Annotated in this window: 108 protein-coding genes, 1 tRNA gene, 1 pseudogene and 1 riboswitch (2 of these 111 running past the window's edge); of the genes and pseudogenes, 50 read left to right on the forward strand and 60 right to left on the reverse strand. The window is 68.5% G+C overall.

Going from position 1 to position 109,626, the window contains the following annotated elements:
- Both ASC95_RS11905 and ASC95_RS11910 read right to left on the reverse strand, forming a co-directional pair.
- A protein-coding gene (locus ASC95_RS11905) for a TRAP transporter small permease subunit (protein WP_057297905.1) crosses the window boundary here: on the reverse strand, positions 1 to 394 show its 5' portion. 272 nt of this gene lie to the left of the window's left edge; 394 of the gene's 666 nt are visible here — the first part of the coding sequence; it begins with the start codon at positions 392 to 394; the stop codon falls past the left edge of the window.
- Positions 395 to 500: 106 nt separating this feature from the next.
- Positions 501 to 1,610 carry a TRAP transporter substrate-binding protein gene (locus ASC95_RS11910; protein WP_057297906.1) on the reverse strand — a complete coding sequence of 370 codons (1,110 nt, stop codon included), beginning with the start codon at positions 1,608 to 1,610 and terminating at the stop codon, positions 501 to 503.
- 213 nt (positions 1,611 to 1,823) lie between these two features.
- Here ASC95_RS11910 and ASC95_RS11915 point away from each other — a divergent pair, with 213 nt between their 5' ends.
- From ASC95_RS11915 to ASC95_RS11940, 6 genes are all read left to right on the forward strand, one after another.
- Complete coding sequence (locus ASC95_RS11915; protein WP_057297907.1) at positions 1,824 to 2,360, forward strand: cytochrome b; 537 nt, start codon at positions 1,824 to 1,826, stop codon at positions 2,358 to 2,360.
- Between the two features lie 20 nt (positions 2,361 to 2,380).
- Positions 2,381 to 2,914: a YceI family protein gene (locus ASC95_RS11920; RefSeq protein ID WP_057297908.1), complete on the forward strand. Its 534-nt coding sequence runs from the start codon at positions 2,381 to 2,383 to the stop codon at positions 2,912 to 2,914.
- A gap of 52 nt (positions 2,915 to 2,966) precedes the next feature.
- The gene (locus tag ASC95_RS11925; RefSeq protein WP_057297909.1) at positions 2,967 to 3,536 is read left to right on the forward strand and encodes a YceI family protein; all 570 of its coding nucleotides are present in this window, start codon (positions 2,967 to 2,969) and stop codon (positions 3,534 to 3,536) included.
- Between the two features lie 214 nt (positions 3,537 to 3,750).
- Positions 3,751 to 5,193, forward strand: coding sequence for a sensor histidine kinase (locus tag ASC95_RS11930; protein WP_057297910.1), 1,443 nt, complete (start codon positions 3,751 to 3,753; stop codon positions 5,191 to 5,193).
- Positions 5,190 to 5,594, forward strand: coding sequence for a hypothetical protein (locus ASC95_RS11935; RefSeq protein ID WP_057297911.1), 405 nt, complete (start codon positions 5,190 to 5,192; stop codon positions 5,592 to 5,594). Before ASC95_RS11930 ends, ASC95_RS11935 begins: the two co-directional genes overlap by 4 nt.
- Before the next feature lie 18 nt (positions 5,595 to 5,612).
- Positions 5,613 to 6,437: a LytTR family DNA-binding domain-containing protein gene (locus tag ASC95_RS11940; RefSeq protein ID WP_057297912.1), complete on the forward strand. Its 825-nt coding sequence runs from the start codon at positions 5,613 to 5,615 to the stop codon at positions 6,435 to 6,437.
- Between the two features lie 158 nt (positions 6,438 to 6,595).
- On the opposite strand, the gene ASC95_RS11945 is transcribed toward ASC95_RS11940, so the two are convergent.
- Together ASC95_RS11945 and soxR are read right to left on the reverse strand one after the other, a co-directional pair.
- On the reverse strand, positions 6,596 to 7,372 hold the full coding sequence (locus ASC95_RS11945) for a ferredoxin--NADP reductase (protein ID WP_057297913.1): 777 nt from the start codon (positions 7,370 to 7,372) through the stop codon (positions 6,596 to 6,598).
- A gap of 80 nt (positions 7,373 to 7,452) precedes the next feature.
- The gene (gene soxR, locus ASC95_RS11950; protein ID WP_057297914.1) at positions 7,453 to 7,941 is read right to left on the reverse strand and encodes a redox-sensitive transcriptional activator SoxR; all 489 of its coding nucleotides are present in this window, start codon (positions 7,939 to 7,941) and stop codon (positions 7,453 to 7,455) included.
- Positions 7,942 to 7,971: 30 nt separating this feature from the next.
- Here soxR and ASC95_RS11955 point away from each other — a divergent pair, with 30 nt between their 5' ends.
- The 3 genes from ASC95_RS11955 to ASC95_RS11965 are packed head-to-tail and all read left to right on the forward strand — an operon-like array spanning position 7,972 to position 10,079.
- A complete protein-coding gene (locus ASC95_RS11955) occupies positions 7,972 to 8,970 on the forward strand; it encodes a questin oxidase family protein (RefSeq protein WP_057297915.1) in 999 nt (332 codons plus the stop codon).
- A 30-nt stretch (positions 8,971 to 9,000) separates the two neighbouring features.
- A complete protein-coding gene (locus tag ASC95_RS11960; RefSeq protein ID WP_057297916.1) occupies positions 9,001 to 9,567 on the forward strand; it encodes a helix-turn-helix domain-containing protein in 567 nt (188 codons plus the stop codon).
- Entirely contained in the window at positions 9,564 to 10,079 is a 516-nt protein-coding gene (locus ASC95_RS11965) for a GNAT family N-acetyltransferase (RefSeq protein ID WP_057297917.1), read from the forward strand. The genes ASC95_RS11960 and ASC95_RS11965 overlap by 4 nt, the downstream gene beginning before the upstream one ends.
- On the opposite strand, the gene ASC95_RS11970 is transcribed toward ASC95_RS11965, so the two are convergent.
- The 3 genes from ASC95_RS11970 to ASC95_RS11980 all read right to left on the reverse strand — a co-directional run bounded on the left by ASC95_RS11970 (position 10,066) and on the right by ASC95_RS11980 (position 13,774).
- Complete coding sequence (locus ASC95_RS11970; protein ID WP_057297918.1) at positions 10,066 to 12,378, reverse strand: ATP-binding protein; 2,313 nt, start codon at positions 12,376 to 12,378, stop codon at positions 10,066 to 10,068. The two genes, ASC95_RS11965 and ASC95_RS11970, sit on opposite strands and share 14 nt — an antisense overlap.
- A 94-nt stretch (positions 12,379 to 12,472) precedes the next feature.
- On the reverse strand, positions 12,473 to 12,754 hold the full coding sequence (locus ASC95_RS11975; protein ID WP_056191800.1) for a DUF3567 domain-containing protein: 282 nt from the start codon (positions 12,752 to 12,754) through the stop codon (positions 12,473 to 12,475).
- Positions 12,755 to 12,877: 123 nt separating this feature from the next.
- Positions 12,878 to 13,774, reverse strand: coding sequence for a hypothetical protein (locus tag ASC95_RS11980; protein ID WP_057297919.1), 897 nt, complete (start codon positions 13,772 to 13,774; stop codon positions 12,878 to 12,880).
- 34 nt (positions 13,775 to 13,808) lie between these two features.
- Between ASC95_RS11980 and ASC95_RS11985 the strand changes: the two genes are divergently transcribed.
- The 4 genes from ASC95_RS11985 to ASC95_RS12000 all read left to right on the forward strand — a co-directional run bounded on the left by ASC95_RS11985 (position 13,809) and on the right by ASC95_RS12000 (position 17,394).
- Positions 13,809 to 14,582 carry a hypothetical protein gene (locus tag ASC95_RS11985; RefSeq protein WP_057297920.1) on the forward strand — a complete coding sequence of 258 codons (774 nt, stop codon included), beginning with the start codon at positions 13,809 to 13,811 and terminating at the stop codon, positions 14,580 to 14,582.
- Positions 14,579 to 15,520, forward strand: a complete 942-nt coding sequence (locus ASC95_RS11990; protein WP_057297921.1) for a nucleoside hydrolase — start codon at positions 14,579 to 14,581, stop codon at positions 15,518 to 15,520. Before ASC95_RS11985 ends, ASC95_RS11990 begins: the two co-directional genes overlap by 4 nt.
- A gap of 151 nt (positions 15,521 to 15,671) precedes the next feature.
- The gene (locus ASC95_RS11995) at positions 15,672 to 16,676 is read left to right on the forward strand and encodes a sensor domain-containing diguanylate cyclase (protein WP_057297922.1); all 1,005 of its coding nucleotides are present in this window, start codon (positions 15,672 to 15,674) and stop codon (positions 16,674 to 16,676) included.
- A 40-nt stretch (positions 16,677 to 16,716) separates the two neighbouring features.
- Entirely contained in the window at positions 16,717 to 17,394 is a 678-nt protein-coding gene (locus ASC95_RS12000; RefSeq protein ID WP_057297923.1) for a DUF4197 domain-containing protein, read from the forward strand.
- Here the strand turns inward: ASC95_RS12000 and ASC95_RS12005 are convergent.
- Positions 17,391 to 17,876, reverse strand: coding sequence for a GFA family protein (locus tag ASC95_RS12005; protein WP_057297924.1), 486 nt, complete (start codon positions 17,874 to 17,876; stop codon positions 17,391 to 17,393). The two genes, ASC95_RS12000 and ASC95_RS12005, sit on opposite strands and share 4 nt — an antisense overlap.
- A 59-nt stretch (positions 17,877 to 17,935) precedes the next feature.
- Here ASC95_RS12005 and ASC95_RS12010 point away from each other — a divergent pair, with 59 nt between their 5' ends.
- Entirely contained in the window at positions 17,936 to 18,868 is a 933-nt protein-coding gene (locus tag ASC95_RS12010; RefSeq protein ID WP_235537902.1) for a ProQ/FINO family protein, read from the forward strand.
- A gap of 13 nt (positions 18,869 to 18,881) precedes the next feature.
- Here ASC95_RS12010 and ASC95_RS12015 read toward each other — a convergent pair whose 3' ends face one another.
- Positions 18,882 to 20,261 carry a M17 family metallopeptidase gene (locus ASC95_RS12015; protein WP_057297926.1) on the reverse strand — a complete coding sequence of 460 codons (1,380 nt, stop codon included), beginning with the start codon at positions 20,259 to 20,261 and terminating at the stop codon, positions 18,882 to 18,884.
- A gap of 169 nt (positions 20,262 to 20,430) precedes the next feature.
- Here ASC95_RS12015 and ASC95_RS12020 point away from each other — a divergent pair, with 169 nt between their 5' ends.
- From ASC95_RS12020 to ASC95_RS12040, 5 genes are all read left to right on the forward strand, one after another.
- Positions 20,431 to 20,607 carry a hypothetical protein gene (locus ASC95_RS12020; RefSeq protein WP_235537903.1) on the forward strand — a complete coding sequence of 59 codons (177 nt, stop codon included), beginning with the start codon at positions 20,431 to 20,433 and terminating at the stop codon, positions 20,605 to 20,607.
- 118 nt (positions 20,608 to 20,725) lie between these two features.
- Entirely contained in the window at positions 20,726 to 21,304 is a 579-nt protein-coding gene (locus ASC95_RS12025; RefSeq protein WP_057297928.1) for a hypothetical protein, read from the forward strand.
- Positions 21,305 to 21,314: 10 nt separating this feature from the next.
- Positions 21,315 to 21,869 (forward strand): tRNA-uridine aminocarboxypropyltransferase, encoded by a 555-nt coding sequence (locus ASC95_RS12030; protein WP_057297929.1) that lies wholly within the window; start codon positions 21,315 to 21,317, stop codon positions 21,867 to 21,869.
- A gap of 9 nt (positions 21,870 to 21,878) precedes the next feature.
- Positions 21,879 to 23,972: a protein-disulfide reductase DsbD gene (locus tag ASC95_RS12035; protein WP_057297930.1), complete on the forward strand. Its 2,094-nt coding sequence runs from the start codon at positions 21,879 to 21,881 to the stop codon at positions 23,970 to 23,972.
- Positions 23,969 to 24,574 (forward strand): redoxin domain-containing protein, encoded by a 606-nt coding sequence (locus ASC95_RS12040; protein ID WP_057297931.1) that lies wholly within the window; start codon positions 23,969 to 23,971, stop codon positions 24,572 to 24,574. Before ASC95_RS12035 ends, ASC95_RS12040 begins: the two co-directional genes overlap by 4 nt.
- A gap of 6 nt (positions 24,575 to 24,580) precedes the next feature.
- Here the strand turns inward: ASC95_RS12040 and ASC95_RS12045 are convergent, their stop codons facing one another.
- A complete protein-coding gene (locus ASC95_RS12045; protein WP_057297932.1) occupies positions 24,581 to 25,504 on the reverse strand; it encodes a glutaminase in 924 nt (307 codons plus the stop codon).
- Between the two features lie 25 nt (positions 25,505 to 25,529).
- Between ASC95_RS12045 and ASC95_RS12050 the strand changes: the two genes are divergently transcribed.
- Positions 25,530 to 26,438, forward strand: a complete 909-nt coding sequence (locus ASC95_RS12050) for a class I SAM-dependent methyltransferase (RefSeq protein WP_057297933.1) — start codon at positions 25,530 to 25,532, stop codon at positions 26,436 to 26,438.
- Between the two features lie 12 nt (positions 26,439 to 26,450).
- Here ASC95_RS12050 and ASC95_RS12055 read toward each other — a convergent pair whose 3' ends face one another.
- The gene (locus tag ASC95_RS12055) at positions 26,451 to 27,941 is read right to left on the reverse strand and encodes a serine/threonine-protein kinase (RefSeq protein WP_057297934.1); all 1,491 of its coding nucleotides are present in this window, start codon (positions 27,939 to 27,941) and stop codon (positions 26,451 to 26,453) included.
- Positions 27,942 to 27,954: 13 nt separating this feature from the next.
- Positions 27,955 to 28,827 (reverse strand): DUF3365 domain-containing protein, encoded by an 873-nt coding sequence (locus ASC95_RS12060; protein WP_057297935.1) that lies wholly within the window; start codon positions 28,825 to 28,827, stop codon positions 27,955 to 27,957.
- A gap of 124 nt (positions 28,828 to 28,951) precedes the next feature.
- Between ASC95_RS12060 and ASC95_RS31880 the strand changes: the two genes are divergently transcribed.
- The 4 genes from ASC95_RS31880 to ASC95_RS12075 all read left to right on the forward strand — a co-directional run bounded on the left by ASC95_RS31880 (position 28,952) and on the right by ASC95_RS12075 (position 32,160).
- Positions 28,952 to 29,095, forward strand: a complete 144-nt coding sequence (locus ASC95_RS31880; RefSeq protein WP_157256206.1) for a hypothetical protein — start codon at positions 28,952 to 28,954, stop codon at positions 29,093 to 29,095.
- Positions 29,079 to 30,008 (forward strand): sugar phosphate isomerase/epimerase, encoded by a 930-nt coding sequence (locus ASC95_RS12065; protein WP_157256209.1) that lies wholly within the window; start codon positions 29,079 to 29,081, stop codon positions 30,006 to 30,008. The genes ASC95_RS31880 and ASC95_RS12065 overlap by 17 nt, the downstream gene beginning before the upstream one ends.
- A 96-nt stretch (positions 30,009 to 30,104) precedes the next feature.
- On the forward strand, positions 30,105 to 30,773 hold the full coding sequence (locus ASC95_RS12070) for a response regulator transcription factor (protein ID WP_056191837.1): 669 nt from the start codon (positions 30,105 to 30,107) through the stop codon (positions 30,771 to 30,773).
- Entirely contained in the window at positions 30,766 to 32,160 is a 1,395-nt protein-coding gene (locus tag ASC95_RS12075) for a sensor histidine kinase (protein WP_057297937.1), read from the forward strand. The genes ASC95_RS12070 and ASC95_RS12075 overlap by 8 nt, the downstream gene beginning before the upstream one ends.
- On the opposite strand, the gene ASC95_RS12080 is transcribed toward ASC95_RS12075, so the two are convergent.
- Genes ASC95_RS12080 through ASC95_RS12095 form a run of 4 tightly spaced genes read right to left on the reverse strand, consistent with a single transcriptional unit; the run spans position 32,117 to position 35,813 of the window.
- On the reverse strand, positions 32,117 to 32,707 hold the full coding sequence (locus ASC95_RS12080) for a hypothetical protein (protein WP_057297938.1): 591 nt from the start codon (positions 32,705 to 32,707) through the stop codon (positions 32,117 to 32,119). The two genes, ASC95_RS12075 and ASC95_RS12080, sit on opposite strands and share 44 nt — an antisense overlap.
- Before the next feature lie 53 nt (positions 32,708 to 32,760).
- The gene (locus tag ASC95_RS12085; protein WP_057297939.1) at positions 32,761 to 33,525 is read right to left on the reverse strand and encodes a ParA family protein; all 765 of its coding nucleotides are present in this window, start codon (positions 33,523 to 33,525) and stop codon (positions 32,761 to 32,763) included.
- Positions 33,526 to 33,570: 45 nt separating this feature from the next.
- Positions 33,571 to 33,903, reverse strand: a complete 333-nt coding sequence (locus ASC95_RS12090; RefSeq protein WP_057297940.1) for an antibiotic biosynthesis monooxygenase — start codon at positions 33,901 to 33,903, stop codon at positions 33,571 to 33,573.
- On the reverse strand, positions 33,903 to 35,813 hold the full coding sequence (locus tag ASC95_RS12095) for a radical SAM protein (protein WP_057297941.1): 1,911 nt from the start codon (positions 35,811 to 35,813) through the stop codon (positions 33,903 to 33,905). The genes ASC95_RS12090 and ASC95_RS12095 overlap by 1 nt, the downstream gene beginning before the upstream one ends.
- Before the next feature lie 180 nt (positions 35,814 to 35,993).
- Positions 35,994 to 36,084, forward strand: a riboswitch (cyclic di-GMP riboswitch).
- Between the two features lie 111 nt (positions 36,085 to 36,195).
- Between ASC95_RS12095 and ASC95_RS12100 the strand changes: the two genes are divergently transcribed.
- Genes ASC95_RS12100 through ASC95_RS12110 form a run of 3 tightly spaced genes read left to right on the forward strand, consistent with a single transcriptional unit; the run spans position 36,196 to position 41,413 of the window.
- Positions 36,196 to 38,355, forward strand: a complete 2,160-nt coding sequence (locus ASC95_RS12100; RefSeq protein ID WP_057297942.1) for a S8 family serine peptidase — start codon at positions 36,196 to 36,198, stop codon at positions 38,353 to 38,355.
- Positions 38,355 to 40,004, forward strand: a complete 1,650-nt coding sequence (locus tag ASC95_RS12105; RefSeq protein ID WP_057297943.1) for a sensor histidine kinase — start codon at positions 38,355 to 38,357, stop codon at positions 40,002 to 40,004. Before ASC95_RS12100 ends, ASC95_RS12105 begins: the two co-directional genes overlap by 1 nt.
- The gene (locus ASC95_RS12110; protein ID WP_057297944.1) at positions 40,001 to 41,413 is read left to right on the forward strand and encodes an ATP-binding protein; all 1,413 of its coding nucleotides are present in this window, start codon (positions 40,001 to 40,003) and stop codon (positions 41,411 to 41,413) included. Before ASC95_RS12105 ends, ASC95_RS12110 begins: the two co-directional genes overlap by 4 nt.
- A 36-nt stretch (positions 41,414 to 41,449) precedes the next feature.
- On the opposite strand, the gene ASC95_RS12115 is transcribed toward ASC95_RS12110, so the two are convergent.
- From ASC95_RS12115 to ASC95_RS12150, 8 genes are read right to left on the reverse strand one after another with little or no spacing between them, the layout of a single operon-like run.
- A complete protein-coding gene (locus ASC95_RS12115) occupies positions 41,450 to 43,099 on the reverse strand; it encodes a GMC family oxidoreductase (protein WP_057297945.1) in 1,650 nt (549 codons plus the stop codon).
- A gap of 44 nt (positions 43,100 to 43,143) precedes the next feature.
- Positions 43,144 to 44,436 (reverse strand): cell envelope integrity protein CreD, encoded by a 1,293-nt coding sequence (gene creD, locus ASC95_RS12120; RefSeq protein ID WP_057297946.1) that lies wholly within the window; start codon positions 44,434 to 44,436, stop codon positions 43,144 to 43,146.
- Positions 44,437 to 44,495: 59 nt separating this feature from the next.
- On the reverse strand, positions 44,496 to 45,917 hold the full coding sequence (creC, locus tag ASC95_RS12125; RefSeq protein ID WP_057297947.1) for a two-component system sensor histidine kinase CreC: 1,422 nt from the start codon (positions 45,915 to 45,917) through the stop codon (positions 44,496 to 44,498).
- Between the two features lie 10 nt (positions 45,918 to 45,927).
- A complete protein-coding gene (creB, locus tag ASC95_RS12130; RefSeq protein ID WP_057297948.1) occupies positions 45,928 to 46,596 on the reverse strand; it encodes a two-component system response regulator CreB in 669 nt (222 codons plus the stop codon).
- Positions 46,593 to 47,618, reverse strand: a complete 1,026-nt coding sequence (locus ASC95_RS12135; RefSeq protein ID WP_057297949.1) for a nitronate monooxygenase family protein — start codon at positions 47,616 to 47,618, stop codon at positions 46,593 to 46,595. Before ASC95_RS12135 ends, creB begins: the two co-directional genes overlap by 4 nt.
- A gap of 4 nt (positions 47,619 to 47,622) precedes the next feature.
- Positions 47,623 to 48,264: a MarC family protein gene (locus ASC95_RS12140; RefSeq protein WP_056191866.1), complete on the reverse strand. Its 642-nt coding sequence runs from the start codon at positions 48,262 to 48,264 to the stop codon at positions 47,623 to 47,625.
- Between the two features lie 41 nt (positions 48,265 to 48,305).
- Positions 48,306 to 49,085: a helical backbone metal receptor gene (locus tag ASC95_RS12145; RefSeq protein ID WP_057297950.1), complete on the reverse strand. Its 780-nt coding sequence runs from the start codon at positions 49,083 to 49,085 to the stop codon at positions 48,306 to 48,308.
- Complete coding sequence (locus tag ASC95_RS12150; RefSeq protein WP_057297951.1) at positions 49,082 to 49,981, reverse strand: hypothetical protein; 900 nt, start codon at positions 49,979 to 49,981, stop codon at positions 49,082 to 49,084. Before ASC95_RS12150 ends, ASC95_RS12145 begins: the two co-directional genes overlap by 4 nt.
- Before the next feature lie 233 nt (positions 49,982 to 50,214).
- Between ASC95_RS12150 and ASC95_RS12155 the strand changes: the two genes are divergently transcribed.
- A complete protein-coding gene (locus tag ASC95_RS12155; RefSeq protein ID WP_057297952.1) occupies positions 50,215 to 50,760 on the forward strand; it encodes an RNA-binding protein in 546 nt (181 codons plus the stop codon).
- 70 nt (positions 50,761 to 50,830) lie between these two features.
- On the opposite strand, the gene ASC95_RS12160 is transcribed toward ASC95_RS12155, so the two are convergent.
- From ASC95_RS12160 to ASC95_RS12180, 5 genes are all read right to left on the reverse strand, one after another.
- Entirely contained in the window at positions 50,831 to 53,140 is a 2,310-nt protein-coding gene (locus tag ASC95_RS12160) for a carbohydrate binding family 9 domain-containing protein (protein ID WP_057297953.1), read from the reverse strand.
- A gap of 223 nt (positions 53,141 to 53,363) precedes the next feature.
- Entirely contained in the window at positions 53,364 to 54,137 is a 774-nt protein-coding gene (locus ASC95_RS12165; RefSeq protein WP_057297954.1) for an SDR family oxidoreductase, read from the reverse strand.
- Positions 54,134 to 54,793 (reverse strand): LPS export ABC transporter periplasmic protein LptC, encoded by a 660-nt coding sequence (gene lptC, locus ASC95_RS12170; RefSeq protein ID WP_082567726.1) that lies wholly within the window; start codon positions 54,791 to 54,793, stop codon positions 54,134 to 54,136. Before lptC ends, ASC95_RS12165 begins: the two co-directional genes overlap by 4 nt.
- Entirely contained in the window at positions 54,790 to 55,371 is a 582-nt protein-coding gene (locus tag ASC95_RS12175) for an HAD family hydrolase (protein WP_057298356.1), read from the reverse strand. Before ASC95_RS12175 ends, lptC begins: the two co-directional genes overlap by 4 nt.
- 168 nt (positions 55,372 to 55,539) lie before the next feature.
- On the reverse strand, positions 55,540 to 56,526 hold the full coding sequence (locus ASC95_RS12180; protein ID WP_057297955.1) for an SIS domain-containing protein: 987 nt from the start codon (positions 56,524 to 56,526) through the stop codon (positions 55,540 to 55,542).
- Positions 56,527 to 56,656: 130 nt separating this feature from the next.
- Between ASC95_RS12180 and ASC95_RS12185 the strand changes: the two genes are divergently transcribed.
- The 6 genes from ASC95_RS12185 to ASC95_RS12210 all read left to right on the forward strand — a co-directional run bounded on the left by ASC95_RS12185 (position 56,657) and on the right by ASC95_RS12210 (position 63,188).
- On the forward strand, positions 56,657 to 57,361 hold the full coding sequence (locus ASC95_RS12185; protein ID WP_057297956.1) for a phosphatase PAP2 family protein: 705 nt from the start codon (positions 56,657 to 56,659) through the stop codon (positions 57,359 to 57,361).
- A gap of 108 nt (positions 57,362 to 57,469) precedes the next feature.
- The gene (locus ASC95_RS12190; protein ID WP_057297957.1) at positions 57,470 to 59,245 is read left to right on the forward strand and encodes an FAD-dependent oxidoreductase; all 1,776 of its coding nucleotides are present in this window, start codon (positions 57,470 to 57,472) and stop codon (positions 59,243 to 59,245) included.
- On the forward strand, positions 59,245 to 59,661 hold the full coding sequence (locus ASC95_RS12195) for a GxxExxY protein (RefSeq protein ID WP_057297958.1): 417 nt from the start codon (positions 59,245 to 59,247) through the stop codon (positions 59,659 to 59,661). The genes ASC95_RS12190 and ASC95_RS12195 overlap by 1 nt, the downstream gene beginning before the upstream one ends.
- A 70-nt stretch (positions 59,662 to 59,731) precedes the next feature.
- Positions 59,732 to 61,567, forward strand: a complete 1,836-nt coding sequence (locus tag ASC95_RS12200) for a 2-oxoacid:acceptor oxidoreductase subunit alpha (protein WP_057297959.1) — start codon at positions 59,732 to 59,734, stop codon at positions 61,565 to 61,567.
- On the forward strand, positions 61,564 to 62,616 hold the full coding sequence (locus ASC95_RS12205) for a 2-oxoacid:ferredoxin oxidoreductase subunit beta (RefSeq protein WP_057297960.1): 1,053 nt from the start codon (positions 61,564 to 61,566) through the stop codon (positions 62,614 to 62,616). Before ASC95_RS12200 ends, ASC95_RS12205 begins: the two co-directional genes overlap by 4 nt.
- An 89-nt stretch (positions 62,617 to 62,705) precedes the next feature.
- On the forward strand, positions 62,706 to 63,188 hold the full coding sequence (locus tag ASC95_RS12210; RefSeq protein WP_057297961.1) for a hypothetical protein: 483 nt from the start codon (positions 62,706 to 62,708) through the stop codon (positions 63,186 to 63,188).
- Positions 63,189 to 63,244: 56 nt separating this feature from the next.
- Here the strand turns inward: ASC95_RS12210 and ASC95_RS12215 are convergent, their stop codons facing one another.
- Entirely contained in the window at positions 63,245 to 64,813 is a 1,569-nt protein-coding gene (locus tag ASC95_RS12215; protein ID WP_057297962.1) for an FAD-dependent oxidoreductase, read from the reverse strand.
- A gap of 117 nt (positions 64,814 to 64,930) precedes the next feature.
- Here ASC95_RS12215 and ASC95_RS12220 point away from each other — a divergent pair, with 117 nt between their 5' ends.
- Positions 64,931 to 66,106, forward strand: a complete 1,176-nt coding sequence (locus ASC95_RS12220) for a hypothetical protein (protein WP_057297963.1) — start codon at positions 64,931 to 64,933, stop codon at positions 66,104 to 66,106.
- 104 nt (positions 66,107 to 66,210) lie between these two features.
- On the opposite strand, the gene ASC95_RS12225 is transcribed toward ASC95_RS12220, so the two are convergent.
- The 3 genes from ASC95_RS12225 to ASC95_RS12235 form a co-directional block, all read right to left on the reverse strand.
- Positions 66,211 to 67,131, reverse strand: coding sequence for an MHFG family PEP-CTERM protein (locus ASC95_RS12225; protein ID WP_057297964.1), 921 nt, complete (start codon positions 67,129 to 67,131; stop codon positions 66,211 to 66,213).
- Between the two features lie 101 nt (positions 67,132 to 67,232).
- Complete coding sequence (locus tag ASC95_RS12230) at positions 67,233 to 68,726, reverse strand: TonB C-terminal domain-containing protein (RefSeq protein WP_057297965.1); 1,494 nt, start codon at positions 68,724 to 68,726, stop codon at positions 67,233 to 67,235.
- 155 nt (positions 68,727 to 68,881) lie between these two features.
- Positions 68,882 to 70,171 carry a M23 family metallopeptidase gene (locus tag ASC95_RS12235; RefSeq protein ID WP_162250763.1) on the reverse strand — a complete coding sequence of 430 codons (1,290 nt, stop codon included), beginning with the start codon at positions 70,169 to 70,171 and terminating at the stop codon, positions 68,882 to 68,884.
- A gap of 156 nt (positions 70,172 to 70,327) precedes the next feature.
- Between ASC95_RS12235 and ASC95_RS12240 the strand changes: the two genes are divergently transcribed.
- Positions 70,328 to 70,579 carry a hypothetical protein gene (locus tag ASC95_RS12240; RefSeq protein WP_057297967.1) on the forward strand — a complete coding sequence of 84 codons (252 nt, stop codon included), beginning with the start codon at positions 70,328 to 70,330 and terminating at the stop codon, positions 70,577 to 70,579.
- Between the two features lies 1 nt (position 70,580).
- On the opposite strand, the gene ASC95_RS12245 is transcribed toward ASC95_RS12240, so the two are convergent.
- Positions 70,581 to 71,513, reverse strand: a complete 933-nt coding sequence (locus ASC95_RS12245; protein ID WP_057297968.1) for an NAD(P)-dependent oxidoreductase — start codon at positions 71,511 to 71,513, stop codon at positions 70,581 to 70,583.
- Positions 71,514 to 71,654: 141 nt separating this feature from the next.
- On the opposite strand from ASC95_RS12245, the gene ASC95_RS12250 reads away from it, so the two are divergent.
- The gene (locus tag ASC95_RS12250; protein ID WP_057297969.1) at positions 71,655 to 73,700 is read left to right on the forward strand and encodes a M13 family metallopeptidase; all 2,046 of its coding nucleotides are present in this window, start codon (positions 71,655 to 71,657) and stop codon (positions 73,698 to 73,700) included.
- A gap of 177 nt (positions 73,701 to 73,877) precedes the next feature.
- Positions 73,878 to 75,452 (forward strand): MFS transporter, encoded by a 1,575-nt coding sequence (locus ASC95_RS12255; RefSeq protein ID WP_057297970.1) that lies wholly within the window; start codon positions 73,878 to 73,880, stop codon positions 75,450 to 75,452.
- Positions 75,453 to 75,601: 149 nt separating this feature from the next.
- Here ASC95_RS12255 and ASC95_RS29935 read toward each other — a convergent pair.
- Positions 75,602 to 75,753 (reverse strand): annotated as a pseudogene (locus tag ASC95_RS29935) (tyrosine-type recombinase/integrase); the annotation flags it as partial.
- Positions 75,754 to 76,114: 361 nt separating this feature from the next.
- Here ASC95_RS29935 and ASC95_RS12260 point away from each other — a divergent pair.
- Both ASC95_RS12260 and ASC95_RS12265 read left to right on the forward strand, forming a co-directional pair.
- Positions 76,115 to 77,233 carry a hypothetical protein gene (locus ASC95_RS12260; protein WP_057297971.1) on the forward strand — a complete coding sequence of 373 codons (1,119 nt, stop codon included), beginning with the start codon at positions 76,115 to 76,117 and terminating at the stop codon, positions 77,231 to 77,233.
- A gap of 387 nt (positions 77,234 to 77,620) precedes the next feature.
- A complete protein-coding gene (locus ASC95_RS12265) occupies positions 77,621 to 78,952 on the forward strand; it encodes an MBL fold metallo-hydrolase (protein ID WP_157256216.1) in 1,332 nt (443 codons plus the stop codon).
- 142 nt (positions 78,953 to 79,094) lie between these two features.
- Here ASC95_RS12265 and ASC95_RS12270 read toward each other — a convergent pair whose 3' ends face one another.
- The 6 genes from ASC95_RS12270 to ASC95_RS12295 form a co-directional block, all read right to left on the reverse strand.
- On the reverse strand, positions 79,095 to 79,697 hold the full coding sequence (locus ASC95_RS12270) for a DUF4337 domain-containing protein (protein WP_057297973.1): 603 nt from the start codon (positions 79,695 to 79,697) through the stop codon (positions 79,095 to 79,097).
- A gap of 171 nt (positions 79,698 to 79,868) precedes the next feature.
- Positions 79,869 to 82,598: a response regulator gene (locus ASC95_RS12275; protein WP_057297974.1), complete on the reverse strand. Its 2,730-nt coding sequence runs from the start codon at positions 82,596 to 82,598 to the stop codon at positions 79,869 to 79,871.
- Positions 82,595 to 83,161 (reverse strand): YfiR family protein, encoded by a 567-nt coding sequence (locus ASC95_RS12280; protein WP_157256219.1) that lies wholly within the window; start codon positions 83,159 to 83,161, stop codon positions 82,595 to 82,597. The genes ASC95_RS12275 and ASC95_RS12280 overlap by 4 nt, the downstream gene beginning before the upstream one ends.
- An 8-nt stretch (positions 83,162 to 83,169) precedes the next feature.
- Positions 83,170 to 85,482, reverse strand: coding sequence for a TonB-dependent siderophore receptor (locus ASC95_RS12285; RefSeq protein ID WP_057297976.1), 2,313 nt, complete (start codon positions 85,480 to 85,482; stop codon positions 83,170 to 83,172).
- A 116-nt stretch (positions 85,483 to 85,598) separates the two neighbouring features.
- Positions 85,599 to 86,759: a diguanylate cyclase gene (locus ASC95_RS12290; protein ID WP_057297977.1), complete on the reverse strand. Its 1,161-nt coding sequence runs from the start codon at positions 86,757 to 86,759 to the stop codon at positions 85,599 to 85,601.
- Positions 86,756 to 87,949: a GGDEF domain-containing protein gene (locus ASC95_RS12295; RefSeq protein WP_057297978.1), complete on the reverse strand. Its 1,194-nt coding sequence runs from the start codon at positions 87,947 to 87,949 to the stop codon at positions 86,756 to 86,758. The genes ASC95_RS12290 and ASC95_RS12295 overlap by 4 nt, the downstream gene beginning before the upstream one ends.
- A 53-nt stretch (positions 87,950 to 88,002) precedes the next feature.
- On the opposite strand from ASC95_RS12295, the gene ASC95_RS12300 reads away from it, so the two are divergent.
- Positions 88,003 to 88,743: an SDR family oxidoreductase gene (locus ASC95_RS12300; RefSeq protein ID WP_057297979.1), complete on the forward strand. Its 741-nt coding sequence runs from the start codon at positions 88,003 to 88,005 to the stop codon at positions 88,741 to 88,743.
- On the opposite strand, the gene ASC95_RS12305 is transcribed toward ASC95_RS12300, so the two are convergent.
- Positions 88,740 to 89,627: a septal ring lytic transglycosylase RlpA family protein gene (locus tag ASC95_RS12305; protein WP_057297980.1), complete on the reverse strand. Its 888-nt coding sequence runs from the start codon at positions 89,625 to 89,627 to the stop codon at positions 88,740 to 88,742. The two genes, ASC95_RS12300 and ASC95_RS12305, sit on opposite strands and share 4 nt — an antisense overlap.
- Before the next feature lie 28 nt (positions 89,628 to 89,655).
- Here ASC95_RS12305 and ASC95_RS12310 point away from each other — a divergent pair, with 28 nt between their 5' ends.
- The gene (locus ASC95_RS12310; protein WP_057297981.1) at positions 89,656 to 90,354 is read left to right on the forward strand and encodes a fumarylacetoacetate hydrolase family protein; all 699 of its coding nucleotides are present in this window, start codon (positions 89,656 to 89,658) and stop codon (positions 90,352 to 90,354) included.
- Between the two features lie 2 nt (positions 90,355 to 90,356).
- Positions 90,357 to 91,223: a carboxylating nicotinate-nucleotide diphosphorylase gene (gene nadC / locus ASC95_RS12315; protein WP_057297982.1), complete on the forward strand. Its 867-nt coding sequence runs from the start codon at positions 90,357 to 90,359 to the stop codon at positions 91,221 to 91,223.
- Between the two features lie 16 nt (positions 91,224 to 91,239).
- Here nadC and ASC95_RS12320 read toward each other — a convergent pair whose 3' ends face one another.
- Together ASC95_RS12320 and ASC95_RS12325 are read right to left on the reverse strand one after the other, a co-directional pair.
- Entirely contained in the window at positions 91,240 to 91,992 is a 753-nt protein-coding gene (locus tag ASC95_RS12320; RefSeq protein WP_057297983.1) for a proteasome-type protease, read from the reverse strand.
- Positions 91,989 to 93,026, reverse strand: coding sequence for an NAD-dependent epimerase/dehydratase family protein (locus ASC95_RS12325; protein ID WP_057297984.1), 1,038 nt, complete (start codon positions 93,024 to 93,026; stop codon positions 91,989 to 91,991). Before ASC95_RS12325 ends, ASC95_RS12320 begins: the two co-directional genes overlap by 4 nt.
- A gap of 90 nt (positions 93,027 to 93,116) precedes the next feature.
- Here ASC95_RS12325 and ASC95_RS12330 point away from each other — a divergent pair, with 90 nt between their 5' ends.
- Positions 93,117 to 94,007, forward strand: coding sequence for a LysR family transcriptional regulator (locus tag ASC95_RS12330; RefSeq protein ID WP_057297985.1), 891 nt, complete (start codon positions 93,117 to 93,119; stop codon positions 94,005 to 94,007).
- A gap of 3 nt (positions 94,008 to 94,010) precedes the next feature.
- Here the strand turns inward: ASC95_RS12330 and ASC95_RS30625 are convergent, their stop codons facing one another.
- Entirely contained in the window at positions 94,011 to 94,247 is a 237-nt protein-coding gene (locus ASC95_RS30625; protein ID WP_157256222.1) for a hypothetical protein, read from the reverse strand.
- 30 nt (positions 94,248 to 94,277) lie between these two features.
- Positions 94,278 to 94,787, reverse strand: a complete 510-nt coding sequence (locus tag ASC95_RS12335; protein WP_057297986.1) for a DUF4142 domain-containing protein — start codon at positions 94,785 to 94,787, stop codon at positions 94,278 to 94,280.
- A 231-nt stretch (positions 94,788 to 95,018) separates the two neighbouring features.
- Here ASC95_RS12335 and ASC95_RS12340 point away from each other — a divergent pair, with 231 nt between their 5' ends.
- Together ASC95_RS12340 and ASC95_RS30630 are read left to right on the forward strand one after the other, a co-directional pair.
- Complete coding sequence (locus ASC95_RS12340; RefSeq protein ID WP_057297987.1) at positions 95,019 to 95,570, forward strand: pyridoxamine 5'-phosphate oxidase family protein; 552 nt, start codon at positions 95,019 to 95,021, stop codon at positions 95,568 to 95,570.
- 165 nt (positions 95,571 to 95,735) lie between these two features.
- Positions 95,736 to 95,885 carry a PEP-CTERM sorting domain-containing protein gene (locus tag ASC95_RS30630; RefSeq protein WP_157256225.1) on the forward strand — a complete coding sequence of 50 codons (150 nt, stop codon included), beginning with the start codon at positions 95,736 to 95,738 and terminating at the stop codon, positions 95,883 to 95,885.
- A 145-nt stretch (positions 95,886 to 96,030) separates the two neighbouring features.
- On the opposite strand, the gene ASC95_RS12345 is transcribed toward ASC95_RS30630, so the two are convergent.
- The gene (locus tag ASC95_RS12345) at positions 96,031 to 96,981 is read right to left on the reverse strand and encodes a hypothetical protein (RefSeq protein ID WP_057297988.1); all 951 of its coding nucleotides are present in this window, start codon (positions 96,979 to 96,981) and stop codon (positions 96,031 to 96,033) included.
- A 386-nt stretch (positions 96,982 to 97,367) separates the two neighbouring features.
- Positions 97,368 to 97,443: transfer RNA gene (locus ASC95_RS12350), tRNA-Arg, on the reverse strand.
- Positions 97,444 to 97,583: 140 nt separating this feature from the next.
- Here ASC95_RS12350 and ASC95_RS12355 point away from each other — a divergent pair.
- Positions 97,584 to 98,123, forward strand: a complete 540-nt coding sequence (locus ASC95_RS12355; RefSeq protein ID WP_057298357.1) for a cytochrome c5 family protein — start codon at positions 97,584 to 97,586, stop codon at positions 98,121 to 98,123.
- 57 nt (positions 98,124 to 98,180) lie between these two features.
- Here ASC95_RS12355 and ASC95_RS12360 read toward each other — a convergent pair whose 3' ends face one another.
- From ASC95_RS12360 to ASC95_RS12370, 3 genes are read right to left on the reverse strand one after another with little or no spacing between them, the layout of a single operon-like run.
- On the reverse strand, positions 98,181 to 98,696 hold the full coding sequence (locus tag ASC95_RS12360) for a DUF2946 family protein (protein ID WP_057297989.1): 516 nt from the start codon (positions 98,694 to 98,696) through the stop codon (positions 98,181 to 98,183).
- Positions 98,697 to 98,708: 12 nt separating this feature from the next.
- A complete protein-coding gene (locus ASC95_RS12365; protein ID WP_057297990.1) occupies positions 98,709 to 99,674 on the reverse strand; it encodes a YheT family hydrolase in 966 nt (321 codons plus the stop codon).
- A gap of 7 nt (positions 99,675 to 99,681) precedes the next feature.
- A complete protein-coding gene (locus ASC95_RS12370) occupies positions 99,682 to 100,125 on the reverse strand; it encodes a nuclear transport factor 2 family protein (RefSeq protein WP_057297991.1) in 444 nt (147 codons plus the stop codon).
- 67 nt (positions 100,126 to 100,192) lie between these two features.
- On the opposite strand from ASC95_RS12370, the gene ASC95_RS12375 reads away from it, so the two are divergent.
- Positions 100,193 to 102,148, forward strand: coding sequence for a hypothetical protein (locus ASC95_RS12375; RefSeq protein WP_157256231.1), 1,956 nt, complete (start codon positions 100,193 to 100,195; stop codon positions 102,146 to 102,148).
- Here ASC95_RS12375 and ASC95_RS12380 read toward each other — a convergent pair.
- The 8 genes from ASC95_RS12380 to ASC95_RS12415 form a co-directional block, all read right to left on the reverse strand.
- A complete protein-coding gene (locus tag ASC95_RS12380; protein ID WP_057297993.1) occupies positions 102,145 to 102,360 on the reverse strand; it encodes a zinc-finger domain-containing protein in 216 nt (71 codons plus the stop codon). The two genes, ASC95_RS12375 and ASC95_RS12380, sit on opposite strands and share 4 nt — an antisense overlap.
- 11 nt (positions 102,361 to 102,371) lie before the next feature.
- Positions 102,372 to 103,304, reverse strand: a complete 933-nt coding sequence (locus ASC95_RS12385) for a branched-chain amino acid transaminase (protein WP_057297994.1) — start codon at positions 103,302 to 103,304, stop codon at positions 102,372 to 102,374.
- A gap of 36 nt (positions 103,305 to 103,340) precedes the next feature.
- A complete protein-coding gene (locus ASC95_RS12390) occupies positions 103,341 to 103,718 on the reverse strand; it encodes a hypothetical protein (protein ID WP_057297995.1) in 378 nt (125 codons plus the stop codon).
- Complete coding sequence (locus ASC95_RS12395; RefSeq protein WP_082567729.1) at positions 103,715 to 104,062, reverse strand: antibiotic biosynthesis monooxygenase; 348 nt, start codon at positions 104,060 to 104,062, stop codon at positions 103,715 to 103,717. Before ASC95_RS12395 ends, ASC95_RS12390 begins: the two co-directional genes overlap by 4 nt.
- Positions 104,063 to 104,072: 10 nt before the next feature.
- Positions 104,073 to 104,477 carry a VOC family protein gene (locus tag ASC95_RS12400; RefSeq protein ID WP_057297997.1) on the reverse strand — a complete coding sequence of 135 codons (405 nt, stop codon included), beginning with the start codon at positions 104,475 to 104,477 and terminating at the stop codon, positions 104,073 to 104,075.
- Positions 104,478 to 104,484: 7 nt separating this feature from the next.
- Positions 104,485 to 104,916 (reverse strand): hypothetical protein, encoded by a 432-nt coding sequence (locus tag ASC95_RS12405; RefSeq protein WP_057297998.1) that lies wholly within the window; start codon positions 104,914 to 104,916, stop codon positions 104,485 to 104,487.
- A gap of 83 nt (positions 104,917 to 104,999) precedes the next feature.
- Positions 105,000 to 106,364: a DNA repair protein RadA gene (gene radA, locus ASC95_RS12410; protein WP_057297999.1), complete on the reverse strand. Its 1,365-nt coding sequence runs from the start codon at positions 106,362 to 106,364 to the stop codon at positions 105,000 to 105,002.
- Complete coding sequence (locus ASC95_RS12415) at positions 106,364 to 107,539, reverse strand: MFS transporter (protein WP_057298000.1); 1,176 nt, start codon at positions 107,537 to 107,539, stop codon at positions 106,364 to 106,366. Before ASC95_RS12415 ends, radA begins: the two co-directional genes overlap by 1 nt.
- 60 nt (positions 107,540 to 107,599) lie before the next feature.
- Between ASC95_RS12415 and ASC95_RS12420 the strand changes: the two genes are divergently transcribed.
- Together ASC95_RS12420 and ASC95_RS12425 are read left to right on the forward strand one after the other, a co-directional pair.
- Positions 107,600 to 108,229, forward strand: a complete 630-nt coding sequence (locus tag ASC95_RS12420; protein WP_057298001.1) for a LysE family transporter — start codon at positions 107,600 to 107,602, stop codon at positions 108,227 to 108,229.
- Complete coding sequence (locus tag ASC95_RS12425; protein WP_057298002.1) at positions 108,229 to 109,128, forward strand: DMT family transporter; 900 nt, start codon at positions 108,229 to 108,231, stop codon at positions 109,126 to 109,128. Before ASC95_RS12420 ends, ASC95_RS12425 begins: the two co-directional genes overlap by 1 nt.
- Here the strand turns inward: ASC95_RS12425 and tetR are convergent.
- Positions 109,104 to 109,626 carry the 3' portion of a tetracycline resistance transcriptional repressor TetR gene (gene tetR, locus ASC95_RS12430; RefSeq protein WP_057298003.1) on the reverse strand. It continues 149 nt past the right edge of the window, so the window shows 523 of its 672 coding nt (coding positions 150–672); its start codon lies beyond the right edge, outside the window; the stop codon is at positions 109,104 to 109,106. The genes ASC95_RS12425 and tetR overlap by 25 nt on opposite strands.

Here is a 109,626-nt window from a genome sequence, read left to right on the forward strand (position 1 = left end):
GCGGCGTGGCGTTGAACGTCGTCTCGCGGATGGCCAGCGAGTCGCCGAAATAAGTCCAGCCGCTCCAGGTCAGCGCGCCGATGCCGGGCAGGAAGAAGACGACATAGAGCACCAGGTCCAGCCAGGCCTGCGTGCGCGGCTGCAAGCGGCCATAGATGAAATCGCCACGCACATGGCCGTCATGCGCCAGCGCGTAGGCGCCACCCATCATGAACAGCGTGCCGTAGAGCATGTTGCTGGCGTCGAAGATCCAGGCCGTCGGCATGTTCAGTGCGTAGCGCTTGAACACCTCGGCCACCACCAGCAGCATCAGCACAACGATCAGCCAAGCAAAGGCCTTGCCGACCCAGGTGCTGATGCTGTCGGCCGTGTGAAGAACTCTTTGTACCGTCATCGACCAGCCCCCATGTGTTGACCAAGCAGCACCCGCGGAACCGGCTTTGCCGGGCCGCTGGGTGCGCCCCCTTGAGGGGGAGCGCCGAAGGCGCTACGGGGGTGGGCTATTTCCGGGCGAAGTAGTGGTTCCAGGCCATCTTGAAGTCGACCAGGTAGTCGTTCTGCCACTGCCCGGCGCGCTGGGCGAAGGCGCGCTGGCTGTCCAGCACCTTCTTGAACAATGGGTTCTCGGCCGATTTCTTGGCGATCACCTTGTCCCAGCTGTCCAGCTGGTTGCGCAGGATGGCGTCGGGTGTCTTGTAGAAGGCCACGCCCGCCTTCTTCATCTCGGCGTAGTCTTTGGAATTGCGGTCGATGGCCTTCCAGCTCATGTCAGCGCTGGACGCCTGCACTGCGTAGTCGATGATCTTCTTCAGCTCGCCCGGCAGCGCGTTGTACTTGGCCTTGTTGAACAGGATCTCGAACTGCTCGGTGCTCTGGTGAAAGCTCTGCAGCATGCAGTTCTTGGCCACGTCGGGGAAGCCAAGGATGCGGTCGCTGGTGGCGTTGTTGAACTCGGCCGCATCGATGAGGCCGCGATCCAGCGCCGCGACGATCTCGCCGCCCGGCAGCGGGTTCACGGCCGCGCCCTGTTCGGTGTAGAGGTCTACTGCCAGGCCCACGGTGCGGAACTTGACGCCCTTCATCTGGTCCAGGTTGGCCACCGGCTTCTTGAACCAGCCATAGGGTTGTGTCGGCATCGGCCCGTACAGGAAGGACACCACCTCCATGCTGATGGACTTGTAGATCTCTTCGAGCAGGTCCTCGCCGCCGCCGTAGTTGTGCCAGGACAGCAGCATGTTCGGGTCCATGCCGAAGCCCGGGCCGGAGCCCCACAGCGCCAGCGCCGAGTTCTTGCCGTAGTGGTAGGCCACCACGCCGTGGCCACCGTCCAGCGTGCCCTTGTTGACGGCCTCCAGCAGCTGGAAGGCCGGCACGACGGAGCCCGCGGGCAGCACCTCGATCTTCAGGCGGCCGCCGGCCATGTCGTTGACCTTCTTGGCGAAGTCCTGGGCGTACTCGTGGAAGATGTCCTTGGCCGGCCAGGTCGACTGGAAGCGCAGGCTGGTCGTCTGCGCCGTCGAGATCATGGGCGCCGCGAGGGCGGCGCCCCCGGCCGTCGTGGCTGCTGCCGTCTTGATAAAGCGGCGGCGTGCGCTGGGTTTCTGGGTCATGGGCTGTCTCCGTTTTGGTGATGCGCCTCGTACAGAACCTGCGACCAGGCGCTGGCCGCTGGGGCCGACTGTCTGGCTGGGTGCCGTCCAGGCGCAACTGGGTCAAACCCACGGGATGCCCAAGGCGCCCCGGTGCCGTTCAAAATCGCTGAACATTGGCGACAACCCGAATGAACCGCTCCCCGGTCTGCCGGGAACACACTGCGAGCCCATATGAGCCCTGCCACCCGCTACACCCCCATCGCCATCGCGCTGCACTGGCTGCTGGCGCTGGCCATCGTCGGCGCCTTCAGCGTGGGCCTGTACATGACCAGCCTGCCGTTCTCGCCGACGCGGCTCAAGCTCTACAACTGGCACAAATGGGCCGGCGTCACCATCCTGACGCTGTCCGCCTTGCGCCTGCTGTGGCGCCTCACCCATCGCCCGCCAGCCGACATCCCCATGCCGGCCTGGCAGCTGCGCGCCGCCCATGTGACGCACAACCTGCTCTATGTGCTGTTCTTCGCCGTGCCGCTGTCCGGCTGGGCCTACAGCTCGGCGGCGGGCTTTCCCATCGTCTGGTTCGGCGTGCTGCCGCTGCCCGACTTCGTGCCCAAGGACAAGGAACTCGCCGAGACGCTGAAGCTGGTGCACCACTTCGCTGCCTACGGCCTGGGCCTGCTCGTCGCCGGGCATGTCGGCGCCGCCGTCAAGCACCACTTCATCGACCGCGACAGTCTGCTGGGCCGCATGGGCCTGGGTCGCAACTGAACCGCACCTGAAAGGACTTCATGAAACGCCTGCTCATCCCCCTGCTGATCGCCAGCAGCGCCCTGTCCGCCCAGGCAGCCACGCTGCAGCCCGAGAAAAGCGACCTCAGCTTCACCTTCAAGCAGATGGGCGTGCCGGTGGACGGCAAGTTCAAGAAGTTCGAGGCCCAGCTCGATTTCGACGCCAAGAAGCCCGAGGCCGGCAAGATCGCCTTCACGGTCGACCTGGGTAGCGTGTCCCTGGGTGACGCCAGTTTCGACGCCGAACTTGCCAAGGCGCCCTGGTTCGACACCAAGCGCAACGGCAAGGCGACATTTGTGTCCAGCGGCATCAAGGCCACCGGCCCCGGCAAGTACGACGTGGCCGGCAAGCTGACCATCAAGGGCGCCGGCCGCGACGTCGTCGTGCCCATCACCCTGGCCTCCGGCGTGGCCAGTGGCAGCGTGGCCATCAAGCGCCTCGATTTCAAGATCGGTGACGGCGAATGGGCCGACACCTCCATGGTCGCCAACGACGTGACCGTGAAGTTCAAACTGGCCTTTGCTGGCATCTAGGCTGGCCTGTAATCTCAACCCTTTCCTTCCCCACTCCCCGGAGACCTTCCCGATGAAGAAAGCCCTGCTGCTCACCGCCCTGTTGGCCGCTGTTGGCGCCGCTCAAGCCCAGAGCGCCACCTACGCCATCGACCCCAGCCATACCGCGGTCACCTTCGAAGCCAAGCATTTCGGCACCAGCACGCTGCGCGGCCGCTGGGACAAGAAGGAAGGCACGGTCACGCTGGACAAGGCGGCCAAGACCGGCAAGGTCGAGTTCACCATCGACATGGCCTCCCTGACCACCGGCACGGCCCCCTTCGACGGCCACCTGAAGAGCAAGGATTTCTTCGCTGTGGAGGAGTTCCCGACGGCCAAGTTCGTCGGCGACAAGTTCACGTTCAATGGCGACAAGGTCGCCAGCGTGGCCGGCGAGCTGACGCTACGCGGCAAGACCAACCCGGTGACGCTGACGGCCACCAACTTCAACTGCTACGAGAATCCGCGCCTGAAGCGCGAGGTCTGCGGTGGCGACTTCGAGACCACCATCCAGCGCAGCCAATGGGGCATCGTCTATGCGATGCCGGCCGTCACGCCCGACGCCATCCGCCTGCTGGTCCAGGTCGAGGCCATCAAGCAGTAAACCCGCTGCTTTCCCTCTTGAAGCCCGCCTCTGGCGGGCTTTTTGCTGGGTGATTCGTGAACTATTGCCAGGCCCTTCACGGGGCCGTCATGCGGGGCGGCACGGCCTGTCGCAGCCCCATGCAGTTCGTCATACGTCCCGGCCGGAGCGTCGCGCCGTGCCCACGCCGCCCAAAGCCCCTGCGTAAAGTGGCTTCCAACGACAGACCCCGGCCATGACTCCCTCCTTCTCCCCCAGCCCCCAGCAAAAGCTCTGGATCGAGCGCTGGCAGCGTTTTTCCGCCACGGTGGTGCGGTATTTCCACATCTATGCCGGCTGGCTGGTCGGCATCAGCTGGAAGCGCTTCGTGCTGCTGTCGCTGGCACTGCTGATCGGCGTCAATGTGCTGAAGAACCTGCCTCCGTTCACCTGGCGCATCAGCGAGCAGGTCGAGGAGCATGACCACGGTGCCGTGCGCCGTCAGGCCAAGCTCGAGGCCGAGGCTAAGAAGGCCGCCGACCAGGCCCGCAGGGCGGTCGACAGAGCCGAAAAGGACGGCAAGAAGGTGGCCGACAAGGGCGTTCACTACGAGGTCAAGATCGACGAGCGTGGCGTGCGCATCCAGCCCGTGCGCTCCGCAGCCTCGGCAGCCAGCGGCGCCGATGGCGAGAACGGTGAGCCCAAGGCCGACGAGCCACCGGCCATCGCCATCGACTTCCCCAAGAGCGCCCGTCCCGAGGACATCCGCGCGGCCATCGAGCAGGCCAAGGAGCAGCTCAGCCAGCTCAAGCAGGAGGCGGAGGAGGTCAAGGACGCCCAGCAGGCTGCCGCTGAGGCACAGACCGCGCTGCAGGAGGCCGTCGAGGAGGCCGCCAACGCCCAGAACCGCCGCCGCGTCACCATCGTGCATGCCGGCGACTCGCTGGTCGACCTGGCCATCCTGTGGATCCTGGCCTCGGCCGTCATCAAGGCGATGTACAAGGGCCGCATCCAGGCCGAAGTCAAGGCGGCCCAGGCGGCCGAAAACGCCGAGAGCGAGGCGCTGAAGCGCCAGGTCATCGAGGCCCGCATGGCTGCCATGCAGGCCCAGGTCGAGCCGCACTTCCTGTTCAACACGCTGGCCTCCATCGACCACCTGATCGAGACCGACCCGCCGCGCGCCAGTCAGATGCAGAAGAACCTGATCGCACTGCTGCGGGCTTCCATGCCCACCATGCGCGAGGCCAATGCCACCGCGACCCGTGACCTGGGCCGCGAGCTGGCTGTCATCCGGCCCTATCTCGAGATCCTCAAGGTGCGCATGGAAGAGCGCCTGCAGACCGAGATCGACGTGCCCGAGGGCCTGCTGTCCGCAGAATTCCCGCCCATGATGATCCAGGGCCTGGTCGAAAACGCCATCAAGCATGGCCTGGAGCCCAAGGCCGAGGGCGGCACGCTCAAGGTCAAGGCCGAGATCGTGCATGGCAAGCTGGCCGTCACGGTCGCCGACACCGGCCTGGGCTTCGGACGCGCCGCCACCAGCGGCACCGGCGTGGGCCTGGCCAATATCCGCGAACGCCTGCAACTGCTGCACGGCAACCGCGCCAGCGTCACCGTCACCGAGAACCAACCCAGTGGCACGGTCGTCACGATCACCGTGCCCTATCGCAGCCGCAACGACGAAGGAGTCGCAGCATGAAAACCTTGTTCAAGATCCTGTTCATCGGCACCGCGTTGATGGTGCTGATGGCAATGTTCGGCGGCTTTGCGCTGCTGCACCACCATGGCGGCCCGGACATGCACATCGTGCTGGACGACGGCGAGTTCTTCCTGGGCGGCAGCGATGTCGGCGACTGGCTGGGCGCGACCATCGGCCTGTTCGTCGCCGGGATCATCTGCGTCATCGTCGTGCCACTGGTGCTGCTGCTGGGCGTGGCCCTGCCGCTGCTCATCGTCGGCGGCGTGCTGGCCCTGGTCGTCGCCAGCCTGCTGGGCGTCGGTGCCGTGCTCGGCTCGCCGCTGATCCTGCTCGGCCTGCTGCTCTTCGTCGTCATGCGCAACCGCCGCCGCGCGAACGCTGCCAGGTCGACGCCTGTCTGAGCTAGTAGCATCGTCGGCATGAACACTGCAGCACCCATCCGCGCCGTTCTGGCCGACGACGAAAGACTGATGCGCGAGCAACTGCGCGCCCGATTGACCGAGGTCTGGCCGGAGCTGGACATCGTCGCCGAGGCCAAGAACGGCCTTGAGGCGGTCGAGCTGACCAAGGAGCACAAGCCCGACATCGTCTTCCTCGACATCCGCATGCCGGGCCTGACGGGCGTGGACGCCGCCCGCCAGATCGCCCAGCTGCCTGAGGACGACGACTGGCTGGTGCCGGAGATCGTCTTCATCACCGCCTACGACCAGTACGCCGTCGAGGCCTTCGAGCAGGGTGTGGCCGACTACGTGCTCAAGCCCGCCGAGCGCGAGCGCTTGCAGCTGACGGTGGCCCGCATCAAGAAGCGCCTGGCTCAGCGCGAGGCGCCCTCCAACGACTTCAGCGACAGCGCGCCGGTGCCGCTGCAGCAGTTGCTGCACAAGCTGTCGGGGCAGATGAACCCGGCTGGCAAGCCGCAATACCTGCAGTGGATCCAGGCCACGGTTGGCCAGGCCATCCAGATGATCCCGGTCGAGGACGTGCTGTTCTTCATCAGCGACGAGAAGTACACCCGGGTGCAGACGGCCAAGGTCGAGGCCTTGATCCGCAAACCGATCAAGGAGCTGGTGGACGAGTTGGACCCGCAGGTCTTCTGGCAGATCCACCGCTCCACGCTCGTGAATGCCCGCGCCATCGATGGCATCACCCGCGACTTCCGCGGCCGCCAGCTGGTGGGAGTGCGCGGCTTAACCGAGAAGCTCGAAGTCAGCCGTAGCTACACCCACCTGTTCAAAGGGATGTAGCCGGAAGGAACGTGTTTGGCGCGGGCCGCGCGCCGGGCCGCTCCCAAGGCGGCCCGTGGGCGATGTGCTCGCCGGTCAATCCGGTGAGCATCGCCGTCCCCTTGGGGGACCGACTGGGCTTGCCCGCGTTCAGCAGGGCAAGACCAGGCGAGGGGCACTCACTTCTCTACAAAAGCGCGCTCGATGACGTAGTCGCCCGGCGTCGTCGTGCTGCCTTCCTTGAAACCACGGATCTCCAGCATCTCCTGCATGTCCTTCAGCAGCGCGGGGCTGCCGCACAGCATGATGCGGTCGGTCTCCGGGTCCAGCGGTGGCAGGTCCAGGTCGGCCTGCAGCTTGCCGGTCTGGATCAGGTCGGTGATGCGGCCCATGTTCTTGAAGGGCTCGCGCGTGACCGTCGGGTAGTACAGCAGCTGTTCGCTGGCGAATTCGCCCAGGAATTCGTGCTGATGCAGGTCGACCGTGAGGTGGTCGTGATAGGCCAGCTCGTTCACATGGCGCACGCCGTGCACGACGATGACCTTTTCGAAGCGCTCATAGGTCTCGGGGTCTCGTGCGACGCTGATGAAGGGCGCCAGGCCCGTGCCGCTGCCCAGCAGATAGAGGTTCTTGCCCGGCAGCAGGTAGTCGATCAGCAGGGTCCCCGTGGGCTTGCGGCCGACGATGATCTTGTCGCCCGGCTTGATGTGCTGCAGGCGTGAGGTCAGCGGGCCGTCCGGCACCTTGATGCTGAGGAATTCCAGCTGCTCTTCATAGTTGGCGCTGACGATGCTGTAGGCGCGCAGCAGTGGTTTGCCCGTCTCCGTCTTGAGGCCGATCATCGTGAAGTGGCCATTGGAAAAACGCAGGGCCTGGTCGCGCGTCGTCGTGAAGCTGAACAGGCGGTCGGTCCAGTGGTGGACGGTCAGGACGGTCTCTTCGTGGAAGGCACTCATGGCGGTCTTGTTGGCGGACGGTTTGGCGGGTTAACCCGGGTATTTTCGCCGGGAAGTGCTCACCCGCCGTCGCCAAGGGGTCAAGGCGCGGTTTCGATGCGCAGAAGCCTCGCCCCGGCGCCCTCGCTGCGCTTGACGTCCTGCGGGTTGTAAAGCGCGCAGGCCTTCAGCGACAGGCAGCCACAGCCGATGCAACCCGTCAGCCGCTCGCGCAGCTGCTGCAGTGCTGCAATGCGCTCATCCAGCAGCGGCGCCCAGCCGGCTGACAGCCGCGTCCAGTCCGCCTTGGTGGGCGTGCGGCCTTGCGGCAGGGTGGCCAGCGCGGCCTTGATCTGCGGCAGCGTCAGCCCCACCACCTGGGCCGCGCGAATGAAGGCCACGCGGCGCAGCACGTGGCGCGGGTATTGGCGATGCCCGCCGCTGCTGCGGCCGCCAGCGATCAGCCCCTCGGCCTCATAGAAGCGCAGCGCGCTGGCCGCCACGCCGGAGCGCCTGGCCAGCTGGCCGATGGAAAGCGGCGCCGCGGCGTCTGCGAGGCTTGACTTCAAGTCCACTTGAACTTCGAGCATGGCGCCATGTTCCCACAGCCCAGAGCCGCCATGCTGACCAAGACCGCCACGCCAGCGCCCGCCACGCTGGCCCAGTTGCACCACCTGCTCGACGCCGGTGCGGCGCTGTCGCCCACCTACCGGGGGCGATTGAGCAACCACCTGCCCATGGCCCAGCAGGCCTTGCTGGAGCTGGGCGCCTCGGCGGCGCGGCTGCAGGCCTGGACCGAAAGCTACGAAGTCCACCTTGAACCGCGCGTCGCTGCTCGCCCAGCCACCGTCACGGTGGCGCGCGACCTGGGTCGGCCGGACAGCGAAAGCGCCTGGAACGCTCACTTCGCAGCGCGCATCGCGGCAGTCGGCGCCGGCGGCACATTGCGCGAGGCTTTGCCCTTGTTGCTGCCCGGCGCGGGCGCGATCGCCTTCCATGGCCTGATCCGCACCGGCCACGCGGCGCTGGCAGGGCACGACGGCGAGCTTGCCGCAGGACTTGCGCATTGGGCGGCCCACTTCCTGCCGCTGCCGACCACGGCCGAGGGCCCGCCGCTGGAACTGGCCGATTGGCTGCAGGCGCTGAGCAAGCTGTCGCGCCCGGCCTACCCGGCAGGCGCACTGATCCATGGCCGCATGCGGGCCTGGGGCGAATCGCCGGATTTCGCCGCGGTCGCCGGCCGGCTGCGCCATGGGCCGGACACACTGCGCGACCTGGCGCTGCTGGCGGCCCGCACCTATGCGGCGACCGGCAATTTCACCGTGCTGCACCTGCTGACGGGCAGCCACGCGATGGCTGTGCTGGAACCCTGGTGGCCCGCGCCCGAACTGGCGCGCGGCTTCAGCGTCGCCGCGGCAGCCGGCCTGCTGGCCAGTGGCGCCGAGCCGGCGCTGTTGCTTGACCATGCGCCGAGCCGCCCCTGGCCGGCGTTGATCACGGCAGCCTGTGAGCAGGACGACGCCCACGTCATCAAGCTCACGCACACTGCCTGGCGCCTCGGCCGACGCTGGCCCGACCCGGCCTGGCGCCGCGCCGTGGAGCGTGCAATTCCATTTTGATGGAAAACAAATTCCAGTAAACTGGAATGCATGGACATTACGCAACGCATCGGCCACCGCCTGCACGAACTGCGCTCGGCCGCCGGCCTGTCGCTGGACGCGCTGGCCCAGAAGAGCGGTGTCAGCCGCTCCAACATCTCGCTGATCGAGCGCGGCCAGAGCAGCCCGACCGCTGTCGTGCTCGACAAGCTGTCGTCCGCGCTGGGCGTCAGCGTCGCGTCCATGTTCGAGTCCGGTCCGCCGGCGGCGGCACCGTCGCCGCTGGTCCGCGTTGCCGAGCAGCCGGTCTGGGACGACCCCGCCTCGGGCTACCGTCGCCGCAACGTCTCCCCGCCCGGGGTGTCGCCGTTGCAACTGGTCGACGTCGTCTTTCCCGCTGGCCAACGCGTGTCCTTCGAGACCTCGGAACGCGATGCCGACATTCACCAACTCGTCTGGATGATCGACGGTGTCATGGAGATCGGCCATGGCAGCGAGCAGTGGCAGCTGAACCCAGGCGACTGCCTGGCCATGCGGCTGGATGCGCCCATCCGTTTCCACAATCCTGGAAGCAAGCCGGCGCGCTACCTCGTTGCGCTCACTGGGGCACGCCCATGAATATTCGCGAACTCGATGGCGCCGAGGCGCTGGCCCGTGTGGATGAGCTGGCCGAGGTGCTGCGCGACTGCGTCGAAGGCGGGGCGTCGGTGGGCTTCATGCTGCCGCTGGCGGAGGGCCGGCCGGAGGCCTTCTGGCGCAAGGTCGCTGCGGGCGTAGCCGCTGGCGGGCGGCATCTCTTCGTCGCTGAGGACGAGGCCGGCCGCATCTGCGGCACCTTGTCCCTCGTCATCGACATGCCGGACAACCAGCCGCATCGGGCCGATGTGTCCAAGATGCTGGTCCACCGTCGCGTGCGCCGACAAGGCGTGGCGGAGCGACTGCTGCGCACGCTAGAGCTGAAGGCGCGGGAGTTGGGCAAGACGACGCTGGTGCTGGACACCGTGACGGGCAGCGATGCTTCGCGGGTCTACGAAAAACTGGACTGGCAGCAAGCCGGAGACATCCCGAACTACGCCTTGATGCCAGATGGGCCGTTCTGCTCAACGACCTATTACTTCAAGCTGCTCTGAACCCAATGCCTCTGCGTTCGCGGACCTCCGGTTTCGCCCGATGCTCCGCTTCCAGCTGAGCCAAAAACTCATCCGGCGTGAAGGCCTCGCCGAGGATCTCGACCTGATTTCGCACAGCAGCAAAGTCGCCATGGGTCAGGCAGTCCATTGACACGAGCCTTGAGCGCTGCTCATCGGTTGGCACCGCACCCGCCTCGCGCTCGAACATCGCCACCCGCTGCTCAGGCTTCAGCGCCTTGAAGCGGATCTTGAAAGCAAAGCGCCGCAGCGCCGCTTCGTCGAGGTCGTCAAAGAGATTGGTCGTGCAGATGAAAAGCCCGCTGAAGCGCTCCATGCCGGCCAGCATCTCGTTGACCTCCGACACCTCGTAGTTGCGCTCCGCGTGCTTGCGACTGCGCAAAAAGCTGTCGGCTTCGTCCAGCAACAGCACGGCGCCTTCGGTCTGGGCCGTTTCGAACATGCGGGCCATGTTCTGCTCGGTCTCGCCGACGAATTTGCTGGCGATGTCGCTGGCCCGGCGAACCATCAGCGGTCGGCCGAGCGCCTGGGCGATGTGCTCGGCCAGGGCCGTCTTGCCGCTACCGGGCGGGCCGTAGAAGCACAGCTGGCCTGCGCCCTTGCGGCGCAGAGCCTCGACGATGCGCGGGATCTCGAAGCGGCTTTCGCAGTTCAGCAGATCCAGCGCATAGCTGGTGACGCAGGGCCGGGCGATGCTGCTGCCATCGTCTCGGCCCAGGGCCTTGTCGGCGTTCAGCAGCTGGCGTTCGATGAGCTTCTCGGCGTCGTCGGCCGGGCCGGCCAGCTGGGCGAAGCGCACGGCGGTTCGGATCTGCGCGGGCGTCAGGCCCGGGCGCTCGGCCAGCTTGGCGATGAACATCTCGCTGACAGGGACTTCACCCAGCGCCTTGGCCACCAGGCCCTTGCGCGCGCCGGGCGGCGGCGACTTCAGCTCCAGGTGGTACTGGAAGCGGCGTCGGAAAGCCGGGTCGATCTGCTCGATGCGGTTGGTCACCCAGATGACCGGCACCGGGTTGGTTTCCAGGATCTGGTTGACCCAGGCCTTGCCGCTGACCGAGTTGCCGACGCCGCCTTCGCCGCTGGCATCCAGCCGGTTCAGCAGCGAGGCCGTGTCGCTGGACAGCGGCGGGAAGACGTCCTCGACCTCATCGAACAGCAGGGCCACATTGGCGCTGGCCTTCAGGAAGACCTGGCTGATCTGCAGCGAGCGGTAGCGATCGCGGCCCGACAACGAATTGCCGTCGCGGTCGGCGTACTCGACCTCGTACAGATCCAGCCCCGCAGCTGCGGCAGCCACCTTGGCCAGCTCCGTCTTGCCCGTGCCCGGCGGGCCGTAGAGCAGCACGTTGACGCCGGTCGCGTGCGTGGTGACGGCCTGGCGCAGCAGGCCTTGCAGCAGGCTCAGGTCATCACTGACGAACTGGAAATCACTGGCGCCTAGCGTGCTCAGTGTGGCCGGCCGCGTGAAGACGGCCATCAGGTCGTGCGGGCCCTGGTATTCGCGCATCAGCACCGGCGGCAGCTGGTCGCTGACCTTCATCAGATCGGCCAGGTCGGTGATGTTGTGCTCCGAGATCAGGTTCTCGACCATGCCGATGCGCTCGAGCCGGGAACCGGCGCGCAGCGCCTCGGCCACCTCGCGCTCGTCCACGCCGGCGACGGCGGCAATGGCCGCGAAGGCTTCCTGGGCGGTGTTGACCTTGAACTCGACCAGCGCCCCGCGCAGCTCACGCTGGTAGCGGGCGAGGGTGCCGTACAGCAGGATCGCGCGCTCGGCCGGGTTGAGCTGCAGCAGCGTGCCCAGCGCAGCGATGTTCTTCTCGACCAGCGTGGACTCGCGTTTGAGCTGGCGGTCCAGGTACTCGCAGGTGGTGGCCAGCAGGGCCATCATGTCCTTGGGCGCATCCTTGACGTATTCGTCGAGGTAGAAGAACAGTGTGGCTTCCGAGAAGGGGCCGCTCCATTGGCCGAAGCGGTCGAGGAAGGCTTCGTCACTCAGCGCATCGTGGCCGCGCCACAACTCGTTGCCGGCGCAGCGCTGGCCCAGATAGCCGCGCAGCCTCTGCAGCACGCGGGTGGGCCAGACGAGGTGGCGGCCGGTGAAGGACAGCAGGCCGTTGAAGTCGCGCCGCAGGTTGAAGCGGCCGGCGTGCCTGACGGTGAGCGTCAGCACGAACTGCGAGCACATGCGGTCCAGCACCGGAGCGCTGTCCAGGCCGGGCGAGGGCAGCACGCGGGCAGACGCCCGGGAGGCTGTCTCAGCGGCGACTCGCTTCACCATTCGATGGGCTCCTTGCGCAGCCTGCAGCGGCGGCGCGGACCCATCTTGTATCAGGCTTGGCGGCAGAGCAACGTCAGATCGGCCCCCTAAACGTTCAGTGCATCACGACCGGCTGCTGGCCCATGACGGCATAGCGCTCGATGAAGGCGTCGAGTTCGTCCTCGGAAGGCTCGCCATCGTCGATGAGGGCCTGCACGCCTTGCTGGAAGGATTCGGCCAGGGCGCCCTCGATGAAGATTTCCTTGCGGGCGAACTTGTCGACGATCTCAAAACCGCCTCGGTTCAGCTGCGGGCCGGCCTCCACCGCCTGGAGCTCGGCGTGTGGGACGTCGAACTGGACGACGATGAAGCTGTCGGAGTTGTAAAGCATGTGCATGGAGTTCTCCTCAGGGCTTCAGCTGCGGGTGAGGCCTGGTGTTTCAAGCCCCGCTTGGTTCAGATACTGGCAGAACGCCCCGCTGTTCGGGTCATCCCATAGCCCAGCAACGTGTAGGAAGCGTCAGGAGTTCACGTCGGACAGACGGATCTCGAAACCGCGTGTTTCGGGGTCGCCCTGGCGCAGCCGTACCGGCCAGTAGCCGCGATTGGGGTCCAGCCAGAGCTCGACACCAGGGTCTCGCTCGCCCAGCGGCAGGCGTCGCAGATGCAGGCTGCCGGCGTCTTCAGGCGTCGCATCCACGGTCTCGAAGGTCCATTCGCGCAGTTCGCCGCGCAATCCAGCCACCCAGACACGCCAGCGCCCACCCGGTGTTGGGGCGGCCTGCACCAGTGCGGCCAGTTGCAGCCACCAGGACAGGCGGTCCTGCGCGCCCTCGGGCAGTTCGAGCTGGGCAGGGTTGGCCGAGAAGCTGACGCGCCGCCCTTCGACATCGAAGTTGATGGCCTGCCGGTCCTGGCCACCGCGCTGCAGCGCGAAGCGTTCGGGAGCCAGGCCTGCACTGCCGGTATGGCCCAGGCTTTCCAGGGCCGGCAGGGCGCGCTCGCCAACTTGCCGGGTCAGGCGCAGGCTGTAGCGGCCATCGGCTTCGGGGCGCCAGTCCAGCAGCGCCTCGCCGTCCTGGCCGCCCTGGCGAAGGCGGTAGTGCCAGGCGGCCGGCCCGGCCAGGCGCAGCAGCGGGGCCTCGGGGGCGGCGATGGGGGCTTCAACGACGGGCATCGGCGCCTTGGCGCTGGGGCGGGGCGAGCGCGCCTGAGGCGAGGGCCGGGTGGATGGGGCGGGCTCGGGCAGAGCCATGGGCAAGGCCGGCGGCTGCAGCAGCGCGACGCTGACGGCCCGCGCCGGCCGCGCGGCGCTGTCCTCGCGAACCTGCTCACCACCCAGCAGCAGCGCGTGGGCGAGCAGGCTGGCCGCCAGCGCAAACGTGGCGGCGCGGGGGAAGGGCAGGGCGGCGCGCATCGCACAATGCTGCCATCACCCTGAACTCTCGCCCATGAAACTCGCCAGCTACGCCGACGGCTCGCGCGACGGCCACCTCATCGTCGTGTCGCGCGACCAGACCCAGGCGCACTACGCCACCGGCATCGCCACGCGCCTGCAGCAAGTGCTCGATGACTGGGGCTTCCTGTCGCCCCAGCTCGAAGACCTGGCCGTGCAGCTCAACCACGGCAAGCTGCGCCACGCCTTCGCTTTCGAGCCCGAGAAATGTGTCGCGCCGCTGCCACGCGCCTATGGCTGGGCCGTCGTCGACGCGGAAGGGGGAGTGCGGCGCGAGGCCGGGCATTTCCAGGGCTCGCACCAGCCTTTGAGGGCGCCGGCGGCCTGCGAGCCGGCCCTGGCCGTCATCGCGGGCGACCTGACGGCAGCGAGTGATGCCGCCTCGGCGCTTGATGCCATGCGCCTGCTGACTTTTGCCGTGGACTGGCGCCTGGACGGCGAATTGATCGCCACCCACTGCGCGCCGTTGGCCGTCACGCCTGATGAGTTGGGCGAGGCCTGGGCCGGTGGCCGCCTGCAGGCCCGTCTGGTGGCCCAGCACAACGGCGCCAAGCTCGATCCGCGCGACGTGGCTGCCCTGCCCGGTGACGCACTGGCGCGTCTAGCACGATTGCGGGCGCTGCGCGCAGGCCAGTTGGCCGGCTCAGCCCTGGGCGGGTTGGATCTGCCGCTCGCGCCCGGTGACAGCCTGCGCCTGGACCTCAAATCCACCGAGGGCGCCAGCCTCTTCGGCGCCATCGATATCGACCTCGCACCCGCCGCCGTATGAAGCCTTTGCCCATCATCATCGACACCGACCCCGGCCAGGACGACGCCATCGCGCTGCTGCTGGCCGCTGCCAGCCCGGAGCTGGAGCTGCTCGGCGTGACGACAGTGGCCGGCAATGTGCCGCTGGCGCTGACGACGCTGAACGCCCGCAAGGTCTTGGAATTGGCCGGTCGGCGCGACGTGCCCATCTGCGCCGGTGCCGACAGGCCGCTGGACGTGCCCCTGGTCACCGCCGAGCATGTGCATGGCGACACCGGGCTGAACGGCGTCGAACTGCCCGAGCCGACGCTGGCCCTGGACCCGCGCCATGCGGTCGCCTTCATCGTCCAGACCCTGCGCGAGCGCGAGGCCGGCACCGTGACGCTGTGCCCGCTGGGGCCGCTGACCAATATCGCGCTGGCCCTGCGCCAGGCGCCCGACATCGCGGCGCGCATTCGCCGCATCGTGCTGATGGGCGGCGGTTTCTTCGAGGGGGGCAACGTCACGCCGTCCGCGGAATTCAACATCTATGTCGACCCGCAGGCGGCCCATGAGGTGTTCACGAGTGGCGTGCCGATCACGATGGCGCCGCTGGACGTCACCCACGAGGCGCTGACGACGGCGGCCCGCATCGAGGCCATCCGCGCCCTGGGCAACCGCGTCGGTGGCGTGGTGGCCGCTTGGATGGAGTTCTTCGAGCGCTTCGACGAGCAGAAATACGGCCAGGACGGCGGCCCGCTGCACGACCCCTGCGTGATCGCCTGGCTGCTGCGACCCGAGCTGTTCACGGGCCGCGACTGCAATGTGCGTGTCGAGACCCTGAGCGAGCTGACGCGCGGCATGACGGTCATCGACTGGTGGAGCGTCACCGGCCTGCCGGTCAATGCCCAGGTGCTGCGCCATGTCGATGCCGACGGATTCTTCGGGCTGCTGACCGAGAGGTTGTCAGCCTTGCAGTGAGGGTCACCGCGCGCGACGAATAGATGATGTGCCATAAGGGTGTCGACATCATTTATGCCCGCATGAGACACTGCCCGCTCGAGGGGGACACCGCAGCGCCCGGGGTGGAAAGAGGCGCATCGTCGCGCGACAGCGCGTCGAGGAGACATCGATGCCGACCAGGGACAAACTGCTGGAGGTCATCGCATTGCAGACCGAGGTGGCCGGACTGGGGCTGGAGCTGGACCTGGACCTGGGGCGCCTGCTGGATCGCGTGGTCAAACGCACCCTGAGCCTGGTGGATGCGGACGGCGCCGCGCTGGAGATGGCCGAGGGCGATGAGATGGTCTACCGCGCCGCAGCCGGCATGGCGGAGGGCAGCCTGGGCCTGCGGCTCAAACGCAGTCACAGCCTGTCGGGCCTGTGCGTCGCGCAGGGGCGGGCGCTGTGCTGCGACGACGCGCTGCTCGATCCGCGCTGCGACCGCGCCGCCTGCGAGCGCCTGGGCCTGCGCGCCATGGTCGTCGTGCCGCTGCGCCATCACGGCGTGACGGTGGGCGTGCTGAAGGCCATGTCCAAACGCGCGGGTCATTTCGAAGACCGGCATCTGTCCCTGCTGGGGCTGGTGTCCCAGCTCGTCGCCGCGGCCATGTATTTCGCCACCCGCTATGCACCCGGCGAGCTCTTTCACAAGGCGACGCATGACGGGCTGACGGACCTGCCCAACCGCTCCCTCTTCCTGGATCGCCTGCACGCGTCGCTGGCCCAGGCCCTGCGCGACGGCCAGCCGCTGGCCGTCATGATGCTGGACATGAACGGCCTCAAGTTGATCAATGACGGCTTCGGTCACCGCGCCGGCGACGCGGCGCTGTTGGAATTCGCGCGCCGCCTGGTGGGCGGCCTGCGCCAGTCCGACGTGGCAGCGCGGCTGGGCGGTGACGAGTTCGGCGTGCTGCTGCGGCCGCTGGCAGCCGACGGCGGCCTGGAAGCGACGATGCAGCGGCTGGCGGCGCATCTCGACGGCAGCTTCGCGTTCGAGGGCCGGCTGCTTCAAATCGGCGCCAGCATCGGCGCGGCTTGCTTCCCCGAGGATGGGGTGGATCTCAGCCGGCTCATCGAGCTGGCCGACCAGCGCATGTACCGCCACAAGCGCGGCCTGCAGCAGGCCCACGCCTGAGCCGGTGGCAAGATGGCGCTCTGTCTCACCGGAGCCCGCCATGCAACGCCGCCTCGTCATCGCCAGTGCCCCCGCACTGCTCCTGTTGCGCCCGGCCTGGGCGCTGAACCTCAGCGAGGGTGATGCCAACGCCGGCATCCGCGCGGCCCTGGAGCGCGGCGCCAATTCGGCGGTGTCGCTGCTGGGGCGTCCCGACGGCTTTCTTCGCAACCCGCTCGTCAAGATCGAGCTGCCGGGGTATCTGAAGGACGCGGCCAAGCTGCTGAAGGCCACCGGGCAAGGCAGGAAGCTCGACGAGCTCGTCACAGCGATGAACCGCGCCGCCGAAGCCGCCGTGCCGGCGGCCAAGCCGCTGCTGGTCAAGGCGGTGAAGGACATGAGCGTCGAGGACGGGCTGAAGATCCTCAGGGGCGGTGACGACTCGGTGACGCAGTTCTTCGCCGTGAAGACGCGCGAGCCGCTGGGCCTGCAGTTCCTGCCCATCGTGACCAGGGCGACCGAGAAGGTGTCGCTGGCCGACAAGTACAACGCCGTCGCCAAGAAGGCCGGCGGCTTCGGCCTCGTCAAGGGCGACGAGGCCAACATCCAGCAATACGTGACGGCCAGGGCGCTGGACGGCCTGTACCGCATCATCGGCGAGGAGGAGAAGAAGATCCGGCAGGACCCGGTGGGTACCGGCAGCGCCATCCTCAAGAAGGTGTTTGGCGGGCTGGGCTAGGGCTTGTAGTGCGCCTTGTGCCACTCGGCCAGTGACATGTCGGGATATTCGTCGAAGCGCGGGTCTTGCGGCAAGCCCTCCACCTCGACCCAATCCGCCTTGGAATCCACCATGCAATGCACGTGCTCGGGTGGCGTGGGCAACGGCGTGTCGATGGCGCTGGCATGCGGGTGGACGAGCTCGGGCCAGGTCGGGTCCCACAGCCACAGCGCGCTGCCGCACTTCATGCAGAAGTAACGCCGCCCGCTGCTCTTGTGCCGGCCCTTGCCTTCCTTGTTCGGCAGCTTGGCGCGGTAGATGCGCAGATGCCGCTTGCCCTTGACCTTCATCGTGTGCGTCTGAGCGCCGAGGTTGATCGCATAACCGCCGGCGCCGGCCGTCTTGCGACAGATGGAGCAGTAGCAGCGCATGAACGGGACGGGCGAGTCGGCCTCGACCGAGAACTTCACGCTGCCGCAATGGCATGAGCCTTCGAGGTGCATTTGCTGACCTTTCTGTGGGATGGCGTGCAGGAGGCCATGATGGCCGACAATCCCGGCCCTTGCCTGTTTGCTGCCGCTTCGACGGCTTTGCGATGAATTCCGATCTTCCTGATCCCGTCACCCCGTCCGAAGAACCGGCAGCCGCTGTGCCCGCACGTGTGTCCGTGCCCGAGGTTCAGCCTGAAGCCACGCCCCAAATCGAGAGCGCGACCGAGGCTTCCGCCGACGTCGCGCCGGCTGCTGCGGGCTCGCCCGCTGCGCCGGCCGTAGACGCCACGGCCGAGCTCAAGGCCCTGTTCCCGGCCCTGTTCACCGGCAAGCCCAAGCCCGTCAAGCTGCGCGTGCAGGCCGACATCCAGGAGCGCGCACCGGGCAAGTTCAGCAAGGCACAGCTCAGCGCCTTCTTGCGCCGCCACACCGGCAGCACTGGCTATCTGATCGCGCTGACCCAGGCCAAGAGCCGCTTCGACCTCGACGGCAACCCCGCCGGTGAGATCACGGAAGAGCATCTGAACGCCGCCAAGGAAGAGCTGACTCGCCGCCGCGGCCTGAAGCAGGAGCGCGAGCAGGTGGAGCAGGAGCGCCACCAGCTCGAGGCGCAGCAGCGCCGCAACCGAGCCCAGCTGCTGTGGGACTTCGAGCGCACGACGCTGACCGAGGCCAACTTCTGCGTGCTCAAGGGCGTGGTGGCTGAGGAGCTACCGGGCCTGCTGGAGATCGCTCGCAAGGAGCGCGCCGAGGCGCCGCCTGCCCCGCCGCGGGAGGTGCGCCGCGATGGGCCCCCGCCGCGCCGCGATGACCGACGCCCCGGTGGTGGCGGTCGCCCCGAGGGGCGCTCAGAAGGTCGCCGCGAAGGTGGCCGGCCGCCGCAGCGCCAGGGGCAGGGCAGGAAGCCCGATCAGCCGCGCCGCGATCAGGCGGCCAAGCCCCAGGTAGCAAAGGCGCAGCCGGCCCAGGAAGCTGAGCCGACCAAGGATCAGGCGCCCGAGTAATCGGGCCGCGTCATCAGGCCGAGTAGCGTTGCTCCAGGTAGGCGAGCAAGGTGCGGATCGTCTGCGCCTCGCCGCCCACTGGCCGTCCGGCGCGAGGCGCGTCGTTCCAGGCGAACAGGTCGACGTGCAGCCAGTCCTGCTGCGGTGGGAGGAAGTCTTCCAGGAACAGCGCGGCGTTGATGGCGCCAGCCAGCGGGCTCTTGCCGGTGTTGACGATGTCGCCGATCGTGCTCTCGATGCCGGCGTGATACGGCGCCCACAGCGGCATATGCCAGAGCGGGTCGTCCAGCTTCAGGCCCAGGTCGACGAGGTCGCGGGCCGTGTCCATGTGCTTGGCAAACAGCGCCGGCAGCTGCGCGCCCAGGGCCACGCGCGCGGCGCCGGTCAGCGTGGCCAGATCGATGACGAGGTCGGGCTTGCCTTCGGCGGCATAGGCCAGCGCATCGCAGAGGATGACGCGCCCTTCGGCGTCGGTGTTGCCGATCTCGATGTGCAGGCCCTTGCGGGTCTTGATGATGTCGCCGGGCCGGTAGGCGTTGCCCGAGATCGAGTTCTCGACCGCCGGGATCAGCAGTTGCAGGCGCACCGGCAGCTTCAAGGCCATGATGAGGGTGGCCAGGCCCAGCGCGTTGGCCGCGCCGCCCATGTCCTTCTTCATCTGGCGCATGCCCTCGCCCGGCTTGATGTTCAGGCCGCCGGTGTCGAAGCAGACGCCCTTGCCCACCAGGGCCAGCTTGGGGTGCTTGGGATTGCCCCAGTTCAGCTCGATCAGGCGAGGTGAGCGCGTGCTCGCGCGGCCGACGGCATGGATGCTGGGGAAGTTCTTCCTCAGCAGGGCATCGCCAACGGTTTCCGCATAGGTCGCGTCGTATTGTTTGGCCAGGGCCTTGGCGGCGGCGGCCAGCTCGGCCGGGCCCATGTGCTCGGCCGGCGTGTTGACGAGATCGCGCGTGGCCGAAATCGCCGCCGCCAGCGCCAGGCCGCGTTCGGCGTCAGCACCGCCCTTCAGCACCAATGTGGCCGGCGCGCGCTTGGCCGGCTTGTAGAGGTCGAAGCGGTAGCCGCCCAGCTCCCAGGACATGGCAGCGCCTTCCGACTGCAGGGCCAGGCCGGCGTCATCCAGCTTGTAGACACCTTCCGGCAGGGCCAGCGGCAGGTGGCTCAGCGCAAAGGGGTGGGCGCTGTGGGCCACGCCGGCAAAGACCTGGGCCAGGCGGCCATCGGCTCCGGGAATCAGGGCGTGGCTGTCCGCCGCACCGACAAAGCCGACCGTCGCCAACCAGGCGCGGGTGGCCGGTGGCAGGCCGGGGGCCAGGGCCTGGAACGCGGCGCGATCCACGACGGTGATGGGGGTGGCCTTGGCCGGGAGGGTCTTTTTAAGCTGGACGGTCATCGCGGAGTCCTGGATTCAAAAAGCGCATTGTCTGCATAGCCGGTGACCGCAGACCACAGGTGCAAAGAAGTGTGTATGGGCTGTCAACCACCCCCAACCAGCCGGCGTTGTGCCTCCCAATCGCGCCCCACTCGGCGTGAGACGGCCCTCCAAAGGCCAGACAGCCATGATGAAGATTCAGCCCCGCACCGAACACCCGCCGCGCCGCCTGCCTCTCCCCGAGGTGGCCTGGAGCGCCGAGGAATCCGTCGAAAAGGGCCGCAAGCACGAGGCCTTCGACACCGGTTTCTACAGCGGCGAACGCCGCGGCCTTGCTCGCGCCATGCGCCTGGACCGCAAGCGCTAAAACCCGCCACTCTCCTTTTTGCAGCCCGCCGCCCGGCACCGGACGGCGGGCTTTGTTTTGGGCTGAACGGGAAATCCTCCCGGATTTGCGGGCGTGACAGCGCCGAGAATGCGCCCCCATGAAAGCCGCCCGCCGCTCCATCGCCTTCTTCTCCGGCCTCCTGCTGTACTGCTTTGGCGCGGGCGCCGCCATGAAGTACGCCAACACCGGCCTGCCGCGCCAGGTCTATGCCCAGCTGGGTGGCCGCAACAGCCTGCAGGTCATGCTCGGCGAGGCCGTCGCCATTGCGCTGCTGCTCTTCATTGCCGCGCTGATCTGGGGCTATCTGACGCTTCGGCCGCAGCGCCGCCGCCACCGCCCCTATGTAGCGTGGATGATGTCCGGCGTCGGCGTGGCCTGGGCCGGCTGGCTGATCTTCGGCGCCTTCAGCTTCGCGCTGAAACCGCGCGCCTACTCGGCGCCCATGCAGAGCATGTTGCTGTCGTCCAGTGCGGCGCCGCTGTTCGGAGCCTTCAACATCTTCGGCGTCGTTGGCGGCGTCTGGCTGGCCGGCCGGCTGGCCAAGAGGCGCCAGGTGGGCCTGCCCAGCACGCGCTCACGCCGCCATCATGGCGAGGACGAGGCTGCCGCCGATGCCGGCGCCGACAGCACCGTGTCGACCATCGCGCCGCACTCGGTGTCGCCACCGGCGAACTGAGCCGCGGCGCATGCCCCGCGCGGTCTGCCCGCGCTGCGAGCGCCCGGCCTCTACCTGCCTGTGCGCCACACTGCCAGCGCCGCTGGCAGTGCGCACCGAACTGCTCATCCTGCAGCACCCCTCCGAGGCGGGCCACGCCAAGAACACCGCCGCCTTCCTGACGCTCGGGCTGAGCCCGGGCGCTCAGCTGCTGCGCGGCCAAGTCTTCGATCCGGCCCTGGCCGTTGCCGGCACCGCCTTGCTCTACCCGGGCGACGGCGATCCCGCCACGCCGGGGGATGTCGACCGCCTCATCCTGCTGGACGGCAACTGGCGCCAGAGCCGCCGCCTGCTGGCCGCCAATCCCTGGCTGGCTGCCTTGCCGCGCTTGAGCCTGCCGGAACGGCCCGGGCGCTATGCGATACGCCGCGCCCATCGGCCCGGCCAGCTGTCGACCGCGGAGGCCGGTTTGGACGCCCTGGCCCTGCTGGAAGGCGGCGCGGAACGCTTCGCGCCGCTGTGGGCCGCTTTCGACGCCTTCGTGCAAGCGGGCCTGTCGCGGCAGGGTGAAAGCGGTATGGCCTAGGATTTCGGGATGTTCTCGTTCCTGCGCCCCCTTCTTCCGGCTCTGCTGGCCGCCCCGTTGCTGGCCTTTGCCGCGCCGCCCGAGGCGGCCACTGAGCATGTGCAGGCTCGCCTCGTTTCCAGCCAGGCCACGGTCGCGCCGGGCCAGCGTTTCCAGGTGGCGCTGGAACAGAACATCAAGCCGCATTGGCATACCTACTGGCTCAACCCGGGCGACTCCGGCCAGGCGACGACGATCGACTGGAGTGGCACCCAGGCCGGGCCCATCCAGTGGCCCACGCCGGCCATCCAGGCCATCGGCCCCATCGTCAACTATGGCTACGAAGGCCGCGCGGCCCTGCTCGTTGAGTTGACGGTGCCGGCCGACGCCAAGCCCGGCAGCCGCTTCAAGCCGGCGGCCGAGGTGAAGTGGCTGGTCTGCAAGGATGTCTGCATTCCCGAGCAGGTGTCGCTGGGGCTGGATCTGCCGGTGGCGGCCCAGGCCAAGGCCGGTCCCGACGCCGCCCAGATCGAGGAATGGCGCGGCGCGATTCCCAAGCCGGCGTCGTTTGCGGTGCAACTCAAGCCCGCGCCCCAGGGCGTGCGCCTCAGCGGCCCGACGGCGGGCGTGACCAAGGCCTATTTCTTCGCCGACACCTGGGGCGCCGTCGCCCACAGCGCGCCGCAGGCCTTCAAGGCCGAGGGCGGCGGCTGGGCCCTGGACATCCCGGCAGGTGACGAACCCCTGGCCGCCGGCAAACCCCTGAGCGGCGTCGTGGTGCTGACGACGGCCGCTGGCGACCAGGCCTGGGCCATCACGGCGGCCATGCCCGAAGGCGCCGGCAAAGGCCCGGGCCCGGCCGACCTCAGTGCTCCGGCGGCCGAAGCCGCCGCGCCGGTTGCCGCGCCCGAAAGCGATCTCGGCCTGTTGCCGGCGCTCATGCTCGCCCTGGTCGGCGGACTGATCCTGAACCTGATGCCCTGCGTCTTCCCGGTGCTGTCGATCAAGGCCCTGGCCCTGGTGCGCGAGGGCAACCACAAAGCCGAGGGACTGGCCTACACGGCCGGTGTGCTCGTCAGCTTCGCGGCGCTGGCGGCGGTGTTGATCGCGCTGCGCGCCGGCGGCCAGCAGGTGGGCTGGGGCTTCCAGTTCCATTCACCGGTGTTCGTCCTCATCGTCAGCTATCTGCTCTTCCTGGTCGGGTTGAACCTGTCGGGCTTCTTCGAATTCGGCGGCAGCTTCACCGGCGTGGGTTCCAGCCTGGCGGCGCGCCAGGGCTTGGCGGGCAGCTTCTTCACCGGTGTGCTGGCGGCCGTCGTCGCCACGCCCTGCACGGCGCCCTTCATGGGCGCGGCCCTGGCCTTTGCGCTGTCCCAGCCGGCGGCGGTGTTGCTGGCTGTCTTCCTCGCGCTGGGCCTGGGCCTGGCGCTGCCCTTCCTGCTGCTGGCTTTCTGGCCCGCGGCGCAGCGCTGGTTGCCGCGGCCCGGCGCGTGGATGGACAAGTTCAAGCAGTTCCTCGCCTTCCCGATGTATGCGGCCGTCGTCTGGCTGCTGTGGGTGCTGGCCCAGCAGGCCGGGCCGGACGGCGTCGCGATGGCGCTGGGCGGCCTGGTGTTGATCGCCTTCGCGCTGTGGCTGCACCGCGCTGGGAGGGGCGTCGTCAGCGGCGTGGCGATGGTGGCCAGCTTCGTGCTCGCGCTCAGCGTCATTCACTGGATCAGGCCCGTACCCGCCGACGCTCATGCTGCCGCACCGGGATCTGCCATCGAGGTCTACAGCGCCGAGCGCCTGGCCGAACTGCGCGCTCAAAACAAGCCGGTCTTCGTCAACATGACGGCGGCCTGGTGCATCTCCTGCCTCGTCAACGAACGCGTCGCGCTGTCGCGCCCCGAGGTCAAGGACGCCTTCGCCAAGGCCGGCGTGGCCTATCTGAAGGGTGACTGGACGCGCGAGGACCCGAACATCACCGCCGTACTCAAGGCCCATGGTCGCTCGGGCGTGCCCCTCTACCTCTACTACGCACCGGGCGCCGCCGAGGCCCAGGTGCTGCCGCAAATCCTTACCCCCGGTCTCATCGTCGAGGCCATCTCTGTGCCCCCCGCCTCTTCCAGGAGTTCGACATGACCTTGCTTCGCCGCAGCCTGCTCGCCGCCCTGATCCTTCCCGCACTGGCTCACGCCACGGCCAATGTCGACGCGCCCGCGCCGACTTTCTCCGCCACGACGGCCGACGGCAAGACCGTCAATCTGGCCGACTACAAGGGCAAGACCGTCGTGCTGGAGTGGACCAACCACGACTGCCCGTATGTCAGGAAGCACTATGGCGCCGGCAATATGCAGACCCAGCAGAAAGCCGCCGCGGCCCAGGGCGTCGTCTGGCTGCAGGTGATCTCCTCCGCGCCCGGCCAACAGGGCTTCGTGGACGGTGCTACCGCGCAGAAGCTCAACGCCGACCGCGGCGCAGCGCCCACTGCGACCCTGCTCGACCCCAAGGGCGAGCTCGGCAAGCTCTACGGCGCGCAGACGACACCACACATGTACGTCATCAAGGCCGATGGCACCCTGGCCTACAAGGGCGGCATCGACAGCCTCGCCACGCCCGACAAGGCCGACATCGCCAAGGCCGAGCCCTACGTCACCGAGGCCCTGGCAGCGGTGGCTGCGGGCCGCAAGGTCGAGAAGGCGTCGACGCGACCCTATGGCTGCAGCGTCAAGTACGCCAGCTGATTTCGCCTAGAAGACCGACAGCCCCGTCTTCGCGACGAACAGTTCCAGCGCCCGGCGGCCCAGCAGGGAGTTGCCGGTGCCGTCCAGCGCTGGCGACCAGACGCACAGCGTGAGCTGATCGGGCACCACGGCGACGATGCCGCCGCCGACGCCGCTCTTGCATGGCAGGCCGATGCGGAAGGCGAACTCGCCTGCGGCGTCATAGGTGCCGCAGGTCAGCATCAGCGCATTGACGCGGCGCGTTTGCGCCGTGTTGAGAACGGGCGTGCCGGCCAGCGGGTGGCGGCCATCCCGGCACAGGTAACCGGCGGCGCAGGCCACCTGTTCGCAGCTCATCGCGATGGCGCATTGGTTGAAGTAGACATCCAGCACCGTGGCGACGTCGTTGTCCAGCGTGCCAAAGCCCTTCATGAAATTGGCCAGCGCCGTGTTGCGGAACCCGGTGCCGGCCTCCGAGCGCGCCACCTCGGCGTCGATGCCCACGGCCTCGCCGCACAGCCGGCCGAGCAGCGCCAGCAGTTCGGTCTTGGCATCGCCCTGCGACACCAGGCGGTCTGCCACCGCGATGGCACCGGCATTGATGAAGGGGTTGCGCGGAATGCCGCGCTCCGTCTCCAGCTGCACCAGCGAATTGAACGGGCTGCCCGAGGGCTCGCGGCCGATGCGGTCCCACATGGCCTCGCCCAGCGCGCGGATCGCCAGCGTCAGCGAGAACATCTTGGACATGCTCTGAATGGAGAAGGGCACCGCGCTGTCCCCAGCCGCCGCCGTCTCGCCCGCACAGGTACGCAGCGCGATGCCGAACTGCAGCGGCGACACCCGCGCGAGTGCCGGGATGTAGCTGGCGACCTTGCCGCCGGCCGTGGCGAGTTGCGGGCGCAGTTCGGCGTTGATCTCGTCGAGGATGAGCTGGAAGTCCATGGCGGCCATTCTGGCCCGGGACAATGCTTCACCCATGCAAGCTCTGCTCGACGCCATCGCCACCTCGGCGGCCCTTCCCCAGGACGCCCAACGCCTCTTTCACGGCCGCGGCGGCCTCCATCCCGGCTGCGAGCACCTCACCTTGGACGTCTATCCGCCCGCGCTGCTGCTGACCAGCTTCGAGCCGCTGGCCGACGAGGCGCTGGCTGCCATCGGTGCGGCGATCACGGCGCGCTGGCCTGAGGCGCCCTGGGTCTTCCAATGCCGCCAGGAGGGTGGCCGCGTTCAGACGCGCCTGATGGCCGGCACCTTGCCCGATCCGCATGTCGTCACCGAGGCCGGAATACCCGGTATACGCTACCTCGTGCACCTGCTGCGCGGCCAGAACCACGGCCTCTTCCTCGACATGGCCGAAGGCCGGCGCTGGGTGCGCGAGCACGTGTCGCCCGGCGCCAGGGTGCTGAACCTGTTCGCCTACACCTGTGCCTTCTCGGTCGTGGCGCTGCAGGCCGGAGCGGCCGAGGTCGTCAACGTGGACATGAGCGACGGCGCGCTTGCGATCGGTCGCCGCAATCATGAACTCAACGGTGTGAAAGCCGGCGCCAAATTCCTGGCCCACGACATCTTCAACTCCTGGGGCAAGCTGACCCGCGGCGGGCCGTATGACCTCGTCATCTGCGACCCGCCGAGCTTCCAGAAGGGCAGCTTTGTCGCGACCAAGGACTACGCGCGGCTCGCGAAGCGGCTGCCTGCGCTGCTGGCGCCAGGGGGCCAAGCGCTGCTGTGCCTGAACACGCCCAAGCTGGGCCCGGACTTTCTGCACGGCGTGGTGGTCGAGCACGCGCCTGAACTGGCGTTCGTAGAGCGGGTCCCGAACCCGGTGGCATTTGCGGACGTCTCGGAGGACCGCGCGCTCAAGGTGCTGGCCTACCGGCTGCCCTGAGCCCGCCGCGCCTCAGGAAAGCCGCCCCAGCTCCGCCAGCAACTTCGCCCGCGCTGCCGGGTCGTTGACAGCCTCCGCCAGCCGATTGAAGAACACTGCCCGGCTGTCCGTGCCGGCGGCGGCGCGCTTGATCAGCACCTTGGCGATAGGGCCGACTTGTTTCGCCAGCAGAACCTGGGCCTTGTCCATGACGACCTCGTTCAGGGGCCCGCCGATGAAGGTGCCGCTGCCCGCCGAGCCCGCCGTTGCGCCCTTGGAGCCGCCGGACGACGGCGAGCCCGCCGTGCCGCCCGCCGTGCGGTGGTGATGGCCGCCGGTGACGAGGCTGGCCTGGCCGAGGAAGGCGTCGCGGGCACGCGGGTCGGTGACCTGCTCGGCCAGCTTGCTGTAGAGCTCGTTGATGTCCTGGCACTCGCGCGCGGCGCGGCGCACCAGCACGCTGGCCAGCGGACCGACGTGTTTCGCCAGCGTCAGCTCGGCCTGGGTCAGCTGGGCCTTGTCCCAGTGCGAGGGCGTCGGGGCGCTGGCCGTGCCCGCCGTGGAGCCGGGCAGCGACGTGCCTGACAGCGAGGGCGGTGCGACAGTGGGCGTGGCCAGCGGCTGCGCGGGGCGCGCGCGCGCTGGCGCCAGCATCACGGTCTTTTCCCAGCCGGTGTCGTCGATGTTCTGGCCGATGCCGTCGGTCAGGGCCTGCTTGAATTCCTCGGCGGTGGCATAACGGTCTTCGGGGCGCTTGGCCAACGCGCGGGCAATGATGGCGTCGAACCAGCCCGGGCGCTCGACACCCTCGATGGTCGACGGCGGCTGCGGCATGTCGTTGACGACCTTGTACATCAGCGCCTCGGTCGTGCCGGCGAAGGGCGCGCGGCCAGTGAGGAGCTGGTAGAGCACGACGCCGGCGCCGTAGATGTCCACACGCCGGTCCATGGGCTTGCCCAGGAACTGCTCGGGCGCCATGTGGCTGGGCGTGCCCACCATGTAGTGGGTCTGCGTGAGGCTGGTGCTCTCGATGCGGGCGATGCCGAAGTCGGCCACCTTGAGCCGCCCCCCGGCCGTCGTCATGATGATGTTGGCGGGCTTGATGTCGCGGTGCCAGACGCCCTTCTCGTGCGCGTGGTGCAGGGCATCGAGCAGCTGGCTCATGATGCCGGGGATGTCGGTGTCGGTGAAGCGGACCTTGGCGCCGAGGTAGCTGGCGAGCGAGCGGCCCTCGACAAACTCCATCGCGATATAGGCCACGTTCTCTGCGCGGCCGAAGTCATAGACGGCGACGATGCCCGGATGGTGCAGCCGGCCGGCCGCCTGGGCCTCGTTGCGAAAACGCGAGGCCGGCGCGCCCGGGCTGTCGTCGTCGGCGTCGAGCTGGGTGCGGATGGTCTTCAGCGCAACCGTGCGCTGGATGTCGGGGTCGAAGCCCTTGTAGACGACACCCATCGCGCCTTCACCGAGGATCTCGGTGATGCGGTATTTGCCCAGCTGGGTCGGGTGCTTCTTGTCGCTCATGCGCTGAAATGACTCATGTGTCCAGCAGCTTCATGGCCTGCACGACGCTGGCCCGCATGCGGGAGAAGGAATGGGACAGCGTGGCGATCTCGTCCTTGCTGGTGGCCTGGAACTCGGGCGCGTCCAGGTCGCCCTGACTGACGCGGTCGGCCAGCGCCGACAGGCGCGTGACGGGGCGCACGACCAGCATCCAGACCATCAGGTTCAGCACGACGCCGACGGCGACGAAGACGCCGATCAGCGACGTGATGAAGACCTTGAAGGTCTGGTCGGCGCGCTGCAGCGGTACGCCCAGCGGGACTGAAACGACCTGCGCGCCGATGACCTCGTTGAGATTCCAGCCGAAGCCGTTGGCCGGGCCGTACTTGGCGACCATGGTGGCCGGCGCGGCCTCGACGCTGCTGTGGCAGGCCAGGCAGGCCGGGTCGGTGATGCGCAGCGGGCGGGCGATGTACAGCGACGGGCCGGCGGGCGTGTCGCGCGTGCCGACGGTTTCCTTCAGATCGGCCGAGGAGCGGAACTGGCCGACGATGTCGACCTCCCAGCTCGTTGCACGGTCGCGCGGGTTGGTCGGGTTCAGCGTCGCTTCCTTGTAGGCGAACTCGGGGTGTTTGGCCAGCAGCGTCCCCAGCACCTCGGTGGCGGAAAAGCTGGGCACCGTCTCCGGCAAGAACTTGTCGGTCATCTGCGAGACCAGCAGCGGCTTGATCTTCGTGTTGGTGTAGCTGCGCACCGCCAGCGCCTTCTCCATGAGCATCTGCGCGGTGGCGATGGTTTCCTGCTTGGCGTTGTCCTGCAGCAGATTGCGTGCGATGTAGCCGCTCAGGGCGATGCCCAGGCTCATCACGAGCAGATAGACCAGATTGAATTTGGCGAGCAGTTTCATGGTGTTTTTCCCGGAGGCCGGCAATGGTAGTGCGCTGATGTGGTTGAGTGGCTTCGTGCTTGCTCGTGGTTCCCGGTGCAAATCCACAGAAGAAAGGGCGCCCGACCGAAATCGGGCCTGTCCGATGCAGCCCCTGGTCGCGCGGTTGGGCTTGGACGCTGTGCTCGGCAGCGCCGGCCGCCGCTGCCGCGTCCGCTTCCCCACGCTGCAGGCGGCGCTGGCCGAATTGGCGGCGCGGCATGATGCTGGCCATGAACTCGCCCATTGACCGCTGCAACGACGGCAGTGCGAACCCGCCGCGGCTGCGCCGCGACATCAACCTCGGCACCCTGGCCGAGTTGCCCCGCGCCTCGACCGGCTGGTGTGCGACGCACGCCGAGCAGCTCGCCCTCTTGAAGGCCGACGGCCACGAAGCCGTGCAGATCTGGCAGCCCACGCGCGAGGCCGCCGGGGCCGCGCGCGACGCCGGCCTGGCCGTCACCGGCATCTGCCGCGCACTGGTCCCAGCCGAGGTGGACGCCATCGTGCGTGAGCAGCGCGACCTCGGTTGCGAGATCACGACGCTGCACGTGGGCAACTCCTTCGAGACCGACGCCGAGATGGATGCCCTTGCCGCGGCCGTGCTGGAAGCCTCGGCGCGGCACGGCCACCCGCTCTATGTCGAGACCCACCGCGGCACGATGACCCAGGACCTGCGCCGCACGCTGGATCTCGTCGAACGCTGGCCGGCGCTGCGCTTCAACGCCGATCTGTCGCACTGGTACACCGGCCACGAGCTGACCTATGGCGGCGAGTTCCACGACCGTGCGCAGCGGCTCGCGCCGGTGTTCGAGCGCGTGCGCTTCCTGCATGCCCGCGTCGGCAACCCAGGATGCATCCAGACGGGGCTCGACGACCCCGGCGACTACCTCAGCCACTTCCGCTGGATGTGGCAGCGCTGCTTCGAGGGCTTTGTGCGCGGCGCCGGGCCGGGTGACTACCTGAGCTTCAACGCCGAGCTGCTGCCGCAGAAGATGGGCGCCGACTTCTGGCTGCACTACGCCCAGCCGCGTACCGACCTGGCGGGCGACCGTTTCAACGGTGAGCCCAGCGATCGCTACGCGGATGCCGGGCGGCTGTGGCAGATCGCCGGCGAATGCTTCGAGGCGGCAACACGCGCGGTGGTGGGCGCGCCGCGCTGACATTCACTTCGCGGCGCGTTGCTGGCATGTGAATGGCCCCGGCGTGACAGCCCTGCGTCAGCACATCGGCCGCTGTCGCGCCATACTGCGGCCACCATGCGCATCCTGCTCGTCGAAGACGACGAACAACTCGTCGAAACCACCGCCCGCGCGTTGCGCTCCCAGGGCTGGGTCGTGGACTGCACCGCCCGCGGCGAGCCCGTGCCGCGCTCGCTGAAGGAGGACGCCTACGACCTCCTCATCCTGGACATCGGCCTGGCCGGCATCGACGGCTTCGAGACGCTGCGCCGCGTGCGCGCCGAGAGCATCGCCGTGCCGGTGCTGATCCTGACCGCCCGCGACGCCGTCGAGGACCGTGTGCGTGGCCTGGAAGGCGGCGCTGACGACTATCTCGTCAAGCCCTTTGCACTGACCGAACTGGTCGCCCGCGCTCGCGCCCTGGTGCGGCGCAGCCAAGCGCGCACCAGTAACCAGCTGCAGCTGGCGCGCCTGCGCATCGACCAGGAAGCCCGCCGCGCCTACATCGACGACGAGCCATTGGCCCTGTCCGCCCGCGAATGGGACGTGCTCGGCTTCCTGATGGCGCGGTCGGGCAAGGTCGTGCCCAAGGAACACATCGCGCTGGCCAGCAATGCCTGGGACCAGGGCGTCAGCGACAACGCCATCGAGGTCTGCCTGTCGCGCCTGCGCGCCAAGATCGAGCCCGGTGGTGTGCAGCTTCGCACTGTGCGCGGTCTGGGCTATCTGCTAGAGGAAATTGGCTGAGGGTTCGCGCTCCAGCCTGCAGCGGCGGCTGTTCGGCTGGCTGATGCTGCCGCTGGTGCTGGCCTTGCCCGTGCTTGGCACGGCGCTGTACGAGCAGGTCAGGCACAGCGCGCAGAGCTGGCTCGACGAGGGCCTGGAGGACACCGCGCTGACGCTGGCAGGCCAGATCGACGTGCGCAGCGGCGAGCCCCGCATCGATGTCAGCGCGACCATGGACCGCGCCTTGCGCTTCGACCGCCAGGACGATGTTTTCTACCTGGTGCTGGCGCCGCGTGGCGAGGTACTCCAGGGCGACGCCGGCCTTGCGGAACTGCAGCCTCGCCCGGCCCCGCAGGCGGCGGGCCACAGCCATTACGGCGACGTCAGGCTGCGCGGCCGCGAGCTGCGCCTGGTGCAGCTCGGCCATGACTGCGGCACCGGTGTCTGCCAGATCCTCGTTGCCGAGACCTTGCACAAGCGCGACGCGCTGCAGAGCGAGATCGGCAGCTCGGTCGCGTTGAACGGCGCGGCGCTGGCTTTGCTGCTGGCCCTGGCCGGCTGGTGGGCCATCCGCCAGGGCCTGGCGCCGCTGACCGGCCTGAGCGCCGAGCTGGAGCACCGCGACCTGCACCGCCTGACACCGCTGGCGGCCCGCCTGCCGCGCGAGCTGGTGCCGCTGCAGGCCGCTTTCAACCGCCTGTTCGAGCGCCTGGCCCGTGCGGCCGGCGCGCAGCGCGAATTCCTGGCCGACGCGGCCCACCAGTTGCGCACGCCGCTGACCTCCCTGCAGACCGAGATCGAGCTGGCCATGCTGGAGCCGCACGACCAGCGCGTGGACCCGCTGTTGGAGCGGCTGCGCCAGCGCGTCGTGCGCAGCGCCCGCCTGGCCCAGCAGCTGTTGTCGCTGGCCCGCGCCGAGGACCGCAGCGTCGACGTGGGCCAGCGCATCGACCTGCGAGACATTGCCACCGAAAGCGGCCAGGACTGGGCCCATCGCACGCTGCCTGCGGGTGTGGACCTCGGCTTCGAGTTGGCCGAGGCGCCGGCACTGGGCCATGCCTTCCTGCTGCGCGAGCTGATCGAGAACCTCATCCACAACGCCGTCAGCTATGCCGGCGCGAGCGCCCGCATCACCGTGCGTTGCGGCAGTGATGCAGCCGGATCCTGGCTCGAGGTCGAAGACAACGGGCCCGGTATCGCGCCGGCCGATCGCCCGGCCGCCATGCAGCGCTTTCGCCGCGGTGACGCCGCCACGGGCACGGGCAGTGGCCTGGGCCTGGCCATCGCGGCCGACATTGCGGCCCGGCATGGTGGCCGGCTGGAGCTGCTGGACGCCCACGCCGGCCCGGGCCTGCGCGCCCGGCTCAGCCTGCCGCCGCTGCCTGCGGACCCAGCCCCAGCTGCTTGAAGAGGTTCATCGCGACGACGACGCGCCGCCCCGGCGTGGCCGGCACCTCGTGCATGGTGATGCCCGGGAACATGATCAGCGTCCCGGGCCGCGGCTGGTAGGCGCTGGTCTTGGAGAACACCAGCGGCGCGCAGCCGGCTTCAGCTTCCAGGTAGACGACGCAGCTCAGGTCGGCCGGCCAGTGGTTGTGCGGGGCCGTGTAGTCGGCTTGTTCGTAAATGGCGCCCCAGCAGTGGGTGACGAGCAGGTCCAGCCCGAGCGAGTCGAGCTCGCCCGACCAGGCTTTGGGCGCGGCCGCCTTGGCGATCTCGACGACGCTGGCGCACAGCGGCAGCAGCTTGGCATTGAGCATGTGGCTTTTCCACGGGCTCATGTACACCGACTTCACGTTGGACTCGGGCGACTGCGGGTGGCTGACGCGCAACTCCTCGATGGCCTCGCGCGCCAGCTGCAGCCGGTCCGCGATCGGGCCCAGCTCGGCAATGATGACCGGCAGTTCGGTCTGGACACTGGCGCCGACGATGCGTACGGATTCGGGAGTGCTCATGCCGACATTCTGGCCATCGGCGCTGGCGGGCCAAGGCCGGAAAAGCGCCCGGTTCAGCCCAGCGCTTCGTACAGCGCCTGCATCTCCTGCGTCAGCTTGTGGCGCGCATCGAGATGGATCATGGGCCGGCTCAGCTCGTGCGATTCCTTCACCTTGACGCTACTCGACAGGTAAGGCTCCAGCACCGGCAGCCCTTCGTCCAGCAACTCCTGCACGACGCGCTGCGGCAGCGAGGCGCGGGCCTGGAACTGGTTGACGACGATGCCCTCGACGGACAGATCGGGCGCATGGTCGGCGCGGATCTCGTCGACGGCCTCCAGCAGGCCGTACAGTGCCCGGCGGGAGAAGTCGTCGCAGTCGAAGGGGATCAGGCAGCCCTGGGACGCGATCAGCGCCGAGCGCGTGTAGAAATTGAGTGCTGGCGGCGTGTCGATCCAGATCTCGTCGTATTCGTCCGCCAGCGGCAGCAGCGCGTCGCGCAGCTTGTAGATCTTGTAGCGGCTCTCCAGCTTGCCGTGCAGCTCATCGAGCTCGGCACTGGCCGGCATCAGGTGCAGGTTCTCCCAGGGCGTCTCGGTGACAAAGTCGGTCGCGGCCGGCGGGCGCACGCTGAACTTCAGCGTCGAGTCGAAGAAGGCGGCCGAGCCCGGCGCGCCTTCGTCCAGCGCGTCACCCATCAGGTAGCGGCTGGTGTTGCCCTGGCGGTCCAGGTCGATGACCAGCACGCGCTGGCCCGCTGCCGCGGCAATCGCCGCCAGGTTGCTGGTGATCGTGGACTTGCCCACGCCACCCTTCTGGTTGAACACCACACGCCGCATCGCCGCCTCCGTTGCTGGATGCGGCAATTGTGCACTGCACAAAAATCAGTGGGCGGGCGTGGTTTCGGCGAGCGGGTGGGCGATGCCGCCATCGCCATAGGTGCGCACCACCTCGGCGATGACCACCTGGTAGCCCCGCAGCCATTTGGCCTGGGCCTGCTTGGCCTCGCGGTGCGCCGGATGACTCATCAGCTGCTGCAGGGCCTCCATCGAGTCCCAGTAGTAGACGTTGGAAATCAGCCCGTTCGCCGCGTTCTCCCAGGTCTCCTCGCCGAGGTAGCCCGGGATGGCGCGGGCGATGGCGGCGATGCGGTCGTCCAGCGCGAAGAAATCGGCGTCGTAGTCGCCCTTGGCGAAGGTGAAGGTGGAGGTGTACATCAGCCGATTGTCGCGAGTGCCCGCTCGACGAAGCGGCGCGGCACTGTCGTCTTGGGCACGCGCACCGGAAACCAGCTGCGGATGTCGCTGTCCACGCCGATGCCGTGCATGAAGTTGTAGAGGCCCTTCTTCAGCCCCTGGCCCAGGCCGTCGTGATCGGTGGGCGTGGGGTCGATGAAGGCGACGTCGTTCTTCGCAAAGCGGCCATCGGCGGGCAGGGGCTGTAGCGTGACGCCGTATTCCGCCGGGTTCAGTCCGACGGGCGAATGCACCGTGCAAGCGAAGCGGTGGAAGAAGCCGCTGTGGATGCAGCCGTTCTCGAACAGCTGGCGCACGTATTCCAGCGCGTCCACGGTGTCCTGCGTCGTCTGCGTCGGGAAGCCATACATCAGGTAGGCATGCACCAGCACGCCGGCATCGGCAAAGGCCTTGGTCACGCGCGCCACCTGCTCGATGGAGACGCCCTTCTTCATCAGCTTCAGCAGCCGGTCCGATGCCACCTCCAGCCCGCCGGAGATGGCGATGCAGCCGCTGTCGGCCAGCAGCTGGCAGAGCTCGGGCGTGAAGGTTTTCTCGAAGCGGATATTGCCCCACCAGCTGATGGCCACGCCGCGGCGGATCAGCTCCTCGGCCAGCGCCTTGAGCGCCTTGGGCGGCGCGGCTTCGTCGACGAAGTGGAAGCCTGTCTGGCCCGTCTCCTTGACGATGGCCTCGATGCGGTCCACCAGCACCTCGGCCGAGGCCGCCTCGTAGCGCGAGATGTAGTCCAGCGACACATCGCAGAAGCTGCACTTCTTCCAGTAGCAGCCGTGGGCCACGGTCAGCTTGTTCCAGCGGCCGTCGCTCCAGAGCCGGTTCATCGGGTTGAGCATGTCCAGCAGCGACAGATAGCGGTCCAGCGGCAGGCCGTCCCAGGTCGGTGTGCCGACGTCGTCGAAGGGAATGTCGGGTTCGACGAAGTTGGTGTACTTGACCGCATCGCTGTCGCGCCAGAAGGTACGCACCAGGCGGGTCTTGGAGCGCTTGCCGGCGATGTGCTCCAGCAGCGCCAGCAGCGGCCGCTCACCGGCGTCCAGCGTCACGTAGTCGACAAAGTCGAAGACGCGCGGCTCGGCCAGCTCGCGCAGTTCGGTGTTCACATAGCCGCCGCCCAGCACGCAAACGACCTCTGGCCGTGCGGCCTTGATCGTCTGAGCGATGCGCAGGGCCGCATAGACCGAGCCGGGGAAGGGCACGGACAGCAGCACGACCTCGGGTTGGTGCTGTTCCAGCGCGGCCAGCGTCAACGTGTGCAGCGTGCGGTCGACGAAATTGGGCGGAGCGGCCAGGGCGGTGGCCAGCGGATCGAAGTGAGCCTGCGCCGCGGCGAGGGATTCGGCGTAACGGACAAACTCAAAGCGTTCATCCACCGCGTCGCGCAGTACGTCGGCGAGGTCGTTCAGGAAGAGGGTTGCGAGGTGGCGCGCGCGGTCCTGCAAGCCGAGGGCGCCAAACGCCCAGGCGAGCGGGTCGCCGCCGTCCTCGTCTACATAGGCGTCCAGCGAAGCGAAGCGTGCGCCTTCGGGAAGGAAGGCGCGGGTATTGATGCGATGGGCCAGCGTCGGGTCGCGGCCCTGCAAGAAGCCGAGGACGCGTGGCGTGGCGGCGGCTATTGCCGGGAACTCGGCGGCAAACCAGGCCGTCTGCGGCGTGCGCTCGCCTTCGGGCAGGGCCAGCACGGCTTCATGCAGCTGGGCCAGGCCGGCGGGCGTGAACAGCTCCAGCACCAGGGCCAGCGCCAGGTCGACCTGCTGCGCATCGATGCCGCGCGAGCGCAGGAAGCCCGTCAGGTAGGCGGTGGATGGGTAGGGCGTGTTCAGCTGCGTCATCGGCGGGATGACGGAGAGGACGCGGGGAGACTGGCGAAGCATGGACGGGATTGTCGCGGTGCGGCGTGGTGCGACATGCCTAGCAAATGCCTCACAACCTAACTGACCGGTTTCACGCGTCGCTGTGAGGCTGGATCATGGATGTGTAACGGTGGCCGAACGGACCCGGAAGCGCCACTTGTTCACAGCGTTACGACGCGATTTCAGATACATTTTTTTCACTGATGACAAAGGCACACCCGAGCGAAAGCCGGGGTCGCAAAGCTTCCGGTCTAAGGCCCGCCTGGCGGGTTACGACAGCGGGGTTGCCAAGGACAAGCCGCCGGCAGATCGCCGTCGACATGGCAGCTCTCCCGTCGCCGGATGCGGCGCGACGCCCGACCGGGCGTTTGCGTAGTAGTCAGCGCAACAACGAAAGCTGTCCATGAAGTCCACCACGCTCCCTCTTCGATTCGTAGTCCTGATCGAGTGGCGCCTGCATGCGGCGCTTGCGCTGCTGCTGACGCTGGCTGCATTGCTGTGGCCTGCACTGGCGAGGGCCGCACCGCGCGAGAAGGTCGCCGCCGATCTGCGCCAGGCTGTCGATTCGGCCGCTGCGCCTCGCCAGCGCTGGCAACAGGAACTGGCCGGTCGCCGCTATGTGCACACCCTGGTCGTCAGCGACGGGCGGGATGCCGAGTTGGCCGAGCTCCGCCGCGCAGTCGTGGCGGCGGGAGGCACCGTCCACTGGCGCTACCAGTCGGTGCCGGCGCTTTTCGTGACCTTGCCCGTCGACAAGGTCGACGCGCTCGCCGCGCGGCCGGACGTGCAGAGCATCTCGCCGAACCGGCGCGCGGCCCGCACGTTCAGCCTGACCGAGGCCTCCACCGGCGCAGCCGACGTGCGTGCCGCCACGATCGGCGCGGCGCGGGGCCTGGACGGCTCGGGCGTCGCCATCGCCGTGCTGGATTCGGGCATCGCTGGGAACCACACCGCGTTCACCGATGGCCAGCGTTCGCGGGTCGCACGCGCCGTCGATTTTGAGAAGGTGACGCAAGGCGGCGCGGGCCGCGCCTGGCAGCCCGGCGTCGACCGATCCGACGCGGCGCTCGACGAACGCCAGCAAGCGGCGGGCGGGGCGGATCCGTATGGCCACGGCACGCATGTCGCGGGCGTCGCCGCAGGCCGCTCGACGTCGCGTCTGCCCGAGTCGAGCGGCATCGCCACCCAGGCCTCGCTGGTCGACGTCAAGGTGCTTGACAGCCGCGGCGAAGGCGAGCTGAGCGATGTGCTGGCCGGGATCGACTGGGTCATCGCGCATGCGAAGCAGCAAAACATCCGCGTGCTCAACGTGAGCCTCGCCGCCGATTCGACCGAGTCGTATCGGACCGACCCGCTGTGCGGCGCTCTGCGCGGCGCGAGTGCAGCCGGCCTCGTGGTGGTCGTGGCCGCTGGCAACTACGGCACGGACGCCTCCGGTCAGGAGCGCTACGGCACGATCAGCTCGCCGGGCAACGAGCCCTCGGTCATCACCGTGGGGTCGGCCAACACGCAGGCGACCGCCTCGCGCAGCGACGACGCGGTCAACCATTTCAGTTCCCGCGGGCCCACCCGCGGCGGCCTGTTCCTGCCCGACGGGCGCCGCGTCGCCGACAACCTGCTCAAGCCGGACCTGGTGGCCCCGGGCAACCGCATCGTCGGCCCGATGGCGGCCGGCAGCACGCTCGCCACGGACTTCCCCTCGCTGTCGGCGCCCTACGGCGGCACGGCGCAGCCGCGGGGCCGCGAGCTGATGGACCTGAGCGGCACTTCGGTCGCCGCGCCGGTGGTGTCCGGTGCCGTGGCCCTGATGTTGCAGGCCAACCCCGGCCTGACGCCCCCGTTGGTGAAGGCGATCCTGCAGTACACCGCGCAGGCCCTGCCAGGCGCCAACCTGCTGCAACAGGGCGCCGGCCTGTTGAACGTCGACGGCGCGGTGCGGCTGGCCGGTGCGCTGCGCAGCGATCTCGCCACGGTCATCGCCAGCGGCCGCATCGCGGCGGGTGCGCCGCTGCTGGCGCCCGGCCAGGTGATGCCCGTGCCGGTGTCGATCATCGGCGGTCAGTCGGTGCCCTGGAGTCGCATCATCTTCGCCGGCGGGCGCCATCTCTACTCCGGCAGCGCGCTTTTCACCCGCTACCAGCCGGCGTACGACCCGGGCCTGTTCTGGGTGGGCGGCAGCGCGACGCGCGTTACTGTCCAGATCCGCCCCGGCGCGGCGCTGTCGATGATCACGGCGTCTCCCGTGCCGTCGGGGCAGCGCTTCCTGACCGACGGCGTCATCGCGCTGAATACGCTGGCCGGCCGCAGTTCGCTGCTGGGTCGCACGGGCGTCTTCGTCCCCACCGCGACGCTTTCCGGTTGGCTGGCGTCGGGCAGCGGCGTGGTGCTCAGCGAAGGCGTTGTCCTCAGTGAGGGGGTGGTCCTCAGCGAAGGGGTCGTTCTCAGCGAAGGGGTGGTGCTGAGCGAAGGCGTGGTGCTCAGCGAGGGTGTCGTGCTCAGCGAGGGCGTGGTGCTCAGCGAGGGTGTCGTGCTCAGCGAAGTGGCCCGCACGGGCGAACGATGATGGCGGCTGCCGCCGCCGAGGCCGGCGTGAGCTGGCCTCGGCGTGTCCATCAGGCACTGATGCCGGACTACAACCGCAAGGCGGCGGTGTATTGGTGGGCGGTGGTCTGTATCGGCGCGGTGGTGCTCGCGCACTCGTTGCGCCACGTCGTGAGCCTTTCGCCGGATGCCTGGTTGCGCGTGGTGGGCGGTACGCTGCTGGCGATGCTGGCCGGGCTGGTGCCGGTGCGGATTCCGCGTTCAACGAACTCGTTCACTGCCGGCGAGATCTTCATCTTCCTGTTGCTGCTGCTGAACGGGCCGGAGGCCGCGGCCGTGGCGTCGGCGGCGGAAGCACTGGTCGGTGCCTGGCGCACCTCCAAGCGCTGGACCAGCCGCATCGCCAGCCCCGCGATGGCGGCCATTGCCATGTTCAGCGCCGGTACGGTGCTGCACGTTGCGCTGGGTGAACTGCGCAACCATCAACTGGAGAGCGACAGCCTGATCCTGCTGGGCGCCATTCTGTTTGCGCTCGGCTACTTCGTGCTGAACACCGTGATGGCCACGGCGGTGCCGCGGCTCAAGCGCAACGAGCCGCTGTCGGTCCGGGCCTTCGTCGACGCATTCGGCTGGCTTGGCATCGCCTATGCGGGCAACGCCTCGGTGGCGACATTGCTGTTCCTCAGCTTTCGGCAGTCGGGCATCGTCGTCGTCGTCGCGGCCACGCCGATCATCGTGATCCTGCTGACGACCGGCCACTTCTTCTTCCGCCGCGAGGAAGCGGCCGAAGCGGTGCGCAAGGCGCGTGAGCAGCAATTGGCGCAGAAGCAGGCGCTGGAGAACGCGCGCCAGTCGGGCATGGCCGAGATCGCCACCAACGTGCTGCACAACGTGGGCAATGTGCTCAACAGCGTCAACGTGTCAGCCGAGCTGATCAGCGGCAAGGTTCGCAGTTCGGAGGCGGCGGGGCTGGCCCGCGCGGTGGCGCTGCTGGACGCGCATGCGCACGACCTGGGCGACTACCTCACCCGCGACGCGCGCGGGAAGTTGCTGCCAAGCTACCTAAAGCAACTTTCGGTGGCGGTGGCCGAGGAGCGCCAGCAGATCCTTGACGAGCTGGCGGCGCTGACGCGCAGCGTGCGCCACATCAAGGAAATCGTGGCGACGCAGCAGTCCTACGCCGGCGCGTCCAGCATGGTCGAATCGACGCGCATCACCGACTTGATCGAGGATGCGCTGCGCATCGATACCGGTGGCATCGGTCCGCTGCGCGTGGAGCGCGAATTCGAGGATGTGCCGGCATTGATGCTGGACAAGCACCGGACGCTGCTGATCCTGGTGAACCTGATCGGCAACGCGCGCCATGCGGTGCTGCAGGCGTCGCCCGGCGTCGGGCAATGCATCGTGGTGCGGGTGCGGGCGGTTGAAGGCGATCGCCTCCAGGTGGCCGTTGCCGACAACGGTTGCGGCATCGCGCCGGAGAATCTCACGCGCATCTTTGCGCACGGGTTCACGACCAAGCAGGACGGCCACGGGTTTGGCTTGCACAGCTGCGTGTTGGCAGCGCAGGAGATGGGCGGTACGCTGATTGCCCACAGCGACGGTCCCGGAACCGGGGCCACCTTCACGCTTGAGCTACCTCTGACCGCTGCCACGGACACCCAGGCATGAACTCCTTCGAGAACCGTCGCGTCCTGCTGGTCGACGACATGCCGACGATCCATGAGGATTTCCGCAAGATCCTCGCGCCGGAGATCGGCGCCGCTTCGGCGCTGGAAGCCGCCAAGGCGGCGTTGTTCGGCGACGAGATCACCGCAGCCGCCCAGCCGTTCGAACTCGACTCGGCCTACCAGGGCCAGGAAGGCCTGGCCCGCGTGGTCGAGGCGCTGGCGCAGGGCCGGCCCTATGCGGTGGCCTTCGTCGACATGCGCATGCCGCCCGGCTGGGATGGCGTGGAGACGGTCGAGCGCCTTTGGCGGGCCGACCCGAGACTGCAGGTGGTCTTCTGCACCGCCTACTCCGATGCCTCATGGGAGGAGGTGCTGCAGCGCCTGGACACCCGCGACCGCCTGCTCATCCTGAAAAAGCCCTTCGACAACATCGAGGTGAGCCAGCTGGCCAACGCGCTGGCTGCGAAATGGCAGGCCACGCAGCAGGCTGCCGCGCAGATCGATCAGCTGGAAGCCGCGGTGGCCGCTCGCACCACCCAGTTGACGCAGGCGAACACGGCGCTGCAGGCGGAAATCACCGAGCGCAAGCAACTCGAGACCCAGCTGGTGCAATCACAGAGCCTGGCGTCCATCGGGCAGCTCGCCGCCGGCGTGGCGCACGAAATCAACAACCCGATCGGCTACGTCTTTGCGAACCACGGCACGCTGGATACCTACCAGGAGCAGTTGTTCGGGCTGCTCGGCGCCTACCGCGCGGCCGAGGGCCAGCTGCCCGCGAGCCTGGCCGCATCGCTTGCTGCACAGAGGGAACAGGTGGGCCTGGACTACCTGCACGACGACATGCCGGCGCTGATCCAGGAGTCGCGCGAGGGCCTGATGCGGGTTCGCCAGATCGTGCAGGACTTGAAGGATTTCTCACGCGTCGACGCCGGGCAGGAATGGCAGCGCGTCGACCTTCACGCGGGCATCGAATCCACGCTCAACCTGGTCGCTGGCGAAGTGCAGCACAAGGCCGACCTGGTGCGGGAGTTCGACCGCTTGCCGGAAGTCGACTGCATGCCGTCGCAGATCAACCAGGTGGTCTTGAACCTGGTCGTCAACGCAGCCCATGCGATCGACAACGGGGTTCGCGGCACGATCACGCTTCGAACCGGTTGCGAAGGCGACGCGCATGTGTGGCTGGAAGTGGCCGACACCGGCTGCGGCATGCCGCAGGAAGTGCTCGGTCGCATCTTCGAGCCCTTCTACACCACCAAGCCGATCGGCCAGGGCAGAGGGCTTGGGCTGTCCTTGTCCTACGGCATCGTGCAAAAGCACGCCGGGCGCATCGACGTGCACAGCCAGGTCGGCAGCGGCACGACCTTCCGTGTCACGCTGCCGATGCGGCGCGCCGAGGCGACGCCGGGCTGAGTGCGGTGACAGGGCCCAGGCCGGTGCACCGAACGGCTACTGCGCCAACCACCCCGCCAACTTTTCCGCAATCATCAACGTCGGCGAATTCGTGTTGCCGCTCGTGATTGTCGGCATCACGCTCGCGTCGGCGATGCGCAAACCGCTCACGCCGCGCACGCGCAGCCGCGAGTCGACCACCGCGCCGGGGTCGTCCTTGCGGCCCATGCGGCAGGTGCCCACGGGGTGGAAGATGGTCGTCGCGATGTCGCCGGCCAGGCGCGCCAGTTCCTCGTCGGTCTGGTATTGCGGCCCGGGCTTGTATTCCTCGGGCTTGAAGCCGGCCAGCGCTGGTTGGGACACGATGCGGCGCGTCAGCTTCAGGCTCTCGGCAGCGACATGCCGGTCCGCGTCGGTGGAAAGGTAGTTGGGCCGGATGGCCGGCGCCACGGTCGCGTCGGGCGAAGTGGCGAGCACGGTGCCGCGGCTGGTCGGGTTGAGGTTGCAGACGCTGGCCGTGAAGGCGTTGAAGCCATGCAAGGGCTCACCGAAAGCGTCCAGCGACAGCGGCTGCACGTGGTATTCCAGGTCGGGCCAGACCTTGTCGGGGTGGCTGCGCGTGAAGGCGCCGAGCTGGCTGGGCGCCATGCTCATCGGGCCGCTGCGGCGCAGCGCATATTCCAGGCCAATCATGGCCTTGCCCAGCAGCGAGGCCGAGCGCGTGTTCAGCGTCTTCGCGCCGTCGACCTTGTAGACAGCGCGGATCTGCAGGTGGTCCTGCAGGTTGGCGCCGACGCCGGTCAGGTGCTGCTCAACGGTGATGCCCAGGCTCTGCAGCAGATCTGCCGGGCCGAGGCCGCTGAGCTGCAGGATCTGCGGCGAGCCGATGGCGCCGGCCGCGAGGATGACCTCGCCACCGACGTTGAGCCAGGGCTGTTCGACGCCATGAGGGGTCAGCACCTCGACGCCGCTGCAGCGCAGACCCGTGTCGTCTTTGAGCAGGCGCAGCTTGCGCACCTGGGCGCCCGTCCACAGCTCGAAGTTGGGCCGCCCGAACGTGGTTGGCCGCAGGAAGGCCTTGGCCGTGTTCCAGCGCCAACCCTTCTTCTGGTTGACCTCGAAATAGCCCACGCCTTCGTTGTTGCCAGCGTTGAAGTCGCTCGTGGCCGGGACGCCGGCCTGAGTTGCGGCGGTGGCGAATGCATCGAGGATGGGCCAGCGCAGGCGCTGCTGCTCAACCCGCCACTCGCCCTTGTGGCCGTGCACGGCGGCAAAGCCCTCGGGCGCCGTCGTGGGCTTGTCCAGCCGCCAGTGGTTCTCGTGCTTGCGAAAGGCCCGCAGCACGCGCTCCCAGCGCCAGGTGTCGTCTCCCGTGACCTCGGCCCAGTGCTCGTAGTCGCGGCTCTGGCCGCGCATATAGATCATGCCGTTGATGCTGGAGCTGCCGCCCAGCACCTTGCCGCGCGGGTAGCGCAGGCTGCGGCCGTTCAGCCCGGCCTCGGCCTCGGTGTTGAAGCACCAGTCGGTGCGCGGGTTGCCGATGCAGTAGAGATAACCGACGGGAATGTGAATCCAGTGGTAGTCGTCCTTGCCGCCGGCCTCGATGAGCAGGACGCGCTTGTCGGGCTTGGCGCTGAGCCGGTTCGCGAGCAGGCAGCCGGCGGTGCCGGCGCCCACGATGATGTAGTCGAAACCTTGTCGGGACATTGAGCGCTAACTGGGCGTGCGGAGGGCGAAACCCCGAGCGTACGTCACTCGGCGTTGGCGCTCCCCAGGCGGTACCAGTCCAGCTTGCGTGTCAGCGTCATCACGGTGGCAAGCACGGTGAACAACAAGATGGCGCCGATGGCCAGGGCCGCTTGCTCGCGGCTCAGCAGCACGTACAGCGCGCCGTAGAGCAACGCGATGCCACTGCCGAAGGCCGCGCCGCGCAGCCAGCCGCCCAGCATGGCGGCGGCGTATTGCGTCAGCACCAGGGCCGCCGCTCCGGCCGCGATCAGGTAGGCCACCAGGAAGGGCAGGTGCTCCGACAGGCTGAGCAGCAGCAGGAAGAACAGGCTCAGAGCCAGGCCCACGAGCAGATATTGCACCGGGTGCACGCGCCGGCCGGTCAGCAATTCGGTGAGGCCAACGGTGACGAAGGTCAGCGCGATGAACATCAGGCCGTACTTGATGGCACGGTCGCTCATCACATAGGGGTTCACGGGGTCGATCAGGTCAACGGCGAGCGTGTCCAGGTTGCCCTTGCCGGCGATCACGTCGGCGACGCCGCCGCTGGCCAGTTCGGTGACCTGCCAACGCGCCTTGAAGCCGTCGTCGCTGATGTCGCTGCCCGTGGGCAGGAAGCGCCCGCCAAAGCTCGGATGCGGCCAGCTGGATTCCAGCGTCATGGTCGTGTCGCTGGCGGCCGGCACGAGGGCCAGGCTTTGCGTGCCGGCCAGGTCCACGACCAGCTTCAGCTCAAGGCGTTCGCCGGCAGCCGGGGCCGGCAGCACGGCATGCAGGCCAGAGGGGTAGGCGGTGTCCGTCGTGCCGGGCCTGACGGTCAACGCGTGGCCGTCGCGCGTCAGCGTGACCTTGCGCAGGCCGCGGGCATCCTTGGCTGAGAACATCGCGATGACATCGCCGCATTCGACGTGGCCGCCGGCGTTGTCGGGCCGGGGTGTCAGGCCGGAGGTTTCCTCCCAGCGCGCCAGCAGGGTCAGCTTGCCGGCGTAGGTGTTGACCTTGAACAGGCCGCGATGGCGTGGGTCGGGCACGAGGTCGCCACTCACCTGCAACTGCGCGGGCGGCAACCGATGCGCGAAGTTGCGGGTCTGAACGCCATCCTTGTAGGGCGCCCAGGTCTCGGTGCATTGGCGCAGCAGGATGGGGCCTAGCAGCGTCTGCGGGCCCGCGAGCGACTGTTCGACGTTCTGCTCAGCCTCGCGCTGCCGGGCCTGGCGCTCATGCGCAAGACCGCGGATTTCGCCGAGCACGACGACCAGCAGCAGGGTGATGACGGCCAGGATGACCAGCTTGAGGAAGAGGGGGTGCTTGTTCATGCCGCCAGCATCGCCAGCGGCGGTGAGCGGACAACGAAGTGTGTGAAGTGAGGGTGAAGTCAGCGCGGAAGAACCAAGCTGACGCGCAGCCCGGGCCCCGCCGCCTCGAAAGCCAGCCATCCGCCATGCAGTTCGGCCACGCGGCGCGCAATGGCCAGGCCCAGACCCGAGCCTTTGACGAGGCTGCCGGGCCGCGCCGTGGAGAAGAAGCGTTTGCCCAACTGGGCAAACGCCGCCGCGGGTACGCCGGGGCCGCGGTCGCGCAGCGTCAGGCGCGCAGTCGTTGGCGTCGCGTTGACGGCCAGTTCGAGCATGGAGCCGTCCGGTGCAAAGTCGATGGCGTTGATGAGGAGATTGCCGAAGGCCAGCTCCAGCAGCCCGGTGTCGACCTCGATGGCCACGGCCTCGCGAGCCGTCCAGGTGATGCCCAGACCTTTTTGCGCGAGGCGCGGCCCCTGTCGTTCCAGCTGGGCCTCGGCCCAGTCGGCCAGCGCAATCCGCTGGGGCTCGCCCGGCCCCACCTGGGCCTCCAGCTGCGACAGCGCCAGCACGCGCTCCACCAGCGTCTGCAGCCGCGCGGTCTGGTCCAGCACCTGGGCGGCGAAGCGCTGGCGGTCGGCGGCGGGCAGCTCGTCCTGCAGCAGCTCGCCGCTGGCGCGCAGCGCGGCCAGCGGGCTCTTCAGTTCATGCGTTAACGCGCGCACGTCGTGTTCGAGCTGCTCGCGGCCTTCGAGGCGGCGGCGCATGTCGTCCATGGCATGGGCGAGGTCACCCAACTCGCCGGGCATGGCCGGCGGAGCAATCGCCTGGCCGGCCTGGGCCTGCTGGGCATAGCGGCGCAGCCGCCGTACCGAGGCGACGAGCCACAACGTCACCGCGACACCGATGACAAGGCTGGCCGCAAGCAGCACCGCGCCAGCCCAGAACACGCGGCGCTCGGCGCGGTCGATGAAGCGCTGCACGCTGGCCACCGGCTTGGCGACGCTGACGACGCCCAGCGTGCGGCCGTCCTTGAGGATGGGCGCCGCGACGACGAGGATGGTGCTGCGGTCGTCCGCGGAATAGCGCGTCGAGCGCGCGCCGTAGTCGCCACGCAGCGTCAGCGCCACGTCGCGCCACCGCGAATAGTCCTGGCCCACGGCCGAGGGTTGGCCGGAGTCGAGCACGACGCGGCCGCGCGCATCGGTCACATAGATGCGCAGGTCCAGGCTCTGCTTGCGCAGCCCCCAGATCGGCACGTCGACCTCGCGCTTCACATAGCGCTGCAGCCGCTCGGCAAGAGGGCTGCCGGGTTTGAGGCCGTTGGCGTCCATCTCGTCGGCGGCGGTCTCGGCCATCAGATGTGCCGTATCCACCATCAGGTCCTCCATGACCTCGCGCACGCTGGGCTTGACCTCGGCCAGGAAGACTTTGAGTAGCAGCACAGCACTCAGGCCGGCAATCAGGAAGAAGCCGAAGAAGACTCTGAGGCCCAATCTCATGATTCGGCCATCAGGGTTCCAGCGAGTAACCGAGACCTCGATGTGTCTTGATCGGGTCGCGCTCCGGCGCCGCCTCGCGCAGCTTGGCGCGCAGCGTCTTGATGTGGGTGTCCACGGTGCGGTCCGTGCTTTCGGCGCTGCTGCCCCAGACGGCGTCCAGCAACGCGTCGCGGCTGTGGATGCGCTGCGGCGCGCGCAGCAGATGCGTCAGCAGGCCGAGCTCCAGCTTGGTGAGGTTGAGCGGCGCGCCGTCCAGGCTGACTCGCGTGCCGTCGACCGTGAAGCCCAGCGTTGGCGCGGGCGCGGCCTGGGCGCGGCGCAGCAGGGCGCGCACGCGGGCGACCAGCTCGCGCGGGCTGAAGGGCTTGGCGAGGTAGTCGTCGGCGCCCAGCTCCAGGCCGAGCACGCGGTCCATCTCCTCGCTGCGCGCGCTCAGCACGATGATGGGCAGGCGAGCGAGCGGGCCATTGCGCAGCTCTCGACACAAGTCCAGGCCGTGGCCGTCGGGCAGGCCGATATCGAGGACGAGCAGCTCGGGTGCCGGTGCCGCGCGCAGGCGCTCGCGGGCCTCGGCCAGCCAGGCGCGGTGCTCGACGACGAAGCCCTCGCGCTTCAGGGCGAAGGCGACCGTGTCCGCGATGGCGGGGTCGTCCTCCAGCAGCAGGATGGTGACGCTCAAGCGTGCCAGCCCTTCGCGAGTGCCGCGACGAGTTCAGCCGCTGTCCCCGGCGCACGGTTGACCGGCAGCGCCTGCCCGGCCCACAGGCTGATGAAGTCAGCATTGCCCGCCTTGGCCGCCGCCTGGCGCATCGGCCGGCTGGCCGCGTTGGGTTGCGGGAAGGCGGGCAGCGTCACGCCTTCCAGCTCGCGCGTGACGCGGTTGGCCACGCCGCGGGCCAGGCGGCCGGAGAAGGCGCGGGTCAGCGTCGAATCGGCGTCGCTCGCGGCCAGCAGGGCGGCGCGGTAGGCCGGCGACAGCGGGCATTCCTCAACCAGCAGGAAGGCCGTGCCGACCGTCACTGCGCTGGCGCCCAGCGCCTGCGCCGCCGCGACGCCACGTGCGTCGGCGATGCCGCCGGCCGCGATGACGGGGACATCCAGCGCATCGACGAGCTGGGGCACCAGCGCCATCGTGCCGATCAGCGCACCTTCCACGCTTCCCAGGAAGCCGCCGCGGTGGCCACCGCCTTCGTAGCCTTGGGCGATGACGGCATCCACACCGCTGGCCTGCAGCAGCAGGCCTTCCGCCACCTGCGTGGCCGTGCCGAGCACAGTGAAACCCTGCGCCTTCAACGCCGCCACGCGCGCCACGCCGGGGTCGCCCATGACGAAGCTGATGACGGCCGGCCGGGCGGCGATGGTGGCTTCGAGCTGGGCGTCGAAGTCCTCCTCGAAGCGCTCCGGCCGCGCCGGCGTCGACAGGCCCAGTTCGGTGTGCCAGGGGGCCAGGCGGGCGAGGTAGGTGTCCAGCGCGCTGTCGTCGCGCAGCCAGGGTTGCGGGCAGAACAGGTTGATGCCGAAGGGCTGGTCGGTGCGCGCGCGGATGTCGGCGGCGATCTCGGTGATGCGTGCCGGCGTCAGGTAAGCGGCACCGAGCTGGCCGAAGCCGCCGCCTGCGCTGACGGCGGCCACCAGCGCGGCGCTGGACGCTTCGCCGGCCATCGGCGCCATCCAGATGGGAGGCAGGTCAAACAGGCTCATGTCGTCACCCCACGGTTCGTGCGGCCAGCACCGGGAAAAGCTTGATCAGCCCGTCGGCCAGCAGCTCCACCGCCAGTGCGGCAAGGATCAGGCCCATCAGCCGCGTCATGATGTTGATGCCGGTCTGGCCCAGCACCTTGGCGATCTTGCTGGACGCGGAGAAGACCACGAAGGTGACGAGGGCGACGACAACGCCATAGCCGCAAAGCACGGCCAGCTCCCACCAGACGCGCGTCTTGTCGGCGTAGATGACCATGGTGGAGATGGTGGCCGGGCCGGTCAGCAGCGGGATGGCCAGCGGCACGACGGCGATGCTGGCGCCGGCATCGGCCTTGGTGTTGCCCTCCGACACATCCTCCTTGCGCGCCTCGGCCGGCTGGGCGTTGAGCATCTGCAGCGAGCTGATCAACAGCAGGCAGCCGCCACCGACCTGGAAGCTGGCCAGCGAGATGCCGAAGAACTCGATGATCTTCAGCCCGAACAGCGCACTCAGCGCGATGACGATGCCGGCGGTGCTGGCGCTGACCAGGATGGTCTTGCGCCGCTGCGTGCGCGAGAACGCCGACGTGAAGTGGATGAAGAAAGGCACCACGCCGACCGGATTCACGATGGCCAGCAGCGCGACGAGGGGCTTGTAGATATCCATGACGGCTGATTGTGGCGGGCCCTTGCTGTCAAGGCCGAAACTCAAGCCTCTGCGTGTTCGCGCAGGGTGCGCAGATAGTCCAGCCCTGCCGCGCTGCGGCAACCCCACCAGCTGAGCAGTTCGCCGTCGACCAGCTGCACGCGCGCCTGCGGGCACAGCGCCTGCGCCTCGGCGGTGTGCGCGGCGCCGAAGCGGTAGGGTTCGGAGCTCAGCAGCACGCGGTCGATGCCGTGAAGCCAGGCTTCGTTGCCAGCAAGCGCCGGGTAGCGGCCGGCGCCATGCTCGCCGCCGAGCAAATCCGGCCAGGTGTGCCAACCGACTTCAGCCAGCAGCGTCGAGACATAGGTGTCGCGCGCCACTGTCATCCATGGGTCGCGCCAGATCAGGTAGAGCACCTTCTCGCCCGGCCAAGTTTGGCCACGACAGCGGTCCAGCGCGGCGCTGAATTCGGCCGAAAGTGCTGCGGCACGCGCGCTGACGCCCGGCTCGCCCGCAAAGGCCGAACGCAACTGCTCGAACAGCGCGAGGTTGTCCTCGGGCCGGCTCGGGTGGGTCACGATGACCTCAGGAACGAATTCCCGCAGCGCCTCGGCCGTTTCCAGCCGGTTCTCGTCCACATTGACGATGGCATGGGTTGGCGCGAGTTTTCTCAGCTTGGCGAGGTTCACGTCCTTGGTGCCTCCCACCTTGGGCACGCTGGCGACGGCTTCGGCCGGGTGGATGCAAAAACCCGTGCGGGCCACCAGGCGGGGCCCCAGCCCCAAAGCCACCAGCGTCTCGGTCGCGCTTGGCACAAGTGAGGCAATTCGTGGCGCGATCATTCCGGCTCGGTCACGGCGAGATAGACGGCGCAGCAGCCGCGCAGCCAGACCAGGGTCGGCAGCACGAGCGCAATGGCGAAGACGACGCCGCCGCCGATCAGCGCAGCCATGCCGAGCGACCCGCCCTGCAGCGGCAGGCCGCTGGCCCCGAAGGCGCGCGGCCCCAGGCCCATGACGCCGGCCAGCAACTGGTTGGGCGGCAGTTCGATGCCAGCGCCGACGATGGCGAGACCCGCCACCAGGCGCCCGCCGCTGACGACGACAAAGCTGACAGCCGCCGTGGCCAGGGCCGTCATCAGATAGACAGTGGCTATCAGCAAGGCGGTTTCCGGCAGGCCGTGACGCAGGCGCTCACGCAGAAAGCCCAGCACCCCGGCGCTGCGCCGCCCGGCCCACACCGCCGGCCCGGCCAGCGGCCCGATGAGGATGACGAGGACAAAGCTGAGGCCGCCCAGGGCCAGCACGCCTGCTGGCAGTACGACGGCCAACAGCGGCGGGCCGATGACCGGCCAACGGGTCGCCCACAGCAGGCCGACCACCGTCAGCACGACCGCGCCGGCCATCGCCACGCAGGCCAGCAGGGCCAGCAGCACGCGGTGAGCGCTGCGCAGCGCGTCGGCCAGGGCGTCCTGGGGGTCACGCACCGGCAGGCCACGGGCCTGGTCCATCAGCATCAGTCCGGTGGCATTGACACCAAAAAAAGCGACAGCCAGGGCCAGGCCCAGCCAGACGGCGCTCAAGATGGTCTGTTCGCGCATCAGGGCCGACTGGGCCATGGCCAGCAGCAGGCCGGCAACGCAAAAACTGGCCAGCAAGGCATAAAGGGCACGCAGATTGCGCAGCGCATCGACGCTGGCGAGGACTCGGGACAGGGCGGAGATCAGGCTTGGCGTCATGAATTCGGGCTCGGACGGCGATGGTATCGATGACGGGACCGTGAGGGCTCCCAGGCGCCAGGGTTTGTGCTAGCTCTGAAAAACAACACTTGCCGGAGTGGCGTTCCGCAATCTCTTTACCCCGCCACCATAATCAATTGCCTGTGTCTGGACGCCGCACCTTCGCTTGAATGGTTCACGTAGGGTTGAAGCTCCACATGGTTTTTTGGTTTTGAGTAGAGAAGGGCTTCCCCATGGGAAACAAGCTTTATGTGGGCAATCTGGCCTACAGCGTGCGTGACGAATCGCTGCAAGAATCGTTCGGTCAATTTGGTACGGTGACCTCTGCGAAGGTCATGATGGACCGCGAGACGGGCCGTTCCAAGGGTTTCGGTTTCGTCGAAATGGGTTCGGACGCTGAGGCGCAAGCCGCCATCAACGGCATGAACGGCCAGGCCCTCGAAGGCCGCGCCATCGTCGTCAACGAGGCTCGTCCTCGTGAAGAGCGTCCGGGCGGCTTCGGCGGCGGCGGTGGCCGTTCCGGCGGTGGCGGCTTTGGTGGTGGTGGCGGCTACGGCGGCGGCGGCGGTGGCCGTTCCGGTGGTGGCGGCTACGGCGGCGGCGGTAGCAGCGGCGGTGGCGGCGGCTACGGTGGTGGTGGCTACGGCGGTGGTGGCGGCGGTGGCCGCTCCGGTGGCGGCGGCTACGGCGGTGGCGGCGGTGGCCGCTCTGGCGGTGGCGGCGGCTACGGTGGTGGCGGCGGTGGCTACGGCGGCGGTGGCCGTTCCGGCGGCTATTGATCCCACAGCCTCGCAAGAGATCTGAGCAAAGCGCCCTTTCGGGCGCTTTGTCTTTTTCAGGACTGCATCTCTAGAACCCCAGCGTCGCCTTGGCGAAGACCTCGCTGGCGCGCACGGCCCCCGGCTGTTGACGAGCCCGGTTCAGGCCCAGGCTGATGATGCGGCTCAGCCCGATACGGTGCTGGAACATCACCGACAGCACCCGCCCCCTGTCATCCTGCGCGGCCAGGTTCGAGCCGGCGTCATCACGGCGGTTGAAGCGGGTCTGCTGGTGGATGAGCCGCAGGGAGTCGCGCGGGCTCAGGTGCAAGACGACCAGGCTCTGGGCGCTGCGGTCGGCGAAGGCACGGTGGCCGTCGGGCGCGTCAATCCAGGCCAAGCCGAAGCGCTGCTCGAACTCCAACCACAACCCAGCGGGCAGTGGCAGGCGCATCCGAGCCTGGACCTGGGCTTGTGCCCCCAGGCCGACGCGATCGGCGTCCACATCCAGGCGGCGGCCCCATTCCACTTCGGCATCCACGTAGTTCAGCAGTTCGCCCGGGTTGGACTCGATGCCGATCAGCAGCGTGCGCGTCGCATGCAGCGGGCCACCACTCCTGGCGCGGTGGCTGTCCAGGCCAACATGACCCCAGACGCCGGTATTTCGTGCGGCAGCGAACCAGAAGCCTGGCTGAAAGAGGCGGTCGACCACCTGCGCAGCCGTCACGCCGAGCACGGGGTCGGCCAGGGTGCGCGTCTCCTGCAGCTTCAACTGCGCCTCGTGGTCGTGCATGTCGATGCCGGCGAACTCCCGTGGCCCCAGGCGCAGATAGCCGAAGGCCGACGCACGGCGAATGCCGCTCTGGTTGACGAAGCCGTTGTCGTTGGCAAAGCGAGGGCTGATCTCCTCGATGTTGACGTTGGCCGCCCAGTCGGCATCCCGGTGGCGCCAGGCCGCCCAGGCGCGGTGGCCGCGCTCGCGGCTCACGCGCAGTACCTGGCCGTCGGCGTCCAGGCCCAGCGTCGTATCGGACAGCAGCAGATGGCCGCGCCATTGGTCGTTGTCGCCGGCACGCCAGACGGCGTCGCTGCCGATGACCTGGGTCGTCAGCCCCTTGCCAAAGTCGCGCAGCGACACCAGGCCCGCCAGGCCGAGGTCGCCAAGTTGCGTGCGGCCGCGCGCGAAGCTGGCCTGGGAGCCGCGTGGCTGCACGCCGCTGCGCGTCGCAAAGGCACCGGCGCGCAACACCGTTCCGCCGCCCGCGTCGCGCAGGTGCAGGGCGGTGGCCTCGGCACCCGCGCCGCGCCAGGTGGCGCGCAGGCCCCAGTCGGGGTCGGTGATGGCACGGGTGTAGAAGGCCGCGAGGCTGCGGTTCTCGCCCGACTCATCGGGCTGGGTCGGGCCGACGACGTCGGCGCTCTCCAGGAAGAAGGGGCGCTTCTCGGGCACGCTGAGCGCAAAGCGCGTGTTGCCGGCGAGCTGGGGTGCGTCGAGTTCGACCTGGGAGAAATCGGGGTTGAGCGTTGCGTCCAGCACCCAGTCGGCGCGCGGTCGCCACTTGAACTCGGCGCCCAGCGAGGCCTTGCGCGTGCGGCGGGTGCCACTCTCGTCGCTGCTGTCGCTCGTCGAGCGCACTGTCAGCTCGGGCCGAAAGCCGATGAAGCTGCGTTCGCGCACCTGTTCTACCAGATCGCCCAGGCCATCGAGCGGCTGCAGCTCGGCGATGAAGCTCAGCGCATCCTTGTTCAGGGCCGGCGAGCTGACGTTGAGCGTGCGATCTTCGCGGGGGATGTTGCGCGCGACCATGATGCGCCAGGGTGCGCCGCCATCGTGAGGGAACCTCAGCGCCGCGATGGGCCAGCGCAGCTCGATGCTGTAGCCATCGGGCAGGCGGGTCGCCGCGGCGTGGAGGTCGAAGTCTGGCGCCGAGTCCTCGGTGTCCTCTTCTGCCGCGAACAGGCCGTCCTCGACGCCGCCGGCCGCACTGACTCGCACGTACTGAGCCGTGCGGCGATGGCCGACGGGGTCGATGAAGACGGAGACGAAGTCCTGGTCGGCCTTGACCTGGTCTCGGCGGGCCAGCGGGGCGCGGATGCGACCGGGCTCGGGGTCCCAGGCGCGGATGCCGAAGACCAGGGCGTCCTCGGTGACGAGAACCTGCACCGTCGTTCGCCAGCGCGCGGCCTGCTTGTCGGCGGGCAGGAACTGCGCAAAGCGTTCGTAGACGGGCGCGCGCAGCCAGGCCGCGTCATCCAGCTGCCCGTCAATGACAGGCGTGGCTTCGCCGGCTGCGAGGCGCAGGGCGGTGGGGTGTTGAAGTTCGGGGGTGTTGCCCCAGGCGGGCAGGACCAGGGCGCAAAGGCCCAGGGCCATGCCCGAGCCGAGAAGGCGAAAAATCATGAATTTCGTCCGAGGTCGGCCGCCGAACGGGGCCGCAGGAATCAATGGGCTGGCGACGTCAGCGGTGGACGTGCAGCAGCGAGCGGGCGGCGCTGAAACGATGTTCAGCGCGCGGGCTTAGCAGGGGTGAAGCACCTTGGCCATGATGTCCTCCTCGGCTGCAACGGCAGCTCTCGGGTCGAAGGCGCGCAGTGTAGCCACGGCGCGCAGGCCGTGAACAGCCCTATTCGCTCGCCCGCTTCTTGCGCGGCCGGCTGCCCAGTGCCCGGTCGTAGAGCCAGTTGGGCAATATTCGCAGCAGCTTGGCCAGCACACCCATCTGCCACGGAATGACGCGGTAGCTGACCTGGGCGCGAATGGCGCGCACGGCCTGGTCGGCGAAGTCGTCAACCTGCATAAGGAAGGGCATGCTGTAGCGGTTGCCGCGCGTCAGCGGCGTGTCGATATAGCCCGGCAGCAGGGTGACGACGCTCACGCCGAAGGGGCGGCATTCGCCGCGCAGGCTTTCGCAGTAGGCGACGACGGCGGACTTGCTGGCGCTGTAGGCACCATGCCCCGGCAGGCCGCGGATGGCCGCGACGCTGGCCACGCCGACCAACGTGCCCGAGCGGCGCTCGTTCATTGCCGCGACGAAGGGGTGGAAGGTGGCGGCCAGGCCGACGTTGTTGGTCTCGAAGGTGCGGCGCATCACCTCGAGGTCGTCGAAATGAGCCGTGTCCATGCCGATGCTGATGCCGGCGTTCGCAATGACCGCATCCGGCAGGCCTTGCGCGGTGATGCACTCGCGACCGATGCGGGCCATGGCGTCCAGGTCAGCCACGTCCGCGCCATAGACCTTGAAGCGGGCCGCGTCGAGCTTCTGCTCGGCCGCCCAGCGTTCGACCTCGGCGGTGCGGCGCGCGACCAGTGCGAGGCGTGCGCCGTCGCGGTAGTAGCGCAGGGCCAGGGCCTGGCCGATGCCGCTGGACGCGCCGGTGATGAAGACGAGCTCGCTCATCTCGGGGCCTTGGACATGATTTGCCCCTGCGCCTTGCCCGTGAAATGGACCTGGCCGGTCAGGTGGCGGTACTCGAAGTTCTGCGCGTGCAGCGTCGAGCTGCCCTGGCGGATGGTGACTGGCAGGTGCGAGCGCAGGATCTCGCTGTTGGACAGGGCCTGAAGGAACTCGCCGCGCACCTCGAGCTGGGCCGGCGCGTTCTCGCCGGCGCCGGGTGGCAGGCGGCGCAGGTGGACGTTGCCGAGGAGTTGCATGTCGCTGCCGTCGCCATTGCTGAGGGCGCGCTTGGCGTCGGCGACGGCCAGGCTGCCGTCCGGCCCGATGGCACGCACGCGGACCTCGTCGATCTCGACGGTGTCGGTGTCCGGGTAGTGGCGCAGTTCCGCCCCGGCGATCTGCACATGCAGCCGCCCATCGGCGCCGATGCGCTGGATCTCGAAATTGGCCATGCGGTAGTCGGGCAGATGGCGTGGTGGCGCCACCTCGCCAGGGGCGTCAATCAGCGGCGTGTTCTTCACCAGCCACCAGGTTGCGCTGGCCAGCGCGGCCATCAGCAGCAGCGGCAGGTAGTTGGACAGCAGGCTTTGCAGCCGCCACAGCCAGGGCCGGGGCTTCTGACGACGCGGCGCGGGAATGGGCAGTGCCACTGGGGTCACGAACTCTTGCCTCCATCCAGCGTGTCGTGGTGGGCATTGAGAAGGCGTTCGTAATGGCCGGCCGCCATCAGCAGCACGTCGCAATACTCGCGCGCGGCGCCGTGGCCGCCCGCGGCGCGAGTGACGTGGTGAGCAATGGCCAGCACCTCGGCATGCGCCCCTGGGGGCGCGCAGGCGAAGCCGGCACGCACCATCAGCGGCAGGTCCGGCCAGTCGTCGCCCATGACGGCGACTTCGTCCCAGCTGGCGCCGAGGGCACTGAGCAGCGGCTCGGCGGCGGCGAGCTTGTCGCGTGCGCCGTAGACGGCATGCTGCAGGTCCAGGTCGGCGACGCGGCGTCGCACGGCCAGGCTGTCGCGGCCCGTGACGATGACCGGCGTGATGCCCACCTGTTGCAGCGATTTCAGGCCATGGCCGTCCAGCGTGTTGAAGGCCTTGAACTCTTCGCCATGCTCGCCGATGTAGATGCGGCCGTCGGTCAGCACGCCGTCGACGTCGAAGATGGCCAGCTTGATCGCCAGGCCGCGGCCTTGCGCCTTGACGAGGAGCTCGGGGGGGAACTTCAGGTTTGCGCGCATGGTCATTTCAGTTTGCACTCACGGGCCGAGCGCTGGGCCGCTCCCGAGCCGGCCCGTCGGGCGATGTGCTTGCTTGTCGAGCCGGCAAGCATCGCCGTCCCCACGGGGGACCGACCGGGCTTGCCGGCGTTCAGCCGGAGCAAGACTGGGCGAGGGGCTGTCGTCACTTCAAATCACCTTGGCGCGCATGAGATCGTTGATGCTGATGGCGCCGAGCAGGCGCTGGTCGGCATCAACGACCAGTACGACGGTGATGCGCGCGGCTTCCATCAGGTCGGCCGCGTCCACGGCAAGGGCTTCGGCGCCGACGGTGCGCGGCCTGGCATGCGCCACCTCGGCGGCGGTCAGCGCACGCAGGTCGCGGCCCTGCTCGACGAGGCGGCGCAGGTCGCCGTCCGTAAAGATGCCGAGGACGTGATCGTCGCTGTCGACGATCACGGCCATGCCAAGGGCCTTGGCGCTCATCTCGCGCATCAGGTCGGTGAAGCCGGTGTCGGCTGCCACGCGGGGCAGGGCGTCGCCACTGCGCATCAGGTCGCGCACATGCGTCAGCAGCTTGCGGCCCAGCGTGCCGCCGGGGTGGGAGCGGGCGAAGTCCTCCGCCTTGAAGCCGCGGGTGTCCAGCAGGGCCACGGCGAGGGCGTCGCCCAGCGCCATCTGGGCCGTGGTGCTGGCCGTGGGCGCGAGCTGCAGCGGGCAGGCCTCCTCGGTGACCGCGCTGTCGAGCACGATGTCGGCATGGGCGGCCAGGCTGGACTGCGGCCGCCCCGTCATGGCGACGATGGGAATGCCCAGGCGCTTGAGCACGGGCAGGATGGCGTTGAGTTCGTCGCTCTCGCCGGAATTGGAGAGGGCCAGCACGACGTCACTGCTGGTGACCATGCCGAGGTCGCCATGGGCGGCCTCGGCGGGGTGGACGAAGAGGGCGGGCGTGCCGGTGGAGGCCAGCGTCGCGGCGATCTTGCGGCCCACATGGCCGCTCTTGCCCATACCCATGACGGCCACGCGGCCGCGGCAGGCCAGCATCAGCTGCACGGCGCCCGCGAAGGCGTCGCCCAGGCGGGGCGCCAGCTCGGCGAGGGCACGGGCCTCGACCTCGAGCGCCTGACGGCCGATGCGCACGGCGCGCTCGGCGGCAAAGACGGGAGAACTCATGAGGCCAGTGTAGACAAGCGCTTGCGCGGCGTAACCGCCGTGACTTCCGGCCGCCAGGCGCGCTATTCGGGTCTGTACGGGTCAGCCAGCAGCAAGCCAGGTGCCTGGGACGCCAAGACAATGCCAGGTCATGCATACCGAGCTGCTCGACCGCCCTGCGCGCGCCTCCGCCCTTCCGGCTGGTGCCGTGCCGCTCACGTTGGCGCTGCTGGCGTTGCTGGCCTGGGACCTGAGCCACCTCGACCTGTGGGCTGTGCACCTGGGTGGCGACGCCCGTGGTTTCGCCTTGCGCGACGCCTGGGTCACGCGGGTGCTGATCCATGAGGGCGGTCGCCTGGTTTCCTACGTGGCCATGGGCTTCATCGTGCTGCTCAATCTGGTGCCCCGGCTGCTGCCCGCGCTGAGCCAGCGCGAGAGACGCTGGTGGCTGGTGACGACCCTGATTTGCCTGGGGGTCATCTCGCTGATGAAGCGCTTCAGCCTGACGAGCTGCCCCTGGGATCTGGCCGAGTTTGGCGGCGTGGCCCATTACATCTCCCACTGGGTGCTGGGTGCGCATGACGGCGGTGGCGGGCACTGCTTCCCTTCCGGCCATGCGAGCGCGGCTTTCGCCTATCTCTGCGGCGGCTGGGCGCTGGCGCAGGCCTACCCGCGGGCTGCGCGCGCCTGGGTGCTGGCCTGCGTGCTGCTGGGCATCGTCTATGGCGTAGGGCAGATGCTGCGCGGTGCGCATTACCCCAGCCACACGATGTGGACGGGCTGGATCTGCTGGGCGGTCACCGTGGCCGCCGCGCAGGTCCGGTCGTGGCGCTTCAAGCGCGCCGGCGTGGCCTGAGTCCGCCCACCCGGCCGGGGCCGCCATCCCCACCTTGCAAAGGGTTTCCACAGAGTCGATGAAGGAACGGGCGTCCTAGACTCGCCGCAGCACCACGGAGGAGACACCGTGCAGCGGACCGACATCTCGGACCCGGCCTATTTCCACAAGGTCGTCGATTGCCAATGGGCCTGCCCGGCGCACACGCCGGTGCCTGAATACATCCGCCTCATCGCGCAGGGGCGGCATGACGAGGCGTATTGGGTCAACTGGGTCAGCAACGTGTTCCCAGGCGTGCTGGGGCGTACCTGCGACCGCCCCTGCGAACCCGCCTGCCGGCGTGGTCGCGTCGAAGAAAAACAGGCGGCCAAGCCGGAGCCGGTGGCGATCTGCCGCTTGAAGCGCGTGGCGGCGGACAACAAGAGCGACGGGTTCCGCGCCATGATCCCCAAGCCCGCCGCGCGCAAGAACAAGCGCGTGGCCTGCGTCGGCGCTGGGCCGGCGTCGCTGGCGGTGGCGCGTGACCTGGCCTTGGAGGGCTACGCGGTCACTGTCTTCGACGGGGAAGCCAAGCCCGGCGGCTTCATCCGCACGCAGATCCCGCGCTTCAGGCTGCCGGAGCGCGTCATCGACGAGGAGTGCGGCTACATCCTCGGCCTGGGCGTCGAGTGGCGCGCTGGTCAGCGCATCGATTCGATGAAGGCGCTGCTGGGGGAGGGTTTCGACGCCGTCTTTGTCGGCTGTGGCGCCCCGCGCGGCCGTGACCTGCCGCTGCCGGGCCGCCAGGAGGCCGCCGAGCAGATCCATATCGGCATCGACTGGCTGGCCAGCGTCAGCTTCGGCCACGTGACGAGCGTCGCGCCCCGCGTCATCGTGCTCGGTGGCGGCAACACGGCCATGGACTGCTGCCGCTCGGCACGGCGCCTAGGCGCCTCGTCGGTCACGGTAACCGTGCGCAGCGGCTATGCGCAGATGAAGGCCTCGCCGTGGGAGAAGGAAGACGCCGAGCACGAGGGCATTCCCATTCTCGATTTCCATGTGCCGCTGGCCTTCGAGCATGTCGGCGGCAAGTTGACCGGCATGCGCTTCAAGAAGGCACAGACCGGTGAGGAGGTCGTGCTGCCCTGCGACGAGGTGCTGATCGCCGTCGGCCAGGAGAACAGCTTCCCGTGGATCGAGCGTGACTCGGGCATCGCCTTCGACGAGCATGGCCTGCCGGTGCTGAACGCGCAGACCTTCCAGTCTTCGCTGCTTCATGTCTTCTTCGGTGGCGACGCGGCCTTCGGCCCCAAGAACATCATCACGGCGGTAGCCCACGGCCATGAGGCGGCCGTCAGCATCGACCGTCTGCTGCACGGCGAGCCGGTCACGCAGCGCCCGCCGCCGCATGTCAACCTGGTGTCCCAGAAGATGGGCATTCACGAGTGGAGTTACGACAACGCGATCACCAACGACTTGCGCAGCAAGGTGCCCTGGACGGCTGCCAACATCGCGCTGGCCAGCATCAAGGTCGAGGTGGAACTGGGCTTCGACGCCGCCACGGCCTTCAAGGAGGCCCAGCGCTGCCTGAACTGCGACGTGCAGACGGTGTTCGCGCCCAAGCTCTGCATCGAGTGCGACGCCTGCGTGGACATCTGCCCGATGGACTGCATCACCTTCACCGACAACGGCGATGACCTGCGCGAGCGGCTCAAGGCACCGGCGCTGAACCTGATGCAGGACGTCTATGTCGAGGGCGGTCTCAAGACTGGCCGCGTGATGGCCAAGGACGAGGACGTCTGCCTGCACTGCGGCCTGTGCGCCGAGCGCTGTCCCACCGGGGCCTGGGACATGCAGAAGTTCCTGCTCGTCACGGCGAAGGCGGGTGCGGCTTGCCGTGATACGTCACCTCGCAAGGTGGCCTGATGGATGCGCTCGAAGTGGAGAAATGCAACCACAGAGGCACAGAGGCACAGAGGTTTGACTTGAGCGAGCGCGTCATCGGGGCAGCGATTGCGGTGCATCGGGAACTGGGACCGGGCCTGCTCGAAGGCGTCTACGAACTTGCCATGCTCCATGAGTTGCAATTGCTCGGCCTGTCTGCGGCCCGCCAAGTGGAGGTGCCCGTGGTTTACAAGGGCGTCGATTTGGGCGCGAAATACCGCATCGATCTCCTTGTTGAAGGGCAGTTGCTGGTTGAACTCAAGGCAGTCTCTTCACTGGAGCCAGTTCACTCTGCTCAAGCCTTGACCTATCTGCGCTTGATGAAGCTGCGCGCGGGACTGCTGATCAACTTCAACACTAGCCAGCTTCGGCACGGTATCAAGCGCCTCGCCCTATGAGCCAGACCGTCTGCATTCCTCCGTGCCTCTGTGCCTCTGTGGTTGCATTTCTTCTATCGAAAGGCTGCTCATGAGCCGCATCGAAGCCGTCAACGACTTTGTCGTCAAGTTCGCCAACGTCAACGGCTCTGGCTCGGCTTCGGCCAACGAGCTGTTTGCGCGCGCCATCCTGCGCATGGGCGTGCCGGTCAGCCCGCGCAACATCTTCCCGAGCAATATCCAGGGCCTGCCGACCTGGTACGAGGTGCGCGTCTGCGAGGCCGGCTGGCTGGGCCGGCGCGGCGGCGTGGACCTGATGGTGGCCATGAACCCGCAGACCTGGGCCCAGGACCTGGCCGAGATCCAGCCTGGCGGCTATCTGTTCTACGACAGCACCAAGCCCATGCCGGCCAGCGCCTTCCGGCCCGACATCCACGTCATCGGCATGCCGGCCACGGCCATCTGCAACGCGACCTACGACGTGCCGCGCGAACGCACGCTGTTCAAGAACATCCTCGTGCTCGGCGCCTTGAGCGAGCTGATGGGCATCGAAGCCGCTGTCATCGAGAAGCTGTTTGCGGAGCAGTACAAGGGCAAGGAGAGGCTGCTGGACTCCAATGTGCGCGCCCTGCACGCGGGCCGCGAGTTCGCGCGCGACCATCTGTCGGTGCAACCTTTCGGGCTCAAGGTCAAGACGGCCGATGCGGTCGGCGACAAGATCTTCATTGAGGGCAATGCGGCGACAGCCCTGGGCTGCGTCTACGGCGGCGCCACCGTTTGCGCCTGGTACCCGATCACGCCGTCGTCCTCGGTCGCCGAAGCCTTCGAGAAATACGCGGCCAAGTTCCGCACCGACCCCGAGACCGGGGAGAAACGCTACGCCATCGTGCAGGCCGAAGACGAGATCGCATCCATCGGCATCATCACCGGCGCCGGCTGGAACGGCGCGCGCGCCTTCACCTGCACCTCGGGCCCCGGCGTGTCGCTGATGACCGAGTTCCTGGGACTGGCCTATTTCGCCGAGATCCCGTTTGTTGTCATCGACGTGCAACGCGGTGGCCCCAGCACCGGCATGCCCACGCGCACCCAGCAGGCCGACCTGCTATCCAGCGCCTATGCCTCGCATGGGGACACGCAACACGTGCTGCTGCTGCCCGAGGACCCGCGCGAATGCTTCGAGTTCGCCGCCGACGCGCTGGACCTGGCCGAGCGGCTGCAAACGCCCGTCTTCCTGATGAGCGACCTCGACATCGGCATGAACCAGCGCCTGTGCGCGCCGCTCGAGTGGAACGACGAGCGCCGCTACGACCGCGGCAAGGTCATGACGGCCGAGCAGCTCGAAGCCGGCAAGGAGTTTGCCCGCTACAAGGACGTCGACGGCGACGGCATTCCCTGGCGCACCCTGCCGGGCACGCATGCGAGCAAGGGTGCCTACTTCACGCGCGGCACGACGAGGAACGAGCAGGCCCTCTACTCCGAGCGCGGTGACGACTACATCCGCAACGTCGAGCGGCTGCGCGCCAAGTTCGCCACCGCCGCGTTGCTGGCGCCTCAGCCGCTGGTGCGTGCCGCCGCGCAGAAGACCAGCGTCGGTGTTCTCTATTTCGGCTCCACGTCGCCGGCCATGGATGAGGCGCTGGTGACGCTGGCCGAGGCCGGCATCCACATCGACGCAATGCGATTGCGTGCCTACCCCTTCCCGCCGTCGGTGGCCGAGTTCATCGCCGCGCATGGCGCCGTCTTCGTCGTCGAGCAGAACCGCGACGCGCAGATGCGCCGCATGCTGGTCAACGAGCTGGAGGTGGCGCCGGCCCACCTCACGCCGGTGCTGCACTACGACGGCACGCCGATCACGGCGCGCTTCATCATCGACGCGATCACGCGCCACGTCCATGCGCTCGCCACGGCGCCCAGGAGCGCCGCATGACCTATCTCGCCAAGCCCAGGCTGCACCATCCCAGCCTGACCAAGAACGCGGTCGGCTACACGCGCCGCGACTACGAAGGCAAGGTCTCGACGCTGTGTGCCGGTTGCGGCCACGACTCCATCTCCAGCGCCATCGTGCAAGCCTGCTGGCAACTCGACATCGAGCCGCACCGCGTCGCCAAGCTCAGCGGCATCGGCTGCTCCAGCAAGACGCCCGACTACTTCCTCGGCGCCAGCCACGGCTTCAACACCGTGCATGGCCGCATGCCCAGCGTGCTGACCGGCGCCTACCTGGCCAACCGCGAGCTGCTGTATCTCGGCGTCTCGGGCGACGGCGATTCGGCCTCCATCGGCCTGGGCCAGTTCGCACATGCGATGCGGCGCGGCGTGCGCATGGTCTACATCGTCGAGAACAATGGCGTCTATGGCCTCACCAAGGGCCAGTTCAGCGCCACGGCCGACAAGGGCTCGGTCGCCAAGAAGGGCGCCACCAACAACGACACCGCCATCGACCTCGCGGCCCTCGCGCTGCAGCTCGGCGCCAGCTTTGTCGCGCGCAGCTTCTCGGGCGACAAGACCCAGCTCGTGCCCCTCATCGAAGGCGCCATGCGCCATGGCGGGGCGGCCTTCATCGACGTCATCAGCCCTTGCGTCGCCTTCAACAATCACGCCGGCTCGACGCGCAGCTATGACCATGTCCGCGACCACAACGAGGCGCTGAACCGCATCGACTTCATCGACCTGGCCGAGGAGCAGGTTGTGCAGAACTCGCCCGACGTCATCGACGTGCCGCAGGCCGATGGCAGCACGCTGAGGCTGCGCAAGATGGCGTCCGACTACGACCCGACAGACCGCCTGGGGGCGATGAGCGCGATGCAACTGCGCGCTGCGGCCGGCGAGATCGCCACCGGCCTGCTCTACGTCGACCCTGCGGCCAAGGACTGGCATGCGGCCCAGCGCACGGCCGCTGGCCCTTTGAACACGCTGGGTGAAAAAGCACTTTGCCCGGGCGCTGCGGCTTTGGCAAAAATCAACGCCGGGCTGAGATGACGGCTCCCACGCGAGCGTTGCTCGCGGCTCCCCACGGGGGCTCTCAGAGGTTTCGGACGGCCGAGCGCCTCTGAGATGATGCGCGGGCCATGCGCCCACACCATCTCACACTCCTCGCCGCGGTCCTCGTCCTGACCGCCTGCGCCAGCTCCAGCCAGGACAAGGTCGGCACCGCCGCGACCACGCCGTTGTCCGACCTCAACGTCGTGCGCGCCGAGATCCCCGACGTGCTGAGGGCCGCGGCGGCTGCACCCTATGCAATGCCGGTCGACACGAGCTGCGGTGGCCTGGCTGCCGGCATCCGTGCGCTGGACGAAGTCCTCGGCCCCGATCTGGATGCGCCCCACACCAGCGGCAACCCCGGTCTGCTGGACCGGGGCGGCGACGCCGCCACCGGTGCGCTGCAGCGCACGGCCGAAGGCGTCATCCCTTTCCGCGGCTGGGTGCGCAAGCTCAGCGGCGCCGAGCGCTACGCGCACCAGGTCAGCGCGGCCATCACGGCTGGCGGCGTGAGGCGCGGCTATCTGCGCGGGCTTTCGACCGCCAAGGCCTGCACGGCCAAGCCGGCCTGAGTCGCCAAAGCGGTCCAGCTGGCTTCCACCCGGAGCGGATCGACTCCGAACGGGTATCAGGACAGGCCCAGACTGGGCTCCTGAGCGGCCTCGTCGACGGGCCGCGCTGGTATGGTCGCCAGCGCCAGCTCGGCGCTGTTCAGCGCCCCTTCGATGAAGCCCTGGTAGTCCGAATAGGCCTCGCCGACGATGTGCAAGTTGCGTGCGCCGCTGCCGAAGTCGAAGGCCTTGAAGGCGTCCATGACCTTCCACGAGCGCACGCCTGGCTGCCAGCCGTGGTTGGCCGCGCCGTAGGGCGCGCGAGCCCAGTCGCGAATGCCGTAGGTGATGATGCTGTTGCGGATGTACTGGCTGGTCTCGGCCAGGCTCAGGTCGCCAAAGATGCGCCGCGCGTTGTCGGTCAACTTCAAGGCCGACTCGGCATTCGCATCCGCCGCCCGCTTCACGTCGCGGGCCACGAACAGGGTGAAGGCATCGACGATGCGCGCGTTCTGGTCCACCTCGGCGCGGTCATGGCGGTCGCCGTCGATGACGTAGTGGCGCCAGAACTCGGTGGACGGGCGGTCCATGTAGAGCAGCACCATGCCGTGGCCGTCGGCGTCGCCTGAAGGTGGGCGGCGGAAGTAGTGGATCTCCCGTGTCGGCATGCAATTGGCGTACTGCTGCGGCGCCTGGCCATAGCTCCACCACGGCGTGTTGCAGACGAAGAAGACCTTCAGCATCGGGAAGCCATTGACGCAGTCCAGCTGCGAGGCGATGTGTTCGGGCAGGTGGCGCGTCAGCTTGAGCAGCGGCAGCCGCGGCAGCGCGAGGATGAGCCGCTCGGCGCGCAGCGTGAGTGCGCCGTTTTGCGTCGCCACGTCCAGGGCCAGCGTCGGCTTGCCCAGCTCCACGGGGCGCACGCCCATCAGCTTGTGGCCACCGGCCAGCGTCACATTGGCATGGCCGCGCAAGCGCGTCAGCAGCCCCTCGGTCAACCTGGCCGAACCGCCCTCGATGCTGGCGAGCTGCTGGCCCACGGTCTTGAGCGCGCGCAGCCACCAGATGATCCACTCGGCCGCATTCAAATTCTCCGGGATCATGTGATAGAAGGTCCCGGTGTCGCGTAGCTTGACGAGCGCCCGGTGGCTCAGGATGCCCTGCGCCGACAGCGCGTTCCAGAAGCCCATGTCCCACAGCGGCTGGCCGTGCAGCTGGGCGTGCTTGCGCAGCCGCATGTAGTCGGCTTCGGTCAGTGCGTCGATCCAGGCCTGGTCATCCGGCGCGCGGCCCATGATGAGCATGACGCCGCGCTTGAGCAGCTGCAGCGAGTTCAGGCCGCGCTCGGCCTCGGGCAGGTCGGTGTCATCGGTCGAGACCTGATCGGACGAAGGGCCCGAGAAGTCCAGCAGGCCCACGTCGAGCTCGGCGCACAGCGCTGCAAAGCGCGGCTGCAGCGTCGGCTCGAAGCGCATCGGCCCGTACTCGGCGATGAAACCATCCATGTCCTCGGTCTCGATGCGCCCACCCCAGCGGTCGGCCGCGGCCTCCAGCACGAGGATGCGGTGGCCCGCATCGGCCAGGCGCAGCGCGCAATACAGGCCCGACACGCCGCCGCCGGCGATGACGATGTCATAGGTCGTCATGGGTTTGCTCCACTTGTATGTACAACTGGGGCGGAAGCATATCGGAGGCGAACACGGCGGCTACCATCGCGGCCCCTTTCGCTGCCAAGGCCCTCAATGCGGTTCTCATGGATTTCGATGTGTGCGGGCCTGCTGCTCGTGGCGCTGGTGGGCATGGCCAACGCCGCTGCGCCAGCGCGATTGCGCACCGAGCTGACGCTGACCCACATCGCCGCGGACAAATGGCGGGCCGACTACGTCTTCTCCGAGCCCGTCACAGCCATCGAGCTGGGCGCACCCATCCGTAGCTACCGCAAGCAAGCCTGGCGGGTCCAGACGCCAGGGGTGGTGCTGGTTGCGCAGGGCGACAACGAAAGCCTGCGCAGTGCCAAGCCTTTCGCTCGGCTCAGCGTCGAGATCGGCGCCTACGACGAGTTCAACGAGGGCGCGCAATATGCCCCCATCAATCGCTTCTCCGATGGCGGCTGGAACCTCTATCTCGGCTTCCTGTGCGGCACGCTGAGCCAAGGCGAGCGCACGCGGACCATGGAGACCGTGCTGCGCCTGCAGGGCCTGCCGGGTGAAGCGACGGTAGCGCCGATCAAGCCTGGCACCGAGCTGGAGGGTTATGCCTATTTCGGGCCGAGCAAGCCGGCTCGCATGGGGAATGTCGACGTCATCATCGACCCGCAGGCGCCGGCCTGGCTGCGCGACGTGCTGCAGGACACGACAACCAAGGTGTCACAGTTCTATGAACAGGCCTTGCAGCGCAAATTGATCGGAACGCCCCTGGTCTCCGTCGCCGTGGTGGGCCTCGACGGCCCGGCCGGCGGCATCAGCATCAAGGGCGGTGCCGTCGGCGGCGGCATTGCCTACCGCTTCGAAGGGCGCGGCCTGGTCGAGGACCACCCCAAGAAGCGCAGCTATGTCGCCGCCCTGGTGGCGCATGAGATGGCGCATGTGTGGCAGGTCAACCTGGCGCGTGGCGGTGTCGGTGAGAGCGAGCCGTGGGTTCATGAAGGCGGCGCGGAGGCCCTCATGCTCGAGGCTCTGCGTTCGACCGGCATCTTTACTGCAGAGGAGAGCGAGCAGTATGCGCAGAAGCTGCTCAAGGAATGCGACCAGCTCCAGGGCGATGTGACGGTCTATCGCGGTTTCTACGCCTGCGGCTTCAAGCGTTTCAAGGGCTATGCGATGGCGCCGGTGCCGCTGTGGCAGGCCATGATGGTGCGCAGCGAGGGCAGCGGCGAGTTCTATTCGGAGGCGATGATCGAAGGCCTTCTCAAGGCCTCGGTGGCAACGCCCACTCGCTAGGATCGGCCGCGCTCTGGGCGCGGCAGTGACCCCGGGAAAGCAACAACTTTGCGGCCACTCGCTCGCCCCCGGCAGCTCAACTGGTTGGGGGCAGTCGACAGTGGCTACGGCGATGGGGAGCAGGGGCGCCCTGGGCCGGCTTCTGTCGCCGCGCGACGGCGCTGCCATGCAGCCAGTGCCGCCAGCCCGGCGGCCCAGAGCAGCACGGTGGCCGGCTCCGGCACGGGCGGCGCCGGTGGCAGGGGCGGGATGCCGGGCATGGGCCAGTTGGGCTGCAGCGGCGGCGGCTCGGGTACGGGTGGCGGCTGCTGCTGTTCGGGGGGCGGAGTGACGACGGGAGGCAGCTCCGGCGGTGGCGGCAGGGGCGGGCTGTCTGGTGCCGGCACGTCCGCGGCTGGCGGCAGCGGGTTCGGCTGCAAGGGCGTGGATCCCGGCGGCAGGTCCGCGGCCGGTGGCATGCGGCTGGCGGTTGGCGGCGCCTGCAAGGTGTGGGCGGTCGGGTTGTCGGCAGGCGGCACGACCGGCCACATCGCCGGGCCGGCCGCCGGCGGTTCGAAAGCCAGGGGCTCTGCGGGTGTGCCTCCTGTCTGGACGGCCGGCCGGCGAATGATGCGGCTCACATTGCGGCAAATCAGGGGCACGACGATGCACTGCCCGTCTTCGCAATAGGTCAGGGCGCGCTCCACGTGGTCGGGGTGCCAGGAGTTGCGCGTCACCTTGCCGCAGATGCGCCGCTGGCCGAAGTGCATGTCCAGCAGCGCGGGCTCGTAGCGGTGGTTGCCTTCGATGGCGTCGCGGCGTATGGAGACGATGTCGTCATACGCGAACGCCTTCATGCGCACCTTCAGGCGCTCGCGGGTGCGCACAGGGATGTCGGTGTAGCTGTCGACCGCGCCGGGCACGTCACCGACGAAGGGGTCACCCGCCGGCGTCTTCCACTCGCAACTGGCGTTGCCACGCGCCTGCGCCGTCACGGTGAGCCCGGCAAGGGCAGCGGCAAGGAAGAGGCTGATGAGCTTGGGCACGGCCCGAGGCCGGCAAATATCGCTCCCAAGGGCTTCGTGAGCCCGCCTTGGCTCAGTCAGTCGTCATGCGCAGCTGTAACCGGACCGACGATCAACAGCCCTCAGTACAACCGGATCGCCGAATCGAAATGCCAGGTGCGGCGGATCTCGATGACGTCGTACTCGCGCGCCAATGCCGGCGTGAAGGCCGGGTAGTTGGCCTGGCTTTCGATCACCTTGCGGATGGCGTCATCCAGCGCCGGCACGCCGCTGGAGCGGTAGAAGCTGACCGACTCCACCGTGCCGTCGGCGCGCAGGGCCACGGTCACGAGTGGGTCGGTGTAGGGCTGCTTGACCGCCTCGCGAACGAGATCGAAGGTTTGATTGAGCTGGATCTTTCGCGCCCAGGCCTCGGCGTAGAGCACCATCTCGGCGTTGGCATCCGTGCGGCCAAAGAGTCGACCACGGCGGGCGCTGCTCCAGGACGAGGGCAGGTTGGATTGGGCCTGGCGTGCAGCGTCCCGTTGGGCATCACGTTTGGCGGCTTCGTCGTTGAGCTGCTGGCCGATGGCGCGCAGCCGGGCTTCGCGCTGTTCCTCGGCGGCCTTGGCCTCGGCCAGCTTGGCGGCCGCGGCGCGGGCCACCTCCTGGCGCCCCGTTTCCTGCCGCGCGGCCTCCTGCCTGGCGGCCTCTGCAGCCGTGCGGGCCGCTTCGGTGCGCGCGGCTTCCTGGCGGGCTGCCTCTTGCCGGGCGGTTTCCGCACGAGCGGCCTCGGCGCGAGCTGTCTCCTGCCGAGCCGCGTCCTGTTGCGCCGCGAGTCGGCGTTCGGTCTCCAGGCGAGCTGCTTCCTGCTTGGCGGCGGCCTGGCGCTGGGCCTCCTGGCGTTCGGCTTCCAGCCGCGCCGCCTCGGCCCGGGCCGCAGCCTCAAGCCGTGCAGCCTCCTTGCGAGCGGCTTCCTGCCGGGCCGCTTCCTGTTTCGCGGTCTCCAGTCGTTCCGCTTCGGCCAGCTTTTCGGTCTGCTGCTGGGCCTGCTGTTGGGTGTCGCGCCTGGCGCGGTCGAGCTGGGCCATTTCGGTGACGCGCTCGCGGGCCTCGCGGTCCAGGGCGGTGCGCGTGCTGTCGTCGCGCGTCAGCATGGTCAGGGCGCTGGAGGCAGCCGAGAGGGCGGCGATGACGGGGGCGGAGGCCGGAGGTTGCGGCGGCACCGTCCAGGTCGTCTCGCTGGGCCGCTCCACGGCGATGACGGCTGGAGCAGGGGCGGGTGCGGGGGCGTCGTCGGCCGCAGGGGCGCGCGGCGCTGCCGCCGCCGGGGTGTCAGCTGGCGCGACCGGCTCGGCGGGCAGACGCGGTGGCTCTGCGGCAGGCGCTGGCGGCGGGGTGACCAGCACGACGCGCAGGTCGGGCACTTCGGCGCGGCGCGCCTGCCAGGGCAGGCTCAGGCCGGGCAGGCCCAGGCCTTCACCGCCAAAGGTCAGGCTCAGCAGCAGCCCATGGGCCAACACGGAGATCAGCAGGGCACGCGCCGGGCCGGAGCGCGATCTGCGCGGCCAGGAAGGGGCGGTGGTGTCAGCGGCGAGCGCCTGCGCGAGGCTGGGGCCTGAGGACCAGCGGCTCAAGCCAGCCCCACCAGGAGGGGGCGATTCAGCTCGGAGAGATCCTGGCAGCGCATGCGTCCATTGTCGTCAGACGTGCGGGCCGATCAGCACCGGGTTGCCATCAGGGGCGCCTGGCCCCGTGGATGCGGGGGGGCGTGCCGGGCTGGTGCCGGGCCTCAGGGGTTGCCGTTCTGCGAGGTCACGTTGTCGCCCGTCTTGGGCACCTGGCAGCCGTTGAAGCTGATGGCGACCGACTGGCCCCAGTCCGCGGAATCGCCCTGCACCTGGAAGTGCAGATGCGGCCCCGTCGTGCGGCCCGTGTTGTCGCTCAGCGCGATGACGGTGCCGGCCTGGACCTTGTCGTTCTCCTTGACCTTGACGCTGTTGGGCGTCAGGTGGAAATACCAGCTCGTGAAGCCGCCCAGGTGGCGGATGCGCACGGTGTTGCCCCAGTTGTCGTGGCTGCCAGGCGTGAAGGGCTGGTTGGTGGCCGTCGTTGGCGAGGAGGGGTCATACGTCGTCGTCTGGCTCTGGCGCACCCACTCCACCGTGCCGGCGCGTGCCGCGCGCACCTCGGTGCCCGAATCCATCATGAAGTCGAAGGCGAAAGCCTGGCTGCCGTTGTGCGAGCCCGGCGGCGGGTTGTTGTTGCCCTGGCCGACATTGCGCGTGACGCCGTTCTTCCACGGATAGTGGTAGGCGCCCTGGGCCTCCTCCTGCAGCTTCAGGAAGCCCAGGCGCAGGCCCTTGCCGAAGTACCCCATGTCCTCGGTCGCCAAGTCGGTCCAGCAGCGCCGGTGCACCCAGTACTGCGTGCCGGTGCCGGGGCGCCAGACGGCCGCGTAGCTGCCGCCGTCGGACGACATCGTCGTCAGCCGCAGGCCTTGCGGGAAATAGATCGCGTCCTTGTCTTCCATGCCGCCGCCACTCATGCCCCAGTGGACCCATTGCGTGCCGCTGCCCGGCCGCCAGACGGCGGCGAGCTTGCCGTTGTCGAGCTCGATCTGCGTGACGCGCAGGCCAGCCTTGAAATAGGGCGCGTCCTTGGCCTTGAACTGGTCGCCCGACAGGCCCCAGTGCACCCACTGCGTGCCCTTGCCGGGGCGCCAGACGGCGGCGAAGCGGCCGTTGTGCAGGGCGAACGAGGCGATGCGCAGGCCCTGCTTGAAGTAGGCGCTGTCCTTGGCCTTGAAGTCGGACTCGCTCATGTCCCAGTGCACCCATTGCGTGCCGGTGCCGGGCTGCCAGACGGCGGTCAACTTGCCGTCGCGCACCGTCAGCGACACGATGCGCAGGCCCTGTTTGAAGTATTCGAGGTCGGCGGCCTTGAACTCGTCGGCCGACACGCCGGCCTTGACCCATTGCGTGCCGGCGCCGGGGCGCCAGACGGCGGCGTAGCCGTCAGCCAGGGCCTGTGACGCGCAGGCCGCCAGGACGGCGGCGGCCAGGAAGTGACGCATGGACATGGCCGGCTCCTTGTCTTGCCGTGGCGGCCGGGCCAGTATCTGGACCGGCATGCCAGGCGCCAACCGCGGAATTAGGGAAGGGTTGATGCGGGGGGCTGTCGCTGCCGGAGCCGCAATAACGTCTGTTCCACAAGCCCGACATTTTTCGGAGATTCCATGATGGCCTCCCTGCCCGACCCCCGCCGCCTGCTGACCCTCGATGCGCTGTTCGCGCGCCGACGTCCGGTGCGGGCCGAGCGTGAAGAGCCGCAGTTGACGCGCATGCCCGACGACACCGACGTGCTGATGATGCAGGAGCTGGCCAGCACCCAGATGGGCCGCCTGGCCGCCGAGGTGGCGCTCCAGGAAGGCAGCTGCCGCCAGTACGCAGCGCGCGAGGAGAGCGAGGTGATGGAGGCGCGGCGCTGAATCAGATCGGCGTCAACAGCGCCTCGCCGCGCCGCCAGGCGTCGACGTTGGCGATGAAGTTCTCCACCGTGGCGCGGATGGACTGCGGCGACCAGCCGGCCACGTGGGGCGTCAGGATGACGTTGTCCAGGCCCAGAAGCTCCTGAGGCGGGCGAGGCTCGCTTTCATAGACATCCAGCGCCGCACCGGCGATCTGCCCGGCCCGCAATGCCGCGGCCAGCGCCGCAGTGTCCACGCAGCTGCCGCGTGAGATGTTGACGACATGGCCATCGGCGCCCAGCGCCGCCAGCACCTCGGCGTTGACGATGTGCCGGGTGGCCGCCCCGCCGGGTGTGGCGACGACGAGGTCGTCGGCCCAGGCCGCCAGGGCCATCACGCTGTCGAAATAGACCGCATCGCCGGCATCCTCCCGCGGGCGGCGGTTGCTGTAGCCAATGACCATGCCGAAAGCGGCGGCACGCGTGGCGATCTTGCGGCCGATGCCGCCCAGGCCGATGACCCCCAGGCGCCGGTCCTTGAAGTTGGGAAAGAGCGGCAGGGCGTCGCGCCAGACGCCAGCGCGCAGCGCCACGCCCAGCTGGGGCAGTGCGCGCAAGCTGGCCAGCAGCAAGGCCAGGGCGTGGTCGGCCACGCAGTCGTCGTTGGTGCCGGCACCGTTGCAGATGAGCACGCCCGCCGCCTTGGCGGCCGCCACGTCGAGGTTCTCGTAGCCGGCGCCCTGGGCGGCCAGCAGCTTGAGGTTGGTCAGCGCGGCGATCTCGTCGGCGGAGAAGCCGGTGCCGCCATTCGTCAGCACGAGATCGATCTCTTCGGCGTGGGCCGCTATTGCCGCGGCCCGGCGGGTCGCATCGGGAGCGTCGATGACGCGAAATCGTTCCAGCAGCAGCGCCTTGTGTTCGGCGGCGATCGGGACGAGCAGCAGCAAGGTTTCCATGGGCGAATTGCAGCAATCAGAAGGCGCCCATCATGGCCGAACCCCTCAACAGCGCATCCAGGCGGAAGGTCGGCGCCTCTGACGAATGGCTGACCGTCGCCGGGCGCCCACAATCGCTGCACTTCAAATTGCTTGCTCACCATGAAACGACTGCTGCTGTCCGCCCTGCTGGCGGCGACGCTGGCCCATGCCGCCAATGAAACCCCGCTCGACGCCCTGCCCTACACGCCCAGTCTGGACGTCACGGCCATGGACCGCAGCGTCGACCCCTGCGACGACCTCTACCGCTTCGCCTGCGGCGCCTGGACCAAGACCAACCCGATTCCGGCCGACCAGTCGCGCTGGTCGGTCTACGCCAAGATGGCCAACGAGAACCAGCGCTACCTGTGGGGCGTGCTGAACAAGCTGGGCCAGCCGGGCGCCGAGCGCACGGGGCCTCAAGCCAAGCTGGGTGACTACTTCGCCGCCTGCATGGACGAAGGCGCCGTGCAGGCCGCCGGGCTCAAGGGCCTGCAGCCGACGCTGGACCGCATTGCCGCGCTGAAGGACAGGAAGGCCCTGCCGCCCCTGCTCGCGGAGTTGCAACTGGCGGCCGGCAATGACCGGCTGTTCTTCGGCTTCAGCGCGGGCCAGGATTTCGCCGACGCGACGCGCCAGATCGCCTTCGCCTCGGCGGGCGGCCTGGGCCTGCCCGACCGCGACTACTACCTCAAGCGCGACGACAAGACGCTGAAGATCCGCGCAGCCTACGAGGCCCATGTGGCCCGCATCTTCGAGCTGCTGGGCGACACGCCCGAGGCCGCCAAGGCGGGGGCGCGCAGCGTGCTGGCCACCGAGACCACGTTGGCCCGCGCGTCGCTCTCCAAGGTCGACAAGCGCGACCCCTACAAGACCTTCCACGTCGTCGACGCGCGCGGCCTGAAGGCGCTGATGCCCGGCTTCGACTGGGCCAGCTACCAGGCGGCCCTGGGCACCACGCCCTGGCATGCCCGCTACAACGTCACCGAGCCGGCCTTCTTCAAGGCACTCGGCGCGCGCCTCAACGCGATGAGCCTGGCGGACCTGAAGACCTATCTGCGCTGGCAGCTGGCCAGCAGCCTCAGCCCCGCGCTGGACAACGGTTTCGTGCAGGCCAACTTCGACTTCTACGGCCAGACCCTGCACGGCACGCCCCAGCTGAAGCCCCGCTGGAAGCGCTGCGTGCAGCTCGTCGACGTGCAGATGGGCGAGGCGCTGGGCCAGGAATTCATCGCGCGCAACTTCACGCCCGACCTGAAGGCCGCGGCGGTGCAGATGACCGATGAGATCGAGGTGGCGATGGGACGGTCCATCGACAGCCTGGCCTGGATGAGCGCCGAGACCAAGGCCCGCGCCCACGCCAAGCTCAAGGCCATCGTCAACAAGGTGGGCTACCCCGAGCGCTGGCGCGACTACTCGGCCTTTGCCGTGCAGCCTGGCGATTTCCTGGGCAACGTCACGCGCGGCAATGCCTTCGAAGCCAAGCGCCGCCTGGCCAAGATCGGCCAGCCGCTGGACCGCGGCGAGTGGGGCATGACGCCGCAGACGGTGAACGCGTATTACGACGCGCAGATGAACGACATCAACTTCCCCGCCGGCGTGCTGCAGGCGCCGCTGTACGACGCAGCGCTGGACGAGGCACCCAACTACGGCAACACCGGCGGCACCATCGGCCACGAGCTGACCCACGGCTTCGACGACGAAGGCCGCCAGTTCGACGCCCAGGGCAACCTGAAGAACTGGTGGACCAAGAAGGACGGCAAGGAATTCGAGAAGCGCGCCGCCTGCGTGGCCGACCAGTACGCCACCTACACCGTCGTCGACGACATCAAGATCAACTCCAAGCTGACGCTGGGCGAAGACCTCGCCGACCTCGGCGGCCTGGTGCTGGCCTGGGAGGCCTGGAAGGCCCACATGACCGGCAAGACGCTCGAGAACCGCGACGGCCTGACGCCCGAGCAGCGTTTCTTTGTCGGCTTCGCGCAGTGGGACTGCGCCGATGCCCGCCCCGAAGCCCTGCGCGTGCAGGCCAAGGTCGACCCGCACTCGCCGGCGCGCTGGCGCATCAACGGCGTCGTCGTCAACATGCCGGAGTTCGAGAAGGCCTTTGCGTGCAAGCCGGGCGCCAAGCTGGTGAAGCCGGCGGGGCAGCATTGCAAGGTGTGGTGATCTACACGGGCTGAGGGCGCTGCTCATTGCCGCCGCGATGAGCAGCGGCGTTGTCGGTAGCGGCGACTGACCGTGAAGGTAGCATTGCGCACGCAGGATGCGCCCATTTCCCGGCGTGCCTGGCGCGGGTGTCCTCGGTGAGAACCGTGCGGCACCTCGATTGCCCGCCGGAGTTTCATGACCGCTGCGCTGCATCCACCCTGCGACCAAGCCGCCATCCGCCACGGCCCTCCGGCATCACCCTGCTCGCCGGCCAGGCAGCGATGGGTGCTGGCGACCGCGATCCTCGCCTCCGGCATGGCCTTCATCGACGGCACGGTCGTCAACGTCGCACTGCCGGCAATCCAGAACGATTTGCATGCGACGCTGCATCAGGTGCAATGGGTCGTGGAGTCGTATGCGCTGTTGCTGGCCGCGCTGCTCCTGCTTGGCGGCGCGCTGGGCGACCGCTACGGGCGCCGCCGCATCTTCCTGCTGGGTGTGGCGATCTTCGGCGCGGCCTCGGTGCTGTGCGCGCTCTCAAGCGACGTGAACGCATTGATCGCCGCGCGCGCGTTACAGGGCGTGGGTGCAGCCCTGCTGGTGCCGGGGAGCCTGGCGCTGATCAGTGCCTCTTTTGACGAGCATGAACGGGGCCGGGCCATCGGCACGTGGGCCGGCTTCAGTGGCATCACGGCGGCCGTCGGGCCGGTGATCGGCGGCTGGCTGATCGACCATTACTCCTGGACCTGGGCCTTCATGGTGAATGCGCCGCTGGCCGCGCTGGTTGCGGCGATGGCGATGCTGCGGGTGCCGGAATCTCGCGACCCGCAAGCCACGGGGCGGCTGGACTGGTCGGGGGCGGCGCTCGTCACGGTGGGCCTGGGCGGCATCGTGTTCGCCTTCATCGAAGGGCCGGCCCGCCAGTGGGATTCGCCCGCCGTGATCGCCGCCCTCGTGATTGGCGTCGTTGCGACGGGGGCCTTCGCGTGGGTGGAGCAACGTACACCGCAGCCCATGCTGCCGCTGCAGTTCTTTCGCGACCCCATCTTTGCCGGCGCCAACGTGCTGACCTTGCTGGTCTACGCGGCCCTTGGCGGTGGCCTCTTCTTCGTGCCGCTGGCGCTGATCCAGGTGCATGGCCTGTCGGCCGCCGCCGCCGGAGCCGCGCTGCTGCCCTTCATCCTGATCATGTTTGCTCTGTCGCGCTGGGCCGGCGGCCTGGCCGACCGGGTCGGGCCGCGCACACCGCTGGCCATCGGCCCCGTGATTGCGGGCGCCGGCTTCGCTGCGCTGGCGCTGCCTTCCATCGAAGCCAATTACTGGACCGGCTTCCTGCCGGGCATCGTGGTGCTCGGCGTGGGCATGAGCGTGACGGTCGCGCCATTGACCACGGCCGTCATGAATGCAGCGGGCGCCGACGCGGCCGGTGTGGCGTCGGGTATCAACAACGCGGTGTCCCGTGCGGCCGGCGTGCTGGCCATCGCCGCGTTGGGAGCACTGATGGCCTGGGCATTCGGCGTCGCGCTTCGAGGCCAGCTCGACCACCACGACGTGCCTGCCGCCGTGGCGTCGCTGGTGCTGGAGCAGCAGAGCCGGCTCGCGGCCATCGAGCTGCCACGGGACATCGACGCAGCCGCCCGGGCCGCAGCCCAGAACGCCATCCACGCGGCTTTCGTCAGCGGATACCGCTGGGTGATGGGCGTGAGCGCCGCGCTGTGCGTGCTGGGCGCGGCGGTGGCCGCGGCGTTGATGCGCAAAGTTGAGCGCTGAGACGCGAGGATGCGCACGGGCCGACTTGGGGAGCCCGCGCCACAACCGACGGCGGTTTGGAAGGACGCTTCCAGCCCAATGCCGTAGTCCGCTTGGCAGCGGTCGGCGCGCTCGCGTGATGGGCAGCTCTCGCCGCCATGAGCTGCCGCTCACAAATGTTCGCTTAAGCGGCCCATCGCTGGCAAAGCGTACAGCGGGCTTCGCACGGCGCCGCCACCATCCGCAGCACGTGCGTGTAAATCATGGTGGTCGCCACGTCTGGATGGCCCAGCAGTTCCTGCACGGTGCGAATGTCGCTGCCCACCCAGTTCAACAGCCAGATCGAAGAGCTGCTGCCCCATCGCTGGACTCACACTTTGGTTCGCAGACGATCTCTTGAACAGTCAGTGCGGTACGGGCTGCAGGCGGCACCCTGTGCATCTTCACCATCTCCGTCGGCCGCCGCGCTGGTCCGCATGTCGCATAGTGCGGCTGCCGATCAGCCGGTCTGATCACTTGACCATGCCGGTTCTCCGTTCCGGGGTCCCCAGCCTCTCTGACTACCGCCACGCCGGCCCGGCCCCGGGCCGTTGCGGGCGGTGGTTTCTGCACAACGCGCGGGTTCACGGCTGCGGCACGCCCTGAGGGCCTACTCCCCCGATCTTCACAATGGAAAGGATGTTATGTACCACTCACTTCGGCTCGCAACAATATTCGCAGTCCTGACCGACTTATGGGCGCCGAGCTTCGCCGACGCGGTCTCGCTCGAACCGTTGTGCACGCAGTGTGGAAATTCCGTCAAATGGGGGAACGTGGTCGCGATGAGCGTCAACGGGACTCATGTGGTAGCCAATGGCGAAGACCTGCTGAGCCGGACCGCCCCCTGCCGCCGCCCCCGGCAGTGCTCGACGGCATTCGCACTGAAGCAGGGTGATGCAGTTCCGATGCCGTCGATCGACGGCTTCGCTGAAGGCGTCGCGACAGCCGTGGCCAATGATGGCACCGCTGTGGGTTACGCGTATGACGCCGCACGCTTCCAACCGCTGTTCCTGCCGGTCGTCTGGCCGGGCGGCGCAGCCGCGAAACGGTTGGCGACGCTCGCCCAAGTCGAGGAGACGCAAGCCGTCGGAATCGATTCTTCCAGCCGAATCATCGGCATTGGCAAGATCCCGGCGGTGAACCACGGAATGTCCCGGTCAGTCGCCATGTTGTGGTGTTCACATGACTCCACGCCCAGATTGCTGCCAAGCTTAGTCGCCGCAACGGATCCGAGCCTCAACAGCGGCGTGACCGCGGCGCACGCCATCACAGATGATGGCTACATCGTCGGTGCGGTGGGTATGTCCGACGGTTTTCATCCAGCATACTGGCGCATTGACGCACGCTGTGATGTCTCGATGCCGACGCTGCTGTCCAATTCGCGCGGCGTAGCCCTTGCGCGCATCGCCCCCGGACAGTTCGTCGGTCAGATCTATCGCGGTACGACGTCGCTGGCCGCCATCTGGGACGCGGGAGCACAAATCACACTGGAAGTGCCTTCGCCGTCGACGCTCACTCTCAACGCAGGCGACGCCGACACGCTCTATGGCTTCGTCACTGATCCCGATCAAAACGTCACCCGGATCTACGTCCGCGACCGGCACAGCAACAGCGATCTCAAGCTACCAGGAAACGTTGCCGACAGCCTGAGGTTCGTGACCGGCGTGGATCCAAGCGGGACGGCGGTCGGCATGGGCGTTGTAAACGGTCGCTTTCAACCCGTCAAACTACACCGGCCTGCCGCTAGCGAGGCCGCCCGATGACCAGCCCTCAGCCACTTCGATCACACGTGACGCTGGGGTCGTGGACAACGCTATGCGTTGACCACCGCCGACGAGATTTTGAAAAGAATAACGGACTGACCATGAGCAGCAGACGCGGTGCTAAAGGCGGCGACGGCGTGCTCACGAGCATCGGACTACGCAGCTTCTGGGCGAGGACCCTTCCGGCCAAAGACAGCTGACTGCGACCCCATGGGTACCCGGTCCCGGCCAGGAGCCGACGGTTAAAGTGGTCTGCTTTCGGGGTGTCTAGCCGCGTCGAAGTGCGCATTGCCGAGCGATACACGCGGCCTATCAACACCCACGAAATGCCCGAATGCCGTATCTGCGACGTCTGGAGATGGTTATCCGCCCCACTGGAGAAGTTTGATGAAGCACAAGCTGGTGAGCTGGGTGCCCTTTGCGGCTGCTGCGGCGATCTTCTCGTCGGTCGCCAACGCAGCGCCGCCGTCGGTGGAAATGACCTGGATGTCGATCGCCAATTGGTATTTCAAGGTCGGCGACAAGCGCATCGTCATGGACGGCTACATCTCCCGTCTGCCTGAAAACTTGTTCACGGCGTCTGCGGTCTACGCAAATGATCTGTATGCCTACACGAAGGAGCCGGCAGGCGTCGACGTCGCCTCCATCACCAAGGTGCGCGATGCAATGCTGGGGACTGACAAGCTCGATCTGCTTATCGTCGGCCACAGTCATTGGGACCACAGTTGGGACACCCCCACGTGGGCGAAACTGACCGGCGCCCCGATGATTGGCGGCTCATCCACTTGCATGCAAGCTGCAGCACAAGGCATAGCCGGGTCCCAATGCCGCAGCGTCAGCGGCGGCGAGAAGATTTCACTGGGCGACGGCATCACCATGCGTGTCGTTCGCTGGAACCACAGCGGCGACTCAAGCAATCCGATACAGCACTTTGCGCGAGAGCTGTATCGACCGCCGATTCCCGACCCGAAGTCCGGAGGCCTTCGCGCCGGCGTTGGAGAGGACTACCCCAACGGGGGCGGTAACAGGGCCTACCTGTTCACGGTAGACAGTCCCGAGGGCCAGCTCTCATTCTTCGTCAGCAATTCGGCAAGCGCGTTCGATCTGGACAAGGACATCGTGGTCGACGGTGTGAACTTCGGGCCGCCTCTTGGTAACTTGGCCGCTGCAATGAAGGATGCCGGACTCACCAAGGTCGACGCATGGATCGGCACAGGCGGAAAGCCGGTTGCGGAAATGGTTGTCCCGGTCATTCATCCGAAGACTTACCTGCCGAGCCACTGGGATGGACTGTTCAACGCTTTTTGGCCGGGCATGCCGTATCCATTCAAGGATGACGCGCTCAAAGCGTATCTGGATGGCCAGAAGGTTTCGCTCGTTGCGCAAACGCAGTATTTCGACAAGTACGTCCTATCGTCGAACGGCGTCGTCACGGCTACAAATCACGACGTCAAGAACAAACTGGGATTTGCGGATACGAAGCGATTTAGTCAGCTACTGCTGGATGCCGTCACGCTCGTTTCCTCCACCAGCGTCGGTGACGATTGTGGTGAAGGATTTCAGCCATCGAGCGACTGGGCGAAGACCTTTGCCGAATTGCGCCAGTTCGGACCGGGCCAGCACGCTGACGCCGTTGGCCTCACGCGAGGTGCCAGACGAGACCATCCCTTCGATCCGACGCTGCGGATGACTCGCGATTCGACGGCTATGTCCCACTAGCAAGCGTGCCACCGCTTTACGGCGACCAATCTGGCCGGCCTGATGACCGGAACGGGTCGACAGCTGCCGGCTACCTGACTCTCTGAGAGCACTCGGCGTCCCGCAGGGCGCCTCGCCTCTCTCATTGCTCAAGCAGCAACCGCTACGACAGCAACCGGAACAGCATGTTGGGATGGATGGGCAGGTCCATCAGCCCGGCCACGCCCATCAGCACGCCGAAGAAGGTGGGCAGCAGGGCCACGAAGTACAGCGGCCAGAGCCGGGTCAGCGCCGTCACGGCCAGCAGGGCGATGGCGATGGCGAGCAGGGCGTCGGACAGGTCGAACTGGTCGTCGCGCCGGTTCAGCGTCTCGTAGGCGGTCTGGGCCGCCTCGGCCTGGGCCTTGAGTTCATCGCGCTTCTTCAGCTGATCAGCCGTCTTGGCACGGTAGCCGGCGATGGCCTTGTCGTAGTCCGCGGCTTGCGCGTTGGGTGCTCCGGCCTTGGCCAGCTCAAGTTGGGTGGCGGTCGACTCGGCCACGTCGGCGCGGATGGTGCGCGCCTGGAAGTAGGCCCAGTAGTCGAGCTTGTCGGCCTGGGCCTGCTGCATGCCTTGCACGATGTTGTCGTCCTTGACCTTGCAGATGCCCATGAAGGTGGCCAGGATCGCCACCGTGATGGCGACAGCGGCGTTCAGGCGTGCGGTGCGGGCCTCCTGGGCGGCTTCGGCGGCCTGGTCGATGAGGTCTTTGGGATCGAGGTCCATGGAGGGGGTATGTAGTTGGCGGCGGAACTATGCGCGCAGCACAGGCCTTGTCTGTGGCGATCTCGCGGCCTTCAGTTCCTGCGCAAGCCGAATGAAAGCCAAGACGCTGCTGCTGACCTTGCTGTTTGCCGTCCGTCGCGCCGGTCCCTGAAGATTCGCTGATCGCGGCGTTCAGGCCAGCGGTGGCGCGGCGCAGAGTGAGCCGCTGGCGGAGATCGCGGGCGCGAGTGCGGTGATCACTTCGTCCAGCGCGGCATCGATCGCGGCGCCATGGATGCCGGCGATGCACGCCCGCTCCAGCCGCAGCGCGGCTTCGCGCAGCCCGTCCATGCCAAAGGTGCCGGCCAGGGATTGAAGGTCGTGCGCCAGGCGGCGACCCGCTGCTGCGTCGCCGGCGTTGCGCGCGGCGTCGAAGTCCTGTTCAAAGCTGCGGTACTTCTCGGCAAAGCCGGCGAGGGCGCGCCGCAGCAGCGCGGCGTCGCCGCCCAGGCGGCCCAGGGCGCCGGCCATGTCGATGCCCGGTGTGGGCAGGGCCGCGGCGGCAGCGCTGCCCTCGCTGACCACCGTACGAACCAGCGGCGCGCTGGGGCGCACCCAGCGCGCCAGGGTGGCATACAGGTGCGCCACGTTGATCGGCTTGGCGACGTGGTCGCTCATGCCGGCGGCGAGCGCCTTCTCGCGGTCGCCCAGCATCGCGTTGGCGGTCATGGCGATGATGGGCAGGTCGCGCCAGCGTGGCTGCTGGCGCAGCCGCTGCGTGGCCTCGAAGCCGTCCATCTCCGGCATCTGGCAGTCCATCAGCACGGCGTCGTAGTCGTGCGTGGCCAGCCGCTCCAGGGCTTCGCGGCCATTGCAGGCCATGTCCACGGCAACGCCTATCCGGCCGAGCAATTCGGCGGCGAGGTCGCGGTTGATCTCGTTGTCCTCCACGAGCAGCACGCGCGCGCCGTCCAGGCGCACGTCGAGCCGCGGTGGCAGCGAGGCGGCGGCGTGCTCGCCGCCCAGGCCCGACGCTTCGGCACAGGCGTCCAGCAGCGACCACGGCGTCACCGGCCGGGCCACTGTCACCGCGGCCACCGCCAGCGTGGGACTCAGATCCTGGCGGCCTGCCTCGGCCAGCAGCACCAGGGCCGGTGCGCCACCCGTGGTTTGGGCGGTGAGGCGGCGTGCGAAGTCGGCCAGGTCCAGGCCGGCCATTGGCTGCTCGAGCACGGCCAGGCCGTAGCCTTGGCTCCCGGCCGCCGCCAGCCGCGCCAGCGCCTCGGCGCCGTTGGCGGCGCAGTCGACCTGCAGCCCCGCCTGCGCGAGCGTCGCGGCATGCAGCCGGCGCGCCGCGGCATGCACGGCGACCACCAGCGCCCGCCGCCCGCGCAGGCCGGCAGCGGGTTGGGCGGCCGTCGCATCGGGCAGGGCCGCCAGGCTGAGCACGAACGAGAAGCGGCTGCCGCCGCCGGCCGGGCTGTCGACCTCGAGTTCGCCGCCCATCAGCCGCACGAGCTGACGGCTGATCGCCAGCCCCAGCCCGGTGCCGCCGTGGCGCCGGCTGGTTGCGGCGTCGGCCTGCTCGAAGGGCTCGAACAGGCGCTGCCTGAGTTCGTCGGAAATGCCCATGCCGGTGTCACTGACCGCAAAGCGCAGCACCGCCCGCTCGCGCTCGCGGCTCACCGTCTCGACGCTCACCCGCACCTCGCCGTGATCGGTGAACTTGACCGCGTTGCCGGCCAGGTTGAGCAGCACCTGGCCCAGGCGCACGGGGTCGCCCAGCAACTGCCGAGGCGGGTCACCCTGCACCGAGAACAGCAGTTCCAGCCCCTTGTCCTGCGCCTGCGGCCCCAACATGGAGGCTAGGTTGTCCAGCACCTCGGGCAGGTCGAAGGGCAGGGTCTCGACGATCAGTTTGCCGGCTTCGATCTTCGAGAAGTCGAGGATGTCGTTGAGGATGGTCAGCAGCGAGCGCGCCGCGCGGTTGACCTTCTGGATGTGTACCCGCTCGCGCGGCGGCAGCGCGCCTTCCAGCGCCAGGCCCGACATGCCGATGATCGCGTTCATCGGTGTGCGGATCTCGTGGCTCATGTTGGCGACGAAGGCGCTCTTGGCGATGCTGGCGGCTTCGGCGGCATCGCGCGCGTGGCTCAGCTCGGCGGTGCGCTGGCCCACGGTGTCCTCCAGGGCCGTGTGCTGGCGGCGCAGCTCGGCGTCGCGTTCGTGCAGCGCGCCCATCAGCGCGTTGAAACCCTCGCCCAGCCGGGCCAGTTCATCCGCGCCCTCGACCGGCACCCGGTGGTCGTAGTCGGCGCTGACGCGCACCTCGTCGACCACCGCCGCCAGCGTGGCCAGCGGCCGGCCGATGGAGCGTTGCAGCGCCCACAGCAGGCCCAGCATCACCGCGGCCCCCAGCAGCACCAGCGCAGCGCCGAAGGCGACCATGGCGGCCAGGTTCTGACGCTGCAGCTCGGCCAGGCTGGTGACCAGCACCAGGCGCGCATCGCCGTCCAGCGCTTGCACCCAGCGGGCCGCGCCGAGCCCGGTTGCCAGCGCGAAGCCCGGCTCGCTGCCGCCGCCCGGCGCGGCAGCTGGCCACTCGATGGCCTGCGGCGCGCGCAGCTGCGCGAGCAGCTGCCCGTCGGCCAGGCGCAACTCGGCGGACAGCACCAGCGGGTTGGGGCGCAGCGAGTCCAGGATCTCCTGCGCGCGCCGCGCGTCACCGAAGGCGACCGCCGCCTCGGCGCCGACGGCGATCAATTGCGCCATCGGTTCGACCTGGGCGCGGGCGCGCTGTTCGAGGGTCAGGCGCTGCACCAGCACCAGGCCGGCCGCGCCCGCGGCAAACACCAGCACCGCCGCCACCAGCAGCGACAGCATCAGCACGCTGCGGATGCGGCGCGGCCGCGCGGTGGTCACCGGAGCCTCCGCAGGCTGCCGTGCTCGACCACTTCGCTGGACACCTCGAGCAGCTTGGCCGGGATGCCCAGCGAGGACCGGCGTGCCTGGTCGAGATTGATGCTCATCTCGATGTGCTCGCCGGGCAGCAGGCGCACGACGCCGCCCTCGCTGAGGAACTCCGGCGCGTTGCCCACCGTCAGCACCGGCAGGCCGCTCAGCTGCGCCAGTGCCGCCCGGCGTACCGACGAACTGATGGCGCCGACGAAGACGATGTGGCAGCTGGCGAGCGCCTCGGGCGACACGGCGCGCCTGACGGTGAACGGCCGGCCCTGTTCGAGCCGGCCCTGAAAGGTCTGCTCCAGCGAGGCGTCGAAGTGGTTCTCGTCGACGGTGCAGACGTTCCAGGGCATGGCGCCGTCGGCAAAGGCCCGCGGGGGCCAGGTGACGTAGCGGGCGAAGTTGCGCATGAACGCGGCCTCGACCCGGGACTGCCGCTCGACCAGCGGCGCCTGGGCGCCGGCCGGCAGGCCGCCCAGCGCCCAGGCCAGGGCCGCCAGCGCGACGGAGCGTCCGAAACCCACGGCGGCCCTCACCAGGCCGCTTTCAAAGCCAGCAGCCACTCCCGGGGCCGCGAACGCGTGCTCTGCGAAGGGTGGTAGTGCTGGTCGAGCAGGTTCTTGCCGGACAGCTCGATCGACACGCGGCGCCCGCCGTCCAGCCAAGCGTAGCCCGCCAGGGCGTCGATCAGCGCATAGCTCTGCCGCGCCGCCGCCGGGCCCTCGGGCAACAGCGTCTGATCCCGCACGACGTGCGCCCCGCCGCCCAGGTAGAGGCCGCCAGAGAAATCATGCCGTGCCCAGAGGTTGAACAGATGCGGCGCGCTCATCTGCAGCCGCGCGCCGTGCAGCAGTTGGGCGCTCTTGTAGTTGATGCGCTCGGCGGCATTCAGCGTCGCCGGGTCGCGCGACAGCAGGGCCGCGTCGTTGCCGCTGTACTCCAGGATGCGGGCGGCGGTGCGGCTGTAGGCCAGGTAGATCTGCCAGCCCGCGGCCGGCAGCAGCGTGGCATCGAACTCGATGCCGCGCGAGCGCTGCTGGCCGCTCTGGACGTTGTAGATGATGACGTTGCCCGAGCTGTCGGTCTGCGCAAGGTCGTTGACGGCGTTGCGGTTGCGCAGGTCGAAGGCGGTCAGCGTGGCCGTGGCGCGGCCGTTCAGCAGCTCCGCCTTGACGCCCAGGTCCCAGCCGCTGCCGCGCGTGGGCAGGGCGGGTGTGCGCGTGCCGTCGGGCCGGTTCAGCACCTGCGCGACGGGCACGAAGGAGCGTGCGAACGAGGCGAACAGCGACCACTCGGGCGCCAGGCGCAGCAGGGCGCCGTATTGCGGCGTCAGCTCATGCGTGGAGAAGGGTTGGGATGCAGCGGTGATCCGGTCGTCGACCCGGGCACGCGCGGCGGTGTAGCGCAGGCCGGCCAGCAGCAGCAGGTCGTCGTCCAGCAGCCCGAGCGTGGCGCCGGCATAGGCCGAGCGGTCCGTCTGGTGCAGGCTGCGATCGGTGCGATTCTCGGTCAACGCCGACAGCGGGATGTCCACCTGGCGGTTCCAGCTCGTCGGGTCGCGCAGGTCCCACAGCGGCAGGGGCGAGGCGATGGGGCGGCTGCCGAGGGCTGGGTCGTTGGGCGCCTGCGCCGCCGTGTTGTCGAAGCGCCGCCTGAGCGACTGCGCGCCGAGCAGCAACCGCAGGCTGGCACGGTCGAAGCGGTACACGCCGACGCCGTCGGCGGTCAGCGTCTCGGCCTGGTTGGTGTAGGTCTGGCGACGCAGGCGGCGGCCCTGCAGAAACGTCTGGTTGTCGGACATGCCGAGGTTGCCGGAGAACAGCGCATCGATGGCGAAGCGCAGGCGTGAGTAGCCGGCGCGCAGATGCCAGTGGTCGCCGGCCTCGACATCGACCCAGCCGCTGGCGCCCGTGCTGTCGCTGCGGCGGTAGTCGACGTCGGACATGCTGTTCCAGTCGTCTGGCAGCCCCGGCACGTCGACACCGGCGCGGTTCGGGTCGGCCGCGGTCGGCACGAGGCCGGCCTGCCTACCATAGCCGGGCTTTTGCATCAGCTGCGGGGCTTCGCGCTTGCTGTACTGCTCGGCCTTGAGGGTGACGCTGACGCGGCGGTCCGGCATCCAGCGCAGCGAGGGAGCCAGGGTGGTGGCATGTGCGTCGTAGGGCCGCCAGTAGTGGATGTCCTGGTCGAACGAGGCCGCGACGCGCAGCAGCAGGTCGGGCCGCAGCGGCGTGCCCATGTCGGCGTCGAGCCGGTAGCGGCCGTAGCTGCCGGCGCCCACCTCGACCTCGGCGAAGGGCTGGGGCCGCGGGCTCTTCGTGATCACGTTGACGATGCCACCGGGCGCCACCTGGCCGTACAGGAAAGAAGATGGCCCCTTGACGATCTCGATGCGCGAAGCGCTGGTGAGGTCGAAGATCGACGGGCCGACGAAGCCGTCGCGCAGCACCTGGTAGGCGCCCGGCACCTGGCTCACCGCAAAGCCGCGGATCGCCAGGTTGGCATTGCCCTCATTGAAGTCGTTGCTCCGGTAGGTCACGCCCGGCGAGTAGCGGGCCACGTCGAACAGGCCCTGCGGCTTCTGGTCGCGGATGAAGGGCTCGTTGAAGGCCTGGATGGCGAACGGCAGCTCGTGGATCGGCGCATCGAAGCGCGAGGCGGACACGGCATGGGCGGCGCGATAGCCGCGATCGAGGTTGGCGGCGACGTCGAAAGGCGACAGCCGCACCTGCACGAGCTCGCCGATGTCGAGGTCGGCCACGCTGGAGGAACTCGCCGCCGCCCCGGCTGCAGCCGCCAGTCCGGCGGCCAGCAGCAACAGCTGCGCCGCGCCCGCGGCCCGCAAGCGCCTGTCGGTTCCTTGTCTCCCGCCCCCGGCTGCAGTCATCGATCACTCGATTCCATTGGGCTTGTTTGCGGCGAGTTTATGCCTGTGCGCCGCCGCCAGGGGCGGCCTGCCGTTCAGGCCTGCACGACGTTGCGGCCCTGGCCCTTGGCCCGGTACAGCGCCGCATCGGCGCGCGCCAGCACCGCGCTGCCGCTGGCATCGCCGCGCTCGGCCTCGGCGATGCCGAAGCTGGCACTGAGCGGCCAGTCCTGTTCCAGCCAGCGCAGGGGCGCCGTGTTGACCAGCCAGCGCATGCGCTCCGCCACCAGCGCCGCGCCGGCGATGTCGGTGTCGGGCAGCAGCACGCAGAATTCCTCGCCACCCAGGCGGCCAAATCGGTCCACCTCGCGCACGCAGGGCTGCAGCTCCTTGACCATCAGGCGCAGGGCCGCGTCGCCGGCGGCATGGCCCAGGGCGTCGTTGAGCTGCTTGAAGCGGTCCATGTCGATCATTACCAGCGCATAGCCGCGGCCGCGCGCCAGCCAGGCGTGGGCACGCTCCAGCGCCTGGTCGAAGGCGCGGCGGTTCAGCGTGTCGGTCAGCGGGTCGCGCTCCAGCAGGCGCTCGATGCGCGTGATCAAGCGCATCAGCACCAGGAAGGCCAGCGTCGCGTTCTGCAGCAAGGCCAGCACCAGCGCCGTCCACAGGAAGGCGATGTTGAACTCGGAGGGCACGCGCAGGTCGGGCGTGCGGCCGGGGTTGACGAAGGTCTCCAGGCCGCGCGCCGCCATCAGCGCCGCGATGAGGAACAGGGGCAGGGCCAGCGGCGCGGGCGTGCGCCGGCCGCCGGCCGAGCGCGCCAGGTTGCGCCAGGCGATGATGCCGGCTGCCAGCGTCAGCGCGGCGCCGGCACCGTTGACGATGCGGGCCTGCCAGCGCAGGTCGCCTTCATAAGGCAGCGCCAGCAGCAGCAGGGCCGTGGCGGCCACGACGACGGCACCGGGCTTCCAGTTCAGCGCCCGCGTCGTGATGCCTGGCACCGCCGCGCCGAGCAGCGCGAAGGAGGTGATGGCGAGCACGTCGCCGGGCCAGTAGGTGAGGGTGTCAGGCAGCACGCCGCGCAGTACATGCAGCGTCAACGAACCGGCAGCGGCAGCGTTCGCTCCGGCCATCGCCAGCGAGGCCCGCGGCGCGATGCGCGCGACCAGGGCCAGCGCCATCCAGACCAGGGTTGCCGCTGCAGCAACGAAGATGATGCTGGCCAGCAGCGTCAGGGTCTGGGCTGGCGTGATCATGCCGTGGCGATCCCGCCGAGGTGCGTTGCCACGCAGACGCGGTTGCGGCCCTCGGCCTTGGCGCGGTAGAGCTCGCCGTCGGCGCGCGCCATGCCGACTTCACCCCGCGGGTCGTCGGCCACCGGCAGGGCCACGCCGAAACTGGCCGACAGCGGCAGCTCTACGTCTTTCCAGCGCAGCGGCTGGGCGGCCAGGCTGTGGCGCAGGCGCTCGGCCACGCTGGCGGCGGTGGCGAGATCGGCCGGGCCGGTCAACGGCAACAGCGCGCAGAACTCCTCGCCGCCCAGGCGCCCGAGGCAGTCCACCTCGCGCAGGCAGGATTGCCAGACGCGCACGCAATGCTGCAGGGCCGCGTCGCCAGCTTGATGGCCATGCTGGTCGTTGACGCGCTTGAAGTGGTCGATGTCGATCATGGCCAGCGCGAAACCGCGGCCGCGCTGCAACTGGGCCTGGGCTTCGCCGAGCGCCTGCTCGAAGGCGCGGCGATTGAGGGCGCCGGTCAGCGGGTCGCGGTAGGTCAGGTGCTGGATGCGCCTGATGAGGCGCCAGATCATCAGCGCGATCAGGCTGATGGTGATGGCGGCGGTGACGACGAACCACAGCGCCGCGCGCGCCGGCGACGGCAGTTCGCCATTGAGGATGTGGTCGTCCCAGCCCGGCACGAGCAGCAGCTCCGCGGCGTGCGTCAGCGTCACGGCCGCCATTGCGGCGAAGGGCAGGGTGGTGCAGGCAGTGACGACGCGCGACAGTTGGCCGCCGATGCCACGAACGACCTCGCGCATGGACATCAGGGCCAGCAGCGCCACGCTGAAAGTGCTGGCCACCTGCGGCGCCAGGCCCGAGCCGCTGGCCAGGCCCAGTGCGATACCCATGGCGCCGAGGCCGCCTATCCAGCTGATGTCACGCGGGCGCTGGCGGCTGCGCAGCATGCGGCGCAGCGCCATCAGCAGCAGCACGGCACAGGCCAGCAGGCCGAATTCGGGAATGGCCTGGCGCAGCAGGCCGGGCCAGCCGGCCATGCAGTCGCCGCAGCCCTGGGAGGCGATGCGTACCAGATGAGCTGCGGCCATCAGCCGGCCGGCGCGCGGTGCGATGCGAAAGGTCTGCGCGAGCGTCAGCCAAGCCAGGGCCGCCATCAGATTGAAGAGGGCGCTGACCTTGAGGACCGTCGGGACGTCGAGGAATTCCATGCAGCTCGGGGTGATGGACGTGCATCTTCTCCGACAACGCCAAAATGCCGGCCATGTCGGCTTGGATATTGATCACCGGAGGCTCGCGTGGCATTGGTGCCGCGACGGCGCTGCGTTGCGCCGAGGCTGGCTGGGACGTGGCCATCAACTACGCCCAGGATAGCCTCGCTGCGGACAAGCTCGCGGCCAGATTGCACGGACTCGGCCGGCGCGCGCTGACCCTGCAGGCCGACGTGGCCGACGAAGTCCAGGTGGCGGCCATGTTCGAGCAATTGGACGCGGCCGGTGGCCGGCTGGCAGGCCTGGTCAACAACGCCGGCATCGTGGCGCCGGCGGCGCGGCTGGAGGCGATGACGACCGAGCGGTGGCGGCGCCTCTTCGACGTCAACGTGATCGGCACGCTGCTGTGCTGCCAGCAGGCCGCGCGGCGCATGAGCACCCGGCAGGGCGGCGCAGGCGGGGCGATCGTCAACCTCAGCTCGCGCGCGGCCGAGTTCGGCTCGGCGGGCATCTATGTGGACTACGCCGCCACCAAGGGCGCCATCGACACCCTGACCAAAGGCCTGGGGCGCGAACTGATCAGCGAGGGCATCCGCGTCAATGGCGTGCGGCCCGGCATCATCGAGACCGACATCCATGCGGCCAGCGGCATGGACGCGAGTAGCGCTGTGTCGACCATTCCGATCCAGCGCCTGGGCCGGCCCGAGGAGATCGCCGAGGCCATCGTCTGGCTGCTGAGCGATGCGGCCAGCTACACGGTCGGCACCTTGCTGGATGTGGCTGGAGGCCGCTAGCGCTTCTCGACCAGCGTCGATTCAACGCCACTCTCGTCGCGCAGCCGAACGGCGGCGGCACGCGCCTCGTCGGCGCTCGGGAAGGGCCCGGCGCGCAGCCGGTGCACGCCGCCCTCGCGGACGACGGTCAGCAGCGGCAGCAAAGTCAGGTCAGCCTCGGCAATGCGCTGGCGCAGGGCTTCCGCGCCGTCCAGCTTGGCAAAGGCGCCGAACTGCAACCAGGCGCCGGGGCCGGCAACCGTGCCCGCCATGTTGCCGGTCGTCTCGCGCTGCGGCGCGCCTGGCGGAGCGTCGGGCACGAAAACGGGCGCCGGTTCGCCCGCCGGCTTCTGGAAGGTGCCGGCGCGGATCTCGGCATAGGTGATGCGCCGCACCTCCACCGGCGCCACGCCGCGCAGCAGGTCGAGCTTGAGGGCGGCCGTGTAGCTGAGGTCGACGATGCGGCCCTTGTGGAAGGGGCCGCGGTCGTTGATGCGCACGATGACCTCGCGGCCGTTGGCCGGGTTGCGCACGCGGGCATAGCTCGGGATGGGCAAGGTCGCATGCGCGGCCGTCATGGCATACATGTTGTAGACCTCGCCGCTGGCGGTGGGCCGGCCGTGGAACTTGCGGCCGTACCAGGAGGCCAGGCCGCGGTCGGCGTAAGGCGCGTCTCCGGTGATGGGCTCGTAGCGCTCGCCCTGCACTTCATAAGGCTTGTTGGGCCCGCCGCTGCGCACGGGCTCGATACGCGGCGCGGCGTCGGGCACCTTGGCGAGGTCGGCCGGCGGGTTGGGCAGGGGACCGTCCCGCTCGATGCCCACCGGCGCCACGGCCGAGCGGGTCGCGCAGCCGGTCATCAGTGCAAGCAGCAGCAGTGCGATGGTCAGGCCAGTATGCTGCACGCTGTTCCTGCAATGTCGAAGCCATGCCATGAGCAATTTCGTCTTTCCTCCAGCCGAGATCCCCAGCGCCGCCGTGCGCGGCACGGACGCCCGTTACGCGGTCAGCCGCATCTTCTGCGTCGGCCGCAACTATGCCGATCATGCCCGCGAGATGGGCGCCGACCCGACGCGCGAGCCGCCGTTCTACTTCACCAAGCCGGCCACGGCACTGACGCCTTCGGGCTCGATGGTGCCCTACCCGAGCGAGACCCAAAACTACCACTACGAGATGGAGCTGGTGCTGGCCATCGGCGCGCCGGTCTTCAAGGTGACGCCCGATGCGGCGGTTGCCGCCATCTGGGGCTATGCCGCCGGCCTGGACATGACGCGCCGCGACCTGCAGGCGGTGGCCAAGGCGGCGGGCAGGCCCTGGGACACTGCCAAGGGCTTTGACCAGTCCGCCATCCTCGGCGACATCGTGCGCAAGAGCGAGCTGGGCCTGCTGGCCAAGGGCGCCATCACGCTGGCCGTGAACGGTGTCGAGAAGCAGCGCGGCGACCTGGCCGAGATGATCTGGAACCAGGCGGAGATCGTTTCCAACCTGAGCCACCTCTACCACCTGCATCCGGGCGACCTGATCTACACCGGCACGCCCGCCGGCGTCGGTGCCGTGGTGGCGGGGGACGTCATCGTCGGGCGCATCGAAGGCCTGGGCGAGATCACGCTGACCATCGGCCCGGCGGAGTGACGATGTTTTCCACCGAAGAGACTTTGGCGCAGGCGCGCTCGCGCAATATCCACGAGGCCTTGGCCGAGGACATCGGCAAATGCGACTGGACGGCGCTGCTCGTTCCCGCGGGTCGGCGCGTGGCCGCCCAGGTGCGTGTGCGCGAGGCCGCGGTGCTGTGCGGCCGCGACTGGTTCGACGGCGTGTTCGCTGCACTGGATGCAACGGCGCGCATCGAGTGGCTGTACGAGGAAGGCGCCGGGATGGTGGCGGACAGCATCGCCTGCCGCGTCGAGGCCGATGGCCGTGCGCTGTTGAGCGCCGAGCGGCCGGCGCTGAACTTCCTGCAGCTGCTGTCGGGCACGGCGACGATCACGCGCGAGTATGTTGACGCCGTGGCCGGCGCCAGCACCAACCCTCGCGGCTGCGCCATCCTGGACACGCGCAAGACCATCCCCGGCCTGCGCCTGGCGCAGAAGTACGCGGTGCGCGTCGGCGGCGGGCAGAACCAGAGGCTGGCGCTCTATGCCGGCATCCTCATCAAGGAAAACCACATCGCCGCGGCGGGTGGCGTGGGCGCTGCCCTGCGTGCGGCGCAGGCGCTGAATGCAGGTGTGGACATCCAGATCGAAGTCGAGACGATCGCGCAGCTGCGCGAGGCGCTGGATGCCGGCGCCGTCAGCGTGCTGCTGGACAACTTCAGCGAGGCGCAGATGCGCGAGGCCGTGGCGGTGAATGCCAGCCGGGCGCTGCTGGAGGTATCGGGCGGCGTCGCGCTGGATCAGCTGCGCTGGATCGCCGCGACCGGGGTGGACCGCATCTCCATCGGTCGCCTGACCAAGGACGTCAGGGCCGTGGACTACTCGATGCGGGTGCTGGGCCCGGCCTGAGGCGCAGCGCCTACGGTCAGGCGGCGGGCGGATTGACCTCGAACCAGGGTTCGTTGGGCAGATCGTCGAAGACCTTGCGCAGCCCGGCGCTCCAGCCCTTGCGCAGGGCCTGGAAATAGGGGTCGTCACGCTCGATGCGGTGCGGCGGTTTCATGGCCATGTCGAACTGGTTGGCGCGCAGCATCAGCATGTCAATAGGCAGGCCAACGGACAGATTGGACTGGATGGTCGAGTCAAAGCTGACCAGAGTGCACTTGGCGGCTTCGTCCAGCGCCGTCGTGTCATAGCGGACGACGCGGTCGATGATGGGCTTGCCGTATTTGCTCTCGCCGATCTGGAAGTAAGGGGTGTCCTCGGTCGCCTCGATAAAGTTGCCCTGCGGGTAGACATGGAAGAGGCGCGGCCCCTCGCCTTTGATCTGGCCGCCAAGCAACATGTTGGCGCCGAAGTCCACGCCGCCGTGCTGGTTGTCGCTGTCGCGGTTGACGATCTCCTTGAGCGTGCGGCCCAAGAGCACCGCGGCGTCGTAGAGGGTGGGCACGTTGAGCAGGTGTTCAGCGTCGCCATGCAGGCGCTGGTTCAGCACCGAGATGACCGATTGGGTCGTCGCCAGGTTGCCCGCGGTCAGGATCACGATCTCGCGCTGGTGCGGGATCTGGAACTGGTACATCTTGCGAAAGCTCGCGATGTGGTCGACGCCCGCATTGGTGCGGGTGTCGGAGGCGAACAGCAGGCCCGCACGCAGGCGCATGGCGACGCAATAGGTCATGGGGTGGTCCTGGCGAATGAGCTGGAGGGCATGTTACGGCCGGCCTGTGCCCTTGCCGGTGCAGCGGGCAGGCAGCCCAGACCGCGCAGCGAGGTCTCGACGGCTTCATCCAGCGGCGTGTGCGGCTCGCGGCCCAGGGCGGCGACGAGGCGGCTGTTGTCCATGCGCACCGGTTGGCGCCACAGATAGCGCATCTCACGCATTTCCTTGAAGGTCGCGACGAAGGGCGAGGCAAGGTTCAGCAGCCACCAGGGGAAGGCAGAGATGCGCGGCGGCTTGCCGCCTTGGGCGGCAACGACGCGCTGGATGGCTTCGGCCAGCTCGCGGCCGGTGGCGTCCCAGTGGCCGGCCATGTGGAAGTTGGCAAATGCGGGCAGGGTCGCGCGCCGGTCCAGCAGCTCCACCATCGTGCGGGCGACATCGGGCAGGTAGGCCCATTGATGGCCAGCGCCGGCGGCGGCCGGGTTGCTGATGGACGTCACCGGTTTGTCGGGCTTTACCAGGCTTTGCGAAAACCAGTTGTTGCCAACCCGCGGCCCGAAAAAGTCGCCGGCGCGAAGCACGATGACGCGCAGCCCGGCCTCGCTGGCCGCCCGCAACCGCGCCTCCATCTCGGCGCGGATGGCGCCCTTGCGCGTCACGGGGCGCTGCGGCGCGTCCTCGCGCAGCAGCGGGAAGGCATCGGGGCCATAGTTGTAGACCGTGCCCGGCAGCAGCAGCGTCGCGCCCTGGGCGCGGGCGGCGGCGATGCTGTGCTCCAGCATCGGCAGCACGAGGCGGTCCCAGTCCCGATAGCCCGGCGGGTTGACGGCATGCACGATGACATCGCAGCCCTGTGCGGCGCCGAGCACGTCGGCCGCGTTCAGCGCATCGCCGCGCAGCCATTGGATGCCGTCGGCGTGCTCATGCGCCGCGGGGAGGCCACGCTTCAGCCCCTTGACCACCCAGCCCGCGTCGCGCAACTGGCGCGCCACCTCACCACCAATGCCGCCGCTCGCGCCGAGCACCAGGACCGTCTTGCTGCTTGTTTCCATGTCGTTCTCCAGAGTTGATGGAACGGATTCTGGGAAGTGACGAGCTGATTGGGAATTGCTGAAGATGGTGGCGCAGCTATACATTCATGCATGGCTTCGACCTTGCCCTGGGACCTGCTGCACACCTTTCTCGGCGTGCTGCGCGAGGGTTCGCTGTCGGGCGCGGCGCGGGCGCTGGGGCTGACGCAGCCCACCGTCGGGCGCCATGTCGCCGCGCTGGAGCAGGCGCTCGGCCAGCCCCTCTTCACCCGCTCGCCCACCGGCCTGCTGGCCACGGAGGCGGCGCTGGCCCTGCGCGGCCACGCCGAGCAGATGGAAGCCGCGGCAGCCGCGCTGCAGCGGGCGGCGACAGCGCGTGGTGACGAAGTGCGGGGTACGGTGCGGGTGACGGCCAGCGAGGTCATCGGCGTCGAGGTGCTGGCAGGCGTCTTCGCCACGCTACGCGAGGCCCACCCCGGCCTGGTCCTGGAGCTGGCCCTTAGCAACCAGCTGCAGGACCTGCTGCGCCGCGAAGCCGACATCGCCGTGCGCATGACGCCGCCCGAGCAGGGGCAGCTGATCGCGCGCCGCATCGGCAGCATTGAGCTGGGACTGCATGCGCGGCCCGACTATCTCGACCGCCACGGCCGGCCGGCGACGTTGGCCGAGCTGCAGGGCCACGCGCTGATCGGCTTCGACACCGTGACGCCCTTCATCCGCGCCGGGTCCAAGCGCCTGGGCGGCATCAGCCGCGACAGCTTTGCGCTGCGCAGCGATTCCGATCTCGCCCAGCTCGCACTCGTTCGCGCTGGCGCCGGCATCGGCACGTGTCAGGTCGCACTGGCGCGGCGGGCACCGGTGCTGGAGCGTGTGCTGGCCGACCAGTTCGCCTGGCCGCTGGAGACCTGGGTCGCGATGCACGAAGACCTGCGCCAGAACACGCCCTGCCGGGTCGTCTTCGAGGCGCTGGTGGACGGGCTCACGCGCCACATCGCCATCTGAGGCTCAGCGCACGGGATTCGATGCCGGCGCGGACGCCGGTCCCGAGGCCGGCGGGAAGGAGGGCGGCGATGAGGCGGGCGAAGACGGTGGCGGCAGTGGCGGCGGCGCAGCCTGCGCGGTAGCGGCGTCGGCCGACGGCAGCGGCTGCTGCTCGGAACGGCAGGCCGCCAGCGGCGCCACGGCGACCACGGCCGCGAGCGTCAGTGCGCAGCGACAGAACGTCAAGGCAGGGAGTGACATGGGAACCTCTCGGCAGCGCAAATGGATGCGTTACTTCTTGGGCGCGACGCTGAGTGCCTGGGCCATCTCCAGGTGGTGCCTCAGGCCGGGCAGGGTCCTTTCGGCCCAGGCCTTGATCTCGGGGTCCTTGGCGTTCTGGGCAGCGTCCTGGAAGAGTTTGATCGTGTCCTGATGGGCCTTCACGCCGAAGGTCTTGGCGTAGCGTTCGTCGAACTTGTCGTTGTCGCCAGCGTCGATGAGCTTGATCTCGGCCTTCTGCTTGACGGAAGGGCCGTCGGGCAGCGTGACGTTCTTGCTGGCAGCCAAGGCCTTGAGCTCATCGGCCACCTTGGTGTGGTCGGCGATCATCGAATCGGCGAAGGACTTCACATCGGCTTTCTTGGCCTTGGTCTGTGCGAGCTTGCTGGCCTCGATCTCGGCCGCGCCGGCGTGAGCGGCCTCCTTCATGAAGGATTTGTCCGAACGGGCGTAGGCCTGGCTGGCAAAGGCGGCGCTGGCAAGCAGCAGTGTGACGCTCATGAATTTCTGGGCGGTGCGCATAGGGGCTCCTTGACGGGTTGGGGCGGATGACTGAAGCCGGCATGCCAACGGCACCACCGGACTAACGCCCAATCTAGGCGGCGGTGCATGCCGACGGCGTCAGCCGAGGACGAAGCCGCTGTAGGAGAACCGGCGGCCGGCAGCTTCCGACAGCCACGCGTGGCGCCGGCCGACATCCCGCTGGCCTCCCGCTGTGTAGGCTGCAGGATCAGTCAACGCCAAGGAGTCGACATGCAAGACGACCACAGCCGCAGCTATCCGTCGGACAACGACGTGAACACCGAAGAAGACCTCAGCGGCCCGGCCGCCGCGAAGAAGATCACCGACCTCGTCAAGGCCGGCAGCAGCTGCTTCTTCTGCACCCTCGGCATGGGCTCGCGGCAGCTGCATGCGCGGCCGATGAGCGTCATCGAGGTCGACGACAGCGGTGCCCTTTGGTTCTTCAGCGAGATCGACAGCCTGAAGAACATCGAACTCGACCGCGATCCGCGCGTCACGCTGTTCTTCAAGGAGGGCGACAACGGCGGCCACCTCAAGCTCGACGGCAGCGTCGAGCAGGTCACCGACAAGGCCACCATCCACCGGCTCTGGAGCCCCAAGCTGCGGGCCTGGTTCACGCAAGGCGAGGACGATCCCCGCATCTGCGTGCTGCGCGTGGACCCGATCAGCGGCGAATACTGGGACAACCGCCACGGCAGCGCGATTGCCGGCCTCAAGATGCTGTTCGGCGCCATCACGGCACAGCGCGTTGACGAGGGCGTGCATGGGCATTTGAAGCTTTGAGGCTGGCCCCCGGCGCGGCGTCCAGCAAAAAGAGCATCGGCCGCCCTGGCCGGCAGCGACTTGCACAACACGTACTTCGCGAACGACTTCATCTAAAGCAGTGCCTCGGGTGGCGGCTTTGCGTTCCTCAATCCCGGGACGACGCTTCAGATCTCGCTAGACAACATGGGCAACGGCACTTACGCAGGCTATCTGTATGAACAGGCGTCTGCCTATACGGTATTCACGACTGCAGTGCCCGAACCGCAAAGCGCCGCGCTGCTGCTGGCGGGTCTGGCACTGCTGAGCGCTGGAGTCGAGCGCCGCCAGTCCTAACGCTGCTAAGTCGGGAGAGCCGGTCATTGTGAGCGGGCCGATGTCGTCGCCCATCAGGTCGTCAGCGACGGTTTAAGCAGATCCAACTCCCCGCTCAAGGACGTCGCCAAACGACTTGAAGCGGCACTGGCAGGCGATCAACGGGTCAGGCGGCTGGGGGCTCCTGACCACTGTCGACGGGCTTTTTTCTCTTGGAGTCGATCCACTCACGGACGATGCGTTTTTGTTCGGCCCACAGGGCTTTGAAGCTCGCGCGAATCTCGAGCGCGCTCGTTTTCGATGAGTTGCGCACGCCATCGCCTGCTGGCCCCGGATCAAGGAACTCTGCGGCGGCGCGTGCCAGCCGAATGCCGAAGAGCCCGGCCCAGCCCGGCACGAATGCAAAGAACGGAGCCGGATCAAACGGGTGCGTCTCGATGTAGACGTTGCGCAAGGACACCTTGCTTGCGTCGGCAACCGCCTTTCGGTAGCCAGCCACCGCGGCGTCGCCACGAACCTTGTCGCCCATCACATGGAGGTCCAGCGAGATGCTGACCACGTCTTGCTCTTGCCTGCAGCGCGCCTGAAGGCAAGGTGTGACCGCGCCGGTCGGAGAGCAACTGCCGACCATCCCCGGCGACGAGACACCCGCGAAGTTTCTGGTCGTGTAGCGGGTGTCGCCCTTGGCGCAGACCTTGAGGATGTCCCCGGTGTGCTCGTCGAGCTTCTGGCGCCAATACGCGATCCGACTCGCGGCCAGGCAGGGCGTGTCCGTTGCCTTGATGCCAGCCCGCAGATCCAATTGCGCGTCGGCCACGGGCTTCGCACCGGAACAGTTCAACGCGATCAACTGAGCGCTGTCCAGTTGGGACAACCGGTCGTAGCCAGTGAGCAGCGTCGCGTGGTACTTGGTCTCATGTGCTTTCCAGACGAAATCCCCGAAGACCAGGAGGGCCGCCGCGATGCCTGCTGCGGAGGTCGCTGTCCACAAGAAGTCGATCAACGCCGAAGCCCTGCGCCTGGAGTTGCCCTTCATATTCAAGAGGAAATAGAGGGCAATGGCGAATCCTGCAACCAGGAAAAAAATGCAGATCTTCCAGGAGACAAAGTCTTCCATCGACTGCGCAATATCTGGGGTCAATTCCTATCCCTTTCGAGGTTCCATTGGCATAGCGCGGCGACTGCGGGTAGCCGCACACGGGGCGGCAGCATCTCAGATGCCTGAAACAGCCGGCCGACAGGAATCGGACTCTTTCGCCAAAGTCTTAAGGCCTTTGATCCCGTTTCGATTCCAACAGCAAAGGGAGGTGAAATGGGTCGTTCACCGCTGTTCGGGAGTCCGAAACGTCTCTCTTGGCGCGACGAATTCGGCGCGCAGCTTCTTCAAGACGGTGTTGCAACTCCGCGAGCGACCGAAGGCCTCATACCAGAGCCCTTTAAGGTGCTTGAAGTACCGGCCAACAAAAAAGCACTTGGCATTGCTGCTAAGTGCTTGAAATCGCTTGGTGCGCCCGGTTGGGATCGAACCAACAACCCCTGCCTTCGGAGGGCAGTACTCTATCCATTGAGCTACGGGCGCGAAGCCGTGCATTCTAGCAGCGGGGTGCCGGGGCCTTGGGGCGGTGCCGGGGCCTGCCTATAATTCGGCGGTTTTTCGTGTCGCGCACCCAGCCCGGCATGAAGCGAGACCCGACCGACGAAGATCGACAAGAGGAATTCATGAGCGCCAGCCACGATCACGACCACGACGACGCCCATACCGGGCCGATCAAGACCCCCAAGCAGCTCGCCTGGGCCGTGCTGTTCGCCTTCGTGGTGCCGGTCATCGTCATCATCCTGCTGGCCAATTACGTCAGCACCGACACAAAGCCGGCGGCCGGCACGGCGGCTTTCGAGGCCCAGGCAGTCGCTGCGCGCATAGCACCGGTCGGTCATGTCGAGGTGAAGGACGTCAACGACGCCGCCACCATGAAGACGGGCGAGCAGGTCTTCCAGGCCCAGTGCTCGGCCTGTCACGCCACCGGCGCCGCGGGGGCTCCCAAGCTGGGCGACGCCTCCGCCTGGGGCCCGCGCATCAAGAGCGGCTTCGACGCGCTGGTGCATTCGGCGCTCAAGGGCAAGGGCAATATGGGCCCGCAAGGCGGCGGCGATTTCAGCGACTTCGAAGTCTCCCGCGCCGTCGTCTACATGGCCAACCAGGGTGGCGCCAAGTTCGACGAGCCCAAGATGGCCGCGCCGGCTGCCTCGGCCGCTCAGTAACGGCCTTCGGTTGATTCCTGCAAAGGGCTGCTTCGGCAGCCCTTATCGTTTCCGGCCTCAGGGAGTTGGTCGACGCACGAAGCCGAAACGCTGCGGCAGCTCGCTCGACAGGAACTCCTTCGGTTGCCAGCGCCCTTGCTCCACCGCGTCCGCTGCCGGGCCCATGTCGGCCGTGTGCACCAGGCCCAGGCCGAGATCGGTGAGCAGGTAGAGGCGCCCTTCTTCGTCCAGCCAGCTGGATGCCACGGCGGCCTCGATGCCCGTGTGGCTCAACACGCGGCCGTCGGGCTGCAGGCGCCAGATCCAGGGCGTGGCTTCCAGTTCCACATAGACGCGCTGCGGCCCGTTCTGGAAGAACCAGCTGCCAGCCGCGTCGGCCGCGTAGTTGCGCTCGATGAAGGCGCGCAGCTTGTCGTGGTTGATGCGGCTGCCTTTGACCTCGGGGAAAGGGCCGGCGTGCTGGATGCGTTCGTCGCGCATATACCAATCACCGCGGGCGTCCAACGCCAGCCAGCCGTAGCAGTGCGGGACGTTGGGCCACTTCTTGAGGGCCGCTTCGACGATGGGGTCCATGCAAGACCTCCTTCAGCGTTGCTTGCCGAGCCAGTCGCAGACCTGCTCTGGCATGGTCAGCAGATGGCCCGGCAGGCGCCCGGCGGGGAAGCCGACATGGCCGCCATGGCCGGGCTGCCAGAGTGTCACATGGGCGCCCACCTCGGCGGCATGCGGCAGGCTGCTGCCGGGCACGAAGGGGTCGTTGCGCGCGTTCAGCACCAGGGCCGGGATGCGGATGCGGTGCAGATGCGGTTTGGCCGCCGCGCGGGTCCAGTAGTCCTCGGTGTTCCTGAAGCCGTGCAGCGGCGCGGTGAAGAGGTTGTCGAACTCGTAGATGGTCGACGCGCGCTTGAGCCGCTCGCCATCGAACAGGCCTGGATGCTGCTGCAGCTTGCGCAGGGCCTTGGGGATCATGGTGCGCAGGAAGCGGCGCGCATAGACCTGCCTGTTGAAGCCCCGGTCGATGGCCGCGCCGGCGGCGGCGAGGTCGATGGGCGAACAAATGGAGCAGACCGCCTGGGCGACCTGGGCGGCGCTGTGGCCGGCCTCCTCGGCCCAGCGCATCAGTGCATTGCCGCCCAGGGACACGCCCGCGACGAGGAGCTTGCTGCCGTGGCGTTCGCGCAGGCGTTGCAGGATCCAGCCGACCTCCTCGAAGTCGCCCGAGTGGTAGGCGCGCGGGCCGCGGTTCAGTTCACCCGAGCAGCCGCGGAAGTGGGGCAGCGCCATGGCCCAACCACGGGCACGGGCGACGCTGGCGAAGGCGACGCTGGAGTGACTGGTGCGGTCGCCTTCCAGGCCGTGAAAGAGGACGAAAAGTGGGGCGCCCTCCGGCGCATCGGCTAGGAAGTCGACGTCGATGAAATCGCCGTCCGGCGTGTTCCAGCGCTCGCGCGTCCAGTTCGGGGGTGTCCCGTCATGCTGGCGGCTGAAGAGGGCGGGCCAGATGGTCTGGGCATGGCCGCCAGGCAGCCAGCGGGGGGCGCGGTATTGCATGCGCCGGCTAGTGGAGGGTGCCGGCGTCAGCGACGAGCTCCTGGATGTCGCCCGCACTGCCGGGGCTGGCGTGGTGCAGCACCAGGCGCCAGCCCAGCGCCGTCTTCAGATAGACATTGGTCGCGATGACCCAGGAATGCCGGGCCTCGCCATGCAACTGCACGCGTTCCAGCACATGGTGGATGGCGCAGTCGCCGCTGTGCAGGCGGCGCACGCGCTCGGGGTGTGTTTGCACGGCGCCGCGCTGGAACACGGCTTCGAAGGCGGCGCGAATGGCCACCAGGCCGACGATGCGCGGACCGCCGGGGTGGACGCAGGCCACTTCCTCGTCGTCGGCCCACAGGGCCATCAGGTGATCCAGGTCGGCGTGCTGCAGCGCCTCATAGAACTGGGCCTCGGTGTCGTCGGGCGAAGCGAGCAGGGCGGCGGTCTGGGCGGCGGAGCGGGGCATGGCGCGATTGTAGGAAGTCGGACGGCGCTACATTGACCGCGCCCCCACCGCTACCCGATCCATGCCGATGTCTGCGCTGAAAGCCGTTGCGTCCCTGTTCCTTTGCTTGTTGCTAGTGGCCTGCGGTGGCGGTGGCGGCGATGCCACGCCGGCGCCCGGGCCGGTCACGGTGCCGCCCCTGGGAGCCCAATGCCTGAGCGGCTCCGTCGCACGCCTGGCCCTGCCCGCCGCGGCCGGTGTGGGGCGCAACCAGGAACTGGCGGTGCTGGCCTGCCCCGGCTCGCGGCTGGACAAGGTGCAGTGGCGCCAGACCGACGGCGCCGCGTTGGCCCTCGGTTCGGCGCGCTCGCAGGCCCTCAGCGTCACACCGGTTGCGGCGGGCCGCTATGCCTTTGCCTTGGACTTCACCGACGCGAAGGGAGCGGGCTACAGCGGCCAGGCCGAGCTCAACGCCACGGCGCCCGACGCGACGCCGATGGTGATCCGCGGCGAACCGTCCGTGTGGGCGGGCGGCCAGACGTCGTTGCGGGCCTGGGTCGAGGGGCTGGCCGTGGCCGACTACCCGCTGGCGCGCGTGCGCTGGAGCCGCGTCGACGGCCCCGACGTGAACCTGGGCGACGCCGGCCAATGGCGCGTCATCTTCACCGCACCTGCGGTGGCCGAAGACAGCCTGCTGCGCCTGCGCGCCGAGGCCACGCTGGCCGATGGGCGCAGCCTCAGCCAGGAGTTCAGCTTGCTCGTGCAGGCCTCGCCGCCTGCTGCGGCCTCGCCGCTGTTCGGCACTGGCAACCTGTCCTCGCGCGTCTATCCCTATGTGACCGGCGGCGCACACGCGGCCGAACTGCGCGACTGCATCTACACGCCAGCCCTGAGCAATGCCACGCTGTGCACGCTGGGCCGCCTGCCGCTGCTGGGCACCGAGACACGCGGCGAGCTGCCCACCGTGGAGCAGGTGATGGCGCGCGTGCTGGTGTCCAACGACTGGATGGGCCAGCGCTTCGAGGCCTTTTTGCGCGAGCAGGACGTGAACGGCGACTTCCGCCGCCTGCTCAACGCCACCACGGCCATCGTCATCGGCGCCCGGGTGCGGCCGGCCTTCTACTGGAGCGCCACCGGTGCCATCTACCTCGATGCCGACTATCTCTGGCAAACGCCCGCCGAGCGCGACACGGTCAGCGAAGCGCCCGACCCGCGCAGTGACTACGGTAACGACCTCGCCTACGCGATGCTGTGGCGCTATGTGCAGGGCAATCAGTCGGCTGGCGGGCGCAGCCCCGTGCTGGAGCGCAGCTCACGCGACAGCGCCGCGTTGATTCCGGCACTCGGCCGCCTGCTGTACCACGAGCTGACGCACGCCAACGACTTCCTGCCGCCGCGCGTGCACCTGCTGCTCAACAGGGGCCTGCGGGTCTACGAGGCCATCCCCGCCAACACCGCGTCCGAACAGCTGCGCACGCAGCAGCCGTTCTATTCGCAGGAGATGGTCGACCTGGGCCGGGTACAGTTCTTCGGCGTGGCATCGACGGCGGCGCAGCGGGCTTACCAGCCGGCCGACATCGTGCGCTTCTTCAGTGGCGACCGCGTCACGGACGACTACAGCTATTCCTGGCCGAGCGGCCAGAGCGTGCCGCGCGAGGATGCGGCCATGCTGGCCGAGGAGGCGCTGATGCAACTGCGCCACGGCGTGCTGCGCGATGTCGCGGTGACGCCGCAATTCCTGAGCGGTTCGAGCGCCGACCAGGTCGTGACCTGGGGCCAGCGCGGCCGCGTGGGCGACGCCACCATCAAGCCGCGCGTGGCGCTGGTGCTGGCCCAGACCATGCCCTGGCTGCCCGCCGGTTTCACCAACGGGCTGGCTGCGCCGGTTCCGTTGCGCGCCGGGCTGACCTGGGGCCAGAACCTCGACCAGGGCGCGTTGGCGGTTGGTGTGGTGAAGCCGCTGTCGCCCACCGAGCGGGCGCTGGAAGCCGACCTGGACGCCCAGCGCCGCGGCAGCCGCAAGGCCGCCGCGTTGGCGCGTTAGTGGCCGCTGGAAAGGACTTCGCCAGCCTTCAGCTTGTAGGCCGTGCCGCAATACGGGCACTGGCCCTGGCCGCCATGGGTCAGGTCGATGAAGACCTTGGGATGCGCGCTCCACAGCGGCATCTTGGGGTTGGGGCAGAAGACCGTGCCGTTGTCGTTGCAGTCCTTGGCCGTCACTTCGACGGTGGCGGCGGGTGTTTGGGTCGTGCTCATGTTGCTTGCTCTCAGACCGAAGTCAGCCACTCGGCGTACTTGGGGTTGCGGCCGTTGACGATGTCGAAGAAGGCCGACTGGATCTTTTCGGTGATTGGACCCCGTGACCCCGAACCGATCTCGACGCGGTCCAGCTCGCGGATGGGCGTCACTTCAGCGGCAGTGCCAGTGAAAAAAGCCTCGTCGCAGATGTAGACCTCGTCGCGGGTGATGCGCTTCTCGACCAGCTTCAGGCCCAGGTCCTGGCAGATCGCGAAAATGGTGTTGCGGGTGATGCCATTGAGCGCGCCGGCCGACAGGTCGGGCGTGTAGACGACGCCGCCCTTGATGACGAACAGGTTCTCGCCGGCGCCTTCAGACACGAAGCCGGAGGCGTCCAGCAGCAGGGCCTCGTCGTAGCCGTCGTCGGTGGCTTCCATGTTGGCCAGGATGGAGTTGGTGTAGTTGGACACCGTCTTGGCCTGCGTCATCGTGATGTTGACGTGGTGGCGCGTGTAGGAGCTGGTCTTGACGCGGATGCCGCGCTTCATGCCTTCCTCACCGAGGTAGGCGCCCCAGCTCCAGGCGGCCACCATCAGGTGCACCTGGTTGCCCTTGGGGCTGACGCCCAGCTTCTCGGAGCCGATCCAGATCAGTGGGCGGATGTAGGCGCTCTTCAGGCCGTTGGCCTTGACGACGGCGCGCTGGGCCTCGTTGACCTGCTCCATCGAGAAGGGGATCTTCATGCGCAGGATCTTGCCGCTGTTGAACAGGCGCTGGGTGTGCTCCTGCAGGCGGAAGATGGCCGTGCCGTTGACCGTGTCATAGGCGCGCACGCCCTCGAAGGCGCCGCAGCCGTAGTGCAGGGTGTGGGTCAGCACGTGGATCTTGGCGTCGCGCCAGTCGACGAGCTCGCCGTCCATCCAGATCTTGCCGTCGCGGTCGTGCAGGGGGGCGGGAACCATCGTTACTCCAGTGCGTGCGGGTGAAAACCGGCGATTTTACGAAGAGCCGTCCGCGCGGATCAGCCGCCACTCGACGAGCTTGCCTTTCACGAGCTTGACTTCCACCGCATCGCCGCCTGCGTCGCGCCACACAAAAGTCTCTGGCGCCTGCTTCACGCCGAGGCTGCCGGCTAGCCCGATCAGGTCGACCAGCTTCATGCCGGCGTGCAGTTTGCTGTTCAGCATGACCGCATTGGCCACCGAGCCCAGCGGGGCCGCGCCGGCCACCTTCATGACCCGCATCAGCCGCGAGATCTGCAGCAGCAGCCAGAAGACGATGCCCGTCGTCGCGAAGATGACGCCCTGCCAGCCGAGCAGCGCGCCGCCACCAATGAGGGCGGCCAGCGCCAGGCCGACGCCGATCCACGGATTCATGCTTGCGGGTCCCGGCTGCCGTCTTCACGTTGCCAGGCATACGCCCGCTCGACCTTGGCCACGCGCAAGGTGTAGTGCTCGTACCAGTCGCTGCGGCCGGTGTCGCGCGCGATCTTGTGCTCGGCATTGCGGCGCCAGGCGGCGATGTCTTCGGGGCTGCGCCAGTAGGAGACCGTGATGCCCAGGCCATCCTCGCCTCGGCTGCTTTCCACGCCCAGATAGCCCGGCTGCTCGGCCGCCAGCGCCACCATGCGGTCGGCCATGTCGCCATAGCCGCTATCGACGGGCGTGCGCTGGCTGGTGAAGATGACGGCGTAATACGGGGGCGGGGGCAGTGCGCTCATGGCGCACATCCTAGAGCCGCGTGACCTCGACGCTGTCGGCCGAACGCCGCGTCGGCCCGTGATAGACCGCCTCGATGTTGTTGCCGTCGGGGTCCAGCACGAAGGCGGCGTAATAGCCCGGGTGGTAGTGGCGCGGACCGGGTGCACCGCGGTCGCGGCCACCGGCGGCCAGCGTCATCGCGTGGAAGCGCCTGACCTCGTCCTCGCTGCGCGCCTGGAAGGCCAGGTGCACATGCGACACCCGGCTTTCAGCCTCATCGACATAGAACTCGTCGGCATAGAAGCAGCCCTCTGCTTCACCGAAGGCCTCCAGCCGCCCGATGGCCTCGAGCGCCGCGCGGTAGAAGCGCCGGCTGGCCGCCAGGTTGCTCACGCGCAGGTGCACGTGGTCAAGCAGGCGGCCGCAGTGCTCCATGCCGGCCTTACTTGGCGACTTTCAACAGCACGCAGCGCACCCATTGCCCCGATTCGAGCGCGTCCTTGTGGCCGTTCAGGAACTGCTCGGCGGTGGAGTTGCGCGCTGTGAAGCACATGCCGTGCAGGATGCCCATGCGCGGCACCGGCCGCGACCATTTGCGCTCGACGACGCCGTTGAACCAGGACACCTGCTCGTCGTCGCTGTCCACGTCGGCGCGGCCCAGCAGCAGCACGACCTCGTATTTGTCCTCGGTCAGCGGCTCGGCAGCGCTGGTCAAGACCTGCAGGCCGCCGTCGCTCATGTTCAGCACCAGGCCGGCCGGCCCCTGGCTGAACTGCACCGGCTTGAAGACCCAACCGGGCAGGGAGTCGGCATCGTGCTGGGCGGCCAGGAAATCGGTGCGTGCGTGCTGCCTGAGATTGGCGTGATCTGACATGAAGGGGGTCCTCCGGTGCGAGGCCCCGATCCTAAGCAGACTTTGGCGTGGCGTGCACCATGGAAACCTGCTGTCGCAAATGCTCAGACCAGGCCGCGCAGGACTTCGATGGCCTGCTCGACGCGCTCGACAGCGTGGATGGTCAACCCCTCAATGGCCTTTTTCGGCGCATTCGCCTTGGGCACGACGGCCACGCTGAAGCCCAGCTTGGCGGCCTCCTTCAGCCGTTCCTGGCCGCGCGGCGCGGGGCGCACTTCGCCGGCCAGGCCGATCTCGCCGAAAGCGATGAAGCCCTTGGGCAGGGGCTTGCCGCGCAGGCTGCTCTGGATCGCCAGCAGCACCGCCAGGTCGGCCGCCGGCTCGCTGATGCGCACGCCGCCCACCGCATTGACGAACACGTCCTGGTCGCCCGTGGCCACGCCCGCATGGCGGTGCAGCACGGCCAGCAGCATGGCCAGGCGGTCGCGGTCCAGGCCGACGGACAGCCGCCGCGGGCTGACGCCGCCGCTGTCCACCAGCGCCTGCAGCTCCACCAGCAGCGGGCGCGTGCCTTCCAGCGTGACGAGCACGCAGCTGCCGGGCACGGGCTCGGCATGGGTGGACAGGAAGATGGCGCTCGGGTTGGTCACGCCCTTGAGCCCCTTCTCCGTCATCGCGAACACGCCGATCTCGTTGACCGCGCCGAAGCGGTTCTTGATGGCGCGCACGAGGCGGAAGCTGCTGTGGGTGTCGCCCTCGAAATACAGCACCGTGTCGACGATGTGCTCCAGCACGCGCGGGCCGGCCAGCGCACCTTCCTTTGTGACGTGGCCGACCAGCACGATGGCGCAGCCGCGCGCCTTGGCCGTGCGCGTCAGTTGCGCCGCGCATTCACGCACCTGGGCGACGGAGCCGGGCGCGGAAGAGAGCTGCTCGGAGTACAGCGTCTGGATGGAGTCGATGACGCAGAAGTCCGGCTCCTCGACGTCGATGGTGGCCAGGATGCGCTCCAGGCTGATCTCGGCCAGCACGCGCACCTTGGTGCCCGACAGGCCCAGCCGCCGCGAGCGCATCGCGACCTGGGCACCACTTTCCTCGCCGGTGACATAGAGCACCTTGACGGTTTGAGACAGGGACTCGACGGCCTGCAGCAACAGCGTCGACTTGCCGATGCCCGGGTCGCCGCCGATCAGCACCACGCCACCGGCGACGATGCCGCCGCCCAGCACGCGGTCCAGCTCCTCCTGGCCCGTGGGCGTGCGCTCGAAGTCGCTGGCCTCGATCTCGGAGAGCGTGGCCACCGGCTGGCTCTTGGCCAGCGACTGGTAGCGGTTCTTGACGCCGCCAGTCGGCTCGGCGACGCCCTCGGTCAGCGTGTTCCAGGCGCCGCAGTGCGGGCATTTGCCCAGCCATTTGGCGTTGGTGCCGCCACATTCGGTGCAGGTGTAGATGCTCTTGCTTGTCGCCATCAGCGCATTGTCGCGGCCGGGCGCACCCAGGCTGTCAGCAGCAGCGCCGCGGCCAGCGCGCAGCCGGCCGAGAAGCCGAAGGCGACGGTGGCCGACAGGCCCTCCCACAGCCAGCCGAACAGCAGCGAGGCCGGCAGCAGCATGGCCCCCATGACCAGGTTGAGCCAGCCAAAGGCAGTGCCGCGCTGTTCGGCCGGCGCCAGGTCGGCCAGCAACGCGCGTTCGACGCCTTCCGTCGCGGCCATGAAGATGCCGTAGAGGCCAAACAGCAGGTACAGCCGCCAGCCCGGCGCGGCCCACGCCGCCATGCCGATGTAGAAGGTGGCATAGGCGACATAGCCGACCACCAGCAGGCGCACGCGGCCGACGCGGTCGGACAGGCCGCCCAGGGGCACCGAGAACAGCGCCGCCACGCCCGACACCGCGGCCCACAGCAGCGGCACCTGGGCCTCGGCCACGCCAAGCTCCTTGGCGCGCAGCAGCAGGAACATATTGCTGGAGTTTCCCAGCGTGAACAGCGCAACGACGACGAGGTAGCGCCGCAGCGGCTTGGGCAGGCCAGCCAGCGTCCAACTGAAGCGCGGTGGCGCGGTGGCCGGTGGCGGGGCTTCCCGCACCGCCAGCGTCAGCCCCAGGCAGAGCAGGCCGGGAATGAGGGCCCACAGGAAAACCTGGCCCAGCGGCACGCCGGCACTCAGCAGCGCCCAAGCCAGCAGCGGCCCGATGACGGCACCGGCGTTATCCATGGCGCGGTGCAGGCCGAAGGCCAGGCCGCGCTGGCCGGGCCCGATGTTGGCAGCCAGCAGCGCGTCACGCGGCGCGGCACGCACGGCCTTGGCGACGCGGTCGGTCAGGCGCAGGGCCAGCAGCAGCGGCCAGCCGGCGACAAAGGCGATCAGCGGCCGCGCGATGCCGGCCAGGCCGTAGCCGGCGATGACCCAGGGTTTGCTGCGCCCGCTGCGGTCCACCATGACGCCGGTCCAGAGCTTGAGCAGGCTGGCCAGCGCTTCGGCCACGCCCTCGATGAGGCCCAGCACTCGCGGGCCGGCCATCAGCACGCCGCTCAAGTACAAGGGCACGAGGGGGTAGACCAGCTCGCTGGCGCTGTCGTTGACCAGGCTGATCAGGCCGAGCAGCCAGACGCTGCGCGGCAGTGAGAAAAGGGCCTTCAACATCGGGTCAATGTAGCTGCGTGGGACACTCCCGGTCTTGCAGTTTTCTCGACGGAGCCGGTCATGGAGTTCTCAGTCTGGTTGGCGTTTTTCGCGGCGTCCTGGGCGATCAGCCTGTCGCCGGGCGCGGGCGCCGTCGCGGCGATGAGCGCGGGCCTGAGCCACGGCTTCAGGCGCGGCTATTTCATGACCTTCGGCCTCATCCTGGGCATCCTGACCCAGGTCGTCCTCGTCGGTGCCGGCCTGGGCGCGCTGATCGCGGCCTCGTCGCTGGGCTTTGCCCTCGTCAAGTGGGCGGGCGTGGGCTACCTCGTCTGGCTGGGTGTGCAGCAATGGCGTGCACCGGCCAAGCCCATGGTGGCCGCCGATGACGGCGCCGTGGTGGCCACGCGCCGCCAACTGGTGCTGCGCGGCTGGGGCATCAATGCCGTCAACCCCAAGGGCACGGTCTTCCTGCTGGCCGTCGTGCCGCAGTTCCTGGACCTGCATGCCGCATTGGCGCCCCAATACCTCGTCATCGGCTGTACCCTGGCCTTCACTGATCTCGTCGTCATGGCCGGCTACACGGCGCTGGCCGCACGCGTGCTGGCAGCGCTGAAGAGCGAGAGCCACATCAAGACGCTGAACCGCGTCTTCGGCTCGCTGTTCGTCGCGGCCGGTGCGCTGCTGGCGACCTTCAAGCGCGCGGCTTGATGGCGGCGGGAGACAAGCCCGGCCGCCTGCCCACCTGGTTCCTCTTCCTGGCCCCGGTCGCGATCTGGGCCAGCACCTGGCACGTCATCCTCTACCAGCTCGCGTCGACGGTGCCGGCGCTGACGTCGGTCGGCTGGCGCTTCGCGCTGTCGGCATTGATGCTGGCGGGCCTGGCGCGCTGGCAGGGCACGTCGCTGACGCTGCCGCCCTATGCCCACGGCTACATGCTGGCCACCGGCGTCGTCCAGTACGCCGGCAACTATTGGGCGGTCTACGAAGCCGAGCGCCTGGTGCCCAGCGGCCTGGTCGCCGTGCTGTTCTGCCTGATGGTGTTCATGAACGCGCTGGTGGCCTGGCTGCTGTGGCGCCAGCCGGTCAGCCGGCGCTTCCTCATCGCGTCCAGCGGCGCAGTGCTGGGCGTGGCGCTGATCTTCTGGCCGGAGATCGCCTCCACCGGCGCGCGGCCGAATGCGGCGCTGGGGCTGGGGCTGAGCTTCTTCGCCGTGGTGGTCGCTGTCATCGGCGGCTTCTTCACGCTGGTGCTGACGCGCCGCGGCCTGCCGCTGGTGCCGGTGCTGGCCTGGAGCATGGGCTATGGCGCGGCCTTCCTGCTGCTGATGTCGGTGATGCTCGGCCACGGCCTGCCGTTTGACGGCGCCTGGACCTATGTCGGCAGCCTGGTCTACCTGGCCGCCCTCGGCTCGGTCGTCGCCTTCACGCTGTACTACAAGCTCGCCGAGCGCCGCGGCCCGGCGCAGGCGGCGCTGGTGGGCGTGCTGGTACCCGTCATCGCGCTGATGGTGTCGGCCGCGCTGGAGGGCTGGCAGGCGACGCCGCTGTCGGTGGGCGGCATGGTGTTGTGCCTGGCCAGCCTCTACGGCGCGACGCGGCCGGCCTGATTCAGGGCTTGTGGCGGCAGCTGCGCCTGCGCGCCGTCGATCAGCAGGCGCAGCGCGCGGTCGAACAGGCGGTCGGGCTCGTCGCCCAGCGTCTGCGCCCAGCCGGCGGCCAGCAGCGGGTATCGCGCCGCGTCAGGGCCGTCCAGCATCGACGACGGCGGCGCATCGGGCGATTGCGCGGACTGTTCCTCCAACACCCAGCCGACGACGAAGCGCCCGACCGACATCATCAGCCGGGTGGCCTGGCCGGGCTCAAAGCCGGCGGCGCACAACAGGCGCAGGCGGGCCTCGATGGAGTCGAAGTGCAGGGGGCTCGGCCGTGTGCCGGCATGCAGGCGCGCGCCGTCGCGGTAGGCCAACAGCGCGCGGCGAAAGCTGTGGCCGTTCGCTATCAGCCAGTCCTGCCAATACTGACCCGGAGTCGGCTCGGCCTGGGCGTGGTTCTCCAGCACGACGGCTTCGGACATCGCGTCCAGCAGCGCTGCCTTGCTCTTGAAA

The organism is Pelomonas sp. Root1217, from assembly GCF_001425705.1.
In the GTDB taxonomy this organism is placed as follows: domain Bacteria; phylum Pseudomonadota; class Gammaproteobacteria; order Burkholderiales; family Burkholderiaceae_C; genus Pelomonas.

Bases quoted from the DNA above. Each gene is read 5' to 3' on its own strand.
- ASC95_RS11910 (WP_057297906.1), bottom strand. From the start codon at position 1,610: ATGACCCAGAAACCCAGCGCACGCCGCCGCTTTATCAAGACGGCAGCA.
- ASC95_RS11915 (WP_057297907.1), top strand. From the start codon at position 1,824: ATGAGCCCTGCCACCCGCTACACCCCCATCGCCATCGCGCTGCACTGG.
- ASC95_RS11920 (WP_057297908.1), top strand. From the start codon at position 2,381: ATGAAACGCCTGCTCATCCCCCTGCTGATCGCCAGCAGCGCCCTGTCC.
- ASC95_RS11925 (WP_057297909.1), top strand. From the start codon at position 2,967: ATGAAGAAAGCCCTGCTGCTCACCGCCCTGTTGGCCGCTGTTGGCGCC.
- ASC95_RS11930 (WP_057297910.1), top strand. From the start codon at position 3,751: ATGACTCCCTCCTTCTCCCCCAGCCCCCAGCAAAAGCTCTGGATCGAG.
- ASC95_RS11935 (WP_057297911.1), top strand. From the start codon at position 5,190: ATGAAAACCTTGTTCAAGATCCTGTTCATCGGCACCGCGTTGATGGTG.
- ASC95_RS11940 (WP_057297912.1), top strand. From the start codon at position 5,613: ATGAACACTGCAGCACCCATCCGCGCCGTTCTGGCCGACGACGAAAGA.
- ASC95_RS11945 (WP_057297913.1), bottom strand. From the start codon at position 7,372: ATGAGTGCCTTCCACGAAGAGACCGTCCTGACCGTCCACCACTGGACC.
- soxR (WP_057297914.1), bottom strand. From the start codon at position 7,941: ATGCTCGAAGTTCAAGTGGACTTGAAGTCAAGCCTCGCAGACGCCGCG.
- ASC95_RS11955 (WP_057297915.1), top strand. From the start codon at position 7,972: ATGCTGACCAAGACCGCCACGCCAGCGCCCGCCACGCTGGCCCAGTTG.
- ASC95_RS11960 (WP_057297916.1), top strand. From the start codon at position 9,001: ATGGACATTACGCAACGCATCGGCCACCGCCTGCACGAACTGCGCTCG.
- ASC95_RS11965 (WP_057297917.1), top strand. From the start codon at position 9,564: ATGAATATTCGCGAACTCGATGGCGCCGAGGCGCTGGCCCGTGTGGAT.
- ASC95_RS11970 (WP_057297918.1), bottom strand. From the start codon at position 12,378: ATGGTGAAGCGAGTCGCCGCTGAGACAGCCTCCCGGGCGTCTGCCCGC.
- ASC95_RS11975 (WP_056191800.1), bottom strand. From the start codon at position 12,754: ATGCACATGCTTTACAACTCCGACAGCTTCATCGTCGTCCAGTTCGAC.
- ASC95_RS11980 (WP_057297919.1), bottom strand. From the start codon at position 13,774: ATGCGCGCCGCCCTGCCCTTCCCCCGCGCCGCCACGTTTGCGCTGGCG.
- ASC95_RS11985 (WP_057297920.1), top strand. From the start codon at position 13,809: ATGAAACTCGCCAGCTACGCCGACGGCTCGCGCGACGGCCACCTCATC.
- ASC95_RS11990 (WP_057297921.1), top strand. From the start codon at position 14,579: ATGAAGCCTTTGCCCATCATCATCGACACCGACCCCGGCCAGGACGAC.
- ASC95_RS11995 (WP_057297922.1), top strand. From the start codon at position 15,672: ATGCCGACCAGGGACAAACTGCTGGAGGTCATCGCATTGCAGACCGAG.
- ASC95_RS12000 (WP_057297923.1), top strand. From the start codon at position 16,717: ATGCAACGCCGCCTCGTCATCGCCAGTGCCCCCGCACTGCTCCTGTTG.
- ASC95_RS12005 (WP_057297924.1), bottom strand. From the start codon at position 17,876: ATGCACCTCGAAGGCTCATGCCATTGCGGCAGCGTGAAGTTCTCGGTC.
- ASC95_RS12015 (WP_057297926.1), bottom strand. From the start codon at position 20,261: ATGACCGTCCAGCTTAAAAAGACCCTCCCGGCCAAGGCCACCCCCATC.
- ASC95_RS12020 (WP_235537903.1), top strand. From the start codon at position 20,431: ATGAAGATTCAGCCCCGCACCGAACACCCGCCGCGCCGCCTGCCTCTC.
- ASC95_RS12025 (WP_057297928.1), top strand. From the start codon at position 20,726: ATGAAAGCCGCCCGCCGCTCCATCGCCTTCTTCTCCGGCCTCCTGCTG.
- ASC95_RS12030 (WP_057297929.1), top strand. From the start codon at position 21,315: ATGCCCCGCGCGGTCTGCCCGCGCTGCGAGCGCCCGGCCTCTACCTGC.
- ASC95_RS12035 (WP_057297930.1), top strand. From the start codon at position 21,879: ATGTTCTCGTTCCTGCGCCCCCTTCTTCCGGCTCTGCTGGCCGCCCCG.
- ASC95_RS12040 (WP_057297931.1), top strand. From the start codon at position 23,969: ATGACCTTGCTTCGCCGCAGCCTGCTCGCCGCCCTGATCCTTCCCGCA.
- ASC95_RS12045 (WP_057297932.1), bottom strand. From the start codon at position 25,504: ATGGCCGCCATGGACTTCCAGCTCATCCTCGACGAGATCAACGCCGAA.
- ASC95_RS12050 (WP_057297933.1), top strand. From the start codon at position 25,530: ATGCAAGCTCTGCTCGACGCCATCGCCACCTCGGCGGCCCTTCCCCAG.
- ASC95_RS12055 (WP_057297934.1), bottom strand. From the start codon at position 27,941: ATGAGCGACAAGAAGCACCCGACCCAGCTGGGCAAATACCGCATCACC.
- ASC95_RS12060 (WP_057297935.1), bottom strand. From the start codon at position 28,827: ATGAAACTGCTCGCCAAATTCAATCTGGTCTATCTGCTCGTGATGAGC.
- ASC95_RS31880 (WP_157256206.1), top strand. From the start codon at position 28,952: ATGCAGCCCCTGGTCGCGCGGTTGGGCTTGGACGCTGTGCTCGGCAGC.
- ASC95_RS12065 (WP_157256209.1), top strand. From the start codon at position 29,079: ATGAACTCGCCCATTGACCGCTGCAACGACGGCAGTGCGAACCCGCCG.
- ASC95_RS12070 (WP_056191837.1), top strand. From the start codon at position 30,105: ATGCGCATCCTGCTCGTCGAAGACGACGAACAACTCGTCGAAACCACC.
- ASC95_RS12080 (WP_057297938.1), bottom strand. From the start codon at position 32,707: ATGAGCACTCCCGAATCCGTACGCATCGTCGGCGCCAGTGTCCAGACC.
- ASC95_RS12085 (WP_057297939.1), bottom strand. From the start codon at position 33,525: ATGCGGCGTGTGGTGTTCAACCAGAAGGGTGGCGTGGGCAAGTCCACG.
- ASC95_RS12090 (WP_057297940.1), bottom strand. From the start codon at position 33,903: ATGTACACCTCCACCTTCACCTTCGCCAAGGGCGACTACGACGCCGAT.
- ASC95_RS12095 (WP_057297941.1), bottom strand. From the start codon at position 35,813: ATGCTTCGCCAGTCTCCCCGCGTCCTCTCCGTCATCCCGCCGATGACG.
- ASC95_RS12100 (WP_057297942.1), top strand. From the start codon at position 36,196: ATGAAGTCCACCACGCTCCCTCTTCGATTCGTAGTCCTGATCGAGTGG.
- ASC95_RS12105 (WP_057297943.1), top strand. From the start codon at position 38,355: ATGGCGGCTGCCGCCGCCGAGGCCGGCGTGAGCTGGCCTCGGCGTGTC.
- ASC95_RS12110 (WP_057297944.1), top strand. From the start codon at position 40,001: ATGAACTCCTTCGAGAACCGTCGCGTCCTGCTGGTCGACGACATGCCG.
- ASC95_RS12115 (WP_057297945.1), bottom strand. From the start codon at position 43,099: ATGTCCCGACAAGGTTTCGACTACATCATCGTGGGCGCCGGCACCGCC.
- creD (WP_057297946.1), bottom strand. From the start codon at position 44,436: ATGAACAAGCACCCCCTCTTCCTCAAGCTGGTCATCCTGGCCGTCATC.
- creC (WP_057297947.1), bottom strand. From the start codon at position 45,917: ATGAGATTGGGCCTCAGAGTCTTCTTCGGCTTCTTCCTGATTGCCGGC.
- ASC95_RS12135 (WP_057297949.1), bottom strand. From the start codon at position 47,618: ATGAGCCTGTTTGACCTGCCTCCCATCTGGATGGCGCCGATGGCCGGC.
- ASC95_RS12140 (WP_056191866.1), bottom strand. From the start codon at position 48,264: ATGGATATCTACAAGCCCCTCGTCGCGCTGCTGGCCATCGTGAATCCG.
- ASC95_RS12145 (WP_057297950.1), bottom strand. From the start codon at position 49,085: ATGATCGCGCCACGAATTGCCTCACTTGTGCCAAGCGCGACCGAGACG.
- ASC95_RS12150 (WP_057297951.1), bottom strand. From the start codon at position 49,981: ATGACGCCAAGCCTGATCTCCGCCCTGTCCCGAGTCCTCGCCAGCGTC.
- ASC95_RS12155 (WP_057297952.1), top strand. From the start codon at position 50,215: ATGGGAAACAAGCTTTATGTGGGCAATCTGGCCTACAGCGTGCGTGAC.
- ASC95_RS12160 (WP_057297953.1), bottom strand. From the start codon at position 53,140: ATGATTTTTCGCCTTCTCGGCTCGGGCATGGCCCTGGGCCTTTGCGCC.
- ASC95_RS12165 (WP_057297954.1), bottom strand. From the start codon at position 54,137: ATGAGCGAGCTCGTCTTCATCACCGGCGCGTCCAGCGGCATCGGCCAG.
- ASC95_RS12175 (WP_057298356.1), bottom strand. From the start codon at position 55,371: ATGCGCGCAAACCTGAAGTTCCCCCCCGAGCTCCTCGTCAAGGCGCAA.
- ASC95_RS12180 (WP_057297955.1), bottom strand. From the start codon at position 56,526: ATGAGTTCTCCCGTCTTTGCCGCCGAGCGCGCCGTGCGCATCGGCCGT.
- ASC95_RS12185 (WP_057297956.1), top strand. From the start codon at position 56,657: ATGCATACCGAGCTGCTCGACCGCCCTGCGCGCGCCTCCGCCCTTCCG.
- ASC95_RS12195 (WP_057297958.1), top strand. From the start codon at position 59,245: ATGGATGCGCTCGAAGTGGAGAAATGCAACCACAGAGGCACAGAGGCA.
- ASC95_RS12200 (WP_057297959.1), top strand. From the start codon at position 59,732: ATGAGCCGCATCGAAGCCGTCAACGACTTTGTCGTCAAGTTCGCCAAC.
- ASC95_RS12205 (WP_057297960.1), top strand. From the start codon at position 61,564: ATGACCTATCTCGCCAAGCCCAGGCTGCACCATCCCAGCCTGACCAAG.
- ASC95_RS12210 (WP_057297961.1), top strand. From the start codon at position 62,706: ATGCGCCCACACCATCTCACACTCCTCGCCGCGGTCCTCGTCCTGACC.
- ASC95_RS12215 (WP_057297962.1), bottom strand. From the start codon at position 64,813: ATGACGACCTATGACATCGTCATCGCCGGCGGCGGCGTGTCGGGCCTG.
- ASC95_RS12220 (WP_057297963.1), top strand. From the start codon at position 64,931: ATGTGTGCGGGCCTGCTGCTCGTGGCGCTGGTGGGCATGGCCAACGCC.
- ASC95_RS12235 (WP_162250763.1), bottom strand. From the start codon at position 70,171: ATGTCCATGCGTCACTTCCTGGCCGCCGCCGTCCTGGCGGCCTGCGCG.
- ASC95_RS12240 (WP_057297967.1), top strand. From the start codon at position 70,328: ATGATGGCCTCCCTGCCCGACCCCCGCCGCCTGCTGACCCTCGATGCG.
- ASC95_RS12245 (WP_057297968.1), bottom strand. From the start codon at position 71,513: ATGGAAACCTTGCTGCTGCTCGTCCCGATCGCCGCCGAACACAAGGCG.
- ASC95_RS12250 (WP_057297969.1), top strand. From the start codon at position 71,655: ATGAAACGACTGCTGCTGTCCGCCCTGCTGGCGGCGACGCTGGCCCAT.
- ASC95_RS12255 (WP_057297970.1), top strand. From the start codon at position 73,878: ATGACCGCTGCGCTGCATCCACCCTGCGACCAAGCCGCCATCCGCCAC.
- ASC95_RS12260 (WP_057297971.1), top strand. From the start codon at position 76,115: ATGTACCACTCACTTCGGCTCGCAACAATATTCGCAGTCCTGACCGAC.
- ASC95_RS12265 (WP_157256216.1), top strand. From the start codon at position 77,621: ATGAAGCACAAGCTGGTGAGCTGGGTGCCCTTTGCGGCTGCTGCGGCG.
- ASC95_RS12270 (WP_057297973.1), bottom strand. From the start codon at position 79,697: ATGGACCTCGATCCCAAAGACCTCATCGACCAGGCCGCCGAAGCCGCC.
- ASC95_RS12290 (WP_057297977.1), bottom strand. From the start codon at position 86,759: ATGATCACGCCAGCCCAGACCCTGACGCTGCTGGCCAGCATCATCTTC.
- ASC95_RS12295 (WP_057297978.1), bottom strand. From the start codon at position 87,949: ATGGAATTCCTCGACGTCCCGACGGTCCTCAAGGTCAGCGCCCTCTTC.
- ASC95_RS12300 (WP_057297979.1), top strand. From the start codon at position 88,003: ATGTCGGCTTGGATATTGATCACCGGAGGCTCGCGTGGCATTGGTGCC.
- ASC95_RS12310 (WP_057297981.1), top strand. From the start codon at position 89,656: ATGAGCAATTTCGTCTTTCCTCCAGCCGAGATCCCCAGCGCCGCCGTG.
- nadC (WP_057297982.1), top strand. From the start codon at position 90,357: ATGTTTTCCACCGAAGAGACTTTGGCGCAGGCGCGCTCGCGCAATATC.
- ASC95_RS12320 (WP_057297983.1), bottom strand. From the start codon at position 91,992: ATGACCTATTGCGTCGCCATGCGCCTGCGTGCGGGCCTGCTGTTCGCC.
- ASC95_RS12325 (WP_057297984.1), bottom strand. From the start codon at position 93,026: ATGGAAACAAGCAGCAAGACGGTCCTGGTGCTCGGCGCGAGCGGCGGC.
- ASC95_RS12330 (WP_057297985.1), top strand. From the start codon at position 93,117: ATGGCTTCGACCTTGCCCTGGGACCTGCTGCACACCTTTCTCGGCGTG.
- ASC95_RS30625 (WP_157256222.1), bottom strand. From the start codon at position 94,247: ATGTCACTCCCTGCCTTGACGTTCTGTCGCTGCGCACTGACGCTCGCG.
- ASC95_RS12335 (WP_057297986.1), bottom strand. From the start codon at position 94,787: ATGCGCACCGCCCAGAAATTCATGAGCGTCACACTGCTGCTTGCCAGC.
- ASC95_RS12340 (WP_057297987.1), top strand. From the start codon at position 95,019: ATGCAAGACGACCACAGCCGCAGCTATCCGTCGGACAACGACGTGAAC.
- ASC95_RS30630 (WP_157256225.1), top strand. From the start codon at position 95,736: ATGGGCAACGGCACTTACGCAGGCTATCTGTATGAACAGGCGTCTGCC.
- ASC95_RS12345 (WP_057297988.1), bottom strand. From the start codon at position 96,981: ATGGAAGACTTTGTCTCCTGGAAGATCTGCATTTTTTTCCTGGTTGCA.
- ASC95_RS12355 (WP_057298357.1), top strand. From the start codon at position 97,584: ATGAGCGCCAGCCACGATCACGACCACGACGACGCCCATACCGGGCCG.
- ASC95_RS12360 (WP_057297989.1), bottom strand. From the start codon at position 98,696: ATGGACCCCATCGTCGAAGCGGCCCTCAAGAAGTGGCCCAACGTCCCG.
- ASC95_RS12365 (WP_057297990.1), bottom strand. From the start codon at position 99,674: ATGCAATACCGCGCCCCCCGCTGGCTGCCTGGCGGCCATGCCCAGACC.
- ASC95_RS12370 (WP_057297991.1), bottom strand. From the start codon at position 100,125: ATGCCCCGCTCCGCCGCCCAGACCGCCGCCCTGCTCGCTTCGCCCGAC.
- ASC95_RS12375 (WP_157256231.1), top strand. From the start codon at position 100,193: ATGTCTGCGCTGAAAGCCGTTGCGTCCCTGTTCCTTTGCTTGTTGCTA.
- ASC95_RS12380 (WP_057297993.1), bottom strand. From the start codon at position 102,360: ATGAGCACGACCCAAACACCCGCCGCCACCGTCGAAGTGACGGCCAAG.
- ASC95_RS12385 (WP_057297994.1), bottom strand. From the start codon at position 103,304: ATGGTTCCCGCCCCCCTGCACGACCGCGACGGCAAGATCTGGATGGAC.
- ASC95_RS12390 (WP_057297995.1), bottom strand. From the start codon at position 103,718: ATGAATCCGTGGATCGGCGTCGGCCTGGCGCTGGCCGCCCTCATTGGT.
- ASC95_RS12395 (WP_082567729.1), bottom strand. From the start codon at position 104,062: ATGAGCGCACTGCCCCCGCCCCCGTATTACGCCGTCATCTTCACCAGC.
- ASC95_RS12400 (WP_057297997.1), bottom strand. From the start codon at position 104,477: ATGGAGCACTGCGGCCGCCTGCTTGACCACGTGCACCTGCGCGTGAGC.
- ASC95_RS12405 (WP_057297998.1), bottom strand. From the start codon at position 104,916: ATGTCAGATCACGCCAATCTCAGGCAGCACGCACGCACCGATTTCCTG.
- radA (WP_057297999.1), bottom strand. From the start codon at position 106,364: ATGGCGACAAGCAAGAGCATCTACACCTGCACCGAATGTGGCGGCACC.
- ASC95_RS12415 (WP_057298000.1), bottom strand. From the start codon at position 107,539: ATGTTGAAGGCCCTTTTCTCACTGCCGCGCAGCGTCTGGCTGCTCGGC.
- ASC95_RS12420 (WP_057298001.1), top strand. From the start codon at position 107,600: ATGGAGTTCTCAGTCTGGTTGGCGTTTTTCGCGGCGTCCTGGGCGATC.
- ASC95_RS12425 (WP_057298002.1), top strand. From the start codon at position 108,229: ATGGCGGCGGGAGACAAGCCCGGCCGCCTGCCCACCTGGTTCCTCTTC.